The following is a 114,340-nucleotide window of genomic DNA, read 5'->3' on the forward strand; positions in this document are numbered from 1 at the left end:
GAAACCGTTTTTGCAGTCTTCCTGAGTGATACGCTCTTTAACCAGCGCAATCACCAGCTCATCGGTTACGAGTTTGCCAGCATCCATGATGGCTTTCGCCTGGTTACCCAGCTCGCTGCCTGCTTTTACTGCTGCACGCAACATGTCGCCAGTGGAGATTTGCGGAATGCCGTACTTCTCCATGATGAATTGGGCCTGAGTCCCCTTACCTGCGCCCGGAGCTCCGAGCAGAATAATACGCATTGCGTAAATCCCCTTGCGAATCGCATTGATCTATCTTAGAAGCGGAAGAACATACCATTATGACCCGCTCATCACAAGGAAGGGCGAGGATCGCGCGAGGCGACATTAATCGCTTTTTGGCCCTGAACCCGACCCGGCTGGCTGGCCTGCCGTATTTTCAGATTTACCGCCTGCGCTGAGCAGGAATGGCGGGATGCCGCACAGCTATAAAAAAAGCCGGTGATTATCACCGGCTTGATTTTGATGACTGCGTCAAGCCTTGACGGCTGTCTGATCGAGCCAGCGCAAAAAACACGGTCAGATCGGAAAGACGCTAAGGCCAGTCCGTGACACGCTCGGCCCGCGCCATCCATGGCGCGGGCCGCTTTCCTCTTCTGACCATGTTCCCTGCGCACTGGGTTCATTCTTTGCGGCCAGAATCCCACTGCTTTGACTTTATCAGCCGTCTGAGACCGGTGAAATTCACCGGCCTGTTGCCGTTATGCCGTCAGCAGCTGGTTCATGCGACGGATAAACTGGTTAGGATCCTCCAGCGTGCCGCGCTCGGCCAGCAACGCCTGATCCAGCAGCAGCTCAATCCACTCACCGAAGCGTGCTTCATCCTGCGTATCCGCAACACGTTTCACCAGCGGGTGATCCGGGTTGATTTCAAACAGGTACTTCACTTCCGGCACTTCCTGTCCGGCCGCCGCGAACAGCTTCGCCATCTGCGTGGTCATCTCGTTGGCGTCGGTAGTCACAATCGCTGGCGTATCGGTCAGACGATGCGTCAGACGCACCTCTTTCACACGCTCGCCCAGCAGATTTTTCACCCGCTCAACAAACGGCTCCAGCGCTTTTTCCGCCTCTTTCTGCTCTTCGGTCTCTTCATCTGCCAGCTTGCTCAGCGACTCATCCGCTTTGCTGACCGACTGGAAGGTTTTACCGTCGAACTCGGTGAGGTAGCTCATCATCCATTCGTCGATGCGATCGGAAAGCAGCAGCACCTCAATGCCTTTTTTGCGGAACAGTTCCAGATGCGGGCTGCTCTTCGCGGCGGCATAGCTGTCAGCGGTGATGTAGTAAATCTTCTCCTGACCTTCCACCATGCGGCTGACGTAATCTTCCAGCGAAATGGTCTGTGCCGAACCTTCGCTCTGGGTGGTGGCGAAGCGCAGCAGTTTTGCAATGGTTTCCTGGTTGGCGTTATCTTCCGCCGGGCCCTCTTTCAGCACCAGACCGAACTCATTCCAGAAGGTCTGGTATTTCTCGTTATCTTCTTTCGCCAGTCTTTCCAGCATCTGCAGGGTACGCTTAGTCAGCGCAGCACGCAGACTCTGGGTCACGCGGCTATCCTGCAGGATCTCACGGGAGACGTTCAGCGGCAGATCGTTCGAGTCAATCAGACCACGCACAAAGCGCAGGTAGTTCGGCATAAACTGCTCAGCGTCATCCATGATAAAGACGCGCTGCACGTAGAGTTTCAGGCCATGCTTCTGATCGCGGTTCCACATATCGAATGGCGCACGCGCCGGAATGTAGAGCAGGCTGGTGTACTCCTGCTTACCTTCCACCCGATTGTGGCTCCAGGCGACCGGATCGCTGTAGTCATGGGCGATATGCTTGTAGAACTCGTTGTACTCGTCGTCGCTGATCTCAGATTTGTTGCGGGTCCACAGCGCCTGGGCTTTGTTGATTTTCTCCCAGTGCGTTCCCTCGCCCTCTTCATCTTTGCTCTCAATCTCAACCGGCAGCGCAATGTGATCGGAATATTTGCTGATGATGCTGCGCACGCGCCATGCGTCCAGGAACTCATCTTCGCCTTCGCGCAGATGCAGGGTGATCTCAGTACCGCGATCGGCTTTCTCAATCTCCGCCAGGGTATATTCGCCCTCGCCCGCGGATTCCCAGAACACGCCCTCATCGGCTGATGCGCCAGCGGCACGGGTACGCACCGTGACTTTGTCCGCCACGATAAAGGCAGAGTAGAAACCGACACCGAACTGACCGATCAGCTGGCTGTCTTTCGCCTGATCGGAACCCAGGGATTCCAGGAAAGATTTGGTGCCTGATTTGGCGATAGTCCCGAGGTTCTCAATGACCTCATCGCGACGCATACCGATGCCGTTGTCGCTGAGCGTGATGGTACGGTTGTCCTTATCAACAGAGAGACGAACACGCAGCTCGCCATCACCTTCATACAGGCTGGAATCTGACAGCGCACGGAAGCGCAGTTTGTCTGCCGCATCCGAGGCGTTGGAGATCAGCTCACGCAGGAAAATCTCTTTGTTTGAATAGAGAGAATGGATCATCAGGTGCAGAAGTTGTTTTACTTCCGACTGAAAGCCACGGGTCTCTTGTCCTTTCATGGTCATTGCTACCTCAACAAAACAGGTTGAACAAACGTTGAGGTTGATGTGGGGATGACAGGAGGAATTTCAAGCCGGTGTCTGTCACAACACCGGCAAGTGATTAAAATTTAAACTTCTGGCGGCCTGCCAGCGAGTGGGACAGCGTGGTGCCATCCACCATCTCAAGCTCTCCGCCTACCGGTACACCGTGCGCGATACGGCTGGCGTCGACGCCATACTGACCACAGAGCTCCGCGATGTAGTTTGCGGTTGCCTCACCTTCTACCGTCGGGTTGGTGGCGAGGATCACTTCCTGCAGCGTTTCACTCTCCAGCCGCTGCTCCAGACGATCCAGACCGATGTCCGCCGGACCGATGCCGTCGAGCGGCGAGAGATGCCCCATCAGCACAAAGTAGCGACCGCCAAACTGGCCGGTTTGCTCAATGGCGTGGATATCTGCCGGGCTTTCCACCACGCAGATTTGACCATTCTGCTGACGCCGCGGATTGGCGCAGATGGTGCAAATTTCCTGCTCGGTGAATGTCCGGCAGTCGGAACAGTGTCCGATCTCCGACATCGCCCGGGTCAGCGCCTGTGCCAGCCGCATACCACCGCTGCGATCGCGCTGCAGCAGCTGAAAAGCCATGCGCTGTGCCGACTTCGGCCCAACGCCAGGCAGACAGCGCAGCGACTCCATCAATGATTCAAGCAGTGGACTGGTTTGCATCAGAACGGCATCTTAAAGCCTGGTGGCAGCTGCATGCCTGAGGAGACAGACGCCATCTTCTCTTTCTGGGTTTCATCAATGCGACGTGCCGCATCGTTGAACGCCGCGGCAATCAGATCTTCCAGCATATCTTTGTCATCTTCCAGCAGGCTGGGATCGACTTCCACGCGACGGCAGTTGTGCGCGCCGTTAATGGTGACTTTTACCAGGCCAGCACCCGATTCACCGGTGACTTCAATCGCGGCGATCTCTTCCTGAACCTTGGCCATTTTGTCCTGCATCTGCTGGGCCTGTTTCATCAGGTTGCCCAATCCGCCTTTACCACCAAACATAGTTTTCTCTCTCAGCTGAGGCTACAACGCTATCGTTACGATAGCAGCAGCGTGTCTAAACAGGTCGGATACTCTCCTCATCCAGATCGGCATCAAAAAATCGCTGCAGCGTCTGAATGTGGGTATCACAGGTGATCGACTGACGCGCCTGCGCCAGTTTCTCTTCGTAAATGGCCTGACGCCACTCCAGTGGCGTCAACACCGATGAATTATCGTCTTCAACGACAGAGAGTTCAACTTTCTGCCCGGCACTCTGGCTAAGCGCATCACTTAACACCTGCTGCGCCGACGGTGAATTAAGGTGACGCTGGCTGCTTCGCAGATGCAGGCAGACACCATTTTCAGTTGTCTCTTTCCAGGCATTTAACGCCAGCTGCTGCACCAGCTTCGGCAGCGGCAGGGTTGCAATCTCTGCGGCCCAGGGATCGCGCTGCTGCGCCTCTTCGGCCAGACGCGCCGCCAGCTCAGGGGTTTTCTCATGCTCCAGTGCGGAACGCAAGGCCTTAGGCGTCGCCACCGGCTCCGCCACTTCAACCGGCTGATTAACCGCTTTCCAGCGGTATGCTTCCTCTTTTACCGGGGCAGCGGGCTCACGATCGCGGATACGCTGCTGACTGCGCTCGGTAACCGAGGCCAGCCGCTCCAGCGCGGAGTTGGCCGGCCGCGCACCTGGCGCCGCCGGCTCACTCTTTTTTGGCTTGTTCGCTCCCTGACGCAGCAACTGAGTGCGCGCCTGCAGGAGCTGGCTGGTGGAACTGGAAAGTGCCTTGTCAGGCATCGCATCCGGTGGCGGCGCAGGCTGCGGAGCCGGATCGGGCGCGGCCATCTGTGGCTGAGCGGCAACCTGCTGTTGCGGCGCAGGCACCGGCTGCTGCGCTACGGGCGACCTTGTCTGAGCAGGTGACGATGTGGCTGGCTGTGCTGTCGTGGGTCGTGCTACTGGTGCAGAACCGGATGGTGCCGGTGACGTCTGCGCCGGAGCAACAGGTGCCATCTGTTCCGTTAACGCGGGACGCGCAATGGGTTCTGCCACCGCCGCTTTAGGATGAAACGCCAGGGCGCGCAGCAGCGTCATCTCAACGCCCATACGGCGATCGGGCGCAATCGGCAGATCCTTACGGCCCATCAACAGGGTCTGATAATAGAGCTGCAGATCGGCTGGCGGCACCACGCGGGCCAGTTCACGCAGCCGGATTGCATTGCTTTCTTCGTCATCGTTGAGCGAGGCCGGCAGCAGTTGCACCATCGCAATCTGATGCAGCAGGCGCAGCATCTCGACCAGCAGCGCCTCCCATTCCACCCCGCGTGACGCGGCCTGGCTCAGCAGGTTCATTACCTGCTGACCGTTACCGTCAACCAGCGCTTCCAGCAGACCCAGCGGCTGTTCATCATCCAGCGTGCCGAGCATAACGCTGACCGTGCTGCTGGTCACAGCGCCCTGCCCCATGGCAATCGCCTGGTCGGTGAGGCTCAGCGCATCACGCATACTGCCATCGGCGGCACGCGCCAGCAGCTGCAGCGCCCGGGTCTCGCTCTCAATCTGTTCCTGCTTCAGGACATGCTCAAGCTGCTGACGGATTTGATCAACATCCAGCGCTTTGAGGTGGAACTGCAGGCAGCGCGAAAGAATGGTCACTGGCAGTTTCTGCGGATCGGTGGTCGCCAGCAGGAATTTAACGTGTGAAGGTGGTTCTTCCAGCGTCTTTAACAGCGCATTGAAGCTGTGACGCGACAGCATGTGTACTTCATCGATCAGATAGACTTTGAAGCGGCCACGCGCCGGGGCGTACTGCACGTTGTCGAGCAGATCGCGGGTGTCTTCAACTTTGGTGCGTGAGGCGGCGTCAATCTCAATCAGATCGACAAAGCGGCCCTGCTCAATTTCACGGCAGTTATCACACTGACCACAGGGCGTGGCGGTGATGCCGGTTTCGCAGTTAAGGCCTTTGGCCAGCAGACGCGCAATGGTGGTTTTCCCTACGCCGCGGGTGCCGGAGAAGAGATAAGCATGATGGATGCGTCCCAGAGACAATCCATTCGCCAGCGCCGTCAGAACATGTTCCTGACCGACAACATCAGCAAAAGCCTGGGGACGCCATTTTCGCGCAAGTACCTGATAGCTCATGTGGAGTTCGACGAAGTTGGATGGAAAGATGAGCGCAGACGCTCTGCAACCCCTGTATAAGATTGCAGTAGTCTATCAGCTACGCTTTTGGCTGGCACTCGTTATCTTGACGCCGGAGGCGTGACGGCCTCGCCGGGTGGCGAGACCGAAAGCGTGGCTTAGTGACCGGGGAATTTGACCAGGCTGTAGCTCTCAACGCCCAGGGCATTGAGACGCGATTCACCGGCCAGATCGAACAGGTTAATAATGAAGGCTGCGTCTTTCACTTCACCGCCAGCACGGCGAATCAGTTTAACGGTCGCTTCAATGGTGCCACCGGTCGCCAGCAGATCGTCAACCACCAGCACCAGATCGCCTGGCTGGATGGCATCTTTGTGCAATTCCAGCTTATCGGTGCCGTATTCCAACTCATAGGATTCGCTGTAAACCTCACGCGGCAGTTTGCCAGGCTTACGAACCGGAACAAAACCGACACCAAGACCTAATGCCACGGGTGCACCAAACAGAAAACCGCGCGCTTCCGTACCCACCACTTTGGTGATGCCTTTATTACGGTAACGCTCAACCAGCAGCGCAATCGACGCGGCGTAGGCTTTCGGATTTTCCAGCAGGCTGGTGACATCGCGGAACAGGATGCCTGGCTTAGGATAATCGGGGATACTTTTAATGCTGTTTTTAATGAATTCAAGCTGCTGCGCAGTGTCGGTCATAATGATACGCCTGGTAAAAAATTCTGTTTCGCGCAGCTTCAAAAGCGCTAATACCTGGTAAAAGGCTCAGCGGAAGTTAATTCACAAAGGGAAGCCACGCACGAAGACGCCCAAATCTAAGCAAATGACCGGCTAAATGCAACTTTATCGCGGCGGCGGCGGTGCGTCCGCTGTTTCTGCCACCACCGGAATACGCCACATAAACAGCAGCAGCGCCGCCAGCATGATCAGCAGCATGATGCGAACCCAGAGCTGATGCACCAGAAAAAGTGAGAGACTAAAGGTGGCGACAATCAGGCAGATAGCGCGCATTTTGGCACCCGGCGGCATGGCGCGATGCTGTTGCCAGTGACGCAGATAGCGGCCAAACGGCGATTTCCACAGCAGCCAGTGATGGAAGCGCGGCGATGAACGGGCAAAACACCAGGCCGCCAGCAGCATGAATGGCGTGGTGGGTAATAAAGGTAATACAATGCCCAGCGTCCCCAGCACAATCGCCAGCCAGCCGAGGGTTAATAACAGAATGCGTTGCATGAATCTTGCCCAGCTCTTTCCTCATCAGCGTACGTTAGCACAACTCAGGGCCAGACGATGAGTGCGATCGCTGTACAACAGCGCCTGCACCAGCTCCTTATTGCCCTGCGTCAGGAGATTGCCCGCCATCCCGATGGCGTTTGCCGTCTGCCACGTTTTGATACTCAGCTATTCCAGACCAAAGGTACGAGACTGGCAGATTATCTGCAGGAGGTGGAACAGAACTTCGCCCGATTATGCGACGTTAACCATGACCTTGCCCGCAGTGCCTGGCTGGCTGAACGCCTGGTCGATCAGATTGCCGCCCTGCAACGCGAGGCGAGTACCCAACAGTTGCGTATCCGACGCGAACAGCCAGTAAAGAACCCACGCGCGACTAAATATCAGGAGTACCGTGAATTTGAACGGCGTTTACTGGCGATGATCGATCAGCGTGAGCAGCGGCTGGCACTGGCTGAAACCCTGGCGGTACAGCATCAGCTGAAGCAGGATCTGGAAACGCTGGAGGGACGACTGGCACGCTGTCGACAGGCGATTCGCTCGGTTGAGTGGGCCTCGTCATTGCGCGGCAGTGAAGACGGCGAATAAAGCGCAGCGTGATAAAAGCGCTTCTATACTGGGTGTAATTCTGCGTGGAGAAGAACCATGGGTTTACTGACCTGGCTGCTATGCGGGCTGCTGCTGGGATTGCTGAAGCGTCTGCTGATGCCGGGACGCCCCGGCGGCCTGATGGCGACCCTGACGCTGTCGATGATCGGCGCACTGATTGGCGGCTATATCGCCACCTATTTTGAACTGGGCTCGCTGGCGACGTTGCATGCTGGCGCGCTGGGCATGGCGATTCTCGGCGCAGTGCTGATGCTGCTGGTCGCGGCCCGCTTACGTATTTAGGAGAAAAGATGTCACTGGAAAACGCCCCTGACGACGTCAAACTGGCAGTGGATTTGATCCAGCTTCTGGAAGAGCATCAACTGCCGGTTGAAACGGTGCTTTCAGCGCTGGCCATGGTGCAACGCGATTTCGAGAACAAGCGCGATGGGCAGCCTGCTTAGCGCTGAGCAGTCAGCGTCGGACTAAGACGCAGCATATCAATAAAGGCATTGACCAGCGTTGGCGCGTCAGCGGCTAAATCAAAACTTTCGGGCGCAAACAGCCAGCTTTCCATCATGCCATTAACGTAACCACGCAGGATAAGTGCGGCCTGACGCGTACTGAGACTGCCCGGAAGTTGTCCGGCTTCAATGCACTGACGCAGAACATCTTCTATTTTGTCGTAGCACTCCAGCAGCAGGCTTTGTTGAATATTTTTCAGCGCCGACATTTCGCCCACAAATTCACATTTATGGAAAATGATCTCCATCAAAGCGCGGCGCTGCGGATCCTTTGCTGTTGCATCAAAGATATAGACCAGCATTGCGCGCAACACAGAGAGTGGATCGCCAGGGTATTTTGTCTGATACTCAAGTTCCACATCGTCCAGACCAGCATCACAACGAAGCCATATTTCATGTAATACATCGGCTTTATTTTTGAAGTGCCAGTAGATAGCCCCACGCGTGACACTGGCGGCTGTGGCAATCTCTGCAAGAGAAGTGGCTGAGACGCCCTGCTGCGAAAACAGAACAATGGCGGCATCAAGAATTTGATGTCGCGTTTCAAGTGCTTGCGCTTTGGTTTTTCGTGCCATAGGGGGCTTTTTTTACAAACAGGTAAGTTTACATACATTTGTGAATGTATGTACCATAGCATGACCTGCGACTTGACACAGCAATGGGTTTTTCAGTTTGTGATCCATTGACCAATTGATATCGGACACTAGAGGTTTATTTATGAATAAAATCAGAGGATTATCGCCTCTGGCGGCCGTCCTGATGCTATCAGGCAGCTTTTTGTTAACAGGATGTGACAACAATAAATCCGAACAAGCCGCCCAGCAACCGCCAGCAGTGGGTGTTGTGACACTTAAAACTGAACCCCTGAAAATTTCGACTGAATTACCTGGCCGCACCTCAGCATATCGTGTGGCTGAAGTCCGTCCGCAGGTTTCCGGTATCATTCTGAAGCGTAACTTCATTGAAGGCAGCGATGTCAAAGCAGGTCAGTCTCTTTATCAGATCGATCCGGCGACTTATCAGGCCGCTTACGACAGCGCTAAAGGCGATTTGACTCAGGCTCAGGCGAATGCACGCATCGCTCAGCTGACCGTCAAGCGCTATAAACCGCTGCTCGGCACCAAATATATCAGTCAGCAGGATTATGACACCGCCGTTGCCACTGCCGCGCAGAACGATGCTGCCGTGCAGGTGGCAAAAGCCAATGTTGAAACGGCCCGTATTAACCTGGCATATACCAAAGTGACCTCGCCTATCAGTGGCCGCATCGGTAAATCCTCTGTTACCGAAGGTGCACTGGTACAAAGCGCACAAACCACCGCGCTGGCTACCGTGCAGCAGCTTGATCCCATGTATGTCGACGTGACCCAGTCGAGCGAAGATTTCATGCGCTTACGTTCAGAACTGGAATCGGGTCAGCTGAAGCAGAACGATGGCAAAGCCAACGTGACGCTGCTGATGCAGAACGGCAGCAGCTATGCACAGACCGGTACGCTGGAGTTCTCTGACGTGACCGTTGATGAAACCACCGGCTCCATCACCCTGCGCGCCATTGTCCCGAACCCGAACCACACGCTGTTACCGGGCATGTTTGTTCGTGCGCGTCTGGATGAGGGGATCAACCCGAATGCAATGCTGGTGCCGCAACAGGCTGTCACCCGCACGCCAACGGGTCAGGCAACCGTGATGGTTGTGGGTGCAGATAACAAAGTCGAATCACGTCAGGTCACCACCTCTCAGGCGATCGGTGACAAGTGGTTAGTGACCGACGGCGTTAAAGCAGGCGAACGTGTGATCAGCACCGGTCTGCAGCGTGCCAAGCCAGGCGCACAGGTTACTCCACAAGAAGTCTCAGACGATGCGAAAGCGGCACCCGATTCAAAGCCGCAGTCTGACAAGTCATCGTCATAACAGGAGCCGTTGATTCATGGCTAAGTTCTTTATCGATCGCCCCATCTTTGCGTGGGTGCTCGCCATCATCATCATGCTGGTCGGTGCGCTATCGATTCTCAAACTTCCGATCGAGCAATATCCTAATGTTGCGCCGCCGGCGATTGAGATTCAGGCAACCTACCCTGGTGCGGATGCAAAAACGCTGCAGGACTCGGTGACGCAGGTCATTGAGCAGAACATGAACGGTATCGATGGACTGATGTATATGTCCTCGAGCAGCGACTCATCCGGTACGCTGACCCTGACTATCTCCTTTGAGTCAGGAACAGATGCGGATATCGCGCAGGTTCAGGTGCAGAACAAACTGCAGCTGGCGACGCCGCTGCTGCCGCAGGAAGTGCAGCAACAGGGGATTCAGGTTAAAAAATCCTCCAGCAGCTTCCTGATGGTTGCGGGCTTCATCAGCGACGATGACAATATGACGCAGAATGATATTTCTGATTTCATTTCATCGTCCATCAAAGATCCTATCAGCCGTACCAAAGGCGTGGGTGATACCCAGGTATTTGGTGCGCAGTACGCGATGCGTATCTGGATGGATCCGCACAAGCTGAACAACTACAACCTGACACCGGTCGATGTGATCAGCGCGCTGAACACTCAGAACACCCAGGTCGCTGCCGGTCAGTTGGGCGGTACGCCTCCGGTTCCGGGTCAGCAGCTTAACGCCTCCATCATTGCGCAAACCCGTCTGACCTCAACGGATGAGTTCGGTAAAATTCTGCTCAAAGTGAACGAGGATGGTTCTCAGGTTCGTCTGCGTGATGTGGCCAGAATTGAGCTTGGTGCAGAAAACTACGAGATCGTTGCCCGTTATAACGGTAAGCCTGCATCCGGTATCGGTATCAAGCTGGCCACCGGTGCGAATGCGCTGGATACCGCCAATGCGGTAAAAGCCGAGCTGGCCAAACTGCAGCCAACGTTCCCGGCCGGGTTAAAAGTAGTTTATCCGTATGACACCACCCCGTTCGTTAAGATCTCGATTTTCGAAGTAGTGAAAACGCTGATCGAAGCGATTGTGCTGGTGTTCCTGGTCATGTACCTGTTCCTGCAAAACTTCCGCGCCACGCTGATTCCTACCATCGCCGTACCTGTGGTATTGCTGGGTACGTTTGCCGTTATCAGCGCGTTTGGTTATTCGATAAATACCCTGACGATGTTCGGGATGGTGCTGGCCATCGGCTTGCTGGTGGATGATGCCATCGTGGTGGTCGAGAACGTCGAGCGCGTCATGGCGGAAGAAGGATTGCCGCCAAAAGAAGCGACCAAGCGTTCCATGGAGCAGATTCAGGGCGCGCTGGTCGGTATCGCGCTGGTGCTGGCCGCCGTATTTATTCCGATGGCGTTCTTTGGTGGGTCGACAGGCGTTATTTATCGTCAGTTCTCAATCACTATCGTTTCAGCGATGGCACTGTCGGTGCTGGTCGCCTTTATTCTGACGCCGGCACTCTGTGCCACCATGCTGAAGCCGGTTAAAAAAGGCGAGCACGGTAAAACCACCGGTTTCTTCGGCTGGTTCAACCGCATGTTCGACAAAAGCACCCACCACTATGTCGACAGCGTCGGTCACATGATCCGCAGTACGGGTCGCTATATGGTGATCTACCTGCTGATCGTGGTCGGTATGGCGTTTCTGTTTATGCGACTGCCCTCTTCATTCTTACCGGAAGAGGATCAGGGTCTGCTGCTCGCTCAGGCACAGCTGCCAGCGGGTGCTACTCAGGAACGTACCCAGAAAGTGCTGGATCAGGTGACGGATTACTTCCTGACCCAAGAGAAAGATACGGTTAAATCCGTGTTCACCGTTAACGGCTTCGGCTTTGCTGGTCGTGGACAGAACACCGGTATCGCCTTTGTCAGTCTTAAGCCATGGGATGAGCGTGCCGGTAGCGACATGAAAGTTCCGGCGATTGCTGGCCGTGCCATGCAGGCGCTGGGCGCGATCAAAGATGCGATGGTCATCCCGTTCAACCTGCCCGCAATTATCGAGCTGGGTAACGCGACCGGCTTTGACTTTGAGCTGATCGATCAGAACAACCTCGGCCACGATAAGCTGACGGAAGCACGTAATCAGCTGTTCGGTATGATTGCGCAGCATCCTGATACGCTGGTGGGTGTTCGCCCTAACGGGATGGAAGATACACCGCAGTACAAACTGACTATCGATCAGGAAAAAGCGCAGGCGCTGGGCGTATCACTGAGTGATATCAATACCACGCTGGCAGCCTCCTGGGGCGGCTCCTACGTAAACGACTTTATCGACCGCGGTCGTGTGAAGAAAGTTTACGTCATGGGTAATGCGGACTCCCGTATGCTGCCGGACGACATTGGTAAATGGTACGTGCGTAACAGCAGTGGAACCATGGTGCCCTTCTCTGCCTTCTCGTCAGCGAAGTGGCAATATGGTTCACCGCGTCTTGAGCGCTACAACGGTCTGCCAGCCATGGAAATTCTGGGCCAGGCCGCACCAGGCAAAAGTTCCGGTGCAGCAATGGACCTGATGGAAGAGCTGGCGGCGAAGCTGCCTGCGGGCATCGGCTATGACTGGACCGGTATGTCCTATCAGGAACGTCTGTCAGGCAACCAGGCACCTGCGCTCTATGCCATCTCGCTGATTGTGGTCTTCCTGTGCCTTGCCGCACTGTACGAGAGCTGGTCGATTCCATTCTCGGTCATGCTGGTTGTTCCACTCGGGGTTATCGGTGCGCTGATCTTTACCACGTTGCGTGGCCTGAGTAACGACGTCTACTTCGTGGTGGGGTTACTGACAACCATCGGCCTCTCGACCAAGAACGCCATCCTTATCGTCGAATTTGCCAAGGATTTGATGGATAAAGAGGGTAAAGGGCTGATTGAAGCAGCGCTGGAAGCCTGTCGTATGCGTCTGCGTCCTATCCTGATGACCTCACTGGCGTTTATTCTCGGGGTACTGCCGCTGGCGATCAGTACGGGTGCTGGCTCCGGTTCACAAAACGCCGTAGGTACTGGCGTTATCGGGGGCATGGTCACCGCGACCATACTGGCGATCTTCTTCGTTCCTGTGTTCTTTGTGGTGGTACGCCGCCGCTTTGGCAAGAAAAAAGACGAATCAGCGAACAGTCATCCGGTTGAGCACAACCAGACCCACTAAGCTGTAAATCATCTGAGGCCGCGCAAGCGGCCTTTTTTTATGCCTGCGATTCTGCCTCTGCCCTTCTCCCTTCCTGACACTTCACGCGAGCTGACGTTCTGGCAGTTGCAATCCTGAACGGTGCGGCGCATAATAATGTTATATTATAACATTACATAGGCGAGCATTATGAAAGCAAATATTCATCCTCACTATCGTCACGTGGTCTTCCATGACACATCAGCTGACGTTTATTTCAAAATCGGTTCGACCATCAAAACCGATCGCACCGTAGAGTTTGAAGGTGAAACGCTGCCCTACGTCACGCTGGATGTGTCGTCGGCCTCACACGTTTTCTATACCGGCAAACAGAAAGATTTTGCCAAAGAGGGCAGCACCGCGCGCTTTAATCAGCGTTTCGGGCGCTTTCTTGGCCGTAAATAAGGAAAAGATTCATGCAGGTATTGAGTTCGCTGCGCTCAGCAAAAAATCGTCATCGGGATTGCAGGGTAGTACGCCGCAAGGGACGGATTTACGTGATCTGTAAAACGAATCCACGTTTTAAAGCCGTACAGGGAAGGAAGAAAAAACGCTAGTGTGTGTCGTGATGACTGGCCGGGCTTGCCCGGCCTTTTTTATGCTTAGCGCATGCTCTTAAGCATCGCATTCACGTTATGTTTAAAGGCCGCCTGATAAGTGGCTGCCGGTCCAGAGGCGGTGGACAACGCTTCCGGATAGAGCTCACCACCCGGCTCAGCGCCGGTGGCGCTGGCAATCTGTTTAACCAGGCGCGGGTCGGTCTGATTCTCGATGAAATAGCGATTAATATGCTGCTGCTTGAGTTGGGTGATTAAGCTACCCACGTCACTGGCACTCGCTTCCGCTTCAGTAGAGAACCCTATTGGCGCAAGAAACGTCACGCCATAGCGCTGTCCAAAGTACCCAAACGCATCATGACTGGTCAGCACTTTCCGCTTGCCTGCAGGCACAGCATCAAAGGCCGTTTTTGCCCAGCTATCCAGCGCCTCCAGTTGCTGAATGTAATTCTGACCGCGCTGACGAATGGCCGCGGCATCTTCAGGATCGGCTTTGACCAGCGCATTCATCACGTTCGTCGCGTAAATCACCCCGTTCTGCATACTGTTCCAGGCGTGCGGATCGGTAACGGTTTTGCCGTCCTCGTCCATGCTGCGGGTCGTAACGCCGGTGGAGGCGACAACCGGCTGGCCGCGATACCCCGAAGCGCTGACTAACCGATCCATCCACCCTTCCAGTCCCAGTCCACTGACAAACACCAGATCGGCCTTCGCCAGTGCCTGACTGTCCTGTGGCGTGGGTTCAAACGTATGAGGATCGCCATTCGGCCCTACCAGGCTTTTCACGTTGACATGGTCGCCGCCGACCTGCTTAACGATGTCTGCCAGCACGGTAAAGCTGGCCACCACATCCACTGTTTTTGCCATCGCAAAAGGCGTGGCAAACAGCGCCGCGAGCGCCAGGCTAACCGGTAATTTCTTCATAGATAGATACCCCTTAAGATTAATGGCGGCGCAAAATCCCGCCGCACGGTCCTGCAAAAATGGAGAGAAAAAACAGCATGGCGGCGCTCAGCACCACAGCGGGGCCGGCCGGCAATGAAAAGTGCCAGGAGAGCATCAGTCCCGCCAGCGCTGAGATCATTGCCATGAAAATGGCAATCACCAGCATGGCGGCAAGATGACGGCTCCAGAAACGGGCGCTGGCGGCGGGCAGCATCATCAGTCCCACCGACATCAGCGTGCCCAGAACCTGAAAGCCCGCGACCAGATTCAGCACCACCAGCATTAAAAACAGACCATGCACCAGCGGCGCGCTCCATTTCCCCTGCGCCCGCAGAAAGTCACCGTCAAATGCGTCGATGACCAGCGGACGATAGATAATCGCCAGCACAATCAGCGTAAAAGCAGCGATGCCGCCAACCAGCAGCAGCGCGGCGTTATCCACCGCCAGCAGCGAGCCAAACAGAACATGCAGCAGATCCACGCTTGAGCCGCGTAATGAGACCAGCGTAACGCCCAGCGCCAGGGAGCCAAGATAGAACCCGGCAAAACTGGCATCCTCTTTCAGGAGTGTATAACGACTGACCGCGCCAGAAAGCAGCGCCACGGCTAAACCGGCGAACAGGCCGCCGATACCCATCGCAACCAGTGACAGGCCGGAAATCAGATAGCCAATAGCGGCACCGGGCAGCACCGCATGAGATAAAGCATCACCAATCAGGCTCATCCGGCGCAGTGAAAGAAACACGCCGAGCGGCGTAGCGCTGACCGCCAGGGCAAAGCAGGCCACCAGCGCGCGCCGCATAAAACCAAACTCAATAAAAGGCTGCATCAGGGTCACGGCGCACAACTCCGTAATGGGATAGCAGGCTGGCTGGTGCAGTTGACCTCGCTGTCATCCATCGACATCACGTTACTGAAGTAGCGCGCCACCAGCGGACGATCGTGCAGCACCACCAGCAGGGTTGTGCCGGCCTGCTGTTGCTGCTCAAGGATCGACATCAGTAATGTCACGGTCTGGCTGTCAATGCCGTTGAAAGGCTCATCCAGCAGCCAGAGCTGGCTGCGCTGCAACATCAGCCGCGCAAATAATACGCGCTGAAGTTGTCCGCCTGATAAAGTCGCGGGCTGCGCATCTGCATAGTCACCCATCTGAACGGCCTCCAGCGCCTGCCAGATTTCCCGGCGTAGTACCCGGTTAATACCGCCGAACCAGCCGCAGCGCGGCCAGCAGCCTATGGAGACCAGTTCAAATACCGTCAGGGGAAAACGGGTTTCAAGTTCTGTACGCTGCGGCATCCAGCCGATATCCCGACGCGAAACCTGCAATTCACAACGTCCGGCTATTGGTGGCAACAGACCCGCAATGGTTTTAAGCAGGGTTGATTTGCCACTGCCATTAGCACCGACCAGGGCTGTCATTGAGCCAGCTGCAAGCTGCCCGGAAACCGGCGGGGTTACGCTCTGTCCCTGATAGCCAGCACGAAGCGTATTGAACCGGATCATGCGCTGATCCCCCATTTTATGGCCACGGCAAGCAGCGCGATGAAAAGCACCGCTACACTCAGCCGCCCACCCAATGACATAAATAATCCACTCTGACGCATCGCTTCACCAATATGTTATAACATAACAAATAAGATACCGGATATTCCCGTCAGGGAAACGCGTGATTGTGTATCAAAAGATAAACAGTGATGGGACTTACGGCAGGAGGCTGGCAGGCACAGCCGCCTGCTGACGCACAGATGCTGACAGTTTTGTGCTCTGCTGGCTTGCAAACCAGTTGCAGAAAACCAATGATAGGTTTATTAACGGTTATTAGTGGATCAGATATGCTGTCACGTATTGAATGTGATATTGCCCCGGGCGAATCAGACTGCGCAAAAATAGCAGAGATTGTTCAGCGGAATATTCTCAAAATAACAGATTTGCTGGTGGGCGATTTACGCTGGTACTCACAGAATGCACAGTTAGTTCCAGGCAGTTTAAAAATTGTTTCGGTTGAATACGTGGATATGAATAGTTTTAAATTACTTTACGATTTTGACTGGAATTTATTTAGTCCCTGTCTGGATCTAAATGAAACCGTGACGCAATCTGAGCAGGTAAACTTTCACATTAAGCCCGGAGCACTTGAGTTTGATGTGATCGACAATCAGCAACCCTCCCCTGGCGATGAATTGTAATATTTAGTAATGGAGGTGAGCAGAACTAATGGTTCTACACTATCTTTAAGGTATCCCGTTTAATAACTGCCCGAATAATCGCTTCCTGGCCGCGTTATCCAATATCGCCGCCCTGCGGCAACTGTGCTAGCTATGGAGGGGAAAAAGATGGACGAATACTCACCGAAACGGCATGATATTGCCCAGCTTAAATATCTGTGTGAGAGCCTGTTTGACGACAGCATGGCAACATTAACCGACAGCCATCACGGCTGGGTGAATGACCCCACTTCTGAAAGCAATCTGCAGCTTAACGATTTGATTGAACACATTGCCTCTTTCACCATGAATTACAAAATTAAGCACGTTGAAGATGAAGCGCTGATTTCGCAAATCGATGAATATCTTGATGATACTTTTATGCTATTCAGCAACTATGGTATCAATAGTCCGGATCTTCAACGGTGGCAACGTTCAGCAAAACGCTTATTTAATCTGTTCACTGAAGAGTGCGCTTTTCTCCAGCAACCAAGCCATTCATTATAGTACAGACATGAGAACGGTTTATTTATGAACAAAACCCTGACTAAAACCGATTATTTGATGCGACTGCGGCGTTGCCGCTCTCTGGATACCCTGGAAAGGGTCATTGAAAAAAATAAGTATGAATTACCCGAGGATGAATTAGCGGTATTTTACTCTGCAGCTGACCATCGTCTGGCGGAACTGACGATGAACAAGCTCTACGATAAAGTCCCAGGTTCAGTATGGAAATTTGTCCGTTAATCTGACGGATTACTGCTACGTTTAATCTCCTCTTTAGTACCAGATATTCCTGCCTGCCGGCAAAGGATCGGCCCAGGCGGGTTTTGCCTGTCTGCAGTTTATGGAGAAGAGATATTCAGAGGGAGAAAATGGTGGGGGCCCTGCCAGCTACATCCCGGCACACGCGTCACCTGCTGCGGCTGCTTCCTTCCGGATCTGACCGAGTTCACAAGCTAGCATTGCGGGAGAACCAACAGGGCCCCCATTGACAAGCCCTCTTTACGAGAGCGGGGGCATTATCTGGGAAGGAGGTGGCAATTGCAAGCGTAGTCGGGACAACCGTTGTTTTCTTGAACAACCAACGTGCTGGCACTGGCTCTTCATCCTCCCCATGCTAAAGTTAAAACCCTATTCCTGATGAAAAAAGCAGACGAAATAAGCACATGGATCAGCCTGACTCTTTCCGGCAACGCATCTGGCAAATTGTTGCCGCCATTCCCTATGGCCACGTCGCGACCTATGGCGACGTTGCGCGACTGGCGGGTTCCCCGCGCGCGGCACGTCAGGTGGGCGGCGTACTGAGCCGGTTACCCGAAGGCACCACGCTTCCCTGGCATCGTGTCGTCAATCGTCACGGAACTATCTCACTACAGGGCGACAGTCTGTTGCGGCAGCGGGATGCGCTGGAAGCGGAAGGTATAGAGGTCAGTGATGAGGGACAACTCGATCTTGAAACTTATCGCTGGGATTTCAGGCAGGAAAAAGGGGCGACAACGTCGCCCCGATAAATTAAATACGGGTTGGTGCCGGAACAGCAGCCGATGGCGTCACCTGAGTGGGTGAAGTCGACGGAACCGTCGTCGCTGCGCCTGGCTGAGTTGGCATCGCTACTGACGGTACCGGTACCAGCAGCAGTTCAGCTTTAGTGCCGCCCTGGTTGATGACCGGCTTCACGCCTTCAGTGACAAAGGCCAGCTTGCCATCAATTGAGATGGCTGCGCTTAACAGAATGCGCGCGTTGGGCTGAATGTCGGCCGGATTAAATGGTAATACAAACTGGAACGGTGCCTGTTTGCCTTCAGTACGCACCACGCGCTGCGACAGCACTTTTGATGGCGCGTCGGATACCGAGGCATCAGAAAGCGTCACGGTTAATACCGCATCCGGCGGCAGCGCAATGCGCTGACGGATAAAGACTGAACCACTTACGTTTGGCTGCGCAATCGCGGCCGTCTGTCCTGCAACTGCAGAACCCAGCGTTGGTGTTGGCACTGGTTTACTCTTGTCGGCACATCCCGCAACAGCAACCGCAATAACTACCCCACTGAACACATGCCTGAGTTTCATTGATGTCGTCTCCATTTGATCAAAATGATTGTCGGCAGCGAATCCTACTTACAGCGCTTCACTCGCCGTATGTGCTTAATATTGGCACAAAAATGAAATTTTGCCTGGCGCAGCCAAAGCGGAAAGTCTGATTGACGTCAACTGGTCCGATCTTTCACACTGAGCGGGTCACTATATTGAGGAATGCGCCATGAGTCAGGCACTGCAGAATCTGCTGAATTTATTGAATCTGGAAAAACTGGAAGAGGGTTTATATCGCGGCCAGAGCGAAGATCTGGGACTGCGCCAGGTGTTTGGCGGTCAGGTGGTGGGTCAGGCACTGTATGCCGCAAAGCAAACCGTCGCGGAAGATCGCATTATTCACTCATTTCACAGCTATTTTTTGCGGCCCGGCGATAGCCAGAAAGCGATTATCTATGATGTTGAAACGCTGCGTGATGGCAAAAGTTTCAGCGCACGCAGGGTCAGCGCCATTCAGAATGGCCAGCCGATTTTTTATATGACGGCCTCTTTCCAGTCACCGGAAAGCGGATTTGAGCATCAGAATCCGATGCCCCAGGTGGCGGGGCCGGAGAACCTGTTAACCGAACAGGCGATGGCGCAGAAAATGGCGCATCTGCTGCCAGAAAAGTTACGTGAAAAATTTATTGCTGAACGTCCGCTGGAGATTCGCCCGGTGCAGATCCATAACCCGCTTCGTGGACATGTGGATAAACCGGAGCGTCAGGTCTGGATCCGTGCCACCGGCCCCCTGCCCGATGACCTGCGTATCCATCAGTACCTGCTCGGCTATGCGTCCGACCTTAACTTCCTGCCGGTCGCGCTGCAGCCGCATGGCAAAGGCTTTTTAGAACCAGATATGCAGGTCGCTACTATTGACCACTCTATGTGGTTCCACCGCCCGTTCGACTTCACTGAATGGCTGCTCTACAGCGTGGTCAGTACCTCAGCTTCTGGCGCACGCGGTTTTGTCCGCGGCGAGTTCTACAATCAGCAGGGTGTGCTGGTAGCCTCAACTGTTCAGGAAGGGGTAATGCGCCAGCGCAGCGAATAAAGAGAATAAAAAAAGGGGCGATTGCTCGCCCCTGATTGTTCAATTCAGTGCCTGTCCATTACTGGTTGTAAGCATTCTCGCCGTGGCTGTTTACATCCAGACCTTCGCGTTCATGCTCTTCCGGTACGCGCAGTCCGACAATCAGATCGGCCAGCTTGAAACCGATAAAGGCAACAACGCCTGACCAGACAATCGTCAGACCCACGCTGAAGAGCTGCACCCAGACCTGATGGCCCATGGTGACGCCCTGAGCATAGCCGACGCCGCCCAGTGAAGAGGAAGCAAACACGCCGGTCAGGATACAGCCGACAATACCGCAGACGCCATGCACACCGAATACATCGCACGGGTCATCGACGCGCAGCCATTTTTTCAGGGTGGTGACGCCCCACAGTCCCGCCAGGCCACCGACCAGACCGATGATTAATGCACCGCCGACGCCGACATAACCACAGGCTGGGGTAATCGCGACCAGACCCGCAATAAAGCCTGAGCAGGCACCCAGCAGAGAAGGCTTACCACGTACCGCCCACTCGCCAAAGGTCCATGCCAGTACGGCACCCGCAGTTGCCACCACGGTGTTCAGGAAAGCCAGTGCCGCGATTTCATTTGCTGCTGAAGCTGAACCGGCATTAAAGCCAAACCAGCCAACATAAAGAATAGCGGTGCCGGTGAAGACCATCGGCAGGTTATGTGGCTTGAAGGCCTCTTTACCAAAGCCCGCACGTTTGCCGACCAGATAAGCCCCCACCAAACCTGCAACAGCGGCGTTGATGTGCACCACGGTACCGCCAGCGAAGTCCAGAGCGCCGTCCTGAGCCAGGAAACCGCCCGCCCAGACCATGTGGGCGATAGGTAAATATGAAAGCGTCAGCCAGACACCGACAAAGATCAGTACGGCAGAGAAACGGATACGTTCTGCAATGGCACCGACAATCAGGCCCACGGTAATACAGGCAAACGAGGCCTGGAATGCTACGTGGATATACTGATAGAAACTGCCCATAACGGCGGTGAGCTGAATGTTTTTCAGCATGGCCCAGCCAAAGCCGCCAAAGAAGGCATTGCCTTCACTGAAGGCCAGTGAATAGCCGTAGACCACCCACAGCACGCAGACCAGCGAGAAGGTCACAGCAACCTGCGTCAGCATCGACAGAACGTTTTTGCCACGAATCAGACCGCCGTAAAACAGCGCAATACCTGGAATTGACATAAACAGCACCAGCGCGGTGCAAATCATCATAAATGCGTTATCAGCCTTGTCCGCAACGGCAGGCGCAGCCATTGCGAGTGAGGGTAACAGTGCCAGGCTGGTGAGGCCCAGCTTCGTGAAAATTTTATTCATTTTTATTCCATCCCATCACAGTACTGAGTCTTGATTACAGAGCGGCTTCGTCGGTTTCGCCGGTACGAATACGGATGACGCGCTGCAGTTCAGCCACGAAAATTTTACCGTCGCCAATTTTGCCGGTGTAGGCCGCTTTACTGATGACATCCACCACTTCGTCTAACTGATCGTCGGCAATCGCGATATCAATTTTGACCTTCGGCAGGAAGTTCACGCTGTACTCTGCGCCACGATAGAGCTCTGCATGGCCTTTCTGACGACCAAAACCTTTCACTTCGGAGACGGTCAGTCCCTGAATGCCAATAGAGGATAAAGCTTCACGTACATCCTCCAGTTTGAATGGCTTAATTACGACGGTAACCAGCTTCATTGGATCCCCTCCAGCGAGTAAATAGGTAACGTTTACGGACACGCTGGGATATAAGCAAAGCCTGTGCCAGAGTGTAAAAGTGACCTTAATCAGTGAGTCAGGCGAGACGGAGCAAGGGATGCTTCAAGGAAGATATGAATGAGAATGGGTGTGTGACAGGGATCGCAGCCTGATCCTGCACTCCTTTGGTGCTTCAGGCGTCAAAGGAGTGCATTTATACAGATTATTCCGATAAAGCTGCGCAAAAAAGGTGCAAGTCAGCTTGCAGATGTTACAGGTACGCCCGACGCCAGATCTTCACCTGCCTGCTGCAGCTGATACATCTGCCAGTAACGCCCCTGCAGCGCCAGCAGTTGCTGATGCGTTCCCTGCTCAACCACACGACCACGATGCAGCACCAGAATCTTATCCGCATCAATAATCGTTGAGAGGCGGTGAGCGATTACCACCAGCGTGCTGTGTTGCCGTAGCGTCGCAAGCGTCTGCTGAATGGCCTGCTCGGTGCCGGAGTCGATGTTAGCGGTCGCCTCGTCGAGGATCAGGATCTGCGGCAGATCAACCAGTACCCGGGCCAGAGCCAGCAGCTGCTTCTGCCCGACCGACAGATTATTGCCCTGCTCACCCAGCCGGGTGTGAATCCCCTCCGGCAGGGCATGCGCCAGCGGTGCCAGCTGCACCTGTTCCAGCACTGTCCAGACGGCCTCTTCGCTGATGTCGCGGCCCAGCCGGACATTGGCCAGCAGCGTATCGGCCAGCACCACCGGATCCTGCTGCACCATCGCGATACCGCGTCGCAGCACGGCATGGCTCAGGTCGCCAATCGGACGATCATCAATACGAATTTCGCCGCGCGTCACCGGGTAATAACCCATTAACAGATTAGCCAGGGTACTTTTGCCACTGCCGGTATGGCCCACCAGCGCCACAAACTCACGCGGTGCGACGTCAAGATTGATATCACTCAGCACATCGCGGTTTTCACGGTAGGCAAAACTGAGGTTGTTCAGGGCAATACGACCTGAAGCCAGCGGCTGCGGATCGGCACCATACTGCTGCTGCGCGGCATCCATCAGCTCGAAGATACGCTCGCCGGACACCACCGCCTGCTGCAGCATCGACTGCTGGGTGGTCAGCTCAATCAGTGGCTCATTCAGACGGCCCAGGTAAGTAATAAAGGCATAGAGCACCCCCACTTCAAACACGCCAGGCATCGAGAAACTGAACAGAATCAGCAGCCCGCACAACACCATCGCTGAAAACAGGCTCAACAGTGGACGCAGCAGAAAGCCATCGAGACGCAGCGTTTCCATACGCGCCAGATAGTGAGAGCGGCTTGCTTCGCCCATGCGCTCACCAAATCGCGCCTGCTGACGAAACTGCTGAATCACACTCATGCCGCTGATCACTTCATTGAAGCCGTTGTTGATGTCAGCCAGATAGCTGCGAACCCGTCGGGCAATCGGCGTGCTGTAACGCTGATAGATGAACATCACTATCAGTACCAGCGGGAAGATCATCATTGCTACCAGCGCCATGCTCCAGTCAAGACTGAACATCGCCACCATCATGGCACCGACCAGCGCAGCGCTGCGCAGTACGGTTGAAACCACCGTGACATAAAGATCGCGGATTACTTCGGTGTCATTCGTCACGCGCGAAATAATCTGCCCGACCGGCTGAGTATCAAAGGCGCTCAGCGGCTGACAGAGCGCGGCATTCATCACGTCACTGCGTAACCGCTGTACCACACCAATGGCGGCACGATTGAACAGCAGCGCCTGCCAGTAGTGCAGCCCGGCGGCCAGTAGCTGAAGCAGGACAAAGCTGATGACCAGACCGGCCACCAGCCCCCAGGGCATCTGATGTTTCGCCACCAGGTTATCGATAAAATAGCTGACCAGCACCGGACCGGTTACTTCCGCCGCGGCAGCGATCCAGAGCATGCCTACCGCCAGCGACAGGGATTTACGCCAGGGCTTACCGTAGCTCAGCAGGCGCTTCAGGGTTGGCCACAAGCGGGCAGACTTAGCCATGCGGCACTCCTTTCTCATTTTCATCATCATCCAGCGCCGCTTCCAGTTGCTGGTAACGGTACATGTCACGATACCAGCCAGCGCTGGCGGTCAGCGCGTCGTGATCGCCACGCTGTGCCACGCTGCCCTGTTGTAACACCAGGATTTCACTGGCTTCCGTCAGCGCCGACAGGCGATGCGCGCTGATAATCAGTGTTTTTCCCTGCCCCCAGATGCGCAGGTTATGCAGGATTTCGTGCTCGGTACGACCATCCACCGCGGAGAGCGCATCGTCCAGAATCAGGATTTCTGCGTTCAGCAGCAGTGCCCGGGCAATCGAAAGACGCTGCTTCTGTCCACCGGACAGCATCACACCTCGCTCTCCGACTTCGGTTTCATAACCCTGTGGCAGCCGCAGGATATCGTCATGCACGCAGGCCAGCGTGGCGGCCTGTTCAATCTCCTGCCGGGTTGCGCCCGGTTTCCCCAGCGCAATATTGTTCGCTACGCTATCCGAAAACAGGAATGGTGTCTGGCTGACCACGGCGAGACGACTGCGCCAGCTGTCCAGCCGCAACTGCGTCAGCGGGATCTGGTGATAACGGATGTCGCCCTGCTGAATATCAAAATGGCGCTGGATCAGGCTCAGCAAGGTACTTTTTCCGCTGCCGGTTGGCCCGCACAGTCCCAGCATTTCGCCGGGCTTCAGCTGGAAGCGGACATCGCTTAACACCGGCGCCGCGCTGGCCGGATAGTGAAAGGCGCGAATCGAGACCTGCAGCGTGCCCGGTTCAGGTGGCAGTGACTTATCCCCATCTTCCACCGAGGGCGCTTCCGCCAGCAATGCACCGATGCGGCTCCAGGCGGCGCTGCCGCGTTCGACGATATTGAACATCCACGCCAGGGCGAGCATCGGCCAGATCATCAGGCCGAGATACATCACAAAGCTGGTCAGCTGCCCCAGGGTCATCTGCTCATGCCACACCAGCCAGCTGCCGCCGCCAATCGCCAGCAGGTTTGAGAAACCAATAGCGATGTAGATTGTGGGATCGAAACGGGCATCGACCCGCGCCACGCGCAGGTTTTTTTCACCGGTATCGCGGGCGATATCGGAGAATTGCTGCGACTGATGCTGTTCAAGACCAAAGGATTTAATCATCCGGATGCTGGTCAGGCTCTCCTGCGTCTGATCGTTAAGGCTGGAGAAGGCCGCCTGGGCCAGTTTAAAGCGATGATGCAGCTGATTACCGTAGCGATGGATGACGATTGCCATAATGGGCATCGGCACCAGCGCCAGCAGGGTCAGCTGCCAGCTGATCTGCGTACTCATCACCAGCAGCACCACACAGCCCATCACCAGCGAATCGACCAGCGTCAGCACCCCTTCCCCGGCCGCAAACACCACCCGATCCACATCGTTAGTGGCGCGCGCAATCAGGTCGCCGGTGCGGTGACGCAGATAAAATGCCGGTTGCTGCCGACTCAGCTGGCGATAGAAATCTTCGCGCAGCTCAACCGCCAGCTGGTAGGAGGCACCAAAGAGCAGCACCCGCCAGACGTAGCGCAGCAGATAGACCACCACGGCGGTTGCCAGCATAATGCCAATCCACATCATGATGCGGCTGGTACTCATGTTGTCACGTGTGACACCATCAACAATGACACCGACGACATGCGGCGGTAGCAACTGCAGAACAGCAATCACAATCAGCAGGATGACCGCGCCCAGATAGCGCCGCCACTCCCGCAGAAAATACCAACTTAATTGACTGAATAATCGCACAACGCTGCTCTCAATCTCAGGCCCTCAGGGGGCGACAGGTAAAGCCGTGGTGTATTTAATCTCTTCCATGGCGAAGCTGGATGTCACATCAATCAGGCCGGGCACACCGTTCACTAATCGCTTGTAGAACGCATCATAGCTCTTCATGTCCGCCACCTGAATGCGTAGCAGGTAATCATACTCGCCTGCCATCCGGTAAAAGGCCATCACCTCGGGCATGCTGCTGACCACCGAGACAAAAGCCTGATACCAGTCGCGGCTGTGCTGCTGGGTTTTCACAAACATAAGCGCCGTCAGTGACAGTCCGATTTTATCCCCATCCAGCAGCGCCACCCGGGCGCGAATAATGCCATCATCTTCCAGCTTTTTCAGGCGCTTCCAGCAGGGTGTGGTAGTGAGGTTGACGGCATCCGCCAGCGCCTGCAGTGACAGCGTGCAATCCTTCTGCAGCAGTGAGAGCAGTTTAAGGTCAGTTTTATCTAACATACGGGACTCCGGGAGAATCATTTTCTCCATTACCGCGATTTTAGCGGTATTTTTGCAATCTCTTTTTCCTGCACGTGCCATAAAATAGCCGCATCACTTCTTTACCGGATGCCTGAGATGCAGACCTGCTGGATTCGCCACGCTATCAACGAAATTAACGCTGATTTTCAACGATCGGCTGAAACCCATTTGATCCGTTTCGATCTGGCGGATTTTCCCGGCATCTGGTTCTACCTGAAAGATGAGAGCACCCATCCCAGTGGCAGTCTTAAACATCGGCTGGCACGATCCCTGTTTCTCTACGGTCTCTCCAACGGCTGGATTAAAGAGAATACGCCGATTATCGAAGCCTCGTCAGGCAGCACGGCCGTTTCTGAGGCGTACTTCGCAAGGCTGCTAGGCCTGCCCTTTATTGCGGTGATGCCCGCCAGTACCGCGAAACGTAAAATTGAGCAGATCACCTTTTATGGCGGACAGTGCCATTTTGTTGAGGATCCCTGCCAGCTTTACGCAGAATCTGAACGGCTGGCACGTGAGCTGAATGGCCATTTTATGGATCAGTTTACCTATGCTGAACGCGCTACCGACTGGCGCGGTAATAATAATATTGCTGAGAGCATATTCCGTCAGATGCAGCATGAACCCTATCCGATTCCCCATACGATGATTATGAGCGCGGGCACCGGCGGTACCTCGGCGACGCTGGGCCGCTATATCCGTTATCAGGGTCTCGAAACGAAACTGCTGGTAGTGGATCCACAGCATTCAGTGTTCTACGACTACTGGCAGTATCGTGATGCAACGCTGACCAGCACGCGTGGCAGCATGATCGAGGGAATTGGCCGTCCGCGCGTAGAGCCGTCGTTTATGCCTGACGTGATTGATGAAATGATCAAAGTACCGGATGGGGCGACGCTGGCCGCCATGCTGAAGCTGGAAAAGATCCTGGGACGCAAACCGGGCGCCTCTACTGGCACCAATTTCTGGGGCATGATGCAGGTGGCGAAAAGGTTACGGGCAGCGAATCAGCAGGGATCCCTGGTGACACTGCTGTGCGACAGTGGCGAACGTTATCCTGATAGCTACTATCAGCCGGAATGGGTGGCAAAACATATTGGCGATATCACGCCGTGGCAGCGCGAACTCGAATAAAAAACCGGACATCCTGTCCGGTTCACGGCAATCCTCAGCATTCGGGGGAATACGCGAGGTCGGGTGTTGCCAGCCAGTGATTTAAATAGTGAGACACCGCCTGTGTCTCGCAATGCCCTAATACCGGCAGATGCGGTAGCGCGGCTTTCAGCTGCGCCATCGCATTGCCCATGATGAAACCCCGTCCAACCTGCGACAGCATCTCTCTGTCATTCATTGCATCCCCGAACGCCATGCACTCCGCCAGCGTCAGTGACAGATGGTCGCACAACAGTGCCAGCGCGCTGCCTTTGTTGCAGCTGGCGGGCAACACTTCCAGACAGTCCACCGCAGAGAAGCAGATATTTGCCTGCTCACCCAGCGCCGCATCCAGTTCTGTTTTCAGCTGACACAGACGCTGATGCTGATCGATAAAGCAGATTTTTGTTACCTGATGCGCGGGCAGCCTTTTCAGATCGCACAGCTGATAGCCAAATCCGCTCATCTGATGGGCCACCAGCAGCTCAGGCTGGGGTCGATCGGTAAACCACCCCTGATCGTTGAAAATGTGGATCGACGCGGGCGTCGCCCAGTGGCGATGGATAACCTCTTCGGCTACCGCAGAGGGCAGATCGCGGGCAAAGATCAGATTGCCAGACCGATCGTGTACGCGGGTGCCATTCCCGGTAATCAGCCACGCGGGCAGCGTTAATTTCTCCCGCAGAATCTGCATCTCCAGCAGATGGCGGCCCGTCGCCAGCGCCAGATTAACGCCGCGCAGATGTAGCGCCTGCAGACTGTCCAGCGTCTGCTGACCCAGTTGATGATCCGGCAGCAATAATGTGCCATCCATATCGAATGCGGCTAAACGCATTATGGTTACCCTCCTGCTGAAAAGATGAGCTTACTATTGCCTGTTAATTGCGGAACTAATAGTGAATACTTTTAAAAAACTGTTCCGGGTTTACGATGCGTCAGCTTAACCGCCTTAATAAGTTTCAGCGCCTGTGGCAGCAGAGCCAGGGCGTCCCTCAGCAGACCTGCGTGGCAGAGATGGCCCGCCACTGCATCTGCAGCGAGCGTCATCTGCGCACGTTACTGTCACAGTGGCAGCACGCTGGCTGGCTTAGCTGGCATGGTGAACCGGGCCGTGGCAAACAGGGTCAGTTAGTGTTTCTGCGCACGCCTGAACAGTTACGGCAGCAGTTGCTGCAAAAACAGCTTGATGCCGGAGAGGCAGCTGACGCTTTACAGCTGCTGGATCTGCCACCGGAAAGGCTGATTAATATGCTGCGGCCGTTAATGGGTGGACAGTGGCAGAACGACACGCCGGTTCTGCGCATCCCCTACTATCGTCCGATGGAGAGTACCGAGCCGTGTCAGATTACCGGGCGGGCTGAACAGCATCTGGTTCGTCAGATCTATTCCGGTCTGACCCGTTTTGAGCAGGATGAGCCAGTCGGCGATCTGGCGCATCACTGGCAGCACGATGAAGCGTCCTGTAGCTGGTTATTCTGGTTACGGCCTCAGCTGATGTGGCATAACGACGAGCCGGTGCAGGCCGCGCAACTGGTGGTGCAGTTCCGCCAGCTGTTGCAGGATACGCGTGTCAGGATATTGCTTGCCGATGTGGTCAGCGTGGATGCGCCTCACCCGCTGGCGGTGCGGTTTAACCTGCGACAACCTGATTTCTGGCTGCCTCACCGGCTTGCCCATCTGTTGTGCCTGCTGCCCCATCCCGATTATCCCGCCACGGGCAGCGGGCCATGGAAACTCAGGCATTTCAGCGCTGAGCTGGTCAGGATTGAAAGCCATGCGCGCTGGCATCTGCAGCGTCCGCTGTTGCAGGCGGTAGAGTACTGGATTACTCCTCAGCTGTTTGATGCCGCACTCGGCAGCAGCTGTCGCCATCCGGTGCAGATTGCCATTGGCGATGCCGCTGAACTCAGGACATTAAAGCCGGTCAGCAGTAGCATCAGTCTCGGCTTCTGTTATCTGGTCTGCCGCCCGCGAGCCGGATTTACACCCGCGCAGGCGCGCACGCTTTTCCAGCTCATCCAGCAAAGCGGGATCGTCAGCCGGTTGCCACTGGATGAGGGGTTAATTACCCCCAGCAAAGAGCTGTTACCCGGCTGGGAAGTACCGCTGATTGATAGTGTTCCGGCACCCTTGCCTGCCACTCTGACGCTGCATTATCAGTTGCCGGTTGAGCTGCATCAGATGTCACAGGCACTGGTCGCCCTGTTAAAACAGCACGGCTGTACTCTGAACGTCGTTTTTCATCCGGTGAAAAGCTGGCATCATATCGCCCCGCCTGATGAGGCGGATATCGTGATGGGCGATCGGTTGATTGGCGATGCGCCGGTCTTCACACTGGCGAGCTGGTTACAGATTGACCCGCTATGGCGTCGGCTGTGGCCCACACCGCAGGGCGAAGAAGTCCAGGCGCAACTGCTGGCTATCCAGCAGATATCAGACGGCGACAGCCGTACCCGTGCGCTGCAGCAGCTTTATCATCAACTGATGACGGACGGCATCCTGCTGCCGCTGTTCAATTATCGCTACCAGATTTATGCCCCCCCTGCCGTTGAAGGGATAGAGCTGAACACGCTGGGCTGGTTTGATTTCAGCCGCGCATGGATTCCGCCGCCTATTGATCCGCCTTGCAGCTGTTCAGCAGCGGACTGAGGCATTACCATAAGCGCAAAATTAATTATCAGGGAAACACCATGAAACGCGCGGTTGTAGTTTTCAGCGGTGGACAAGACTCCACTACCTGCCTGATTCAGGCTGTACAGCTTTATGATGAAGTTCACTGCGTTACTTTCGACTATGGACAACGCCACCGGGAAGAGATCGAGGTCGCCCGCGATCTGGCGATGACACTGGGTGCGCGCGCACACAAAGTGCTGGACGTGACCATGCTGAACGAACTCGCCGTCAGCAGCCTGACGCGGGATAACATTCCGGTGCCGGCTTATAATCCTGAGGCCAGTGGCTTACCCAGTACGTTCGTGCCGGGCCGCAATATTCTCTTTCTGACGCTGGCCTCGGTTTACGCGTATCAGGTCGAAGCAGAAGCGGTGATCACCGGCGTCTGCGAAACCGATTTTTCCGGCTATCCCGACTGCCGCGATGAGTTTGTCAAAGCGCTGAACCATGCGGTGTCGCTTGGCATGGCGCGCGAAGTGCGTTTTGAGACGCCGCTGATGTGGCTCAATAAAGCGGAAACCTGGGCGCTTGCAGATTACTGGCAGCAGCTTGCGCTGGTACGCGAGCAGACGCTGACCTGCTATAACGGTGTGAAAGGCGACGGATGTGGTGAGTGTGCTGCCTGTCATTTACGGGCTAATGGCCTGCAGGGTTATCTCAACGATCGTGCTGGCGTCATGGCAGCCATGAAAGCAAAGAGCGGCCTTAACTAAGGCTGTCTGGCGTGGCGGCAAAGCAGTTCGGTTTGCCGCTTTTATCGGCTCATACCATCAGACGCATCAGTCGCTCGCGTAACTCCCCTTCCAGCGCAACCGCCTTCTGGGTCCGCAAATCAATACAGACAAACGTGAGTGCGGCATCCGCCACCACGGTCTCCTGACCTGCCAGCAACACCCGCTGGGCAATAATGCCGCTTTTGCCATTTAACTGCGTAATCTCACTGTCGATAACCAGTACGTCGCCCAGCACGGCCGGGCGACGATAGTTGATGTTGATATTGACCACCACAAAAGCCAGTTTCTGTTCCTGCAACCAGTGGAACGCTTCAGCCTCTTCCAGCCATTCCCAGCGCGCCTCCTCAAGAAACTCAAGATAGCGCGCATTGTTGACGTGCTGATAGACATCCAGATGATAGCCACGCACTTTTATGGTGGTCTGCATGATCATGCTCTCCTGCTACTGTGAGTTAACTGGTTGGACCTGTTCACTTTAGCAGAGTCGCCTGGTTAGCGTGGGTTTAGCATCACAGATGTGTACTGCCTCACAATTTCAGCCGGGACGCATTTCGTTCTATCAGCGCGTTACCGATACCCGGTACTTCGCTGAGCTGCTGAATCGCGCTAAAGGGTCCGTACTGTTCGCGATAGTTCACAATCGCCTGCGCTTTCTTCAGCCCCACACCATTCATAGCGGCAGAGAGCTGTTCCGCTGTCGCTTCATTGATGCTGACCTGCTCCTGCTTTGGCTGCAGCTGCGCGGCTGTCTCCGGTTTCGCCGCAGGCGGTGTGTTCTGCGAGACCGCCGGACTGGCAGGTTCAGGTGCCGCAGAGACGCTGCCGTGACAGAGTGCACCGCCCAGTGCGAGTGAGAGATAAAAGGCAACGAGTTTAGATTTAGCCATGCTGTGTTTCTCCTTGTGTGTAAACAGCAGCGACAGAGTGGCACTACGCCGCACAAGGCTCAAAAGCGGAATATCAGAAATGGAAAAGGCCGCGAATGCGGCCTTTGATTGTTACAGTCGTTGCGTAATTTTTGCGAGGCTTACTGCATTTGTGCGGCAGCGCCGTACTTGATTTTGGCCTCTTTACGCAGGTTCTGCAGTAGGGCTTCAAACGTCAGCTGCGCATTATTCTGCGTAACGCCTTTGACCATTTCGTCAATCTGCGCCTGCGGCATGCTGCCGGTTTTAACTTTATCTACCGCCACCAGCACCACATTGCCCTGCATATCTTCGCTGACACCCCATGAAGGCTTATTATCAGCAGGCTGAGGCAGGTTAAAGGCGGCCTGTGCCACCGGATCCTGTGCATTGCGATCAACGGTTTTGCTGGCGCTCAGTGTCAGGCCTGCTGCAGTCAGTGCGTCCAGCTTGCCCGCTTTGAGGTCGGTCAGCAGTTTATCGGCCTGGGCTTTAGCCTGCTGTGTCGCTTTGTCATGCTTTAGCGTATCCGTAATCTGCGCCTTCACCTGCTCCAGCGGTTTTACCGCTTCCGGTTTGTGCTCGCTGATACGCAGTACAAAGGCACGGTCGCCATCGACGGTGATAATATCGGAGTTGTTACCCGGCGCACCGTTCTGACCCACCAGACCACCGTTAAAGATCGCCTGCTTCACCGCATCGAAGTTAAGTGCGTCTGGCAGCGTGTCCTGACTGAACCAGCCGGTCTCTTTCGCTTTCAGACCCGAAGCCTGCTCAGCACCCGCCAGTGACTCATTGTCATTGCTGGCTGCTTCACTGACTTTCTGCTGCAGTTTGTAGAAGGCATCAACGCCCTTCTCCTGCTTCACTTTCGCTGCAACAGCGCTGCGAACCTCATCCAGTGGTTTAACCTGCTCTGGCTGAATATCGTCGAGACGAACCACCAGGAAGCCCACTGACGATTTGATCACGCCTGACATCTGGCCTTTCTCAGTCAGACCCGCATTTTTCAGCTCATCCGGGGTGGTTGACGGTTCCAGCCAGCCCATATCACCGCCCTTACGCGCAGAGATGGGGTCGATTGATTTGGCTTTCGCCACATCTGCGAAGCTGGCGCCACCTTTCAGCTGAGCCAGTACCGCATTGGCATCCGCTTCCGTTTTGGTCTGAATAACGCTGTAGCGATTACGCTGTGGTTGCGAATAGTCTGCTTTATGTTGGTCGTACCAGGCCTGAATATCTGCTTCGCTGGCATCCTGCTGCATGCTGGCGGCATCCATCAGGATATAGCTGACGCGGAACTGTTCCGGCGCCATAAAGCTGGTTTTATGCTGCTGATAGTACTGACTGATTTCGTCGTCGGTGACGGTTTGTTTCGCCATCAGGGCATTAACGTCCAGCGTCGCCTGACGAATATCACGTTGCTGTGAAACCAGGTCCACCAGTTTGCTGGCTTCGCCTTTCAGCGTGAAGTCTGTGTTCGCCACGGCATTGATCAATTGCTGATTGGAGAGTTGCTTACGCAGCGCTTCAGCATACTGGTCGGCGCTGAAACCCATGTTGCCGATCAGCGCCAGATATTTAGCATTGTCGAATTTGCCGTTGGTCTGGAAAGCCTGCTGATTGAAGATAGCCTGCTTAACCTGATCGTCACTGATGCTGAGATGAAGCTCTTTGATGTAGCTGTCGAGCAGCGCCTGGTCGATTAACTGCGACAGCGCCTGCTGACGCATCTGCTGCATGAAGCCATCGTTGCTGGCCAGCTGCGAGAACTGGTCACCCAGCATCTGTTGCTGGCGACTGCGTTCGCTGTTAAACGCCTGCTCCAGCTGTCCCCGGCTTATCTCCTGACCGTTAACTTTGGCCGCATAGTCGTTATTGCCGCCAATCAGATAGTTGCCAACGCCTGTCAGCACAAAAGAGACGATAATCAGTCCCAGAATAATCTTGAGCACGACATGGTTCGACGCCGCGCGTAAATTGTCCATCATGGTATGGCAACACTCCGCTGTAGTGTGAATGTAAAGCTCGGTCGCAATTCGCCACTGGCTGGCGACTCACGCAACTGCTGGCTTAGCTGGCAGTCTCAATCCGGTCCAGGTCCATCTTACGGCCCGATTCTCACCGGTTAAAACAAAAAAGGCACATCTCATTGATGTGCCCGTATGTTACATGAGAACGGGTTAATCGTCCTCTAATCCACTGAAGAAAATGCGTCAATGAATCTATTCGTTGTTATTAATTGACAGCGTCTTTCAATGCTTTACCAGCACGGAAACCGGGTACTTTACCAGCCGGGATGGTGATCTCTTTACCGGTTTGCGGATTGCGGCCGGTACGTGCAGCGCGGTCACGCACAGAGAATGTGCCGAAACCCACCAGAGCCACTTCATCACCCTCTTTCAGCGCATCTGAAACTGAGCCCATAAATGCATCTAAAACACGTCCTGCTGCAGCTTTAGAAATATCAGCATCGGCAGCAATTTTGTCGATCAATTGTGACTTATTCACTCTCTTCATCCCCTCTTTTATTATTTCACATCGTACCGGGCTTCCGGCCGGGTACGAACGCGCAGCAAGTTATATCAAGCCTGTGGAGCCGAAACAACGGAATTTCTCTGAGAACGTCGCCCCGACAGCCACCTAAATTAGCGGCACAAAAAAAAGCTGGCAAGCGCCAATTGCCTTGCCAGCTCCGCTTTTTAACGGTTTATGCCGTTAATCACTATTTTGCTGTTGCGACCTGCATGCCATAAGGCGCATTTTCCAGTGCCAGATTCAGCACCTCTTCAATGCGTTTCACCGGATGAATCTCCAGATCGGCAATCACGTTCTGTGGAATTTCTTCCAGATCACGCTTGTTGTCGTCCGGGATCAGCACGGTTTTAATGCCACCACGGTGTGCTGCCAGCAGTTTCTCTTTCAGACCGCCAATCGGCAGAACCTGACCACGCAGGGTAATCTCACCGGTCATAGCGACATCCGCACGCACCGGGTTACCGGTCAGACAGGAGACCAGCGCGGTACACATCGCGATACCGGCACTTGGACCATCTTTCGGTGTGGCGCCTTCTGGCACGTGAACGTGAATATCACGTTTTTCGTAGAAGTCACCATTAATGCCCAGCTTCTCGGCACGGGCACGCACCACGGTCAGCGCAGCCTGAATCGACTCCTGCATCACTTCACCCAGAGAACCGGTGTAAGTCAGCTTGCCTTTACCTGGTACGCACGCAGTTTCGATGGTCAGCAGATCGCCGCCCACTTCCGTCCACGCCAGACCAGTCACCTGACCCACCCGGTTTTCACTGTCAGCACGGCCGTAGTCAAAGCGCTGTACGCCCAGGAAGTCTTTGAGGTTTTCACCATTGATGGTGATGTGCTTTTTCGTCTTGTCCATCAGCAGTGATTTCACCGCTTTACGGCACAATTTCGACAGCTCACGCTCAAGGCTACGCACACCAGCTTCACGGGTGTAGTAACGGATAATGCCGACAATCGCGCTATCTTCAACCGTAATTTCACTGGCTTTCAGGGCATTGCGTTCAATCTGCTTGGTCAGCAGATGCTGCTTAGCGATATTCAGTTTCTCATCTTCGGTATAACCCGACAGACGAATCACTTCCATACGGTCCAGCAGCGGTGCCGGGATATTCATTGAGTTCGATGTTGCCACGAACATCACATCAGAGAGGTCGTAGTCGACTTCCAGATAGTGGTCGTTGAACGCAATGTTCTGCTCTGGATCAAGCACTTCCAGCAGCGCTGAAGCCGGGTCGCCGCGCATGTCCGAAGACATTTTGTCGATCTCATCCAGCAGGAACAGCGGGTTTTTAACCCCGACTTTCGCCATTTTCTGGATGAGTTTACCCGGCATGGAGCCGATGTAGGTGCGACGGTGACCACGGATTTCCGCTTCATCACGCACGCCACCCAGCGCCATACGGACATATTTACGTCCGGTCGCTTTGGCGATCGACTGACCGAGGGATGTTTTACCTACCCCTGGTGGTCCGACCAGGCACAGAATCGGCCCTTTGATCTTGCTGACGCGACTCTGAACCGCAAGATACTCAAGAATACGATCCTTCACGCGCTCCAGGCCGTAATGATCAGTATCCAGGGTCTCCTGCGCTTTACGCAGATCTTTCTTCACTTTGCTGCGCGCGTTCCACGGAACCTGCACCATCCAGTCGATGTAGCCGCGAACCACGGTCGCTTCTGCGGACATCGGGGACATCATTTTCAGCTTCTGCAGCTCAGCTTCTGCTTTTTCACGCGCTTCTTCCGGCATTTTGGCCGCGTCGATTTTGCGTTTTAACGCTTCGTACTCGTCAGGCGCATCGTCCATCTCGCCCAGCTCTTTCTGAATCGCCTTCATCTGCTCATTCAGATAGTACTCACGCTGACTCTTCTCCATCTGCTTCTTAACACGGTTGCGAATACGCTTCTCAACCTGCAGCAGATCGATTTCAGATTCCATCATCGCCATCAGATATTCCAGACGCTCATTGACGTCGGACATCTCCAGCACAGACTGTTTGTCTGCCAGTTTCAGTGGCATATGTGCTGCGACGGTGTCAGCAAGGCGGGCCGCATCGTCAATATTATTCAGTGAGGTCAGAACCTCAGGTGGGATCTTTTTATTGAGTTTGATATAGCCTTCAAACTGATTGATCGCCGTACGCACCAGCACTTCCTGCTCGCGCTCTTCAATCTCTGGCGAAACCAGATATTCAGCTTGTGCCACAAAATGGTCACCGTTGTCGGCCAGCGTCGTAATATGGGCGCGCTGTAAACCTTCCACCAGGACTTTGACCGTGCCATCCGGCAGTTTCAGCATTTGCAATACTGAAGCAACGGTCCCTACTGAAAAGAGATCGTTAATGCCAGGTTCATCCGTTGAAGCCTCTTTCTGTGCGACCAGCATGATTTTTTTATCATGATCCATTGCGGCTTCAAGGCACCGAATTGATTTTTCCCGGCCAACAAACAACGGAATTACCATGTGCGGATAAACCACCACGTCGCGCAGCGGCAACACGGGGATTTCAATGCGTTCAGAACGCTCAGGATTCATAGAGCTCTCTCTTTGTTTAATGTCCGCCAGGTGATGGGAACCGCATCAGGCAGGTATGCAGTTAAACCCACAGGTATCTGAGTATATGGGGATGATTGTCCGACATTCAACGTCACAGAGGCGAGAAAAGCAAAAGGGGAAACATTTTCCCCTTTTTTAATAGAACAACATGGACGATCTGTTTAATTATTCGCCAGATGCCTGCGCTTCATGCTTGCCGTAGATCAGCATGGGCTCAGACTGACCTTCAATAACTGATTCATCAATCACTACTTTTTCCACGTCATCCATGGAAGGCAGGTCATACATGGTTTCCAGCAGCGCGCCTTCAACAATAGAGCGCAGACCACGAGCACCAGTTTTACGTGACATCGCTTTCTTCGCAATGGCGGTTAACGCCTCGTCACGGAACTCCAGCTCAACGCCTTCCAGGTTAAACAGCGCCTGGTACTGTTTTGTCAGGGCGTTTTTCGGCTCACGCAGGATCTGAATCAGCGCTTCTTCACTCAGCTCGCTCAGCGTTGCGACCACAGGCAGACGACCAATGAACTCAGGGATCAGACCAAACTTGATCAAATCTTCAGGTTCACACTGTGACAGCAGTTCGCCTTCGCTGGCTTTCTGCGACTTCCCTTTTACGGTAGCGCCGAAGCCGATACCGGATCCGGTTTCCACACGCTGAGAAATCACTTTATCCAGGCCGGCGAATGCGCCGCCGCAGATAAACAGAATTTTCGAGGTATCAACCTGCAAAAATTCCTGCTGCGGATGCTTACGTCCACCCTGCGGCGGAACAGCAGCCACGGTGCCTTCAATCAGTTTAAGCAGAGCCTGCTGTACACCTTCGCCAGACACGTCACGGGTAATCGACGGGTTATCTGACTTACGTGAGATTTTGTCGATTTCATCGATATAAACGATGCCGCGCTGTGCTTTCTGTACGTCGTAGTCACATTTCTGCAGCAGTTTCTGGATGATGTTTTCAACGTCTTCACCCACGTAACCGGCTTCAGTCAGCGTGGTGGCGTCAGCCATAGTGAATGGCACATCCAGCAGGCGCGCCAGCGTTTCTGCCAGCAGCGTTTTACCACTACCGGTTGGGCCAATCAGCAGAATGTTACTTTTGCCCAGTTCGATGCCATTGCTGGTATCGCCGTTACGCAGACGCTTGTAGTGGTTGTAAACCGCAACCGCCAGCACTTTCTTCGCTCTTTCCTGACCGATAACATAATCATCGAGGTGATGGCGAATTTCATGTGGGGTTGGCAACGCACTGCGTTCACGATGCGGGGCAACTTCTTTAATCTCTTCGCGAATGATGTCGTTGCACAGGTCAACACACTCATCGCAGATATACACTGACGGCCCGGCAATCAGCTTACGCACTTCATGCTGGCTTTTGCCGCAAAAAGAGCAGTACAGCAACTTTCCTGAACCGTCTTTGCGCTTATCTGTCATCAGTTAACCTCTTCTTGTTCTCAGGCCATACCCGCGTACGGCTCAGGCCGTACAGGGACGGCCGAAATTCATTCAACCCATAATAGTACCGTTGTCCTGTTAACTATAGACCAGGGACAACGGTAAGTCGGGGTCTTATTGGCGATGCGTCAGAATTGAATCGACTAATCCATACTCTACCGCTTCATTTGCAGAGAGGAAACGGTCACGCTCGGTATCACGCTCAATTTCTTCCAGCGTTTTACCGGTGTGCTCAGCCATCAGCTCATTCATACGCTGTTTAACTTTAAGGATTTCACGCGCATGGATTTCAATGTCTGACGCCTGGCCCTGATAGCCGCCCAGCGGCTGGTGGATCATCACGCGCGAGTTTGGCAGACAGAAACGCTTGCCTTTAGTGCCCGCTGTCAGCAGGAACGCACCCATTGAACAGGCCTGTCCCATACAGATGGTGCTGACATCCGGTTTGATAAATTTCATGGTGTCGTAAATCGACATACCGGCCGTGATCACACCGCCTGGCGAGTTGATGTAAAGATAGATATCTTTTTCCGGGTTCTCAGCTTCCAGAAACAGCATCTGCGCCACGATCAGATTCGCCATGTGGTCTTCAACCTGGCCAGTCAGAAAGATAACGCGCTCTTTAAGCAGACGGGAGTAGATGTCGTAAGAACGCTCACCACGCGAAGTTTGTTCAACCACCATTGGCACCAGCGCATTGTGCGGTGCAGTATATTCACGATCGCCACTGTATGACATTACCGTCTCCTGGATAAATTTCATTGGCAACATTCTGTACCGATTCTACGTAAGACGCGCGGGAAACTCCACGTCGCACCTTTTCCGACACCTTCAGGACGGTTAATCAGCCAGCCTCACTCTTCATTCTGCATACTCCCACTATCTGGGGATGCTGCACGCATGTTTCAAGCATAACAATCTTTTCCCTGTTCGCTAACCCGGAAAAAGCGATGCGTGAATAATTTGCCGATTAATTAAGCAAATAGCGGCGAAGAGTCGCGTTCTGTACGCAAAACACAAAAAAGCCCGCGACTTTTCAGTCACGGGCTTAGCACAGACGGTTAACTGGGTGATCAGGCCTGAGCAGTCTGATTCATCAGTTCCTGGAAGTTGGTCTCTTTCTCGGTCACTTTAGCTTTCGCCAGGACCGCTTCAACCGCTTGCTCTTCCAGCGCGACGTTGCGCATGTTGTTCATCAGCTCGTTATTCTTGCTGTAGAACTCGATAACTTCTTTCGGATCTTCATACGCAGAAGCCATCTCTTCGATCATGGTGTTCACGCGCGCTTCGTCAGCTTTCAGCTCGTGGGTACGAATCACTTCGCCCAGCAGCAGACCGACAACAACACGGCGTTTAGCCTGCTCTTCAAACAGTTCGCGTGGCAGTTCCAGCGCCTGCTGTTCGTTGCCACCGAAACGCTGTGCAGCCTGACGACGCAGAACGTCGATTTCGCTGTCAACCAGCGCAGCTGGCACGTCGATTTCGTTCGCTTCAACCAGGCCGTCGATCGCCTGAGTTTTGATGCGGTTACGGATAGCGCCTTTCAGCTCGCGATCCATGTTCTTACGCACTTCAGTACGCAGACCGGCAACTGAACCATCTTCAACGCCGAAACGTTTGATGAACTCTTCAGTCAGCTCTGGCAGCTCACGCGTTTCAACTTTCTTCAGCACGATCTCGAACTTCGCATCTTTCCCTTTCAGGGTTTCTGCGTGGTAGTCGTCCGGGAATTTCACGTCGATAGTGAACGTTTCGCCCGCTTTATGACCCACAACGCCTTCTTCAAAGCCTGGGATCATGCGGCCCTGGCCCATGGCCAGAACGAAATCAGTGGCTTTTCCGCCTTCGAACTCTTCGCCGTCAACAGAACCGTTGAAATCGATAGTTGCACGATCTTCCGGGCCTGCAGCTGCGTCGCTTTCAATCCAGTTGGCCTGCTGCTTGCGCAGGGTATCCAGCATGGTATCAACGTCAGCATCAGTCACTTCAACGACAGGTTTTTCGACTTCGATGTTTTCCAGGCCTTTCAGCTCAACTTCCGGATAAACTTCGAATTCAACCGCGTAGGTAAAATCCTGACCTTCTTTGTATTCGCCTGGCACGTAGTTTGGTGCGCCAGCCGGATTAATTTTTTCTTTAATGATGGCGTCAACGAAGTTGCGCGTCATCAGCTCGCCCAGCACGTCCTGACGGACAGAAGCGCCGTAACGCTGCGCCACGATGTTCATCGGCACTTTGCCTTTACGGAAACCATCGATGCGAACTTTCCTGGCAACGTCAACCAGTTCTTTTTTTACTGCGCTTTCGATGCTGTCAGCTGCAACAGTAATCGTAATGCGACGGCCCAGGCCCTGAGTGGTCTCTACAGAAACTTGCATCTTGTTACCTCAAAAAATCACGTGCTCGGTCAACTTCAGACACCACACATCGTGAAATGCGCCGTATCCAACAACCGGGACGGCTTCCGTGAAGAGAACCTGATCCCTGTTACCAGAAGCGTCCCGAAGACATTCCGGAAAAATAGACGCAGCATTATAGCGGCATCGCTGGAATGAGTCGAGGACGCTAACTCACCACTTTTCAGCAGGTTTGCTGCTTTTTTGAGCCAGAGATCGCGTTTTTCGCTAAATCACAGAAAAAACGGCCAGCAGGCCGTTTCAGAGAAGGGAGATCAGGCGAGACTTCCGGCACCACGACAGTTAGGCGAAGCCAGTACGGTATCCTGCAACCCTTCCCACTCTTTCAGGGTGTAAGTATGCAGGGCTAAGGCATGGACACTACCCGCTAATTCAGCCGCCAGTTCACTATAAATCAGACGATGACGCGCCAGGAAGCGCTGGCCTGCAAAGCAGTCGCTGACAATAACCACTTTGAAGTGACTTTCCGATCCGGCAGGCACGTTGTGCCGGTAACTTTCGTCATGCACTTCCAGATGAGCTGGCTGAAACGCCACACGCAGCTTTTCTTCTATTTGTTCGCGGATCATGGCTATTACTCCTCAATGGCGAGCGCGGTGCCCCATCTCATTCAATCTTAGTCGCTTTTAGTGCGCTTACCCGTCGGCGGACGCTAAATATTGCATTTTATGTCAGCCCGCTCCCGGCAGGCATCATAACGCAGTCGAAACCATCAGCAAACCAGCCTGTCAGAGAAGAGGCTTAAAACGGTTTCAGAGACAATTTCACCCGTAACAGGGCTTTTTTCACTGCCGGGCAATGCTATGATGGCCGCAGTTTTTGCAAACCAACCCCCTGACACCAACGAGAAAAAGTATGTTGAAAAAACTGTTATTCCCACTGTTGGCTGCGTTCATTTTAGCCGGCTGTGCAACCAGCAATAATACCCTCACTATCCAGCCTAAAATTCAGCTGCCGCAGCAGGATCCGGGCCTGATGGGCGTGACTGTGAGCATCAATGGTGCCGACCAGCGTAAAGATCAGGCGCTGGCAAAAGTTAACCGTGATGGTCAGTTAGTGACCCTGACGCCATCGCGCGATCTCCGTTTCCTGCTGCAGGAAGTGCTGGAGAAGCAGATGACCGCACGTGGTTATATGATTGGTCCTGATGGCGCGGTCGATCTGCAGATTGTGGTTAACAATCTCTATGCTGACGTGACGCAGGGCAATGTGCGCTACAGCATCACCACTAAAGCGGACATCTCTATCATCGCGACCGCCAAAAACGGCAACAAGCAGGTTAAAAACTACCGCCAGACTTACAGCGTAGAAGGCGCGTTCAACGCTAATAACCAGAAGATCACTAACGCGGTCAACGCCACCATGAGCGATGTAATCGCGGATATGGCACAGGACACCAGCGTTAACGACTTCATCAAGCAGAACGCCCGTTAATACCGTCTCACCTCTGCCCTGCCTCGTGCAGGGCTTTTTGTTATCTGCAGGATCCGCATGAACCACTATCTTCGCCTCTTCAGCCAGAAAAACGCCGCCGTACTGCTGCTCCTTGGTTTTGCTTCCGGACTGCCGCTGGCACTGACTTCGGGCACGTTGCAGGCGTGGATGACAGTGGAAAATGTCGATCTGAAAACCATCGGCTTCTTTTCACTGGTCGGCCAGGCCTATGTCTTTAAATTTCTCTGGTCGCCGATGATGGACCGCTATACGCCGCCGTTTCTCGGCCGGCGTCGCGGCTGGTTACTGCTGAGTCAGCTGGCGCTGGTGGGCGGGATTGTCGCGATGGGATTTCTGCAGCCAGGCCGCGATCTGACCCTGATGGCGGCGCTGGCAGTGCTGATCGCTTTCTGCTCCGCCTCACAGGACATCGTTTTTGACGCCTGGAAAACCGATATTCTGCCACCTGAAGAGCGCGGCAGCGGCGCAGCGATTACCGTGCTGGGCTATCGGCTGGCGATGCTGATTTCAGGCGGGCTTGCGCTGTGGCTGGCTGACCGTTATCTGGGCTGGCAGGCGACCTACTGGCTGATGGCGCTGATGATGGTGCCGGGTATTATCGCCACGCTGATGGCGAGCGAGCCGGACACGCGCATTTCCACCCCGCATTCACTGCGACAGGCGGTTGTCGACCCGCTGAAAGATTTCTTTCAGCGCAACAACGCCTGGCTGCTCATTACGCTGATTATTCTCTACAAGCTGGGCGATGCCTTTGCCGCCTCGCTGACCACCACTTTTCTGATCCGCGGCGCCGGGTTCAATGCCGGTGACGTCGGCCTGGTTAACAAGACGCTGGGTCTGCTGGCGACCATTATCGGGGCGCTTTATGGCGGCGTACTGATGCAGCGCCTGAGTCTGTTTCGGGCGCTGCTGATTTTCGGCGTGCTGCAGGCGGTTTCAAACTTTGGTTACTGGCTGCTGGCGGTGACCGACAAACAGTTGTGGAGCATGGCCAGCGCAGTCTTTGTCGAAAACCTCTGCGGCGGCATGGGCACTGCGGCCTTTGTCGCGTTATTAATGACGCTGTGCAATAAATCGTTCTCAGCTACCCAGTTTGCCCTGTTATCAGCGCTCTCCGCAGTGGGCCGGGTCTATGTCGGCCCCGCAGCGGGCTGGCTGGTAGAACTCTGGGGCTGGCCAACTTTTTATGCTTTCACGGTGATCGCGGGTGTGCCGGGCCTGGTGCTGCTGGCTTTTTGCCGCCAGACGCTTAATCAGGTCGAGCAGAGTGGCAATTTCCTCACACGAAGCTACTATCCTCATGGCTATCGCTGGACTAATCGTCTGTTTGCAGCCGGCTGCGGTGTGCTGGCTCTCTGGCTGGTCGCGCTGGCACTGAATGCACTGGGGCTGACTGCGCTGACACCGCTACTGACCCGCCTGTTTGAGCTGGGCATGAGCCTCTCTCTGCTGGCGGTGCTTGCCGGGGTGTTGCTGGATTACAGGGCGCTGAAGAGAACGCCGGTGTTGCCCGCGTCAGATGCTTAAGTGAAATCGATAGGTTAACGGGCTGCGGCTTATTTTGTGACGTCCGGATAAGTCGCCGTCATTTATCATCGCGTGTTATTTTTAAAAAATAAGAATAGATCCTGAGGAGGCGTAGCGGAAATACTAAAAACCGGTTAGCAATTACTTTAGTTAAATTTCATCGCGCAAATGATGCAGACTTGTTAAATATTTGGGAGTTAAAAGTAAGGGTTATTCCTTTCCCTGATTTTTTTACGGTTACTTCCATCGGTTTTTGTTATATTGATGCCAACTGCTTGTCTGCGTTAATTATTTGTCACCTGACGCAACATCTGTGACACCCTTAGCAAAAGGTGTCAACACGTATCTGACACATCCTTAAGCTGGTTTACACTGCATAAACCTTCCCGTAAAATGCGCGCACACTTAAACGACAATAGAGCCCTTTGTCATTGAGGTCGTTAAATGAGACTCAGTAAATACAATAAAAGTTTGGGGATTTTGTCATTAATTGCAGGCACTTTATTAATGAGTGGCTGCGATAGTGCATTGTTAAATCCCAAAGGACAGATTGCACTGGAGCAACGTTCGCTGATACTGACTGCCTTTGGCCTGATGTTGATCGTCGTGATTCCCGCAGTCCTGATGGCCGTGGTGTTTGCCTGGAAGTATCGGGCGTCCAACACGAATGCGAAGTACAGCCCTAACTGGTCACACTCTAACAAGGTTGAAGCCGTGGTCTGGACCATTCCGATCCTGATCATTCTCTTCCTCAGCGTACTGACCTGGAAATCAACCCACGCACTGGAGCCCAGCAAACCGCTGCAATCTGATGTGAAACCGGTTGAGATCGATGTGGTTGCACTGGACTGGAAATGGTTGTTCATTTACCCGGAACAGGGTATTGCGACCGTGAACCAGATTGCCTTCCCGGCAAATACTCCGGTGAACTTTAAAATCACCTCTAACTCCGTCATGAACTCTTTCTTCATTCCAACACTCGGCAGCCAGATTTATGCGATGGCGGGTATGCAGACCAAACTGCATCTGATTGCGAATGAACCAGGCACTTTCGACGGTATCTCTGCGAACTTCAGTGGTCGCGGTTTCTCTGGCATGAAGTTTAAAGCCATTGCAACCAAAGACGATGCGGAATTCCAGCAGTGGGTGGCTAAAGTTAAAGCAGCCCCTAACACGCTGACCACCATGGAAGATTTCGAGAAAGTGGCTGTGCCAAGCGAAAATCATCCGGTGGAATATTTCTCTTCAGCTGATCCGAAATTGTTCATGCAGGTTATGGACAAGTTCAGGATGAGCCACGGGAAAATGGACATGCCACAGCATGAAGGTATGGACATGAGTCACGCCGCTTCCGCGGGAGCCGAGGAATAATACGATGTTAGGAAAATTAACACTTGATGCAGTGCCGTATCATGAGCCGATTATCATGGTTACGGTTGCCGCTATCCTGATAGGTGGTGCTGCGCTGGTCGCTGCGCTCACCTATTTTGGTAAGTGGAAATATCTGTGGTCTGAATGGCTGACGTCAGTTGACCACAAACGCCTGGGTATCATGTATATCATCATGGCGTTCGTCATGCTGATTCGTGGCTTCGCAGATGCCATTATGATGCGTACCCAGCAGGTGATGGCTTCGGCCGGTGAAGCGGGCATTCTGCCACCGCACCACTACGACCAGATCTTTACCGCGCACGGCGTGATTATGATCTTCTTCGTGGCGATGCCTTTCGTGGTTGGCCTGATGAACATCGCCGTTCCGTTGCAGATTGGTGCACGTGACGTTGCGTTCCCGTTCCTGAACAACCTGAGCTTCTGGTTTACCGCGGTCGGTGTGATCCTGGTTAACCTGTCTCTGGGTGTGGGCGAGTTCGCACAGACCGGCTGGCTGGCTTATCCGCCGCTCTCCGGCGCGGAGTACAGTCCCGGCGTCGGGGTCGATTACTGGATCTGGAGCCTTCAGCTCTCAGGTATTGGTACGACCTTAACCGGTATTAACTTCTTCGTAACCATCCTGAAGATGCGCGCACCGGGCATGAGCCTGTTCAAAATGCCGGTATTTACCTGGACCGCGCTGTGCACCAACGTCCTGATCATCGCTGCGTTCCCGGTTCTGACCGTGACCCTGGCGCTGTTGACCCTTGATCGTTATCTCGGCTTCCATTTCTTCACCAATGAAATGGGCGGGAACATGATGATGTACGTCAACCTGATCTGGGTCTGGGGTCATCCGGAAGTGTATATTCTGGTACTGCCGGTGTTTGGTGTGTTCGCAGAAATTACCGCGACCTTCTCCAAAAAACGTCTGTTTGGTTATACCTCACTGGTATGGGCGACCATCGCCATTACCGTGCTGTCGTTCATCGTCTGGTTGCACCACTTCTTCACCATGGGTGCGGGTGCCAACGTTAACGCCTTCTTCGGTATCATGACGATGATCATCGCGATTCCGACCGGGGTTAAAATCTTTAACTGGCTGTTCACCATGTATCAGGGCCGCATTCAGATGCACTCTGCCATGCTGTGGACCGTTGGCTTCCTGGTAACCTTCTCTGTAGGAGGTATGACCGGCGTACTGCTGGCCGTTCCGGGCGCTGACTTTATTCTGCACAACAGCCTGTTCCTGATTGCACACTTCCACAACGTAATCATCGGTGGTGTGGTCTTCGGTTGTATGGCGGGCGTGACCTACTGGTTCCCGAAAGCATTCGGCTTTACCCTGAACGAAACCTGGGGTAAGCGCGCATTCTGGTTCTGGATCATTGGCTTCTTCGTTGCCTTTATGCCGCTGTACGCACTGGGCTTCATGGGTATGACCCGTCGTCTGAGCCAGGATATCGATCCACAGTTCCACCCTCTTCTGGTGGTTGCTGCGGTCGGTGCGGGTCTGATTGCACTGGGTATCCTGTGTCAGCTGACCATGTTCTACGTCTCGGTACGTGACCGCGACCAGAACCGTGATGTGACAGGTGACCCGTGGGGCGGTCGTACGCTGGAGTGGGCAACCTCTTCACCACCTCCGTTCTATAACTTTGCTGTGATCCCACATGTCCATGAGCGTGATGCGTTCTGGGAAATGAAAGAGAAAGGCGAAGCGTACAAACAGCCGGCATCGTATGAAGAAATTCATATGCCGAAAAACAGTGGTGCGGCAATCGTCATCTGCGCATTCGCTACTGTGATGGGCTTCGCGCTGATCTGGCATATCTGGTGGATGGCGGGTCTTTCATTCCTCGGCATGATCGTTACCTGGATCGTGAAGAGCTTCGACGAAGACGTGGATTACTACGTTCCGGTTGCCGAAGTTCAGAAGATTGAGAACCAGCACTTTGACGAAATCAGCAAAGCAGGTCTGAAATAATGTCAACTGAAACTCTGATTAAACATCACCACGACGCCCATGCGGAGCATGGGCATCACGATGCAGGAGCCAATAAAGTCTTTGGCTTCTGGATCTACCTGATGAGTGACTGCATTATCTTCGCAACCCTGTTTGCGACCTATGCCGTCATGGTCAACAACACTGCCGGTGGCCCGGCAGGTAAAGATATCTTTGAGCTGCCGTTTGTTCTGGTAGAAACCGCCCTGCTGCTGTTGAGTTCGATCACTTACGGCATGGCTGTTATCTCCATGAACAAGGAGCAAAAAGGTGCCGTTATCGGCTGGCTGGCGCTGACCTTCCTGTTCGGTCTGGGCTTCATCGGGATGGAAATCTATGAATTCCATCACCTGATTGCTGAAGGCTTTGGTCCGGATCGCAGTGGCTTCCTGTCTGGCTTCTTTACGCTGGTCGGTACCCACGGTCTGCACGTGACCTCCGGTCTGATCTGGATGCTGGTTCTGATGTTCCAGATTTCCAAACGTGGCCTGAACGCGACTAACCGCACCCGTATCATGTGTCTGAGCCTGTTCTGGCACTTCCTGGACGTGGTCTGGATTTGCGTCTTCACCGTTGTTTACCTGATGGGAGCCATGTAATGAGTCATTCTGTTAACGAACATGGCGCTTCACACGGTAGCGTGAAGTCCTACATGATCGGCTTCATCCTCTCTATCATCCTGACGGCAATCCCGTTCTGGATGGTGATGGATGGCAGTGCATCTCACGGTACTATCCTCGGTGTTGTTCTGGTGTGTGCGGTCATTCAGGTGCTGGTTCACCTGGTGTACTTCCTGCACTTAGACAGCAAATCTGAGGGTGGCTGGAACATGGTAGCCATTGTTTTCTCGGCCATCATCATCCTGATTGTCGTAGTAGGCTCACTGTGGATCATGTGGAACCTCAACTACAACATGATGCCTCACTAAAGAGTCACGCGTAATGTTTAAGCAATACCTGCAAGTTACAAAACCAGGAATTATTTTCGGGAATTTAATTTCTGTGATCGGCGGATTCCTGTTGGCCTCCAAAGGCAACACGGATTACGCCCTGTTTCTCATCACCCTGGTGGGCGTGTCACTGGTGGTTGCATCAGGTTGTGTTTTCAACAACGTGATTGACCGCGACATCGATATCAAGATGGAGAGAACCAGGAATCGGGTGCTGGTACAAGGCCTTATCTCCGCGAAAGTAAGCCTGGTTTATGCCACTGTGCTGGGTATTGCTGGCTTTGCGTTGCTCTACTTCGGTGCTAATCCGCTGGCCATGTGGCTGGCGGTGATGGGCTTCGTGGTGTACGTGGGCATCTACAGTCTGTACATGAAGCGTAATTCCGTTTACGGAACGCTGATTGGCAGCCTGTCGGGTGCTGCGCCGCCGGTTATCGGCTACTGCGCCGTCTCTAACCAGTTTGATGCTGGCGCGTTGATCCTTCTGGCTATCTTTAGCCTGTGGCAGATGCCGCATTCGTACGCGATTGCTATCTTCCGCTTTAAAGATTACCAGGCAGCGAACATCCCGGTTCTGCCGGTGGTGAAAGGCATTTCCGTCGCGAAGAATCATATTACGCTCTATATCCTGGCGTTTATGATTGCCACGCTGATGCTGACGCTGGGCGGTTACGCGGGCTACAAATATCTGGTGGTGGCCGCTGCGGTCAGCGTCTGGTGGCTGGGCATGGCGTTATCGGGTTACAAAACCGCAGATGACCGTGTCTGGGCGCGTAAGCTGTTTGTCTTCTCTATCGTAACCATCACCGCGCTGAGCGTGATGATGTCGGTAGATTCGATGGCTCCGGCTTCGAAGGACCTGCTGACATACGTCTGGTAACCGGCACCGATACAGCATGAAAAGGGCGCGATTTTCGCGCCCTTTCTTTTTGTTACCACTGCTTAAAAACTATTGTTTTACCCGCCCTGCCCCGCCCCCTAGAATAAATGCAGCACATTAACAGAGGTTGGAATGAACGATAATAAAATGACTCCGGTGGAGCTGCGCGCCACATGGGGCCTCGGTACGGTCTTTTCCCTGCGTATGCTTGGGATGTTTATGGTCCTGCCGGTACTGACCACTTATGGCATGGCATTACAGGGCGCGAGTGAAACCTTAATTGGTCTGGCGATTGGCATCTATGGCCTTGCCCAGGCAATATTTCAGATTCCTTTTGGCCTGCTCTCTGATCGCATCGGCCGCAAGCCGTTGATCGTTGGCGGACTGCTGCTGTTTGTTCTGGGCAGCGTTATCGCAGCCTGCACCGACTCCATCTGGGGCATTATTCTGGGCCGTGCATTACAAGGCTCGGGCGCGATTGCGGCTGCGGTGATGGCGCTGTTATCCGACTTAACCCGTGAGCAGAACCGCACCAAAGCGATGGCCTTTATCGGCATCAGTTTTGGCGTGACCTTCGCGATTGCGATGGTGGTCGGCCCGGTTGTGACTCATGCATTGGGTCTGCATGCGCTGTTCTGGATGATTGCGATTCTGGCGTCACTGGGAATCGTGATCACTCTTCTCGTGGTGCCATCGGCTTCCCATCATGTCCTGAACCGAGAATCGGGCATGGTGAAAGGCAGCTTCCGTAAAGTGATGGCTAACCCGCGTCTGGTGAAGCTCAACATCGGGATTTTCTGCCTGCACGTTCTGCTGATGTCGAGTTTTGTTGCGTTGCCTGGGCAGTTTGAACAGGCTGGATTCCCGGCCCCCGAGCACTGGAAAGTCTATCTCTCTACCATGCTGATCGCCTTTGCGGGCGTGGTCCCGTTCATCATCTATGCCGAAGTGAAGCGCCGTATGAAGCGCGTCTTTGTCGGCTGCGTCGGGATGATTGTGATTGCGGAGATCGTGCTGTGGGGTGCAGAAGGCCACTTCTGGACGCTGGTAGTGGGTGTTCAGCTCTTCTTCTTCGCCTTTAATCTGATGGAGGCCATTCTGCCTTCATTAATCAGTAAAGAGTCGCCCGCAGGTTACAAAGGTACGGCAATGGGAATCTACTCCACCAGCCAGTTCCTGGGCGTGGCCGTTGGCGGCAGCATGGGTGGCTGGGTGTTTGGTCATTTCGATGCGCAGACCGTGTTCCTGGTGGGCGCGATGGTGGCAGCAGCCTGGCTGTTTGTCAGCATGACGATGCAGGAGCCGCCTTATGTCAGCAGCCTGCGCATCGTCCTGAGTGATGCCGCACTGGCTGTGCCGAATCTTGAGCAGCGTCTGAAAGCTCAGAAAGGCGTTAACTCCGTGTTTATCGTGCCGGAAGAAAAAAGCGCGTATATCAAAATTGATAGTAAGGTCACCAGCCGGCCTGAGCTGGAAGCGCTGCTGGGGAGTTGCTGATTTCCAAACTGTTCTAGCGACACCATCTGCCCGTTTAGCTGTAAGATCGAGCTGGCTCAGGGAACAGGGTCAGATCGGAAAGTCGCAAAAGCCGCCATCCATGGCACGCTCGGCCCGCGCCGTCCTGGCGCGGGACGCTTTCCTCTTCTGACCCTGTCCCCTGCGCCCCTTAGCTTTTGCGTTGCTGCCAGGTTCAGCCGAATTTAAATTTCTGAGTAAATATCACCCCGCACAATCCTTCTTACAGACCACTAACCAGCTTAAAGCGATGGGAGCCTGTGCCTGTAGCAAAGCATCGCGGGCCAGGGATGGCCCGCGCTGAGCCAGCCATGGATGACGCTTTTGCGTCTTTGCGAAAGGCACAGGCTTCCTGAGCCTGAACGCGATGTTCCAGACGACATCCATCTCACAAAGCGATATAAGCAAGGTGCGAGCACGTAAATATCCCAGACCAAGTTTTGCAAATTCAGAGAGTTAGAAGCCCGCACACGGTAGATAACAAAAAACCCGGCCTGAGCCGGGTTTTTCATCACTGCATTCATGCTGAAAATTCAGCCTCCCCCACTTAATCGCGGAAGTTCTTAAACTGGAACGGCTGGCCCAGATTGCTGCCGCGCACGATCGCCATCGCACCCTGCAAATCATCACGCGCCTTGCCGGTCACACGCAATGCTTCACCCTGAATCTGGGTCTGCACTTTCAGCTTGCTGTCTTTAATCAGCTTCACCAGCTTCTTCGCCACGTCGCTCTCAATGCCTTTTTTCAGTTTGGCATCGACCGCCCAGCTTTTGCCGCTGTGCTCGATCTCTTCCGGCACCTCTAAGGCTCCGCCTTCAATCCCGCGCTTCAGCAACTTCTCACGTAAAATGTCGACCAGCTGCTTAACCTGGAAATCAGACTCGCTGGTGATCTTGATGGTTTCATTCTTTTCGTTGAGCTCGAACTCGGCGCTCACGTTGCGGAAATCGAAGCGGGTAGACACTTCACGGTTAGCATTCTCCACCGCATTGCGAATTTCCTGCAGATCGACTTCTGAAACGATATCGAAAGATGGCATCTCTTCTTCTCCTGACGCTAAAGTGACATGCATAATACGCGTCTTAAGGTGCTAAATAAAATCAGGCTGCACACAACGCTATAATGTAGGTGTGACAGTAAATAACAGATGGATAGCCCGCCAGCGGGAGGCAGCATGAAAATTACCGTGTTAGGTTGCGGTGCATTGGGTCAGGTCTGGCTGACAGCGCTTGCCCGCCAGGGACATGAAGTACAGGGATGGCTGCGCGTGCCGCAGCCTTACTGCTCAGCCAATGTAATTGATCCACAGGGCAACATCTCGAATCGCACGTTTATCGCCAACGATCCGCTATTCCTGGCGGAAAGCCAGCTGCTGCTGGTCACGCTCAAAGCGCCACAGGTCTCGCCCGCGGTGAAGAATCTGGAAAGCGTGTTGCCAGAAAACTGCCCGGTACTGCTGCTGCACAACGGTATGGGTACGCTGGAGGAACTCAAAGGGCTGACTCAGCCACTCCTGCGTGGCGTCACCACGCATGCGGCGATGCGTGATGGCACCGTTATCAAGCACATCGCCAGTGGCATCACCCACATTGGTCCCGGTAACCGCAAAAGCGCCGCTTACAGTGACCTCGCCGACATTCTGCACCCTGCCCTGCCCGATGTTGCCTGGCATGACAACATCCGGGCGACCTGCTGGCGCAAACTGGCCGTCAACTGCGTCATCAACCCGCTCAGCGTGGAGTATGAGTGCCAGAACGGCGCACTACGCGCGTATCCGGAGCAGATCGCGCAACTGTGCGAAGAGATCAGCTGGGTTATGGAGCGTGAAGGCCAGAATGTGGCCAGCGACAGCCTGCAGGACATCATCTTCGACGTGATCGAAAGCACGGCGGCCAATACCTCTTCGATGCTGCAGGACGTGCGCGCCCAGCGGCTCACTGAAATCGACTATATCAGCGGCTTTCTGCTGCGCCGCGCCCGGACGCACGGCCTGGTGCTGACGGAGAACACCCGTCTGTATGACATTGTAAAACGCAAGGAGTCCCATTATGACCGCGAACGCATCGGTGCTGGTTTGCCTGGCACATGGCAGTGAAGAAACCGAAGCTGTCACCACCATCGACCTGCTGGTTCGGGCCGGGCTGAAGGTTGTTACCGCCAGCGTCGAAAGCGATGGCAGCCGGGAGATTGTCTGCTCACGCGGTGTTCGTCTGCTAGCTGACGTCACGCTGGTCGAAGTCGCCGATAACGATTTCGCCGCCATTGTTCTGCCCGGCGGCCTGAAAGGGGCTGAGACCTTCCGTGACAGTCCGCTGCTGGTCGAAACGGTGCGTCAGTTTCACCTCAATGAGAAGATTGTCGCCGCGATATGCGCAGCCGCAGGCACGGTACTGATCCCTCACGATCTCTTCCCGGTCGGTAACATGACCGGCTTTCCTGGCCTGAAAGAGACGATTCCGGAGGAAAAGTGGATGGAGCGACGTGTCGTCTGGGATCCCCGCGTTAATCTGCTGACCAGTCAGGGGCCTGGCACGGCAATGGATTTTGCGCTGAAGCTGATCGATCTGCTGGTGGGAAAAGAGATGGCGCGTGAGGTCGCTGCACAGCTGGTGCTGGCCCCCGGCATTTATGACTATCAGGCTTAAATACTCAGGCTTAAAACGAGAAAGCCAGTCAGACCTGAACAGGCACTGACTGGCTCAGAGCGATGACTACGGGCGGTAGACTTTAACGTTCTTAAAGCCCTGCTCATGCAGATAGAGCGCCTGCAGACGGCTCATCACACCACGATCGCAGTAGAGCAGCCAGGTGCGGTTCTGATCGAGATCGCCAAACTGCGTACTGAGTTTGTAGAACGGCAGTGATTTCACTTCCGTGGCGTTCAGCGTCAGGGGCTTCTCTTCCTGCTCATCAATAGAGCGGATATCCAGCACCACATCGTTGTCACTCAGAAGCGCGACGGTCTCAACTTCCACCACCTCCTCTTCCGTTTGCTCAGCAATAGTACGGATATCGACATTGGTCGCTTCTTCGATGACCCGATCCAGAATCGAGAAGTCGAAATTCTGCTCTTCCGCTTCGATTTTCGCCTTCACCGCCTTCACCGTCGGGCTTTTTGAGATCACACCACAATATTCCGGCATGGTGCTTGCGAAATCTTCAGTGCCGATCTCCCGGGCAACTCTGATGATGTGCTCTTTGTCATGAGAGATCAGGGGACGCAGAATCAGCGTATCCGACGCATTATCAATCAGGCGCAGGTTGGTCAGCGTCTGGCTCGACACCTGCCCTACCGCTTCACCCGTGACCAGCGCCTGCACGCCGTAACGCTCAGCAATCGTCGAGGCGGCACGCACCATCATACGCTTCAGCACCACGCCCATCTGGCCGTCATCCACTTTTTCGAGGATCTCACCGACGACCGGCTCAAAATTGATCGCCACGAAGCGCACGCGGTGTGAACGACCAAAACGATTCCACAGATAGTGCGCAACCTGACGCACGCCAATCTCATGCGCGGCACCGCCAAGGTTAAAGAAGCAGTAATGCACGCGGCTGCCGCGGCGCAGCAGCATATAGCTGGAGACGCCCGAGTCGAAACCGCCGGAAATCAGCGACAGCACATCTTCCTGCGTGCCGATCGGGAAACCACCCAGACCTTCGTAGCGCGCCGTCACCAGCGTCAGGCGATTCTCTTCAACTTCAAGGTTCACCGTCACGTCAGGATTTTTAAGCTGCACGCGGGCGCTTTCAATATGCTGATTCAGACCACCACCCACATAGCGCTCTACATCCTGCGAACTGAAGCTGTGCTTACCACGACGTTTCACACGTACGCAGAAGCTCTTGCCCTCAAGACTGTCGCGATACTGCGCTAACGTCTGTTCAAAGATGTGATGAATATCGGTGTACTCGCGATCTTCAACCGCTAAAACGTGATGGATACCGGGAATGCGGGAAAGCTCATCGGGAATAATGTCCGCCAGCGCCGCATTTTTTGACCGCACTTCAATGTGATCCCAGTAGCGCACAACGGCGATGTCGTCGCTGACGGTTTTCAGGACGTTGCGGATATTGCTGGCAAGAATCTTGATAAAGCGCAAACGCACCGACGGACTCTTGATGGTGATTTCAGGAAATAACTTGATGATAAACTTCATGGCGACACAGCTTCGTTGGGCAAATAAGTGCTAAAACAGGCGGCACTTAGCTGGTAAAATCACAAAATTGCGGGCTGCAAGGCGCAACCGCATCCGAGGCGCGGGAGTATATCACCTTTGTCAGGTGACTGCTTCTTCATCAGCCGCCGCATTGATTATTTTGCTAATCATAGGGTCTCAGCTACCATGACCGATTGCGAGATAATGTCCCAACCGTGAGTCGACACGAAATATGCCGAAAAAAGCCGAACAGCCAGCCAGCTTTGAAACGTCATTGCAGCAGCTGGAGCAGATTGTCAGCCGTCTGGAAAGTGGTGAACTGCCGCTGGAAGAAGCCCTGAACGAATTTGAGCGCGGCGTGCAGCTGGCGCGGAATGGCCAGCAGACGCTGCAGCAGGCTGAACAGCGGGTCCGCATTCTGCTGAACGATGATAAAGATGCCGACCTCACTGCTTTCACGCCGGAAAACGACTAATGGATTTTGCCCGCTTACTCGACGCCTATCAGCAGCAGGTGAACGCCGCGCTGACGCGTTTTATAGAGCCACTTCCTTTTCAGAGTTCTCCTCTGGTGAATGCCATGCATTATGGGGCATTATTAGGCGGTAAACGTCTGCGTCCTTTTCTGGTCTACGCGACCGGCGAAATGCTCCACGCCAATCCGGCGAGTCTGGATGCCCCTGCCGCCGCAGTTGAATGCATTCATGCGTACTCTCTGATTCATGACGATCTCCCTGCGATGGACGATGATGCACTGCGTCGCGGGCAGCCAACCTGTCATATTAAATATGGCGAAGATACCGCGATTCTGGCGGGCGACGCCCTGCAGACGCTGGCCTTTTCCATTCTGGCCGATGAAGCAATGCCCGGTGTCAGCGCCGAATATCGACTGATGATGCTCTCCGAACTGGCAAAAGCCAGTGGCGTAGCCGGGATGTGTGGCGGGCAGGCACTGGATTTAGCGGCGGAAGGGAAGTCCGTCGATCTCGATCAGCTGGAACAGATCCATCGCCACAAAACCGGCGCCCTGATCCGCTCAGCGGTACGGCTAGGCGCATTAACGGCAGGCGATGCGGGTCGCGAAGCCCTGCCGCTGCTCGACCGCTATGCAGAGGCGATTGGTCTCGCGTTTCAGGTGCAGGACGACATTCTGGATGTGATCGGCGACACAGCCGTGATCGGAAAACGTCAGGGTGCCGATCAGGATCTGGGGAAAAGCACCTATCCTTCACTGTTAGGCCTTGAAAGTGCCCGTGCCAAAGCGCGGGATTTGTATCAGGAAGCTCTTGATGCTTTAGAATTGCTCGCTGCGCACTCTTATAACACTACAGCACTGCAGGCGCTGGCGAGCTTCATAATTGAACGCGACAAATAACTTCCATAATGAGTCTCTGATGAGTTTTGATATTGCTAAATACCCGACACTGGCGCTGGCAGACACGGTTCAGGCGCTGCGCGCCCTGCCAAAAGAGAAGTTGCCTGCGCTGTGTGATGAACTGCGTCAGTATCTGTTAGACAGTGTGAGCCGCTCCAGCGGCCATTTTGCATCGGGTCTGGGCGTGGTTGAACTGACGGTCGCGCTGCATTATGTCTATAACACCCCGTTTGATCATCTGGTCTGGGATGTGGGTCATCAGGCTTATCCGCATAAAATTCTGACAGGTCGCCGCGATCGCATCGGCACTATCCGTCAGAAAAACGGCGTACACCCGTTTCCGTGGCGCGGTGAAAGTGAATATGACGTCCTGAGCGTCGGTCACTCATCGACCTCTATCAGTGCCGGTCTCGGCATGGCCGCGGCGGCAGAACGTGAAGGTCAGGGCCGTCGCACCGCCTGTATTATTGGCGATGGTGCGATTACCGCAGGCATGGCGTTTGAAGCGATGAACCATGCCGGTGATATTAAGCCGGACATGCTGGTCATCCTCAATGACAACGAGATGTCGATCTCTGAAAACGTCGGCGCGCTGAATAATCGCCTGGCGCAGATCCTGTCGGGCAAAACCTACGCACGACTGCGCGAAGGCAGTAAGCGCGTGTTGACAAATCTGCCGCCAATCAAAGAGCTGGTCAAACGCACCGAAGAGCATCTCAAAGGCATGGTCGTGCCGGGCACGCTGTTTGAAGAGCTGGGCTTTAACTATATTGGCCCGGTTGACGGTCACGATGTGCTGACGCTGGTGAATACGCTGAGCAACATGCGCAGCCTGAAAGGCCCGCAGTTCCTGCATATCATGACGAAGAAAGGTAAAGGCTACGCCCCGGCAGAGGAAGATCCGATTGCCTGGCACGCCGTTCCTAAATTTGACCCGGCGATTGGCGAACTGCCGAAAAGCGCAGAGGGTCTGCCGAGCTACTCTAAAATCTTCGGCAACTGGCTGTGCGAAATGGCCGCCGACGATCCGAAGCTGATGGCGATTACCCCGGCGATGCGTGAAGGCTCAGGTATGGTGGCCTTCTCACGTGAATTCCCGAAGCAATATTTTGACGTGGCGATAGCCGAACAACATGCGGTGACCTTCGCGGCCGGTATGGCGATTGGTGGCTATAAACCCATTGTTGCCATCTATTCCACCTTCCTGCAACGCGCCTACGATCAGCTGATCCACGACGTCGCCATCCAGAAACTGCCGGTCCTGTTTGCTATCGATCGCGGTGGTATTGTTGGCGCGGATGGTCAGACTCACCAGGGCGCGTTTGATCTCGCCTATCTGCGCTGCGTGCCGGATATGGTGATCATGACCCCAAGCGATGAGAATGAGTGTCGGCAGATGCTCTATACCGGCTATCACCACCAGGCTGGCCCGAGTGCGGTGCGCTATCCGCGCGGCACAGGCGTCGGCACGCCGCTGGCCCCATTACAGAGCCTGCCGCTGGGTAAAGCAGTCGTGAAACGTCAGGGTGAAAAGCTGGCGATTCTGAACTTCGGTACACTGCTGCCGGAAGCCGCCGCCACGGCAGAAGCGCTGAACGCGACTCTGGTCGATATGCGCTTTGTGAAGCCGCTGGATGAAGCGCTGATCGCCGAGCTCGCTAAAACACATGACTCGCTCATAACGCTGGAAGAAGGCGCCATCAAAGGCGGTGCGGGCAGTGGCGTAAATGAGTTTGTGATGGCGAAACGCCTGGGCATTCCGGTACTGAACATCGGCCTGCCCGATGAGTTCATCCCGCAGGGCACACAGGATGAAGTGCGTCATGACTATCTGCTGGACGCAGAGGGCATTCAGCAACAGATCGCCCGCTGGCTGGCGCAGTAACCTCTCCTCTCTGCGCTCCCCCTGGGGAGCGCAACATCCTGCTATGCTGTAACCTTTGCACTTTCGCAGGAGCCTCCACCATGAAAACGATTCAACTGGGTACCACCGATCTGCAGGTGTCGCGTCTCTGTCTCGGCTGTATGACCTATGGCGAGCCAACGCGCGGTAATCATGCCTGGACGCTGCCGGAAGCAAGCAGCCGTCCGCTGATCCAGCAGGCGCTGAACGCGGGGATCAACTTCTTTGATACCGCCAACAGCTATTCCGATGGCAGCAGTGAAGAGATCCTGGGCCGGGCGCTGAAAGAGTTTGCCCGCCGCGAAGAGATCGTGGTCGCCACCAAAGTCTATTTCCCGCTGACCAATCTCTCACAGGGACTGTCGCGCAAAAATATCCTGCAATCCATTGATGACAGCCTGCAGCGTCTCGGCATGGAGTATGTTGACCTGCTGCAGATTCACCGCTGGGACTACGAGACACCGCTGGAAGAGACGCTGGAAGCGCTGCATGACGTGGTGCAGTCCGGCAAAGCCCGCTATATCGGCGCCTCATCCATGCACGCCAGTCAGTTTGCGCAGGCGTTGCAGCTGCAGTCAGAACTGGGCTGGCATCGCTTTGTCAGCATGCAGGATCAGTACAACCTGATTCAGCGTGAAGAGGAGCGTGAAATGCATCCGCTCTGTCTGAAAGAGCAGATCGCCGTGCTGCCCTGGAGTCCGCTGGCGCGCGGTAAGCTGACCCGCCCGTGGGGTGAGAACACCGCGCGTTCCGCCTCCGATCAGGTGATGGCGAAGCTCTATGACAACACTGAAGAGAACGATGCCGTGATTGCAGAGCGGCTGGCGCAGGTAGCGGAAAGCAAAGGTGTGACGCGGGCGCAGGTAGCGCTGGCCTGGCTGCTGAGCAAGCCTGCCGTTACGGCACCGATTATTGGCGCGTCGCGCGCTGAGCAGTTTGAGGATCTGGTGAAGGCGGTGGATGTCACGCTGAGTGACGACGAGATTACCCTGCTGGAAGAGGTCTATCAGCCGCATCAGGCGGTGGGATTCGAATAAATCAGAACGTGACGCCCTGGCCGGGCGTCACCTCTTATTCAGGCGTTCAGCCTCGGCGACTAACCCGCCAGCCAGACCCCAAAGCCATAAAGCATCGCCGCAGAAATCACGCCAGCAATGATGTCATCCACCATAATGCCCATACCGCCATGCACATTGCGATCAAACCAGCGAATCGGCCATGGTTTCCACATATCCAGAATACGGAACACGACAAAGCCGCCCAGCACCCATTGCCAGCTGTTGACCGGAATCGCCATCAGCGTAATCCACATGCCGATAAATTCATCCCAGACAATACTGCCGTGATCGTGTACGCCCATATCTTTGGCGGTGCGATGGCAGAGATAGACACCGACGCAGATACCAACCAGCACAACCAGCGAATAGAGATCCTGCGGCAGAAAGGTCATCAGCCACCAGAACGGGATGGCCGCCAGCGATCCCATGGTACCAGGCACGACCGGGCTTAATCCGCTGCCGAAACCGGTGGCCAGCAGATGCCAGGGATTGCTCATCCGCAGGCGGCTCTTCGCCACGTCGTTATTTAGTATCAAAGTGATCAAACCCTTTATGATGGAATGTGGCAGGTTTGCCATTATCCAGCAGCGTTAAGCCTTCTGATTCCGGTGCTATCTGTCCGATGCAGGTATAAGGCACGCCCAGATGCCCCAGCGCCACATCAAGCGCACCGCGATTCACTTCCGGCACGGTGAAGCAGAGTTCGTAATCTTCTCCGCCACTCAGCGCCCAGCGCAATACCTGCTCAGGGTCGAAATGGTCGCGCAGCGCCGGCGACAGCGGCAACGCATCCAGGTTTAGTCGTGCACCACAGCCGCTGGCTTTCAGCACGTGGCCGAGGTCGGAAATCAGGCCATCAGAAAGGTCCACCGCTGAAGAGGCCAGCGAACGCAGTGCCTGACCCTGCAGAATGCGCGGCATCGGACGAAGATGCCGTTTAATCAGCGCCTCATGCACCGCCGGATCGCTGATGCGGCAGTGATGCTGCAACAGCGCCAGACCCGCCGCGCTGTCACCCAGCGTGCCGGTCACGTAGATCCAGTCGCCCGGCTTCGCTCCGGAGCGTTTCAGGGCGCGGCCCTGCGGCACCAGACCGTGAATCGCCAGCGTCAGGCTCAGCGGGCCACGGGTCGTGTCACCGCCCACCAGCTGCATGTCGTAATATTCCAGCAGTTCAAACAGGCTTTCGCTAAAGGCAGAGAGCCAGCTCTCATCGACCTGCGGTAGCGTTAAGGCCAGCGTCAGCCACGCGGGATCGGCGCCCATGGCAGCGAGATCGCTAAGATTAACAGCCAGGGCTTTGTAACCCAGATCGGCGGGATGAATATCCCGTAAGAAGTGCACACCCGCGACCAGGGTATCGGTGCTGATCGCCAGCGTCTGTTTTTCCGGCACGCTAAGTAACGCACAATCGTCACCGATGCCGAGTTCGACATCACGGCGGCTGCGTGTTCTGCGGTTGAAGTAGCGTGCGATGAGTTCAAATTCACCACAAGACATAATTGCGTTCCGCTTAACTCTTCATGAAAAAAGGCCGGCAAGCCGGCCTTTTTGTTTATTTGCGATTGGGTCGAATTTGTGGACCGGCTTTATCCAGCACGCCGTTAACAAATTTATGACTGTCTTCGGCACCGAAGACTTTCGCCAGCTCAATTCCTTCGTTGATGGCCACTTTATAGGGCACATCATCACGCTTGCTCAACTCATACAGCGAGATGCGCAGGATAGCTTTTTCTACCTGGCCCAGCTCTTCGAGCTGACGCGACAGATAGGGCTTCATCAGTCCATCCAGATACGCACTGTTGGTCGCCACACCGGACAGCAGTTCGCGGAAGTAGGTAATGTCGACGTCTTTGACGTCCTGTTCCGCCAGAAACTGGTATTCCACATCGGCAATGTCGTTATTCGACAACTGCCAGGAGTAAAGCGCCTGAACAGCGCACTCACGGGCGCGACGACGAGCAGCAGGTTTCACAAAATTCCCCTTACAAAAATCAGGCTTTAATGGCTTTCAATACGTTGATCATTTCGAGCGCAGTCAGCGCCGCTTCAGCACCTTTGTTACCCGCTTTGGTGCCGGCACGCTCAATGGCCTGCTCGATGCTTTCAGTGGTCAGCACGCCGAACGCGACAGGAATGTCGCTGTTCATGGCAACGCTGGCGATACCGGAGCTGGCTTCACCCGCCACATATTCGAAGTGCGCAGTGCCACCACGAATAACGGTGCCGAGTGCGATAATCGCATCATGTTTGCCGGAGTTCGCCAGCGCACGTGCTGCCAGCGGCAGTTCGTAAGCACCCGGCACCCAGACAACGGTGATATTTTCATCTTTGACCTGGCCGATACGTTTCAGGGCATCAACTGCGCCATCCAGCAGGCTGTCATTAATGAAGTTGTTAAAACGCGCGATGACGATGGCAACATTGGCCTCAGGCGTTGCAACAGCAGCTTCGATAACTTTCATACTTATCCTTTCAGGGGTTTGGTTGGCCCCGCGCAGGGGGGCGGATTCTATCATACTCTTAGGCGGCGTGCTCTCGCTTTTCCGGGCATGCTATTGCGGTGTCAGGGTCAGACGTAAATCGTCACCGACCTGCCGGACATCGCTGAAACGGAACGCAGGTGCGTCAGCCAGCTGGCTGAGCCCCGGCAGCTGACACAGGCCGCGTCCTTCATGACCTAACAGCTTAGGTGCCAGATAAACGATCAGTTCATCCACCAGCCCGGCCTGTAACAGGGCACCGGCCAGCGTCGCACCCGCTTCAACCCAGACGCTGTTAATCTGTCGCTGTCCCAGCAGCATCATCATCGCCACCAGATCGAGCTGCTGTTCGCGCAATGGCACGGCGATTTGCGTGACGTCAGCGGGCCAGAGCTGCTGATCCGGCTGATGGCGCATCAGCCAGGTTTCGCCCGGCTGTGAGATGAGCCGATGCTGCGGCGTCACGCGATTCTGGCTGTCGATAATTACACGTACCGGCTGACGCAGTTGCTGCTCATCAATCAAAGCCTGGCTGTCGGTATTGAGTTCAGACCAGCGCACGGTCAGAGAGGGATCGTCCGCCAGCACCGTAGCGCTACTGCTGAGAATGGCGGCGCTTTGCGCCCGCAGACGCTGCACATCACGACGGGCAGCCTCAGAGGTGATCCACTGGCTCTCGCCACTGGCCATGGCCGTGCGGCCATCCAGTGATGCGCCCAGCTTGAGCTGAATCCAGGGAAAACCGGTGCGCATGCGCTTGAGGAAGCCGCGATTGAGTGCTTCGGCTTCCGGCATCATCAGACCATGGCTGACGTCGATGCCCGCCTGATGCAGACGGTGCAGTCCGCGCCCCGCGACCTGCGGATTCGGGTCCTGCATGGCGGCGACGACACGGGTCACACCTGCGGCGATCAGCGCATCACAGCAGGGCGGCGTGCGGCCATGATGGCTGCACGGCTCCAGCGTGACATACGCCGTTGCGCCACGCGCTTTCTCGCCAGCCATGCGCAGAGCGTGGACTTCAGCATGGGGTTCACCGGCACGCTGATGCCAGCCCTCACCCACGACTTCACCATCGCGCACAATCACACAGCCGACATTCGGGTTCGGCATGGTCGTAAAACGGCCGCGTCGCGCCAGTTCCAGCGCACGCGCCATATAGCGTTCGTCCATACTCTAATCCTGTAACCGGGCGATCTCTTCGCCAAAATCGCGAATATCTTCAAAGCTGCGGTAAACCGAGGCGAAGCGAATATAGGCGACTTTATCGAGCTTTTTCAGCTCATCCATCACCAGATTGCCAATCAGCTTACTGGGGATCTCACGTTCGCCGGTGGCGCGCAGCTGCGTTTTAATATGATTTACGGCGCTTTCTACCGCGTCGGCGCTGACCGGACGCTTCTCAAGCGCTTTCATCATCCCGCTGGCCATTTTGTCTTCATTGAAAGGCTCGCGCACATCATTGCTTTTCACCACGCGGGGCATCACCAGTTCCGCCACCTCAAAGGTGGTGAAGCGTTCATGACACATCAGACACTGGCGGCGGCGTCGCACCGAGGAGCCTTCACTAACCAGACGAGAATCAATCACTTTGGTGTCCACAGCGGAGCAGAATGGGCAATGCATGACGTTTCCTGACGCGAGAGTGATGGGCCATACAGTGTAGCGCGAACTGCGAATCAACAAAATCTCTTCCGTGTCTTTCGCGGGCTTCTCATCGCAGGATAAACGATGCTAAATTTCGTCTGCGGCAAAAGGGACTACGCTTTAAGAGCTGCAATTAAAATTTTCCACTAACACATTGGAGGTTGTATGGGTCTGTTTAACTTTGTGAAAGAAGCCGGTGAAAAACTCTGGGACGCCGTGAAAGGCGGTGACGATCAGAATAAAAAGCTGCAGGATCACATCAACAAGCTCGGTTTGCCAGACAGCGACAAGGTGGACGTAAAGGTCAATGGTGATACCGTCACCGTGACCGGCGATGGCCTTTCTCAGGAGCTGAAAGAGAAGATTCTGATCGCGGCGGGTAACGTGGCAGGCATCACAAAAGTGGAAGACAAGGTCACCGTGACAGACAGCGCGGCCGAGTCAGAGCTTTACACCGTGAAGAAAGGCGACACGCTGAGCGCTATTTCTAAACAGGTTTACGGTAACGCTAACGAATATAACAAGATTTTCGAAGCGAATAAGCCAATGCTCACCCATCCTGATAAGATCTATCCTGGCCAGGTTTTACGTATTCCAAAATAACGGACAAGGATAACTTATGAGCAGGATGGTTTGGGTTCCGGTGGCGTTCTCACTGGTGGCGCTGAGCGGCTGCAGTAGCAGTGCAGGTAACCCGCAGGTCAGAGAGCTGCATCAGGAAGTGAGTCAGCTCAATCAGCAGATGCAGCATCTGACCACGCAGGCCAGCGCGCTGGAGATTCAGGGACAGCTTAACAGCCAGTTGCAGCAGGGTGCCTGGCTGGTGCCACAGGCGAATACGCCAGTGGCGCTGCAGACTCAGCTCGGCACGTTGCGACTGACGCTGTCCCCTGTCACTGCGGAAGCCAGCGGTTCGCGGGCAACCCTGACCGTACGCTCAATGGACGATCGGCCGTTGCCCGCCCTGCACGCGACGGTGATCTGGGGTGAACTCGACCCGGCGACCGGTAAACCGCTGAGCAGTGACAGTCTGACGCAGACGGTCGCGCTGCCTGCCTCGCTGCTGCCGCAGCATTCGGCGAGCATTCCGCTTCGACTCAGCGGCCTGACACCGGAGCAACTGGGTTATGTCCGCGTGCATAACGTGACCGCTGACGCACCGCCCCCGATCTCCCCTGCGGCACCCGCTAATCCTTAGCCGTGGTGCAAAAAAAAACGGGCAGCCAGAAGGCTGCCCGTTTTTATTTCTGACGCGCGATTAAGGCAGGATAGAAGGCTGATCGGCGCCCTCTTTCTCGACTTTCTGCACCATCATATGTTCACGCTTCATGCCCAGCTTCAGCGCCAGCGCTGAAGAGACATAAATGGATGAAATCGTACCAATCGTCACACCAATCAGCATGGTCAGTGAGAAGCCTTTCAGCAGCGCACCACCAAATATGAACAGGATGAGGATCATCGCCAGCGTCGTCAGCGAGGTAATCAGGGTACGGCTTAACGTCTGGGTCAGTGACACGTTGGTAATATCGTAAGAGCTGCCGCGACGGATCTTGCGGAAGTTTTCACGAATACGGTCAGAGACCACAATTTTATCGTTAAGCGAGTAGCCAATCACCGACATCAGCGAGGCAACAATCGTCAGGTCGATTTCAATGCGGAACAGCGCCAGCAGGCCGCAGGTGATGATCACGTCATGCGCCAGCGCCAGCACGGTGCCCAGCGCCAGACGCCACTCAAAGCGGAAACCGATATAGATCAGAATCGCAATCAGTGCCGACAGCAGCGCCATCGCACCCGCCTGCGCCAGGTCGCTGCCCACACTCGGCCCCACGAACTCAATGCGCTTAACGGTCGCGTTTTGCTGCGTGGTCTGGTTGATCACCGACACCACTTTATTGCCTAACTCGGTACCTGCCGGGCCGGTAACCGGTGCCATACGCACCATCACGTCACGACTGCTGCCAAAGTTCTGCACCAGCGGCTCGTCAAAGCCCGCTTTCACCAGTTCGCTACGCAGCGTGTCGAGGTCGGCCGGTTTCTCCAGCGCAATCTCAATCACCGTACCACCGGTGAAATCGAGGCCCCAGTTAAAACCACGCACGCCCACGATCGCAATCGCGGCCACAATCAGCAGTCCTGAAATGATGAAGGCCAGCTTATCCCAGCGCATAAAGTCGACGACTTTACGCCCGTGGTTCAACTGCTCAATGTTATATTCCTGTGCCACAACGCACTCCTCAGATAGACAGCTTGTTGATGCGTTTGCCACCGTAAACCAGGTTAACAATGGCACGGGTACCGATAATCGCGGTGAACATTGAGGTCGCGATACCAATTGCGGTGGTAATCGCAAAGCCTTTGATCGAACCGGTGCCGACCGCGTAAAGAATGATAACTTTGATCAGGGTGGTCACGTTCGCATCGACAATACTGGAGAAGGCGCCTTTGTAGCCCTCATGAATTGCCTGCTGAACCGAGCGCCCGTTTCGCAGCTCTTCTTTAATACGTTCGTTAATCAGTACGTTGGCATCGACTGCCACCGCCAGCGTTAACACGATACCGGCAATACCCGGCATGGTCAGGGTCGCGCCCGGCAGCAGGGACATGATGCCGACAATCAGCACCAGGTTAACCAGCAGCGCACTCGTCGCAATCAGACCAAACTTCTTATAGAACACCACCATAAACAGGATCGAAGCAAGCAGACCCCACAGGCAGGCTTCCAGACCCTGAGTAATGTTCTGCTGACCCATGGTCGGCCCGATAGTCCGCTCTTCCACAATCTGGATCGGCGCAATCAACGCACCAGCACGCAGCAGCAGCGACAGCTGACGCGCTTCGTTCGGGTTGTTGATACCGGTGATGCGGAAGCTGTTCCCCAGGCGAGACTGGATATTGGCGACGTTAATCACCTCTTCCTGCTTCACCAGAATGGAACGGCCATTGGCATCTTTCTTACCGCTGTCCTTGTACTCCACAAACAGGGTCGCCATCGGCTTGCCGATGTTGTCCTTGGTGAAGTTGGACATGATGTTACCGCCTGCGCCATCCAGTGAAATGTTCACCTGTGGCTGGTTGTACTCATCCATGCTGGAGGTTGAGTCGGTGATATGGTCACCGGTCAGGATCACCCGCTTGTAAAGCACGACCGGCTGGCCATCACGCATGTCTTTAACTTCAGAGTCACCCGGTACACGGCCACTGGCCGCCGCAGTCGGATCCACGCTGGTGTTAACCAGACGGAATTCCAGCGTCGCGGTGGCGCCCAGGATCTCTTTGGCACGCGCCGTATCCTGAATACCCGGCAGCTCAACCACGATGCGATCGGAACCCTGACGCTGAACCAGCGGTTCAGCTACGCCCAGCTGGTTTACACGGTTACGCAGAATCGTAATGTTCTGCTGAACCGCATATTCACGCGCTTCGCTGAGGCGGGCATCGCTCATGGTGGCACGCAGGGCATCGCTGCCGCTGCTGTTGATCACCAGATCCTGATGACGCGAGCTCAGCCAGGAGATCGCCGCGTCGCGGCTGGCAGCGTCACGGAAACGAATTTCCACGCCGTAGTTCGCGATTTTATTGACGTTGGTGTAGGGGATATTTTTGGTGCGCAGGTCGCTACGCAGCGTGTCAGCATTCTGCTCCTGCAGCTTGCTGAGCGCGGTGTCCATGTCCACTTCCATCAGGAAGTGCACACCACCACGCAGATCGAGACCGAGTTTCATCGGCTCTGCTGACAGCATCGTCAGCCAGCGTGGCGTAGCAGGCGCAAGGTTCAGCGCGACAACGTAGTTTTCACCCAGCGCTTTCATAATCGCTTCACGGGCGCGTAACTGCACATCCGTATTAGCGAAACGCGCGGTAATCGCACCATTTTCCAGCGCAACAGATTTGCTCTGGATATTGTCTTGTTTTAATGCGGACTGAATTTGATCCAACGTCTGCTCACTGGCGGCGCTTCCGCGCGCACCAGTGATTTGAACGGCCGGATCCTCACCATACAGGTTGGGAAGCGCATAGAGCAGGCCGACGAGAATCACGACGACCAGCATTACGTACTTCCACAAAGGATAACGATTTAACACGGCAGTTCCCTTAGGGAAGAAAGAATTACAGCGCCTTGATAGTGCCTTTCGGCAGCACGGCGGCGACGAAATCACGTTTAATGACGACTTCATTGGTGTCATTCAGCGCGATAGCTACGTAGCCCGTGTCAGAGACTTTCGTTACGCGGCCTACCAGGCCACCGCTGGTCAGCACTTCATCACCCTTAGAGATGGAATCCATCAGCTTCTTGTGCTCTTTCGCACGTTTCTGCTGCGGACGCAGGATCATGAAATAGAAAATCAGACCAAACACCACCAGCATGATCACCAGAGAATACGGACTTCCCTGAGACGGAGCGCCTGCTGCGGCCACGGCGTCAGAAATGAATAAGCTCATTAAATTTCCCTCATTGATGAATTATCAGACGTTAATGGCGGAACTTCTTTGCCCGTCCGTTGGTAAAACTCAGTTACAAAGCGCTCTAATTTACCCTCTTCGATGGCCTGGCGTAAACCTGCCATCAGACGCTGGTAGTAGCGCAAATTGTGGATAGTATTCAGACGCGCGCCCAGTATTTCGTTACAACGGTCGAGATGATACAAGTAGGCACGGCTATAATTGCGACAGGTGTAACAATCACACTCCGCATCCAGCGGCGCAGTGTCATCTTTGTAGCGGGCGTTGCGAATCTTCACCACACCTTCGGTTACAAACAGGTGACCATTTCGCGCATTACGGGTTGGCATCACGCAGTCAAACATATCAACGCCGCGACGGACGCCTTCAACCAGATCTTCTGGCTTGCCGACACCCATCAGATAACGCGGTTTATCCTGCGGAAGCTGCGGACAGACGTGCTCAAGAATACGGTGCATGTCCTGCTTAGGCTCACCCACCGCCAGGCCGCCCACAGCGTACCCATCAAAGCCAATCTCTACCAGACCTTTCACCGAGACATCTCGTAAATCTTCGTAAACCGAGCCCTGAATAATGCCAAATAAGGCATTTTTATTTCCCAGGCTGTCGAAACGATCACGGCTGCGTTGCGCCCAGCGCAGCGACATCTCCATAGAGCGTTTGGCGTAGTCCCAGTCAGCCGGGTACGGCGTACATTCATCGAAAATCATCACGATGTCGGAACCCAGGTCGTACTGAATCTCCATCGATTTTTCCGGATCGAGGAAGATCGGGTCGCCATTGATCGGGTTACGGAAGTGAACGCCCGCTTCGGTGATTTTACGGATGTCGCCCAGGCTGAAGACCTGGAAGCCGCCGGAGTCGGTCAGGATCGGGCCTTTCCACTGCATAAAGTCATGCAGATCGCCATGCAGTTTCATAATCTCCTGGCCCGGACGCAGCCAGAGGTGGAAGGTATTACCCAGAATGATCTGCGCGCCGGTCTCCTGCACTTCTTCCGGCGTCATGCCTTTCACGGTGCCGTAGGTGCCAACGGGCATAAACGCCGGGGTTTCCACCACGCCGCGATCAAAAATCAGACGGCCACGGCGTGCGCGCCCGTCTGTGGTATCAAGTTCAAATTTCACAAAGCCTCCATCGGAGAAACAGTCCGATGCAGATAACCTTCACGCTCTTTAGGCGGTTCCGGCTATCGGTTAATAAATCAGTCGCCCACTTTTTCCAGCGGCGCCTGCGGATTTTTGCTGATAAACATCGCATCTCCATAACTGAAGAAACGATATTGCTCAGCCACGGCTGCGCGGTACGCGGCCATGGTGTGCTGATAACCGGCAAACGCCGAGACCAGCATAATCAGAGTCGATTCGGGCAGATGGAAGTTGGTGATCAGCGCATCGATCACCTGATACTCATAGCCCGGATAGATAAAAATCTGGGTATCGTCGAAGAACGGCGCAATCAGGGCATCCTGACTCGCTTTGGCGGCACTCTCCAGCGAACGGACAGAGGTGGTGCCGACGGCGACCACTTTATTGCCACGCGCTTTACAGGCCAGCACCGCGTCAACAACCTCCTGCGGCACTTCGGCATACTCCGCGTGCATGTGATGCTCTTCGATGGTCTCGACACGCACCGGCTGGAAGGTGCCCGCCCCGACGTGCAGCGTCACGAAGGCCATCTCAATGCCCTTCTCTTTCAGCGCCTGCAGCAGCGGTTCATCGAAGTGCAGGCCGGCTGTCGGGGCCGCGACGGCACCCGGACGGGCGCTGTAAACCGTCTGATAAAGCTCGCGATCCGCCTCTTCATCCGGACGGTCGATATACGGCGGCAGTGGCATGTGGCCGACGCTGTTGAGGATGTCGAGCACTGCGCGCTCATCATCAAACGCGATCTCAAACAGCGCATCGTGGCGTGCCACCATGGTCGCTTTCACACTCTCATCTTCGCCCAGCAGCAGCTCTGCCCCCGGCTTCGGCGCTTTTGAGGCGCGCACATGTGCCAGCACGCGCTTGTCGTCGAGCATCCGCTCTACCAGCATCTCGATTTTGCCGCCGCTGGCTTTACGGCCAAAGACGCGCGCCGGAATCACACGGGTGTTGTTGAACACCAGCAGATCGCCTGGATTCAGCTTATCCAGCACGTCGGTGAAAACACCGTGCGACAGCGCACCGCTGGGACCGTCAAGCGACAGCAGACGACAGCCGCTGCGCTGCGCCTGGGGATAGTGAGCAATCAGGGATTCGGGCAGTTCAAAAGCAAAATCGGCGACACGCATTGAAATGTTCTTTCTCAGGCAAAAACAGGCGGCACAGTTTAGCGGAAAACCGACCAATTCTGAACAACTGGCTGCGCAAAGGCAGATCAGCCTATAATGCGGCATGAACTTTCTTGCTCATCTCCATCTGGCTAAGCTGGCCGACAGCTCCTTACTCGGCAATTTAATGGCCGACTTTGTGCGTGGCAACCCGCACCAGCACTGGTCCGCGCCTGTCGCAGACGGCATTCTGATGCATCGTCGTCTGGATGTTATGACGGATGCGCTGCCGGAAGTGCGCAGCGCCCGTCAGCTGTTCCGTGCGGAAACCTATCGTGTGGCACCGATTACGCTGGACGTCATCTGGGACCATTTTCTGGCCCGTCACTGGCAGCAATTTACGCCCGACCAGACGCTGGTGCAGTTTTCTGCCACCGCCGAGCGCGAAATCCTGTCGCAGCTGGCCGACACGCCTCCTGAATTTCAGGCACTCAACGCGGTGATGTGGCGCGAGCGCTGGTTTGAGCATTATGCCCAGCCTGCGCGGCTGGAGCGGGTGCTGCACGGCATGGCCAGCCGCCGTCCACGCCTGGCGGCACTGCGCGACTCCTACCACGATTTCACGCAACATTATGATCAGCTGGAAGCGCTGTTTTTTGTTTTTTATCCGCGTTTAATGGCGCTGGCGACCAGCAGAACCCTGTAAAACCCGATCCTCTGCTGCCGGGCTGACGAACATGCGCTTTTGCCTGATGAAAAAAGCCAGCCGCCCGGCTCAGCACCATCTTGCCATTGCTGCTTATCTGCGGCTTAATGAAGCCTTTCTTAACAATAGTGAAGTCAACATCACAGCCAGACCGCCTGTTCAGGCGCGCCTTCCGTTCGTTATGGCAAAAAATCATAAGAGGAAAAGATGTCATCCGCTTCGCATTCTGAAATAGACGCGCGTTACCGTTACGCCTGCGACATCGCCCGTGCGGCGGGCAGCCGGGCCCTGTCATGGTATCAGCAGCGTCAGACACTGGTCGTGGAACACAAAAGGGATTTGCAGGACGTGGTCAGCGAGGCTGATCGTAACGTTGAGGCATTAATTAAGACCTTAATCGCTGAACGTTTTCCTGAGGATATCGTCTATGGCGAAGAGAGCGGCGGCGAGGTTGAGGGTGCGCCCTTTATCTGGGTTGTCGATCCAATTGATGGCACCGCCTGTTTCGTCAACGGCCTGCCTAACTGGTGCGTTTCGCTGGCGGTGGTCTGCGAAGGGGAACCGGTGATCGGCGTAGTCTGCGATCCCAATCATCAGGAGCTGTTCCACGCACGGGCAGGCCAGGGGGCATGGCTGAATGAAAGTCGCCTGCAGGTGCATGACGCAGCGCATCTCAACGAGGGTTTACTTGGCATCAGTAACTCCAGCCGGACGCCGGGCGAAAGCGTCTCACGCCTGATCAGCGGCTTAATTGAACAGGGCGGTATGTTTATTCGCATCGGTTCGGGTGCGCTGACCAGCGCCTGGGCGGCAGCCGGTCGGCTGATTGGTTACTACGAAGCGCATATGCATCCTTGGGATAGTCTGCCGGGCATCGTTCTTATGCGCGAAGCAGGCGGTGTCACCAATGATTATCTGCGTAATGAAGGCCTGAAAAACGGTAACCCGGTGTTGCTGGCCAATGCGGCCCTGTATCCAAAAATTAAAGCGCTGACCGGTAATGGCGCACTGGAAGAGTAAATGACGCTGCCAACCCTGTGCCGCTGTGCGCTAATCCTTGGTTCTCTCTGGCTGTTAAGCCCGGCGACACAGGCGGCGGATTACCAGCTGGAGAAAGTGGTTGAACTGAGCCGTCACGGCGTACGTCCACCCACGCCAGGCAATCGTAAAGAGATTGAAGCCGCCAGCCAGCAACCCTGGACACAGTGGACCACTGCCGATGGCGAGCTGACAGGTCACGGCTACAGTGCCGTGGTGAATAAAGGACGCTGGGAAGGCGATCACTATCGCCAGCTTGGCCTGCTGAGCGCGGGCTGTCCGGATGCGGCTCAGGTCTACGTGCGCGCCAGTCCGCTGCAGCGCACCCGCGCCACAGCCGCGGCGCTGACGGATGGGGCGTTTCCCGGCTGCGGCGTGCCGGTGCATCACGTCGCGGGCGATGTGGATCCCCTGTTTCAGAGTGAAAAGCTGACGGTCACCCGGACCGATCCCGCGCAGGAACTGGCTGCTAAACAGCAGAAAGCGGGCGATCTGGCACACCTGCAACAGCAACTGCAACCGGCGATTCAGCAGCTGAAAGCCGCCGTCTGTCCCCCCGCAACGGATTGTCCCCTGTTTGATGCGCCCTGGACGTTCCGGCAAACCCGCAACGGGAATAGTTACGTTTACGGGCTGAGCGTGATGGCGAGCATGGTGGAGACGCTGCGACTGGGCTACAGCGAAAATCTGCCGTTTGATCAGCTCGCCTGGGGACACATCACCACGGCCGCGCAGATCACCTCGCTGCTGCCGCTGCTGACCGCCAACTACGATCTCAGCAACGACGTACTCTACCTAGCACAGCGCCGTGGCTCGATACTGCTCAGCACGATGCTGGAAGCGATCGCTGCCGACAGCTCGCCGGGCCGCTGGCTGGTTCTCGTCGCGCATGACACCAATATTGCGATGGTGCGCACCCTGATGGACTTTAACTGGCAGTTACCCGGCTATTCTCGCGGTAACATTCCGCCGGGCAGCAGTCTGGTGCTGGAGCGCTGGCGCGACACCCGCAGCGGCGAGCGTTTTTTGCGGCTCTATTTTCAGGCGCAGAGTCTGGATGGCATCCGCCAGCTGCAACCGATTGATGATAAACATCCGTTATTACAGCAGGAATGGCATCAGCCCGACTGCAGAGTTACCGATGCCGGCCTGCTCTGCCCTTATCAATCCACACTGACTCAGCTGCGTAAAAACCTGGATAACAGCGCTGTGCTGCCGGTTTCGGTTATATTGCCATGAGTCTGTGGCTAATCAAATTAAGGCCGCAGCCGCAATGCGGCCTTAATAATGTTAACCGCTGTTAATTAACGCCGCTCCGACCTTTTCTTATTTAATACGCCTGACTATCAGCGCCACGCATTTTGATTTACGATAGTCCTGTCAATCATCCCTTTATTATCTATTTTCCTGTAATTCTTGCGTATTTCGGCGACTGGTTTCGCCGTTTTTTATTTCCGCCTCTCTGCTTTTTTAGCGCGCCAGTGCCCATATAGCGGCACATTCCTGCGCATGAAGCCTCATCAACAATTTTTCCCGCCTGTAATCTTCAGCGATATTCACTGCCCGTCTGAATAATCTTTTCGGGATACATTCGCCGTAATAAACCGGCGCAGAGTCTTATTTCGCCGACAGAGCGTTAACGCGTAATAAAAGAATTCAGCGTTGTGGCGAAGATCACATAAATAAACAGCGATGGGAGAAAATAAAAGAGGGAAATAGCGGGTTCTGCTCCCCCATAAATCGGGAGAGCAGAACAGGTGATTAGCGTGGTTTACGCACCAGCTTATAGCCCAGCAGCAGCACCACAATCCACACCATGCCAACATAGAGTGAAATGCGGGTATCGGGGAAATAACCAATCAGACCGATAATAAAGCAGAGGAACGCCACGCCGACGCCAGCCGTCCAGCTGCCACCTGGCAGCGCAAACTGCAGCTTACTCGCTGCCTCTTTGCCAATTTTGCGACGGAAGGCAATCTGCGACAGCAGAATCATGATCCAGACCCACACCGTTGCAAAGGTCGCCAGCGAGGCGATGACCAGGAAGACTTTTTCCGGCATCAGGTAGTTGAGATAAACCGCAATCAGCATGGCGAACATCATCACCACCACCGTCACCCAGGGAATGCCGCGCGACGAAACCTTCATAAAGACTTTCGGCGCATGGCCCTGCTGCGCCATCCCGTGCAGCATACGGCCCACGCCAAACACATCGCTGTTAATCGCCGAGAGTGACGCGGTCAGCACGACGAAATTGAGGATAGAGGCGGCTGCCGCGATCCCCAGATGCTGGAAGGTCAGCACAAACGGGCTGCCCGAGGTTCCTACCTGATTCCACGGATAGATCGACATAATCACAAACAGCGTGCCAACGTAGAACACCAGAATGCGCCACGGCACCGAGTTAATCGCGCGCGGAATCGACTTCTCCGGATCTTTCGCTTCACCCGCAGTGATACCGATGATTTCGATGCCGCCATAGGCGAACATTACCATCTGCAGCGACAGCAGCATGCCGACGACGCCGTGGGCGAAGAAGCCACCGTTGGTCCACAGGTTATGGATACCGGTCGGCTGACCGCCGTTGCCAATCCCCCAGATAATCATGCCGAAACCGGCCAGAATCATCACAATGATGGTGGCGACTTTGAAGAAGGAGAACCAGAACTCCACTTCGCCGAACACCTTCACGCTCATCAGATTGACGGCACCGATGATCAGCACCACGCTCAGCACCCAAATCCAGTGCGGCACCTCAGGGAACCAGACGCCCATATAGATGCCGAACGCGGTAACGTCCGCTATCGCCACAATCAGGATTTCAAAACAGTAGGTCCAGCCGGTGATATAGCCCGCCATCGGCCCAAGATAGTCCTGCGCGTAGCGGGAGAAAGAGCTGGCCTGAGGATTGTTAACGGACATCTCACCCAGCGCGCGCATGATGATATACGCCACTGCCCCGCCGATGATGTAGGCGAGCAGCACGCTCGGTCCGGCCATTTTTATCGCGTCAGCGGAACCGTAAAACAGCCCGGTGCCAATCGCCGATCCCAGCGCCATAAAACGGATGTGGCGCGTGCTCAGTCCGCGTTTGAGCTTGTTGGTTTCTTGCATAACAACCTGTACCTGTGAAATGAAAAAACCACGGGCAAGCCCGTGGTTAAAGAAGAATCAGTGCGCTCTGTTACGAGTGAACCGTCACCTGTTCCGGTCCTTTCACCCGATCCACAACAGCAGCAATCAGCAGCATTACCAGCGACGGTGGCAACCAGGCAAGCCCCTGGTCAGCCAGCGGCAGGTGCTGACTGAATGCCGGCAGCAAATCTTTAAACCCGGTGGTTTTAATCGCATCAACAATGCCAAACAGCAGGCTGACCAGCATCGCTGGCGCGATAATCCGGCTGCTCTTATTCCACCAGTTAAGGGTGAAACTCAGCACCACCAGCACGATACAGGGCGGATAGATCGCCGTCAGTACCGGGATGGAGATCTGAATCAGGTGGCTCAGGCCGAGATTCGACACCACCATCGAGAACAGACCCAGAATAAACACCAGCGTTTTATACGACAACGGCAGGTATTGCGCAAAAAATTCCGCACAGGCACAGGTCAGGCCGACGGCGGTCACCATACAGGCGACGAAGATCAGCGCGGCCAGGAAGAAGCTGCCCATGCTGCCAAAGGTATGCTGAACATACGCGTGCAGAATCGCTGCGCCGTTAGCATTTTGATCCACCAGCGCCCCGCTGCCTGCGCCCAGTTTAAACAGGCAGAGGTAGACCAGCGTCAGGCCCAGACCGGCAATCAGTCCTGCCAGCACGGTATAACGGGTCAGCAGCGCAGCATTATCAACACCACGTGAACGGGCGGCGTTAACGATCACGATGCCGAACACCAGCGCGCCCAGTGTATCCATGGTCAGATAACCATTAACGAAACCGCTGGAGAACGCCGCACGCTGATAGTCCGCGGTCGCCGGAATGGTGCCGCCTGCGGGCCACACCAGTGCAGCCACGCCCAGCACGGTCAGCGCGATAATTTTTAGTGGCGCCAGGAAGTGCCCTACCGTGTCGAGCAGCTTGCCCGGATAGAGCGACACGCCAATCACCAGCGCAAAGTAGATCAGGCTATAGATGAACAGCGGCAGCGCGCCATCGCCGGTCAGCGGTGCAATGCCCATCTCAAACGAGACGGTTGCCGTGCGCGGCGTGGCAAACAGCGGCCCGACAGCCAGATAGCACACGGTGGCCAGCACGATGCCAGCGACCTTGCCAATCGGGGTGCTGAGCGCATCCACGCCGCCGCCGACGCGGGCCAGGGCGATCACGGTCATCACGGGCAGACCAACAGCGGTAATCAGAAAGCCGATGGCGGCTGTCCAGACGTGTTCGCCAGACTGAATACCGACCATGGGCGGGAAAATGATGTTGCCCGCGCCAACAAACAGGGCAAATGTCATAAAGCCCAGCGCGAGAATGTCCTTCGAAGTTAAACGATGTGTCATACGGCCTGTCACTGATGTTGCGGTGGAAGTTGGGTTAGTGTTGTCCCCTCGCTGCGTGCAAACCGCGATCTGGCTGACAATGTCAGCGCATTATGCTCATCGCAGGGTAAAGCGCAGGTGATTTAAGCTGCTTTTATTCTGTTCACAGAGGGATGGATCGACAACGGCGCTAAGTAAAACGTTTATAGCGGTGAAAGGCAATACGGGATCGGAAAACCAGAAGGTTATGCCGCCATTTTTTCAAAAGGCAGTGGATAGCGTTAATTTTTGCCGCAGGCACACAAGATGATGTGCTTAAATAACAGACAGAGCGTGAGAAAACCCCGCATAAACGGGCCAGAAGATACACAAAAGGCGCGTTTTACGCGCCTGTCTGCACAACGTTACAGCATTACCAGACCTGATTAGCGATATCGACCACTAAACGAATCTTCTGCCATTGCTCGACTTCGCTCAGGCTGTTGCCCTCTTCGGTAGAGGCAAAGCCGCACTGCGGGCTGAGGCAGATCTGGTCCAGGCTGACATACTGCGTCGCCTCTTCCAGCCTGGCTTTCACCTGCGCCGGATCTTCCAGCTCACCCACTTTGGTGGTGATCAGGCCCAGAACGACCTGCTGATGGCCCGGCTTAACGTAACGCAGTGGCTCAAAGCCGCCGGAACGGGCGTTGTCATACTCCAGGAAGAACGCATCCACGTTGACGCTGCCGAACAGGATTTCGGCCACCGGCCCATAGCCGCCTTCAGAGATCCAGGTTGAGCGGAAATTCCCGCGGCAGACATGCAGACCCACGGTCAGATCGGCAGGTTTATCTTCCAGCGCTTTATTCAGCACCTGAGCATACGTCTGTGCCAGCTGGTCCGGATCGTCGCCACGGGCGCGGATATCGCGCTTCTGATCTTCAGAACAGAGGTACGCCCAGACTGTGTCATCCAGCTGCAGATAGCGACAGCCCGCGTCGTAAAACGCCTTGATCGCCTGTTTGTAAGTCTGCGCCAGATCGTCGAAGTAGTCCGCCAGATCGGGATAGACTTCCGAATCAATCACTTTGCGGCCACCGCGGAAGTGCAGCACGCTGGGGCTGGGAATGGTCATCTTCGGTACCGCATCACCGGCAATACTCTGCAGGAAGCGGAAATGGTCGAGCATCGGGTGATCCGCCGGGAAACCGAGTTTGCTCACCACTTTCACGCCATGCGCTTTGGTCTGCACGCCATTAAACTGGATGCCCTGCTCTGCTTCATAGCTCTCCACGCCATCAAGGCCATAGAAGAAGTCGAAGTGCCACCAGCCGCGACGGAACTCGCCGTCTGTCACCACTTTCAGGCCATTTTCACGCTGTTTCGCGACCACATCGCGGATTGCCGCATCTTCAACCTGACGCAGGGCGGCGGCATCAATCTCTCCGGCTGAAAACTGTTCGCGCGCCTGCTTAATTGCAGCGGGACGCAGGAAGCTGCCAACGGTGTCGGCGCGGAACGGGGCGGTTTCTCTTTGCATGATCACTCCTGTCCTTCCTGCAAATGATTACGGCAGGAAATAATTACATTCTGATATAAAATAGCCATCTGGATGGCTATATGTCTGAATGCAGAGTGACATGAGTAACCTCTGTCTGCAACTGAAGAAAATTCAGCGATGATGAAAAAAATTCATGTTGGAAGATTATTGCAGCGCTGCGCGCGCCTGCGCCATCTGGCTGTCAGAGAGCGGCAGGTAGCCCGCTTCGCTGACACGCCGCTGTCCCTGCACGGAAAGCACCTGCTGCAGAAACGCGGCCACCAGCGGCGGCAGCGGTTTGCCGGGCGCTTTGTTGACATAGAGATAAAGCGGACGCGCCCAGGGATAGCGGCCGCTGCGTATCGCGTCGGCATCCGGGGCAATCGCCTGGCCCTGGTCATTCACCACCGCCAGCATTTTTACGCCACTGAGGTGAAAGCCGAAACTGGCGTAGCCGATGCTGCGCGAATTACCGGCCACCGCCTGCACCACCGCGGCCGAGCCGGGAAACTCCGCTACGTCACTGCGGAAATCGCCTTTACACAGCACCTGCTGTTTGAAGAAACCCCAGGTGCCGGAGGCGGAGTTGCGGCCATAACTCTGAATCGGCCGTTCGCGCCACTGGTCGCCGGTTAAACCAAGATCGCCCCAGCGCAGCGGCACACTGTGCGCGCCACACAGGCGGGTAATGGAGAAAATCGCGTCGAGCTGACGCGGTTCAATCTGCTGCAGCGGATTGCGCTGATTGACCATCACCACCAGCGCATCCATCGCCACCGGCACCGCCAGCGGCGGATAGCCGTAGCGCGCTTCAAAGGCCTGGCGTTCATCGGCCTGCATCGGTCGGCTCATCGGCCCGAGCTGTGCGGCACCCGCCGCCAGCGCGGTCGGCGCGGTAGACGAACCTGAGGCCTGAACCTGCACATTGACGCCCGGTGCCTGGCGGCTGAAATCTTCGCCCCACAGGGTCATCAGATAGCCGAGCGTATCGGATCCCACGCTGCTGAGATTACCGGAGAGCGCGCCGGGCTGGGCCAGCGCCAGGACCGGCAGCAGAGAGACGATTAACAAAAGAAGGAGGCGCATCAGAGAGATCCGGCAGCAATTAATGAACGGCATTCTCCTGCATCACGCTGTTCACAATCAACCTCGCGGGCAGCGTAAAGGTAAAACAGGTCTCTTTATGCGGCACGCTGGTGATATCGAGCCGCGCGTTGTGGTGGCTCAGCGCATGTTTCACAATCGCCAGTCCCAGCCCGCTGCCGCCGGTGGCACGCGAACGCGCCTTATCAACCCGGTAGAACCGCTCGGTCAGACGCGGAATATGTTCTGACGCAATACCCGGCCCGTTGTCGCAAACCCGGAAGGTCGCGCCCTGCTTGCCGCGCAGCCAGCTGATATCAATCCGCGTGCCTTCCGGCGTGTGATTCACCGCGTTGTACACCAGATTGGAAATAGCACTGCGCAGCTGTTCGTCGTTGCCGAACACTTTCAGATGGGGATCGGTATGGAAATGGATATCGTGACGACCGCCACTCAGCGTCGCCGCCTCATGCTGCAGCAGCTTCAGCATCACCGGCACATCGACCTTCTCTTTGAGATCGATCGCGGGCGCGGCTTCGATGCGCGACAGCGTCAGCAGCTGTTTCACCAGACTGTCCATGCGGCGCGTCTGCTCCGACATGGTGTGCAGCGCTTTGCTGCGCGACGGCTCGCTCATCACCGAGTCGTTCATCATCTCCAGATAACCCTGCAGCACGGTGAGCGGCGTGCGTAACTCATGGCTGACGTTGGCAAAGAAGTTGCGGCGCGCCCCTTCCAGCTGATGCATCTGCGTCACATCACGGGCCACCAGCAGCCACTGCCCTTCGCTGTAGGGCATGACGCGGAACTCCATATGAAGTTTGTTGTTCAGCACCAGCGTCAGCGGCTTGTCAAAATCGCGCTGGCGCAGATAGCGGGAGAACTCCGGGTAACGCAGCAGATTGAGGATATTCTGGCCATTATCTTCCGGCCAGCGCAGGCCAAGGTGCTGCTGCGCCAGGCCGTTACACCAGAAAATAGTGCCCTCTTCCGTGGTCAGGATCACCGCATCCGGCAGCGATTCGGCCCCGCTGCGGAAACGCTTAATCAGATTGCCCAGTTCACGCCGCCGCCGCCGGTTGCGCAGCTGCATCTGGTAAAGCCCATAAAATAGCGGTTCCCAGCTGGCACGCCCGGTCGGTGGCGTCATGGTGCGGTCGAGCCACAGCCAGTGCGACAGCCGCATCAGATTGTGGAAATGCCACAACAGCACCACCAGTACGCTCAGCAGCAGCCACCAGGGCAGGCCACCAAACAGCAGGCCCAGCAGCGCCGCAGGCAGACAGGCCAGCAGCAGTTCTGTCAGTAATCTCTTCCAGGAGAGGCGTTCCAGCACGGTAAAGGCTCCGTTTAGTAGCGGGCAGAGAAACGATACCCTGTTCCACGGACGGTTTGTACCATGCGATCGTGGCCGGAGACTTCCAGCGCTTTACGTAAACGGCGAATGTGAACATCGACAGTGCGATCCTCCACATACACATTGGTGCCCCAGACGTGGTTCAGCAGCTGTTCGCGGCTGTAGACGCGCTCCGGGTGGGTCATAAAGAAGTGCAGCAGCTTATATTCGGTGGGGCCCATCTCCAGCGGCGTGGTTTCGGACATCACGCGATGTGAGGAGGGATCCAGACTCAGCCCCTGCATCTCAATCACCTCTTCCACTGCCATCGGCGAAATGCGGCGCATCACCGCTTTGATCCGCGCCATCAGCTCTTTGGGTGAAAACGGCTTGGTAATGTAATCGTCGGCACCCACTTCCAGGCCGCGCACCCGATCTTCCTCTTCGCCGCGCGCGGTCAGCATCATCACCGGGATATCACGGGTCATCGCCTCGCGCTTCAGATGCTTGATAAACTGAATCCCGCTGCCACCGGGTAACATCCAGTCCAGCAAAATCAGATCGGGCCAGGGTTCAATCAGCTTGCCAACGGCGCTGTCATAATCTTCCGCCTCGATTGGCTGATAGTCGTTCTGCTCCAGAACAAAACACAACATTTCACGGATGGGGGCTTCATCCTCCACAACCAAAATGCGCTTAGCCATTATTACTCCTGCTGATTATGACGGCTGTCACTGAGATTCGCGGCGCCATTATGCGTCAGATTTGTGACACTTTTATGAAAAACATAACCTGCCTGTAACCTCACTGGTAATCATTTATGACAGCGCAGCGACATTTTTTTGCTTTGGCCGCAGAGCCAGTATAATCGCCCGGCGAATCACAACGGCAGGGACTCATCATGCGCATTATTCATACTGCGGACTGGCATCTGGGGCAGTTCTTCTACAACAAAAGTCGGGCGGCGGAACATCAGGCGTTTCTCGACTGGCTGTTGATCCAGATTGAACAGCATCAGGTGGATGCGCTGATTATTGCAGGCGACCTGTTTGATACCGGCACGCCGCCCAGCTACGCCCGCGAGATGTTTAACCGCTTCGTGGTGGCGCTGCAGCCTGCGGGCTGTCAGCTGATTGTGCTGGCGGGTAACCACGATTCCGTGGCAACGCTGAACGAGTCACGCGAACTGCTGGCCTGTCTCAACACGCGGGTAATCGCTACACCGCAGGCGCAGGATGATGTGCTGCTGCTCAACACCCGCCAGGGCGAGCCGGGTGCCCTGCTGTGCGCCATTCCCTATCTGCGCCCGCGCGATATCCTGCGCAGCCGGGCGGGTCAGTCGGGACGCGACAAGCAGACCTCGCTGCTGGAGGCGATTGCCCACCACTATCAGCAGCGTTTCGCCGCCGCCCAAGCGCTGGGCTATGCGCTGCCAGTCATTGTTACCGGCCACCTCACCACCGTCGGCGTCAGCCAGAGCGATTCAGTGCGTGACATCTATATCGGCACACTGGATGCCTTCCCGGCCAGTGCGTTTCCCGCTGCTGATTATATTGCGCTCGGCCATATTCATCGCGCCCAGCGCGTGGCGGGCAGCGAGCATATCCGCTACAGCGGCTCGCCGATTCCGCTGAGCTTTGATGAGCTGGGGACTGAAAAAAGCGTCTTCCTGCTAGAACTGGCGGCCAGCGGCCTGCAATCGGTCACGCCGCTGGTCGTACCACAGTCGCAGCCCATGCAGGTGCTGAAAGGATCGCTGGCGCAGATAGCGGAACAGCTAAATGCCTTCAGTTCGGCAGAGCAGGAAAAACCGACCTGGCTCGACATCGAAGTCACCACCCAGGAGTACCTCAGCGATCTGCAGCGCCAGGTCGAAACCCTGACCGCCACGCTGCCGGTCGAGGTATTGCTGTTACGCCGCAGCCGTGAACAGCGGCAGCAGAGCCTGGCGCGGCTCGACAACGAAACGCTGAGTGAGCTGAAGGTGGAAGAGGTCTTTGCCCGCCGCCTGGCGCTGGACGAAGAGTTGCAACCGGCGCAAATCGACGAGATGACCACGCTGTTCCGCCAGACGCTGGCCGCCATGGAAGAGACCCAATGAAGATCCTTACGCTACGGTTTAAAAACCTCAATGCCCTGCGCGGTGAATGGTTCATCGACTTCCGTGCCGAACCCTTTGCCAGCAACGGCCTGTTTGCGATAACCGGGGCCACCGGAGCCGGTAAAACCACCCTGCTGGACGCCATCTGCCTGGCGCTCTATCACCAGACGCCGCGTCTGGGCGCAATTTCCCAGAGCCAGAATGCGCTGATGACCCGCGACTGCGCCGAATGTCTGGCTGAGGTCGAGTTTGAAATCAAAGGCGAAGCCTGGCGCGCCTTCTGGAGCCAGAACCGCGCGCGCGGCACCGCTGACGGCAAGCTACAGGCGCCGCGCGTTGAGCTGGCGCGCTGTGACGACAACACCATTGTTGCCGATAAGGTCGGTGACAAGCTGAAGCTGATCGAAACCCTCTCCGGACTCGATTTCGAACGCTTCACCCGCTCAATGATGCTGTCACAGGGACAATTCGCCGCCTTTCTCAACGCGAAAGCCAGTGAACGCGCCGAACTGCTGGAGGAGCTGACCGGCACCGAAATCTATGGCCTGATTTCCGCTGCCATCTACGAACGTCATAAAGAGGCGAAAACCCAGCTGGATCTGCTGCGCAGCCAGGCGGGAGCGATGGCGCTGCTGGATAGCGACGCCCGCGACGCGCTGCAACAGCAACTCAGCGATCTGACCAGGGCTGAACAGCAGCTCAGCGCGGATTATCAGCAGGCGCAGCAACAGCAGCAGTGGCAGCAGCAGGCACAGCAGTTACAGCAGGAGAGTGCGCAGGCTGAAGCGACGCTGCAACAGGCGCAGGCCGCGTCACAGGCGGCTGAAACCGACCGCCAGCGGCTGGCTCGCAGCGAACCGGCTGAAAAGCTGCGGGTAAAACTGCAGCAGCGCGACGCCTTGCGCAGTGAACAGCAGCAGGCTGAGAGCCGCTATCAGCAGCTTACCGCGGCGCAGCAGCAGGCGCAGAACCAGCAGCAGCAGCATCAGCAGAATTATGCGGCCGCTCAGACCGCCCGCCAGCAGGCGCAGCAGGAACAGCAGCAGCAGGAGAACCTGCTGACGGAACAGGTGCTGCCGCTGGATCAGCGGATTAGCACGCTGCAGCAGCAGCTTGCAGAGCAGAAGCAGGAAAATGCCCGGCAGCAGCAGCATGCCGACCAGACCCAGGCCAGCCTGACGCAGCAGAAGCAGCAGGTCGCGGGCTGGCAGCAGGCGATTGCCGACCAGCATCAGCTACGTGAGCAGCTGGCCGATCTGGCGCACTGGGGCGCTTCGCTGCCGGTATGGCAGGAGAACTTTGCTCTGCTGGCACAGCGTGAGGCGATGCTGGCGGAACTGACACAACAGCGCGAGCAGCAGCAGCAACAGATCGATGCGCAACAGGCGAAACAGCAACAGCAGGCACAACTGGCATTGCCGCGCCAGCAGGCGGAGCAACAGGCCCGCCAGGCGCTGTTGCAGGCGGAGCAGGCACTCACTTCGCTTCATGAACAGCATCCACCGGCTGCACTGCGCCAGGCATTAAGCCAGTTGCAGAGCAGCCGTCCGGCGCGTCAGCAACTGCTGCTGCTCTCAACGCAGTGGCAGCCGCTGCACCAGCATCTGGGCCAGCGCCAGCACAGGCTGAGCGCGCTGGAAAAAGCGCATCAGCAGAGTGAAGCGGAACTCCAGAGCCTGCGCGAGACGTGGAAACGCGAAAAACAGCAGCTGGATGATGTCGAAAAAATCTGCGCGCTGGAGCAGCAGATTGTCGACCTCAGCGATTACCGCGCCCGGCTCACCGCCGATCAGCCCTGCCCGCTGTGCGGCTCCTGCACCCATCCCGCCGTTGAGGCCTACAGCACACTGGAAGTGAGTGCTAACCAGCAGCGCCGGGCTGCGCTGCAGCAGCAAACCGAGGCACTGCGCGAAGCGGGCACGGCAAAAGGCGAACAGCTGAAGCAGTCCCTGGTGCAGCAGCAGATCCTGCGCGATGAAATCGCCGGGATGCAGCAACAGCTCGATCAGCTTGAGCAGCAATGGCAGGCGCTGAGCAGTGAGCTGGCACTTACATTCCCACTAGCCGATCGCGAGGCGTTAGCCGCGTGGCAGCAGCAGCAAAGCGACCGTGAAAGTCAGCTTGAGCAGCAGCGACAGGCTCAGGAAGCCGCTGAACAGGCGCGTCAGGCTGCGAAAGATCACCATCTTCAGCAGCTACAAGCCTGGCAGCAGCACCAGCAGGCCGAACAGCTGGCGCAGCAGTCGCTGACCAGCCTGCAACAGGCGCTGGATGCGCTGCAACAGCGTCAGCAGCAGGAACAGCAGGCCTGGGAGCAGTTGCAGAGCCGTCTGGAGCAGCAGTTCAGCGCGCACCATCTTGCCCTGCCCGATGCTGCCGATCGCGATGCGTGGCTGGCGGAGCAACAGCGGCGCTGGCAGCGCTGGCAGGAAAGTGAGCAGTTGCTCGCTAACCTGCAGCCGCAGCTGTTAAAAGGGGAAACCCAGCTCACTGCCCTGAAACAACAGGCAGAGCAGGAACAGCAGCAGCTCGCCACCCGTCAACAGCAGCAGCAGCAGAGCCAGGCGCAGCTCAGCGAAATGCGTCGTGCCCGTCTGGCGCTGTTTGGCGATCGCGATGTCACCCACGCCCGTCAGCAGCTGCAGGCCCGCGTTCAGCACGCTGATGAACAGCTGGCACAGCAGCTCACCGCCCTGCAACAGGCGCAGGCCGAGGTCAGTCGCCTGCAGGGTGAGCTGTCGGGGCTGGAAAATCAGCGTCAGACGCTAAGCGGCAAACTGGCAGAGGCGGAAAGCACGCTGCAGCAGGCACTGGAGAGCGCCGGATTTGCCGATGAAGCCAGCCTGCGCGCGGCGTTGCTGGATGAGCAGACCGCGCTGCAACTGCGTCAGCAACTGCAGCAGCTCGATCAGCGATGCCAGCAGCAGCAGGCGCGACTGGCGGATCTGCAGCAGCGGCTCAGCGTTCATCAGCAGGCGAAACCTGATGCGATGCCGGAATCCGTCGAAGCACTGGCGCAGCAGCTGGAGCAGTTACGTCTGGCCCTGCGCGACAACGCCAGCCAGCAGGGTCAGATTCAGCAGCAGCTGCACAGCGACGCCAGCCTCCGCGCCCGACAACAGAGCCTGATGACGCAGATTGAACAGGATGGTGTGGTGCTGGCGCAGTGGAGCCTGCTCAACGATCTGATCGGCTCCGCCAGCGGCGATAAATTCCGGCGCTTCGCCCAGGGGTTAACGCTGGACCATCTGGTAGCGCTCGCTAATCGCCAGCTCGATCGGCTGCATGGCCGTTATCTGCTGCAGCGCCGGGCGCAGGATCTGCTGGAGCTGGATGTCGTCGATACATGGCAGGCCGACGCGGCACGCGATACCCGCACGTTGTCAGGTGGCGAGAGCTTCCTCGTCAGTCTGGCGCTGGCGCTGGCGTTATCGGATCTGGTCAGCCACAAAACGCGCATCGAATCGCTGTTTCTGGATGAGGGATTCGGCACGCTGGATGCTCAGACGCTGGATACCGCGCTGGATGCCCTGGACGCGCTGAACGCCAGCGGCAAAACCATCGGGGTGATCAGCCACGTGGAAGCGATGAAAGAGCGTATCCCGGTGCAGATTAAAGTGCGCAAGATGAATGGCCTGGGTTACAGCCAGCTGGAACTGCCGCAGGGATAACGGGCGCCAGAGCGCCCGTCTGAGTCTGATCAGCGGGCGCTGACGACTTTGTAACGAGGGCCGGTGAGTAATCCGCCCTGTTCGTTCTGTGCCAGCAGACGATTGCTGGTCAGTCCGGCCACGGTATGGGCTTTGTCAGTGACGTTGTCGGAGATCTGCTTGATCGCCGCGCTGACCAGAATACCAATCACGCCGTTGTTGTTATTGTTGCCCTGATCATTGTCGGTAGCGGTAGCGGAACCCTGCCAGATCTCTTTGCCGCTGCGCAGATCCACCAGCCGTGCTTTGGCGGTCACAGTGGTCACGCTGTCGATCACCCGATAGCTGCTGCCATAGTCGCTGATCGAGATATAGAGCGCGCTGTCGGCGTGGAAGATCTCATTCAGACGTTTCGCACTGACCGCCTGGGCGTCGCTGGCGCTGGTCAGGCCGTTCTGCTGAAAGGTCTCTTCAACCACCGCCACCGGGAAGACGTAGTAACCGGCTTCGGCCAGCGGACGCGTCACCAGCGAGTTCAGGCTGTGCGCGGCGTTGATATCCGGCGAGGTGTTAGCGGCAGGCAGCACCAGAATCGAGGCGGGCTTGCTGGCACGAAACGCAGTGTAGTCGTACGATTTTTTTGGCTGCGCACAGCCGGTCAGCAACAGCACCATCAGCGCGCCGCTCAGGGCAATCCATTTTTTCACTGTACTACTCCTTGTTTTTTACTCATCAGAAAATCCATGTAAGGGGCTGATTCGGGGAACAGCTGCTTCTCGGTGGCGAACTGACCAAACGCTTTGTTGGTATCACCGGTTTTAGCGTAGAGCAGGCCGAGCTGCGCATGCAGGCCTGGCGGTACGGGCTGACCCGCAGCACGGGCTTTTTCCACATCCAGATTCAGCGCATCGATCTGCTTCAGCGGATCGCCGCTTGGCTGATAGTAGCTATAAATCTGTTCCTGATAGTCGCCCCAGTAGTAGATCGTTTTCGGCGCTTTTGGCGCACAGCCAGCCAGCAGCACTACTGCCATCAGCAGGCTGCCCAGTGTGATCATTTTCATTTACTGCTTCCTTATTTAGCCGGACGCCATGCGCCGTTGTTGATTCCATCCACTAAATGATCGACCGCTTCGCGAATCGCCAGATCCATCACTTTTCCGTTCAGCGTCGAGTCATAGCTGCTGGTGCCGCCAAAGCCGATCACTTCACGCGCCGAAAGCTGGTACTCGCCCGCACCCTGGGTGCTGTAAACCACTTCAGAGGTGGTGACATCCACCACGTTGAGATTCACTTTGGCATAGGCGATCTGGGTTTTGCCGCGGCCCAGAATGCCCCACAGCTGCTGATCGCCCACTTCTTTGCGGCCAAACTCGGTGATATCACCGGTAATGATGTAGTTCGCGCCTTTGATATTCTGCTGGCTGCGTTTGAAGTCTGACTCCTGCTGCAGCTCTTTCAGGTTGCTGCGATCCAGCACGCTGAAGCGATTGGTCTGCTGCAGATGGGTAATCAGAATGGTTTTCGACTGATTACCCAGCCGATCGACACCATCAGAGAAGATGCCGTTCATGTACGAGGAGCGGTTATCGAACTGACCTACCGCAATCGGGCTCCGCACGCCCTGATAAACCGGCTGGCTGGCTGCGCGAACCTGCGGAGCCTGAATAGCACGGGAAGATTCGGTAGCACAGCCGCTGATCAGCGAGGTGGTTAACAAGGAGAGTGCCGCAAAGGCATATTTTTTCTGCATTTCTAATCCATGAAGTGAAAAGAGACATCATCCGCACAGGGGCGGTAAATTCTGGTTCTGCCGACAGTCGGAGGAATGCCATAGCATTCAGCAGGCCGGTCTGTAGACTGTCGGCAGCAGACCGGAAGATCTTTAGAAAAAAGTGGCTAATTTAATGAATTTAATTAATACAATAGTGAGAATATTGTCAGGTATGATTATTGCAGCACTGCTCAGCGCCTGTCAGCAACCTGTGTCAAAGCAACGTGATAGCGTGGCAAACCTGTGTGAGCCTGCGAAGGATCCGGACAGTAAATCCTGTCACTGGACTAATCAAATGCAGCCGGTACTGAATCGGCAGTTTACTGATGCGGCGCGTTACGCTGGTCAGCAATGTCTGGTACGGATGGAGTGGCAACAACACAGCAGACATTATGCGGTGACGCAGACTCAGGGGGATGAGGCGCTCTGCCTGCGTGCCTGGCAGCTGGTGGCACAAACGCGCGACCTGCCCCCGCCGCCGGAGCCGGGACAACCGGCGTGGTTTGGCTTTGCGCCGCGTGGTTAGCTGGCCAGGCCTTCCTGGCGCCACTGGCGCGGACTGATGCCAAACCAGCGGCGAAATGCGCGTGAGAACGCGCTGACTTCCGAGTAGCCCAGCAGCAGCGCCATCTCCGAGATCGGCAGCTGCTTCTGCTGCAGATAGTGCGTCGCCATTTCGCAGCGTACCTGATCCACCAGCGCAGTAAAGCTGCTGCCCTCTTCGCGCAGCCGCCGCTGCAGTGACCAGCTCGACAGCCCGAGTTTATCCGCCACCTCTTCCAGCACTGGCTCGCCCTGCATCAGCGATAAATTAACCTGCGAACGCGCCTGCTCAGTCATGCTCTGCTGAGACGTCCCGCGGTTCAGCCGCCGGATCGCATCCTGCATCACCATCAACAGGATCGGATCGCTCTCCGGCATCGCGCGCAGCAGATCGCGTTTCGGGATCACCAGCGAATTAAACGGCTGATCGAACCAGACCGGCGCATCAAACACTTTGCAGTGATCGTGCCACTGACCGGGACGCGGATGCTCGAAATGGACTTCGCGCGGCGCCCAGTGCCTGCCCGCGACATGGCGGATCAGATTCATAAACATCCCCAGCGTCAGCTCTGCATCCTGACGGCGCGACAGAATAGCCCCGTGGCGCACCTGATAGTCGAGCCGCCAGCACTCTCCCTTATCCACCAGCCGGGTTAAGGTGTCGTGCTGATGCCAGGGAAAGGCGTTAACCACATTGTGCAGCGCCTGTTCCAGCGTATCGGAGCACAAGCCAATGTAGCCGATCAGGCCTAATGACTGCGGTTTAAACTGCCTGCCGTAGTGCAAACCGAAGTTATCAAAACCAGAGTGGCGCGCCGCCTCTTCCAGCACCCGACAGTAGTTCACCAGCCCCAGGCTCAGCGTCGGGCTGGCCAGGCGCTCCGGATCGATGCCGCTGATGCCGAAGATGCGATCAACATCGCCGCCCTGAGTATGAATAAACTCGCTTAAGCCGGTCGCAGCAGCAGCCAGCACGCCGTGATTGCCTGCTCCTGCCGCGGCAGAGCAGGCCGCAAACGCATCGGGCTTGATCAGTGTCGGATTCATGGTCGCCTCAGTCAGAAGTCAGGTGGATCACCCATTCCTGAGATCAGAGCAAATTCCATACCATGTCGCTAAGCCCCGCCTGCGGGCGGTCCGGACTGCGCGCGGACACGGCATCCGGCACTGCGGCGGCGCAGCCACGCCCGCCGCTGGTGCATCAGACGCCGACCGGCAGCGCTTTACCCTCCAGATAATCGCGGCAGAGGCGGACCGAGTGACTGGCCCACGCCGTGCCGAGACTGCGCGCCATTTCGGTTTCCGCATGGGATCCTACCCAGGCGGTGAGCTGGATACGACGCTGGATCAGCAGCGCGGGCAGCATGGCCATCTCCGCATCGCTGATATGCGCCACCTGCTCATAACCGCGTATCCAGTGATCGATCCACTCTGGCGCACGCGGATGATGCTCAACAAAACTGATCGCCGCCGCCAGATCGTGCAGATACCAGCCGAGTCCGCAGTCATCGAAGTCGATCACCCGCGTTTCGCCCTTGTGCAGCAGCAGATTGGTCAGCCGCAGATCGGCGTGGATCAGGCCATAGCGATCCGATCCCTTACCAAACTGCGCCATCGCCGCGCCGACCTGCGCGATCGTCTGTTCGACGACGCCGTGATCGGCAACAGGCAGATTCGGCGCATCCTGCCAGCGCCCCCAGTGACTCTCAGCGCTGGTCATGGTGTGGTGATCCCAGACAATCCGCTGGAAACCCGCGGGTGGCTGCCACTGTTTACTGTGCTGATGCAGCCGCGCGGTAATCTGACCCAGTTGCTGAAAGGCGCGGAGATCAACATCGGTGGTCGGCATCTCGCCGTCGATCCAGTGAAACAGCACCACGTAGCGCTCACTGCCATCCGGCAGCCGCAGCGTCAGCACCGTTTCGCCCGCGTTGTCCGGCACCGCTTCCGGCACCATAATGCCGGTTTCGCGCAATGCATCGAGCCACAGCAGTTCGCTGAGGATATCTGCTTTCTGATGGTAATCGCCGCGATGCAGCCGCAGCGCATAACGCCGGCCTGCCGCTTTCACCAGGAACGTGGCGTTCTCTGAGCGGCACAGCAGGCTGAGCTGACCCTGCAGTGCGGCGGGATAGCAGGCCAGCGCCTGCTGCGCTATCAGGGTGAGTTGGGAATCAGTCAGGTTGTCATATTGTTTAGCGCTCATCATCCGGCTCCTTTTCACTTGCGTTATCTCAGCATGCGTTGCCAGAAGGTGAGCTGCTTGACCTCAGAAGAGACAAAGTTGACCGCAGCGTGCAGCTGGCCAGGTTGTTGCCTGTGAGTTGACCGTGGAGGACAGAAGTTACTGCGCCCGCGTCAAGTCGTGGTGAGTAATGCAACGGCATTATCCCCATACTTTAGTAGTTATGGCGGTGTAACGCCGCGTGAGACCAACAACGACGGGGATAACAGTATGACAAACAGACTCAAGCCCACGCTGGGCACCCTGCATCTGTGGGGGATTGCGGTTGGCCTGGTGATCTCAGGCGAATATTTTGGCTGGAGTTACGGCTGGGCTGTGGCAGGCACGCTGGGATTTCTGGTGACCACGGCGCTGATCGCCACGCTCTACACCTGCTTTATTTTTAGCTTCACCGAGCTGACCACCGCGATCCCCCATGCGGGCGGCCCCTTTGCCTATAGCCGTCGCGCCTTTGGCGAAACCGGCGGGCTGATAGCCGGTCTGGCAACGCTGATTGAGTTTGTCTTTGCGCCACCGGCGATCGCCATGGCGATCGGGGCTTATCTCAACGTGCAGTATCCCGGGCTGAACCCGAAAACCGCAGCGGTCGGCGCGTACCTGGTGTTTATGACCCTGAATATTCTCGGCGTAAAACTGGCAGCGATGTTCGAACTGGTTGTCACCGTGCTGGCGGTCATTGAGCTGCTGGTGTTTATGGGCGTGGTCTCGCCTGGCTTCAGCCTGGCAAACTTCGCCGCACACGGCTGGGCGGGCAGCGACAGCTTCGGCCTGCCCGCCTTCTCCGGCATTTTCGCCGCCATTCCCTTCGCTATCTGGTTTTTCCTTGCCATTGAAGGTGCCGCGATGGCAGCCGAAGAGGCGAAAGATCCCACCCGGACCATTCCCCGCGCCTATATCAGCGGGATCCTGACGCTGGTGGTGCTGGCAATTGGCGTGATGCTGATGGCGGGCGGCGCAGGCGACTGGCGCAAACTGGCCGATATTAACGATCCGCTGCCGCAGGCGATGAAAATGATCGTTGGCGAACACTCTAACTGGATGCATATGCTGGTGTGGATTGGGTTGTTTGGCCTGATTGCCAGCTTCCACGGCATCATCCTCGGCTACTCACGGCAGTTTTTTGCCCTGGCCCGCGCAGGCTATCTGCCCCCTTCGCTGGCAAAACTGTCGCGTTTCCAGACCCCGCATCGCGCAATTATTCTCGGCGGCGTGCTGGGCATCGCGGCGATTTACAGCGATGGCGTGATTAATCTGCAGGGGATGACGCTGACGGCAGCGATGATCACCATGGCGGTGTTTGGCGCGATTGTGATGTACATCATGAGCATGCTGAGCCTGTTTAAACTGCGCCGCAGCGCGCCGGAGATGGTGCGCAGTTTCCGCGCGCCGGGCTATCCGGTTGTGCCGGGCATCGCCCTGCTGCTGTCAGTCGTCTGCCTGCTGGCGATGCTGTGGTTTAATCCGGTGATTGGCGCGCTGTTTGTCGCCATCATGGTGGTCGGCTATCTCTACTTCCTCGCCACCAAAGCGCAGCGCGATCGGGCACCGCAGGACACGATGCTGGCTGGCGAATAACCGCGACGCGGCAGGATGCTGCGCCAGAGGTTAACGGTTCAGCGCCCAACCTTCAGGTGCTGAACCGCGGGCAGGATCGGCATCAGCCGTTAAGCGGCCAGAGCCACGCCGCACCGCGCACGCCGCTGGAGTCGCCATGCTGCGCCTTCAGCACCGGCGTTTCACACTCCCCGCCAAACACCCACTTCTTCATCAGCACCGGCACGGTCTGATAGAGACGATCCACATTGCTCATCCCGCCACCCAGCACGATCACGTCGGGATCGATCAGGTTCACCACCTGCGCCAGCGATTTGGCCAGCCGCAGCTCATAACGGCTCATCGCCAGTTCGGCGATCGGATCCTGCTGTGCCAGCAGCGAAACGATCTCCGCGCCTTTGCGATGCACACCGCTCAGCCGCTGATAGTCGATACCAAAACCGGTGCCGGAAACAAAGGTCTCGATACAGCCCTGCTGCCCGCAATAACAGGGCACTTCCTGCCGGTAGCGCAGCTCATCTTCATCCATCCACGGCAGCGGATTGTGGCCCCACTCGCCAGCATTGCCGTTGCCACCGATGCGCGACTCCCCGTTGATCGCCACTCCCGCGCCCGACCCGGTGCCGATGATCACGGCAAACACCAGCGACTGTCCGGCTCCCGCCCCATCAACCGCTTCCGACACCGCCAGGCAGTTAGCATCGTTGGCGATGCGTACTTCCCGGTTCAGCGCCTGAGCCAGATCTTTATCCAGCGGCTGGCCGTTGAGCCAGGTGGAGTTGGCATTTTTCACCCGCTTACTGAAGGGCGAAAGCGAGCCAGGGATCCCAAGGCCGACCGTACCGGTCTCGCCGGTTTTCTGCTCGGCCAGTGTGACCAGATCGACAATCGCCTGCACCGTGGCCTGATAGTCATCACGCGGGGTATTCACCCGATGGCGGAACAGCTCCTGTCCCTTATCCGACAATGCAATCACTTCTGTCTTGGTGCCACCCAGATCTATGCCTATGCGCAAGGTTACGTCCTCGTTATTCGTTCAGGTGAGAGATACAGTAGAAGGCGGCTGCCTTAAAGGCAATGAAACCACTCCGATGTTTCGCTATCATGCGCGCTGACTCTCGCAGACTTGTGCGCCCGATCGCGCCCCGGTAAGGAATCCCGATGTTGTGGTTTAAAAATATGATGGTTTATCGTCTGAATCGTGACATTCCGTTGTCCGCAGATGAGATGGAAAAACAGCTCGACGCCTTCACGTTTTCACCGTGTGGCAGTCAGGATATGAGCAAGACCGGCTGGGTCCCGCCGATGGGTAACCGCAGCGATGCGCTGACCCATGAGAACAAAGGCCAGATTGTGATTTGTGCCCGCAAAGAGGAGAAAATCCTGCCGTCGCCGGTCGTGAAACAGGCGCTGGAAGCGAAAATCGACAAGCTGGAATCTGAGCAGAGCCGCAAGCTCAAAAAGACCGAAAAAGATTCGCTGAAAGATGAAGTGCTGCACAGCCTGCTGCCGCGCGCCTTCAGCCGTTTCAGCCAGACTTATCTGTGGATCGACACGGTCAATAACCTGATTATGGTTGACTGTGCCAGCGCGAAAAAAGCGGAAGATACCCTGGCGCTGCTGCGCAAAAGCCTGGGTTCACTGCCGGTGGTGCCGCTGACGCTGGAAAACCCGATTGAGCTGACGCTGACCCAATGGGTACGTTCAGGCGACCTGCCAGCCGGGTTTGCGCTGATGGATGAAGCGGAGCTGAAAGCGCTGCTGGAAGATGGCGGCGTCATCCGCTGTAAGAAACAGGATCTGGTGTGTGACGAGATCGCCAACCATATCGAAGCCGGTAAGGTAGTGACCAAACTGGCACTCGACTGGCAGGAGCGCATTCAGTTCGTGCTGGCGGATGACGGTTCGGTAAAGCGTCTGAAGTTCAGCGACACGCTGCGCGACCAGAACGACGATATCGATCGCGAAGATTTTGCCCAGCGCTTTGATGCCGACTTTATTCTGATGACCAGCGAACTGGCGGCACTGACCAGCAATCTGGTGGAAGCGTTAGGCGGCGAAGCCCAGCGTTAATCAGAATCACCCGGACAGACATTGTTTGCCCAAAAAAATGGCCGCTTAGCGGCCATTTCAGAATGCTGACAAACCCAATCACAGTTGATCTCGCAACCACACATTCGCTAAAAGCGCAGGGAAAGCGGGCAGAGGAGGAAAGCGTCCCGCGCCATGGACGGCGCGGGCCGAGCGGCCATGGATGGTTTAAGCGACTTTCCGATCTGACCGTCTTCCCTTCGCAGGCTCGATCTCACAGCTGGCCAGGGCAAACTTTATCAGCAACTTCAAGGGCCGCTTGGCGGCCCTTTTTTTTAATCTTTATCTTTCAGGTAACGGCAGAGATAAGAACTTGGCTCGCCAACCTGCAGATGAAATTCGCTGTGGCCCGGCACGTTAAACACCGAACCCGCTTCAAACCATTTCCACTCGGTCTCACCTGGCAGCAGCACCTTAAGCGAGCCGCTGACCACGGTCATCTCTTCCGGCTGGCCGGTACCAAATGTGTATTCACCTTCAGCCATCACGCCCACGCTGGCACGGCCGGTGCTCGCACTGTCAAAACCGATAGATTTAACTTTTCCGTCAAAATACTCACTTACGTTGAGCATAATAGTTCTCCAGAGCACATGTTGTGTGTCAGGCAGTGTAGAAGGGAACCCGCTGATCTGTCACGCGAAATGATGGCGGTTTGTGATCGCCTGCGTCAGGGCAGCAGCTCCGCCGCCAGTCGGGCTACCAGCTGATTAGAGAGCAGAACCGGCACGTCCAGCCGCTGCTGTAACCATGCCCGATGCTGCTGGTGATAGCCCATGCAGTCAAGCACCACCAGCTCTGCGCCCTGGGCTTTCAGGCGGTTTGCGGCATCGGCGAAGGTTGCCTCATCGCCCTGATAGGGGCTGGCGACCGCAAAACAGGGCTGCGCGGGCAGTGGCTGCCACTTGCCGGCCTGTTCAACAATCTGCTCCTCAACCGGCACCACAATCGCGACCCGTTGCTGCTGCACCATGGCGCGGATAAGCGGAGGAATGATGCGATCCGGCTCCAGCAGCAGCGCACGCTGGGTAACGAGCTGGCTGAATTCACCGGTGCATAGCAACAGAATGGTGTCATACCCCATCAGTTCCAGCGCGCTGATTTTATGCTGTAACCCCTGCTCCACTTTCGACGCCGACAGCCGCACCTGTTCGCCACTCTGTAACCGTGACACCAGAACCCTGTCGCCCGCGGCTGGCGCGAAGTGGTCGGCAATCTCAGCAGTGCTGAGTCCATCCAGCAGACCGGCATGATCGGTCACCGCATCCGGCAGATGCTGACGCAGCAACGGCAGAATATCGCTGCGTGGTGACTGCCCGATTGTCAGGGTCGCCAGTGATTTCGCCATCTTAGTGATTCCGGTGGCGCAGATGCGCCAGGCTGCCATAGAGCGTAATCAGCCGCGCATACTCTTCAGCGTCATAGAAATGACAGGTTCCACGACCAAACTCCTTCGCCACCTCAATAGCAAACTTCGCCGCTGCCGCAATGTCCACCTCATGACTGGCCCCGGTTCCGCAGCCCGGCACCACCGACTCGGCAGTGATCGCCACACCGACCACCGGCACATCGGTGGCTGTCGAGGGTTGCAGGATGCTGTTGAGGTGATAAACACCGTTACCGTAAGGGGTAATATCCTGCGTAGTGATGGGAAAGGTCACCGCCGGACGGCCGCTGGTCATCTCCATAATGCGCAGCAGATCTTCCGAAACCCGCAGGATATAGCCCTCTTTCACCGTCGGCGACAGGGCAAATCCTTTGTGATTGATAATGCGGTTACCTTTGGTGGTATCGATCGACAGAATCGCATCCACGTCCGCCACCACTTCGTTATCATTCATGGTGACATCATCAATCGGAGAATCCATAAAATCGACCGGCTGATGCGGCCGTGTCGGTGCATCGGGACAGATATGGGTAGTGATGATTACGTCGCCGGCGAGCCTGTCGCCTTTGCTCTGCATCTGCGCCAGTTTAAGCGCGCTGGCGATCGCTGCTATCGCGCCATCCGCATCGGATACCATGCCGATACGCCCAGGACGGGCACCAATGCCACCCAGGCGACCGATGATGCCCAGCGTCGGTGCCGTGCCGCCGCCTGATTTACCCTGCGTACCCGGGATATCAATGCGCACAAAATCAGTACTACCTTTGGGGCCAGTGACGCGGGTAAAGCGGGCCATAATGTCAGGATAAGAGGTAAACAGATCCACGACCTGCTGCCCGTCAATGTGGGCACTATCCAGTAACTCAAAAACCGTCAGGGTCTGCTGCAAGCTCATGTTTTATCCTTTATTTTTTGCTACTGCTGGCAAACAGCGAATGAAAGAAGCTATAGAGAGCATCACCGGCAATGAAGCCTGCCGCCATGACCTCCATGGGCGACCGGCCGCGTTCGCCCCAGATGCGAATGATCACAATGCGTAAGGCGATCCCCACCACTACCGCCCAGCCCGCCATCGCGTTATTAATTAATAAACCGGTGGCGAGCAGCACGCCCAGCTGGCGTTTCGGCCCGCCGATCAGCTGGATAAGGGCACCCGGAATAGCCCACATCAGCAGGTTTCCGGCGATACCGGGTTCAGCACCCGCCTGAATGGTTTTGGCATACACCCGCGCCACCGGCGGCAGCAGATTGTCTGTAAAGAAAAGAGTGTGCGCGTACCAGACAAGGGGAATCGACACCACAAAGGCGATCATGGCCGCGATCAGCTGAATACGACGTCCCCACAACTCCTGCTGCAGATCGGCCCCGTTACCGCGCAGGATAAAGCCCGCCTTCAGGTCGTAACCCATGTCAGCAAACGCCGGGCCGGTAGCGACCGTAAAGCCGCACAGCAGGCAGAGCGCCAGCGGTGGAAAGCCGATCAGAATGCCGATAATCAGCGTAATCAGCGCCACGGCAAAGGCCGGGAACCAGCCGGAGTGCATGGCGGCAATGCCGACAATCAGTTCATGGGCGAAAGCGGCAAACGCGGCATAGAGAACAAACAGCAGCAGCATCGCGATGCCCATCTCACTCCACAGGCCACCCGCCAGGGCCAGCAGCGCCGAAATCACGATATACCCCACGCTGCCGAAACCCAGCGCCCGCTGCACCTCATTACCGTTGCGGCTCACCGTCAGCGCATCATTTTTACGGCTGCGGATGACCATCACCACCTGAATCAGCGCCACCAGACCGGCACCGACCATGACCCCATGCGGAATATAGAGCGCATTGATATCAATACCGGCCACCGGCTGCGCGTAGGCGCGCAGCAGAAAACCGATGCCGAGCATCGACAGCGCCCAGATATTGCCAATAAACGCGGTGCCAAAAGCGGACATCGGAATCTTCAGCATGGCGCCGACAACGCCACCGGCAATGCCCGCCACCAGCAGCCACGCCTGGCGTCCGCCTTTATCCCCCGCTTTAATCGCTTCTGCTGCCGCAACGCCTGGCGGCCATGCATTACTGGCCGGAAAGACGCGGGTATCAAACAGCCGATAGAGCAGCCAGGCATCGAGCAGCATCGCGGCGCTGACGCCACAGAACAGCGGCAGCACCAGCTGAGGCTCACCCAGCGCCCAGGGCACGGCAATCGGCATCAGCAGACTGTTAGCGGCCCCGAAGGTCGCTGAAGAGATGGCGGTCTGCGCCAGGTTCTGGATTTCAATCGAACGATAACGGCGAAAGGCCTGCAGCGGAATACGCGCCAGCAGCATGGCAAACAGCGCCCCGATAATGGAGGTGTTAGGCGTTACGCCAATCGTCGTAATCAGCTGAATGCCGATAATGGCACCCGCGATGGAAAGAAAAATTAAAACCAGTGCCACGCCAACGTGTCTGATTGGATTTACCCGTTCCATATGTCCCCGCCAGTCCTTGTTGAGAAAAAATGAAATAACGTCCGCCCGCCTGATGTCAGGTTTACGCCGGTTTTCTGGTTCACTGCTCTGATGCGCGCCGCATAGCAACAGCCATTGCAGATGGTCGTCACCCCGGATGCTGAACCGATACAGGAGACAGGGGGAGACGAACACAGGCAACCGGGTTGCTGCGGACAACGTAGCGATCAGAATGAAAGAAAAAGGCCCGAAGGCCCTGGTTTTCCCTGGTGTGGCGAAAGTATTACGCCGATAAAATCGTGGTGAAGTTACGCGCCATATTTGTCGGTCATCTCTGTGGCCGTTGCACGTAATGCTTCAAGGAGCGCTGGCGGGAAACCCGGTTCACTCTCCTGTGACAGAAACGACAGGCAGAGTGCCACCGTTTCGCCATGATGTTTGTTATGAACAATGACCGACAGCGAGCTGATGCCTGGCAGCGATTCATTGCGGGCCAGTGACCAGCCGTGCTGGCGGATTTCAGCCAGTCTGGCACAGAGCGCCTCGGGACTTTGCGGCGAGTTCGCCGGGCCAGCCTGCCAGTGATCATGGAAGCGCGCTATGACCTCTTCGTCACTGAGTTGCGCTAACAGCGCCCGGCCGGTTGACGTCGCGGCGGCAGGCATTCGGCTGCCGGGCGGTGTGACCATCTGCGTAAAGTGACGCCCATGAAACATGCGCATTACTAATACTTCCCGTCCATCGAGCTTCGACACGTATCCCATGCAGCCGGTCTTCGCAGCCAGCCGGACCATCGCCGCTGAAACGCTATCGACCAGCGGTGCCGAGAGATAATGACCGGCGGCGGCCAGCAACACGCGACCAATATGATAACCGCGCGTGTCCGCATCCCGCTCCAGCAGCCCCTGACTTTCCATCGTGGCCAGCAGACGTGAAACGGTGCTCTTCGGCAGCGTCAGCGCCTCAACCACCTCACTGAATGAGAGACCGACATGCCCCTGCGTTACACCTTTGTGCTGAAACAATTGGAGTACGGCAGCCGCATTTTCAAGTGTGGTCATGTAACGTGTTCCACTATATGGAACTAAGTTCCTCTGTTGGTTTGACGAAAGTAAAACGTGACACTGAATCGGTCAAGCGACAATTCAACACTCACCGTTATCGGCAGCAGAGAAAATAATGTGACAGAAATGATTAGCGGGGCTTTATATGGCGACGTGAAGAGAGTGCAGAACAGACGCATGAACAGAAAGCCTACGACAGGAAATCTGCGTAAATTTTGCTTCTTTAGTAATCAGGTCGCTATGAGTGCAAAGAGGCGTTGTACTGGAACAGCGTTGCGCTGAAAAAGACAGGATTATCAGACATGACAGGCTGGCGTCCCTGCCAGCAGCAAAGCTTTACTCTTTCTCGACATCTTCGTAACGCTCTTTGGCGTCACGCGCTTCTTCTTCCGTTTCGTGCTCACTGATTAATGAATTCGGTTTGGGATGATCAGCACGCAATTCGTAGGAGGTTACTTTGTTTCCCTCAGGACCCTTTTCAACAGGCACAACTTTCGCTTCACGTGGGTATGGTGGTCTGGTCGGCATAGTGTGTCCCTCTTGTCTGAATAACATTCCACAGGACAGGCTGTTGCCTGTCATAGGATCAGTATAGACAATGCCATCCGAAGCGGGATCAAAGCGGGAAAAATCTGAGGGTTAGCTGGCGCGCGCCAGAGAGAGGGAAAGCAAAATCTCCTCCACTACGCACTCAGGCGATTGCATGGCATTCACCTGATGATGGGCTGCGGACTGATAGAGATGCGCGCGCTCACGCAGCACATCACTCATCTCATCGGCAATCGGACGTCCGGTCAGCGTCGGACGCTGAGCCGCTTCAGGTTCGCTTTCCAGTCGTTCTGCCAGCACTTCGGGCGACGCGCTGAGCCAGATCACCTGGCCCTGCTCCTGCATGAAACGGCAATTCTCTTCAGCCAGAATCATCCCGCCACCGGTGGCAATCACGGTCCCGGGTGCCGTCACCGCTTTAAGCGATTCCGTTTCACGGGCGCGAAAACCTTCCCAGCCTTCTGCCGCAACAATCTCGGCCACGCTGCGCTGCGTGCTGAGTTGCAGATGATGATCGGTATCCGTAAAGGCGTAGCCCAGCGCCTGCGACAACGCTTCGCCGACTGTGGTTTTGCCGCAACCGCGAGCGCCAATCAAAAAGATGGGTAGTGACATCAGGGCCGTTCCTCCGCCTGACCGCGCGATGCGGCTGCATGGTTAGCTTAATAATGCGACGCATGATAACTGGAAATTATTATGGCCTCCACCTGTCAGGCATGATTTACGCATTTTCGTTACCTGAACAGCGATAATCTTTGTGTTTTCAACGGGAAAAGCATGCACGTTTTGTGCATCAGGACACTAACAGGACGATAAAAAACGCGCAAAACAGCGTCCGGAATGCGCTGGCAATATTTGCTTACCGCCGCGATTTTACTTTTCTTACCGGCGCCCCCATATACTGATAACCATTGCCACAGGAGAGTCATCATGCAACGCGAAGAACAACAACTGATTGAAGGGCTGTTCAGCCGTCTGAAACAGGCTGAAAGCCAGACCGCGGCACGCGATGCCGCAGCCGAACAACTGATTAACCAGCATCTTCAGGCGCAGCCGGGCGCACCTTACTACATGGCGCAGGCGATCCTGATTCAGGAAGCGGCGCTGAAAAAACTCAATGAGAAAGTGTCAGCGCTGGAAAGCCAGGTTGCACAGTTGCAGCAGCAACAGCAACAGCAACAGCAACCCGCACAGAGCAGCGGCGGCTTTCTGTCGGGACTGTTTGGCAGCGGTTCGCGCCAGCAGCAGCCCGTTCAGCAGCAACAGCAGCCATCGCCGTGGAACAGTGCGCCGCAACAACCGGCACAGCAGCAGTATGCCCCTGCTCAGGCAGCAGCGCCACGCGGCACCGGTTTTCTTGGCGGCGCACTGCAAACAGCGGTGGGCGTGGCAGGGGGTGTGGTGATGGCCGATATGCTGACCAGCATGTTCCACCATTCACAGCCGGAAGAGATTGTGAACATCATCAATGAGCCGCCGCTGCCGGAGGTGAATGATAATCTCAACACCTTTAACGGCGGCGATGACAACGCCGATGCCTTTAACGGCGGTAACGATAACGCCTTCCTCGATCAGAACGCAGGCTGGGACAGTAATTATGCAGACAACAGCGATCTGAACGATTTTGGCGGCGGTGATTTCGACGATGACGACAGCTTCGTTTAAATTCAGCGTTTCTGCTGAGTGAGCCAGCTATCCAGCTCATTCGCAAACTGCTGGCGGTCACGCGGACTCATCGTCGCGGGGCCGCCGGTCTGCACGCCGCTTGACCGCAGAGTATCCATAAAATCCCGCATCGTCAGACGTTCACGTATTGTCGCCGGTGAGTAACGTTCACCGCGCGGATTCAGCGCTGCCGCCCCCTTCTCAATCACCTCAGCCGCCAGCGGAATATCGGCGGTGATCACCAGATCGCCGGGCTGACAACGCCTGACAATCTCATTGTCCGCCACATCAAATCCGGCTGGCACCTGCAGGGTGCGCAGATAAGGCGATGGCGGCACACGCAGAAACTGGTTTGCCACAAAAGTGACCGTGGTGGAGGTACGATCCGCCGCACGGTAGAGCACCTCTTTGATCACATTCGGACAGGCATCGGCATCGACCCAGATAAACATCATGATTCCTTACAGTCAGAGAAGCCTGAGATCTTGCCGGGTTCTCCCGGAATGGCAAATTTTATTTGCTGCACGCTTTCCAGCCCGCACCCGGCTGACTTGTTATTCGGGCTGGCTGAAGTAAGCTAGCCCACTGAGAAAACCGAATAATGTCCTAAGGAGATGGCGATGCTGGCAAAAAAAATCGGGTTTATCGGCGGGGGAAACATGGCGAAAGCCATTATCGGCGGACTGGTCAACAGCGGCAAAATCGCCCCGTCTGATATCTTCGTTTACGATCGCAAAGCAGAGACCAACCAGGCGATGGCAGAGCAGTATGGCATCAACGCAGCTGAGAGCGCGGATGCGCTGGCGCGCGAAGTGGACATCCTGTTCGGCGCGGTAAAACCCAATGTGATCCTGAAAGTATTAAAAGAGCTGGCCGGCAGCCTGAAAAAAGAGGCGCTGGTGGTGTCGATTGCGGCGGGCGTGACGCTGGATTCGCTTTCATCGGTGCTGGGCTACGATCGTAAAATCGTCCGGGCGATGCCGAATACGCCCTCGCTGGTCAGCGAAGGCATGACCTCGGTCACGCCCAATGTGCTGGTTGAGCAGGCGGAGATCGACGAGGTCGTTGCGATTTTTGAGAGCTTCGGCAAAGCGGCCGTGGTGGATGAATATCTGATTCACTCCGTGGTCGGCGTCAGCGGTTCTGCGCCGGCCTACGTCTTTATGTTTATCGAGGCGATGGCGGATGCGGCCGTACTGGGCGGCATGCCGCGCGCCCAGGCCTATCAGTTTGCTGCACAGGCGGTAAAAGGGGCGGCGGAGATGGTGCTGACCAGCGGCAAACATCCGGCTGAACTTAAAGATATGGTCTGCTCGCCTGGCGGCACCACCATTGAAGCCGTGAAGGTGCTGGAAGAGAAAGGGATGCGCTCGGCGGTGATTGAAGCAATGCAGCAGTGCATGGCGAAGTCCGAAAAACTGAGCCGCAGCTAGGCGTTCAGGCATTGCGCAGGGCGGACCGGCTCGCGGCCCGCCTTGTCCGCAGCTTAACTGATGTGCGCCTGACCGAGCGCTACCGCGTCGGCAAGCGACATCGGTTGCTGCATCCGCTCCACCAGCTCTGCGGTCAGCGTATACATGCCGCATGAGCAGATCGCCGCCAGTTGCCCCTGCTGACCATAAAACGCCATAAACTTTTTGTCCTCCAGCGAGCCGATCAGCTCGAAATTATCCCATTCTGCCGCGTGGCCAACATACTCATAACGGGTGCCATACTGCGTGGTCCAGAAGAACGGCACACGATCAAAGGCGACGTTCTGATCCAGCATATTCCATGCGGCGGTCTGCCCCTGCTGATGGGCGACGCGATAGTGCTCAATGCGCAGCGCACCCTGTGCCGACGGATACGTGGCGATATCACCCGCCACCCAGATAGTGTCAGCGACCCGTAAATGCTCGTCTGCCTGCAGACTGCCATCCTCTGCCAGCGGCAGATCGTGGATAAAGTCGGTAGCCGGTTTAACGCCGGTAGCAAACAGCACAACGTTCGCGTCCAGCTGCCGTCCGCCCTTAAGCTGCACGCCACTCACCTGCTGGTCGCCCTGTATGGCTTCAATCTCGCCCTGCACCCACTTCACGCCGTTTTGCTCATGCAACTGGTAGAAATAGCGGCCAATCTGATCGCCAAACCGTTTTGCAAAAGGCAGCGCCTGACGGGCAATCACCGTGACGTCGATGTCACGATTACGCAGTGCCGACGCCAGCTCGGTGCCGATAAAACTGTTGCCGATAATCACGATTTTATGGCTGGCATCCACCGCCTGAAGCAGCTCATCGGTCTGCGCTTTGCTGCGCAGCAAATAAACTCCTTCAAGATCGCTGCCTGGCAAATCGGGGCGGACAGGCTTCGCACCGCTGGCGATCAGCAGTTTGTCGAAGGCAAGCGTTTCGCCATCGTCGAAGATCAGCCGTTGCTGCTGCGTATCAAGGCGACTCACGGTAGCCTGCACGCGTTCAACGTGATCCATCACATCCGCTTTCAGCAGCTGTGGCACCTCGCTGATGTCCATTTTGCCCGACGGCACAAATTTGGTCAGCGCAGTGCGGTCGTAAGGCGCGTCCGCTTCCCGCTCAACCAGAATCAGGCGGCCTTTGAAGCCGTCATGACGCAGACGCCACAGCGCTGCGCTGCCCGCCGCGCCACCACCCAGCACTACATAAACCGGTGCGTCTGCTCCGCTGCCAATGGGTACGGCGGGAGACATCGCTTTTGGGTTTACCAGCACCCGGCCCTCTTCGATGCGCAGCGGATATTGCTTAAGATCGGCCAAGGCCAGCGGTTCACACATTTTGCCGTCGGCGATATGAAACGCGGCTTTGTGCCACGGGCAGACCAGCCGGTCGCCACAAATCGCGCCCTGCTCCAGCGGCGCGCCCGCGTGCGGACATTTCGCCTGATACGCGCGTACGTTGTCCCCGTCGCGAATCAGTAACACCTCTACCTCACCCAGCGTTTTCTTAACCGGCTGTCGCTGCGGCAGATCCTTCAGGTCGGCGGTAAATTGATAGTTCACGGCATGGCTCCTTTCGCTGTTTCGGGTCTGGTGCTGCGCGGTAAAACAAAGCCTGCGCAAATCCCCACAAACAGTAAGTGTGGCAAAGGAACCGGGAAGCCTGATGAGGAATGTTTGTCAGAAGGTTAAGGTTTTGTTGTGGAAGGTAATTTAATCAGCGTTAAACGGAACTGAATCACTGTTGCGCGGAAAGGAGAAGCGGCCACCTGCGTGGCCGTGGGGAATGATCAGCTTTTTTTCAGGCACTGGCTCATAAAAGTCTTACGCGCATCGCCCGCCAGCTTTTTATCGCCAGCTTCGCCGTTACAGCTTTTCATTTTCATCTGCTGCGGCGACATGTGCGACAGTTTGCTGTCTTTTTTCAGGCATTCACTCATAAAGGTTTTACGTGCATCCCCTTTGAGATCCTGAGATTTGGCGTGCTGGTTACACATCGTCATTTTCTCCTGCTGCGGCGTTTTTTCCGCCGCACCCGCCATACCACTGACCAGCAGGCCCGCCATCATCATCGCCATTAAACCGACTTTCATCTTGTTATCTCCACAGTGGATTGTCCCCTGTTATTCTGGCAGCGAATAAGCAAAGCGGAAAATGTTTCAGGTCAAAGTGACGTGAAGATCCCATTCCAGTCTGAGACTGGCGGCGTTACTGGCGGGGATGCCGCAGCAGTTTTTCGATGTAATTGCGCAGCAGGCGCGCATCGTCATTGTCTGTATCGGCCACGTTGTCCATGGCGGTTTCAATCGTGGTCGTCATTTCCAGCTGTTGTTGCGGATCCAGCTTGCGAACCAGTGCGGTTACGACAATTTCCAGCGCCTCTATCTGCGCTACCTGCTCTTTCGCTGTCGCCTCTTTTTCAGCCAGCTTAACCAGTAATTCAGCAATCAGGTTTTTCATGCTGTTGTCTCAGCGGTGAAGAAAAGCTGAAATTATCACCACGCTGGCTAAAAAAACAGAGGGCAACTCACCTTTTTTCAGCGAGTTAGCCTGCACCGCTGCGCTTTTCACGGCGATTTCCGGCTAACTTTGCAGGCGAAACGTTTTGCGGGCAAACATCACCGCTGTTAAACGTTTCGCCTGCCAGCATTCAACAGGCAGGGCTTAGCGGGGATCGACAAATCCACGGCCCGGCCCGCCGCCAGGTCCGCCCCAGCCACCACCTCCTCCACCGCCGCCGCCAGGAGGCGGGAAAAGACATCCACTTAATGCAGTCACTAATGCCACAACGGCAGCCAGCTTAACGATTCGTACCATATTTACCTCAGGGTGATGAAATCGGGCTGAGTGTATGAAGCCACCCGCATGGCGACAAGTGAGATTCCTCCGCATCCGGCCGCTATTCATCTTTGCTGACCAGACTTAACGTTTTACAGTCAGTAAGCCGCCACATTCTCAACATTGCGGCCCGCTTTCCGGGCAAACTATTTGTGCAAATCGGGATGGCGAACGCTTTACAGCCTGAACAATTTTGCGCATTGTGAGCGCATCACATTTACAGGATATAACCATGACTCTCTCACAGGCTGCTTTCAGTGACATCCTCTCCCGGCGCGACTGGGAAAATCCGGTCGTGACCTCGCTGCATCGGCTGGATGCGCACCCGCCTTTTGCCAGCTGGCGGGACGAAGCGGCGGCGCGTGATGACACGCCCTCGGTGTCACTGCAGAGCCTGAATGGGGAGTGGGGTTTCAGTTACTTTGCGCAGCCTGAGGCGATCCCGGCCAGCTGGTTACTGCAGGATCTGCCGGATGCCAGCACGATTCCGGTCCCGGCAAACTGGCAGATGCACGGCTTTGATGCGCCCATTTACACCAACGTGCAGTATCCGATTCCGGTCAATCCCCCGTTTGTACCCAAAGAGAACCCGACAGGATGTTACTCGCTCACATTCAGCACGGACGCCGCCTGGCTCACTTCCGGGCAGACACGCATCATCTTTGACGGCGTTAATTCAGCCTTTCATCTGTGGTGCAACGGACAGTGGATTGGCTACTCTCAGGACAGCCGCCTGCCCGCCGAATTCGACCTGAGCCCTTATCTGCGACCGGGCAAAAACCGGCTGGCGGTGATGGTGCTGCGCTGGAGCGACGGCAGCTATCTGGAAGACCAGGATATGTGGCGGATGAGCGGCATTTTCCGCGATGTCACGTTACTGCATAAGCCGCAGGTGCATCTGGCTGACGTGCAGCTGGAAACCCGGCTCAGCCCGGAGTATTACCGTGCTGAGCTGCGCGCCCAGGTGCGCGTTGCCTTGCCGCCTGACGTCACCTCCGGTTATCAGCTGCGCCTGACGCTGTGGCAGGGTGAACAGCCGGTTGCGCAGTGTCAGCAGCCGCTGGGCAGTGCCATTATTGACGAGCGAGGCCACTATCCTGAACGCGCCCTCCTCAGCCTGCCGGTGGAACGGCCCGCCCTGTGGAGCGCTGAAACGCCACACCTCTATCGCGCCACGCTGGCGCTGCTGGATGGGGATCAGCAGCTGATCGAGGTGGAAGCGTATGATGTCGGCTTCCGTCAGGTCACTATCGATAACGGCGTGCTCTGTCTCAACGGCAAAGCGCTGCTGATCCGTGGCACTAACCGCCACGAACACCATCCGGAGCGCGGTCAGGTGGTGGATGAGGCAACGATGCGCCGCGACATTGAGCTGATGAAGCAGCACAATTTCAACGCGGTGCGCTGCTCGCACTACCCTAATCATCCGCTCTGGTATCGGTTGTGCGACCAGTACGGGCTTTATGTGGTGGATGAAGCGAATATCGAAACCCACGGCATGCAGCCGATGAACCGGCTCTCCGACGATCCCCGCTGGTTCGCTGCCTTTAGCGAACGCGTGACGCGTATGGTGCAGCGCGATCGTAATCACTGCAGCATTATTATCTGGTCGCTGGGCAATGAGTCGGGACATGGCGCGACACACGATGCGCTCTACCGTTGGGTGAAAAGCAGCGATCCTACACGTCCGGTGCAGTATGAAGGCGGTGGTGCCGACACCGCCGCAACCGATATCATCTGCCCGATGTACGCCAGGGTCGATGAAGATCAGCCGTTCCCGGCGGTGCCGAAGTGGTCGCTGAAAAAGTGGATCGGTCTGCCGGGCGAAACCCGTCCGCTGATCCTGTGTGAGTACGCGCATGCGATGGGCAACAGCTTTGGCGGCTTCGCTAAATACTGGGAGGCATTCCGCCAGTTTCCACGTCTGCAGGGCGGCTTCGTCTGGGACTGGGTTGATCAGAGCCTGACCCGCTATGACGAGCAGGGCCAGCCCTGGCAGGCCTACGGCGGCGATTTTGGCGATAAGCCCAACGATCGTCAGTTCTGTATGAACGGGCTGGTGTTTGCCGATCGCACGCCGCATCCGGCGCTGTATGAGGCGCAGCGCGCCCAGCAGTTCTGGCAGTTCACCGTCGATCCCGGCGACCCGCTGAGCGTTACGGTCAGCAGCGACTACTTATTCCGTCACAGTGACAATGAAGTGCTGCGCTGGCGCATTGAGCAGCAAGGCCAGGTGGTGACGGAAGGTGAAGTTTTACTGGATATCGGCCCACAGGGTCAGCAGCGGATCACTCTGCCGTCACCGCCCGCCTTACAGGGCGAATGCTGGCTTAATGTTGCTGTTCATCAGATTCACCCGACACGCTGGAGCGAGGCTGGCTGGCGTGTCGCCTGGCATCAGTGGGCGCTGCCTTCGCTGCTGGCGTTACCCCCGCTGCCGGAGAAAGCTGAAGCACCCGTCCTCCATGATGACGCCAGTGAGATTATCGTCACCCATCAGCAGCAACGCTGGCATTTTTCACGCCACAGCGGTGAACTGACGCAGTGGTTCGTCAATGAGACACCGACGCTGCTCTCGCCGCTTCAGGACTGCTTTATTCGCGCGCCGCTGGACAATGACATCGGCACCAGCGAAGCGGAACGGGTAGATCCCAATGCGTGGGTCGAGCGCTGGAAGGCGGCGGGATATGACCAGATGAGCAGCCAGCTGGTGTCGATAGCCGCGCATGCGTTGCCGCAGGCGGTACAGATTGAGACGCTGCATAGCTGGCTCGCCAGTGGCAAGCTCGCCTTTATCAGCCGTAAGCGTTATCTGATCAATGCGCAGGGGGAGTTGCAGCTACAGCTTTCCGTTGAGCAGTCACGCGGATTACCGCCACCCGCACGCATCGGATTGCGCTGCGAGCTGGCGCAGATACCGCAGCAGGTAAGCTGGCTCGGCCTGGGACCGCATGAAAACTATCCCGATCGCCAGCTGGCCGCGCAGTTCTCACGCTGGCAATTGCCGCTGGATCAGCTTTCAACCCCCTACGTTTTCCCCGGTGAGAATGGTCTGCGTGGCGGCACCCACCAGCTCGACAGCGGCAGCTGGCAGGTCAGCGGCGATTTTGCTTTCTCACTGAGCCGCTTCAGTCTGGAGCAACTGCGTGAAGCATCCCACCGCCACCTTCTGCGTCCGGAAGCGGGCTGCTGGCTGCACCTGGATGCCTTCCATATGGGCGTCGGCGGTGATGACTCCTGGAGCCCCAGCGTCAGTCCTGAGTTTTTGCTGACTCAGCAGCGCTGGCAGGCTGAACTGACGATTTGTCAGCCGACGCGGGCAGCACAGTCTTCGGACGCCGGTAAAAGCGTTTCAGAAACAGCACGTTAATCAGCACTACAACGGCGGTGGCACAAAAGACCCAGCGGAAACCTGCCACCGCCGAGACCGCTGCGCCCAGTAATGGGCCAGCAACATTGCCAAGATACATAAACGACTGGTTATAACCGAAGATCCGGCCTGTAATATTGTCGCGCGAGTGACGCACCAGCAGCGTCTGCACCGCAGGCATCATCGCGCCATCGGCGAAGCCCAGCAGAAAACGTAAGACGCCCAGCTGCGTGGCACTGGTGACAAAAGACATCGCGATAAACAGCAGCAGCGAGATAACCATCGTTGCCAGCAGGATACGCTGCGTACCGATGCGATCGCCGAGTCGTCCCAAACGTGGCGCGGCCAGCAGTGCAGAGACGCCGGGCAGTGCCGCAATTACGCCACTGAGAAACGCGATATTCTCTGCGGTGGGCGCCAGCTCGCGCACAAATAGCGTCAGGATCGGGTTCACCGAACCGTTGCACATCTGGATCACCATGGTGGTGAAAAACAGGCAGAGCATCAGCCTGGGGTTGTCCAGCGAGCGGAAAACCTCGCGTCCGCTGAGCTTCTCTTTTTTACTCACCGGGGTGTAACCGGTCTCTTTAATCAGGAACAGCGTCACCAGAAAGCTGACCATCAGCAGCGCCGCGGTGACGATAAATACCGTGCGCAAACCGACCCAGTCAGCCAGCAGCCCACCCAGCATCGGCCCCAGAATCACACCGCCAATCTGTCCGGTGGAGACACAGCTCAGCGCCCAGCCGCTGCGTTCACGCGGCACCTGAGCCGCCACCAGCGCCATCGCGTTGGGGATATAGCCGGAGGTCAGCCCCATCAGGGCGCGCAGCAGCAGCAACTGCCAGGCTTCGGTGACAAAAGCCTGCAGCAGGATCACCACGCCCATACCAAACGCCGCACGCAGCAGCATCAGTTTACGGCCTTTGCGATCGGCCAGACTGCCCCATAACGGGGCGACCGCCGCCGAAACTACGAAGGTGATACTGAAGGTGAGCCCCGACCAGAGACTCAGGGACTCGCCTCCGGTGACGCCAAGCTGCTCAAGGTAGAGCGGCAGAAACGGGATAATCTGGCTGATGGCCAGGCCAGTAAAAAAACAGCCAAACCAGACCGAGATCAGGTTTATCTTCCAGGGTTCAATAGTGCGTGGCATGAGCAGATGATTCAAAGAGAGTGAGTACTTAGTTTAACGCGACGATTTTCAACGTGACCGACATAACATGGCACAAACGGCAAAAGACCGGATTCCTCTTGATTCAGCGCAATTACCCGCGAAAATTTTCTCTGACCAGCAGTTTACAGCGTGAATGCCGTGGCCGACGGCCTGCCCTGGCACCCTCTTCCTCAACCATGCCTCATCAATATGAAAAAATATGTCATTCTGTTACTGACAACGATTCACGCCGCTTCTATGTTTAAAAAATCGCCAGTCGTGGCGATGTGGCGATCATTCTGCCTGGCGCGACGTCCTCCGCTAAAAAACGGTCCAGACCATCCGGCTACGCTGAGGCAGTTCAGCTTATGACATGCATAGATGCTCTTACACCTGTGTAAGGGCCGGGGTAGTGTTTCAGCGGAGGTAGGGAAATGAGAGTGCAAACGAACAGTGCCAGCCGCGCTATCAGTGACTATTTCAACAGCCCGAACTGGCGAACACCGCCAGAGTCCGATCTGCTGGCGGTTATTCTGCGTGAAATTATGGAGGCGGGAGAACCCGCGACCAGTAAAGCACTGATTGCGCGGGTGATCGACAAACTGGAAGTCGAAGGCGATGAGGCGCAGTTGCAGCGGTATCGCACCCTGCTGGCACAGCTCATCGACACGCAGCCGGATGTGTGAACCAGCGGTTTACTTCACCCAGCGCAGTTTATCCGCTTCGCTGACGCTGGCCCGTCCGCTGCTGCGCTGAAACAGGCAGAGCTCCCGTCCACGCCTGTTTTTCATATGCTGCTGGGGATAGCGCCCCTCCAGCAACAGTGCGCTGTAACCTGTGCTGTCGTCATACTCAATCGGCTCGCCCAGTACCTTTACTTTGCTCAGGTGGCTGGCGTTAATACATGCCTGCGTCATGATCTGACGGCTCTTCTGCCAGGCCTCTTCACTGGAGGCCTGTGCCAGCGTGCTGCTGAGGAACAACGTGGGCAGCAGTACCCCGATTATGCGTTTCATCTTCTCCGCTCCTGTTCCGGCCCGAAGGCGCTAAAAAAATTCCCGCCGGGGCGGGAATAAACAAGACGAGCACTATTTATTGTGTGACGAGGAAGTTTCTTAAACGCGCTGCTATCCTCGCCTGCCGTTATGACAAGCCTATGACAGACCGGCCGTCAGCCACAATAAACTGAGCTGATATTGCCATTTTTGTCGGCCAGGAAGTTAAGCCGGTTGAGGTTGAAGTCCATGGTGACCGCAGAATTATAGGGGATTGGACGCACCTGCTGTTCAAAGTGTTGACCCTGAAGCACGGTTAACGGTTTGCCGACATAGTTCTGAAACTGAGAGGCACCGCAGCGATCGGCTTCAGGATCCTGCGGCACACTGGCGGTGTCAGGTTTACTGGCAGACTGACAGGCGGTTAATGCAAACAGACCCACTACCAGCAGCCCTTTTCCATAAAATTTCACGTTTGTTCTCCTGTTGGACGTGTAAAACCTGCCCCAAGAGTAGCAAAGCGTGCCTGCTGACCAGAAGCCGGAAAAGGTAAAGTTGTTACAGTGAGCGCGGTTCCGGGTATCACACAGGGGCATTTTTTAAGATTAATCGCACTCACTGCCTAAAAAAAGCACAGTGAGCCGCTACACTATCTTAAGACTATTCTTAGTCCTGTGGAGGTCATGATGGAACTGATTATTTTTGTTGTCTGCGCAATGCTGATGACCGCCGTGGCGGTCAAAGTCCGTTAAACCGGCTCAGCCTGATTCTGCGTTGTTCTTTCCAGAAGCGTACTGAATGCAGCCAGCGGCATCGGCCGACCGAGGAAGTAGCCTTGCCCCTCTTCGCACGAGAGCTGTTTTAGCTGGTTCAGCTGCGCTTCTGTCTCAATTCCCTCCGCCGTGATCGTCAGCGCAAAAGCGCGTGCCAGCGCAATAATGCCCGCTACGACCGATTGCGCCTGCTGCGACTCCGGGAAATCTTTCATCCAGGAGCGATCAATTTTCAGACCGTTAAACGGGAAGGTCTTCAGGTAGCCCAGCGCGGCATAGCCGGTGCCGAAATCGTCAACGGTTAACCTTACGCCCAGCGACCGTAAGCCCTGCATCACCTCCAGCGCATGCTGCGGATGTTCAAAGGTGACATTCTCCGTGATCTCCAGCTCCAGCCTTGTCGCTGGCAGACCACTTTTCGCCAGCGCATCTGCCACCCGTTGCACAAGATCGCTGGTGCGAAACTCCATCGGCGAAATATTGACTGACACATAGCGATCGCCGCCCCAGCCCAGCGCATCCTGGCAGGCGCGCATCAGAACCCAGTCGCTGATAGTGGCGATCAGACCGCTCTCTTCCGCCAGCGGAATAAAGTGGTCAGGCGTAATCCACTGATCCGGGGCAATCTGCCAGCGAATCAGCGCTTCAGCGCCGGCCAGCTGACCGGTCAGCAGCTGATAACGGGGCTGATAGTGCAGACGGAATTCGTTGTTAGTCAGCGCTTTCTCAATGCGCCGCGCCATTTCACGCTTATCTTCGCGCTGGCTCGCCATTTCATTGGCGTACCAGACCCACTGATTACGTCCCGCATCGCGTGCTTCATTCAGTGCGATATCCGCCATCTGCAGCAGCGCCTCCGGATGGCTGGCATCCTGCGGCGCACAGGCAATGCCCATGCTGATGGTGAGATAGTGGACATGCTGGCCGGTGCTGACTGGCTGCTGAACTTCGTGCACCAGCTGAGCACAACGCTGATCGATCCGCTCACGGTTCGTTTCCCGCAACACCAGGACAAATTCATCTCCGCTCAGCCGCGCCACCAGCTCCTGCGGGCCGATACAGTGCTTCAGACGCTGCGCTATCTGACTCAGTACCTCATCGCCCGCCGCATGACCCCAGGTTTCATTGATTGGCCGGAACTGATCGAGATCGAGGGTAATCAGCGTCAGCGGCGCAGCGCCATCAGGCAGCGCAAGGTGCAGCGTCAGAAACTCCAGCAGCTGCACGCGGTTCGACAGACCGGTTAAAACGTCGTGACGCGACAGAAACTGAATGCGTGCCTCTGCTTCCATGCCCTGGGTAATGTCCGATACCGTGCCGCGAAACCCGATACGTCGCGCATCATGCCAGATGGTTTTCGCCACCAACTGACCGATGCGGCGGTGCCCCTGAGCCGACATAAACTGACAGCGCAGCGGCATCTGTTGCTCTTCCGCCTCCTGCCGCAGCAGCCAGGCGACCAGCGAATGACTGGGATGAGTCAGCAGGTGATCGATGTGACGTCCCAGCCAGTGTGTGATGTCGTGGCCGGTAAGGGTATGAAAACGCGCGGACAGATAGATCAGACGGCCCTCTTCATCCGTTTCCCAAATCCAGTCTGACGCCGCCTCAGCGAGATCGCGAAACCGCGCTTCACTGTTGGCAAGCTCCTGCTGACTGATTGCCAGCATGGCAAAGCGGCGGTCAGAGAGAATCGCATTGGAGAGCGCATGGCGGCTGACGCGATGGGTGATGATGCCGATGATGATCGCCGTCATCAGCAGCAGTGGCAGCAGCAACCCGATCAGGCCCATGCCCGGCATTTTTGACGTCCAGCGCAGCACAATCGGCTCGCTGCCTGGCAACGGGAGTACCATTCGCGGTTCACGCAGGGCATCTTCCTGACTGGTGGGCAGACGCAGTTCGCGCACATCCAGCGTCGCGCCAAGTGCCTGTAATTTGGCGGGTGTGAACAGATTCACGAACACCATGATTGACGCAGGTCCGGCCATAGGCGGCACGTTCGGCAGTTTACCGCTGCTGATAGGTGCAGCCACCACAATCGCGGGCAGATGGTTAATCAGCGCATTGCGGGTCATCGCTTTATTATTGAGCTGACGCGCTGCCGCAATAAGCACCGGTGTCTCGTTACCCAGCCACGCTTCCAGCGACGTATCCGCCAGTTGCCCATTAATCACGCTGTAGGTAGTGCGACCTTTGCCGTCGACCACGAACACGCCTTCATAGTGATACTCTTCGTAAAGACCCGGTCCGAAGTTCTCTTCGTCAAACGCCCAGACCTTGTTCACCCTGACATGGAGATTGCGCCAGGCCTCTCCCCAGAAGGCATAATCCCGGATATCAGTGACCATCGCCTCCTGACGATTTTGCCACGTCTGCTGCATCAGCATGCGGTCATGCTCAACCGATGCGCTGTTCTGACGCTGTGCAATCAGCAGCACCATCAGCATCGAGAGCACCAGCACACCACACAGCAGCAGCGAAAGCGTACGCAGGCTGCGCCGCGTAAAGCGGACAGTGCGATCTTCAGCGGCATGTCTGAATGGCGGCGACGGCGGCGCCGGAGGGTTAAAAGTCATTAAGAGTGCTCACTACACAGCCAGGGGTTGAGATCACAGGCCTGCAATACAACATGCGTTGCTGACCAGATTAGTTTCATCAGTTATCGGCCCGGGTGTTCTGGTGTTTAGTCTGCGGCTAACATTTTGCGCTTAAATAATGTGTAACAGGCTCACTCGACAGCGATCGGGTGCATTGCTACTATGCGCTTACCTTCGCTGGCTGAGTCGCCTATGAACACCAATTCCGACAGAGTGACCCTGACGCTGTTCTACGTCGGCAGCTTTGTGGTCTATTACCTGGTTACCATGCTGATCACGCTGTTCCCTAATTACAGCGTGCTGCGTAATGACGGCCTGCTGGTGCCCGTACTCTGCCTGTTTGAATTTGCTGTTATCTATCCGCTTTATCGCTTCTACTGC

General features: G+C 56.1%; 112 protein-coding genes, 1 other RNA gene and 1 other annotated feature (2 of these 114 only partly in view). Of the genes, 44 read left to right on the forward strand and 69 right to left on the reverse strand.

Features of this window, described 5'->3' with window-relative positions:
• From adk to EGO56_RS14405, 7 genes are all read right to left on the reverse strand, one after another.
• Positions 1 to 243: the 5' end (the start) of an adenylate kinase gene (adk, locus tag EGO56_RS14375; RefSeq protein ID WP_013357027.1), read on the reverse strand. 402 nt of this gene lie to the left of the window's left edge; 243 of the gene's 645 nt are visible here — the first part of the coding sequence; the start codon lies at positions 241 to 243; the stop codon falls past the left edge of the window.
• A 479-nt stretch (positions 244 to 722) separates the two neighbouring features.
• The gene (gene htpG, locus EGO56_RS14380; protein WP_135909848.1) at positions 723 to 2,597 is read right to left on the reverse strand and encodes a molecular chaperone HtpG; all 1,875 of its coding nucleotides are present in this window, start codon (positions 2,595 to 2,597) and stop codon (positions 723 to 725) included.
• Positions 2,598 to 2,694: 97 nt separating this feature from the next.
• Complete coding sequence (recR, locus tag EGO56_RS14385; RefSeq protein WP_013357024.1) at positions 2,695 to 3,300, reverse strand: recombination mediator RecR; 606 nt, start codon at positions 3,298 to 3,300, stop codon at positions 2,695 to 2,697.
• Complete coding sequence (locus EGO56_RS14390) at positions 3,300 to 3,632, reverse strand: YbaB/EbfC family nucleoid-associated protein (protein ID WP_003850423.1); 333 nt, start codon at positions 3,630 to 3,632, stop codon at positions 3,300 to 3,302. The genes recR and EGO56_RS14390 overlap by 1 nt, the downstream gene beginning before the upstream one ends.
• Positions 3,633 to 3,687: 55 nt before the next feature.
• Entirely contained in the window at positions 3,688 to 5,757 is a 2,070-nt protein-coding gene (gene dnaX / locus EGO56_RS14395) for a DNA polymerase III subunit gamma/tau (RefSeq protein ID WP_135909850.1), read from the reverse strand.
• Positions 4,285 to 4,346 (reverse strand) — a sequence feature (DnaX frameshifting element). Its footprint overlaps the gene before it by 62 nt.
• A 158-nt stretch (positions 5,758 to 5,915) precedes the next feature.
• A complete protein-coding gene (apt, locus tag EGO56_RS14400; RefSeq protein ID WP_135909852.1) occupies positions 5,916 to 6,467 on the reverse strand; it encodes an adenine phosphoribosyltransferase in 552 nt (183 codons plus the stop codon).
• A gap of 144 nt (positions 6,468 to 6,611) precedes the next feature.
• A complete protein-coding gene (locus tag EGO56_RS14405) occupies positions 6,612 to 7,001 on the reverse strand; it encodes a DUF454 family protein (RefSeq protein WP_135909853.1) in 390 nt (129 codons plus the stop codon).
• 57 nt (positions 7,002 to 7,058) lie between these two features.
• On the opposite strand from EGO56_RS14405, the gene priC reads away from it, so the two are divergent.
• The 3 genes from priC to rsmS are packed head-to-tail and all read left to right on the forward strand — an operon-like array spanning position 7,059 to position 8,053.
• Positions 7,059 to 7,589 carry a primosomal replication protein PriC gene (gene priC, locus EGO56_RS14410; protein WP_135909855.1) on the forward strand — a complete coding sequence of 177 codons (531 nt, stop codon included), beginning with the start codon at positions 7,059 to 7,061 and terminating at the stop codon, positions 7,587 to 7,589.
• A gap of 57 nt (positions 7,590 to 7,646) precedes the next feature.
• The gene (locus tag EGO56_RS14415) at positions 7,647 to 7,892 is read left to right on the forward strand and encodes a GlsB/YeaQ/YmgE family stress response membrane protein (RefSeq protein ID WP_013357019.1); all 246 of its coding nucleotides are present in this window, start codon (positions 7,647 to 7,649) and stop codon (positions 7,890 to 7,892) included.
• 8 nt (positions 7,893 to 7,900) lie between these two features.
• Positions 7,901 to 8,053 (forward strand): pleiotropic regulatory protein RsmS, encoded by a 153-nt coding sequence (gene rsmS, locus EGO56_RS14420; protein WP_013357018.1) that lies wholly within the window; start codon positions 7,901 to 7,903, stop codon positions 8,051 to 8,053.
• Here rsmS and acrR read toward each other — a convergent pair.
• A complete protein-coding gene (gene acrR, locus EGO56_RS14425; protein ID WP_033731781.1) occupies positions 8,050 to 8,688 on the reverse strand; it encodes a multidrug efflux transporter transcriptional repressor AcrR in 639 nt (212 codons plus the stop codon). The genes rsmS and acrR overlap by 4 nt on opposite strands.
• A 142-nt stretch (positions 8,689 to 8,830) precedes the next feature.
• Here acrR and EGO56_RS14430 point away from each other — a divergent pair, with 142 nt between their 5' ends.
• From EGO56_RS14430 to ykgO, 4 genes are all read left to right on the forward strand, one after another.
• The gene (locus EGO56_RS14430) at positions 8,831 to 10,024 is read left to right on the forward strand and encodes an efflux RND transporter periplasmic adaptor subunit (RefSeq protein ID WP_013357016.1); all 1,194 of its coding nucleotides are present in this window, start codon (positions 8,831 to 8,833) and stop codon (positions 10,022 to 10,024) included.
• 16 nt (positions 10,025 to 10,040) lie between these two features.
• Positions 10,041 to 13,196, forward strand: coding sequence for an efflux RND transporter permease subunit (locus EGO56_RS14435; protein WP_135909857.1), 3,156 nt, complete (start codon positions 10,041 to 10,043; stop codon positions 13,194 to 13,196).
• 168 nt (positions 13,197 to 13,364) lie between these two features.
• Positions 13,365 to 13,619, forward strand: coding sequence for a type B 50S ribosomal protein L31 (locus tag EGO56_RS14440; protein ID WP_033782196.1), 255 nt, complete (start codon positions 13,365 to 13,367; stop codon positions 13,617 to 13,619).
• A gap of 11 nt (positions 13,620 to 13,630) precedes the next feature.
• Positions 13,631 to 13,771, forward strand: a complete 141-nt coding sequence (ykgO, locus tag EGO56_RS14445) for a type B 50S ribosomal protein L36 (RefSeq protein WP_009091664.1) — start codon at positions 13,631 to 13,633, stop codon at positions 13,769 to 13,771.
• 45 nt (positions 13,772 to 13,816) lie between these two features.
• Here ykgO and EGO56_RS14450 read toward each other — a convergent pair whose 3' ends face one another.
• The 3 genes from EGO56_RS14450 to EGO56_RS14460 are packed head-to-tail and all read right to left on the reverse strand — an operon-like array spanning position 13,817 to position 16,219.
• A complete protein-coding gene (locus EGO56_RS14450) occupies positions 13,817 to 14,695 on the reverse strand; it encodes a metal ABC transporter substrate-binding protein (protein ID WP_135909859.1) in 879 nt (292 codons plus the stop codon).
• A 19-nt stretch (positions 14,696 to 14,714) separates the two neighbouring features.
• A complete protein-coding gene (locus EGO56_RS14455; RefSeq protein WP_135909861.1) occupies positions 14,715 to 15,554 on the reverse strand; it encodes a metal ABC transporter permease in 840 nt (279 codons plus the stop codon).
• On the reverse strand, positions 15,551 to 16,219 hold the full coding sequence (locus EGO56_RS14460) for a metal ABC transporter ATP-binding protein (protein ID WP_135909863.1): 669 nt from the start codon (positions 16,217 to 16,219) through the stop codon (positions 15,551 to 15,553). Before EGO56_RS14460 ends, EGO56_RS14455 begins: the two co-directional genes overlap by 4 nt.
• Before the next feature lie 329 nt (positions 16,220 to 16,548).
• On the opposite strand from EGO56_RS14460, the gene EGO56_RS14465 reads away from it, so the two are divergent.
• The 3 genes from EGO56_RS14465 (at position 16,549) to EGO56_RS14475 (ending at position 17,667) form a co-directional block, all read left to right on the forward strand.
• Positions 16,549 to 16,902: a hypothetical protein gene (locus EGO56_RS14465; RefSeq protein ID WP_135910588.1), complete on the forward strand. Its 354-nt coding sequence runs from the start codon at positions 16,549 to 16,551 to the stop codon at positions 16,900 to 16,902.
• 147 nt (positions 16,903 to 17,049) lie between these two features.
• Complete coding sequence (tomB, locus tag EGO56_RS14470; protein ID WP_013357010.1) at positions 17,050 to 17,427, forward strand: Hha toxicity modulator TomB; 378 nt, start codon at positions 17,050 to 17,052, stop codon at positions 17,425 to 17,427.
• 24 nt (positions 17,428 to 17,451) lie between these two features.
• Positions 17,452 to 17,667: an HHA domain-containing protein gene (locus tag EGO56_RS14475; protein WP_003850458.1), complete on the forward strand. Its 216-nt coding sequence runs from the start codon at positions 17,452 to 17,454 to the stop codon at positions 17,665 to 17,667.
• 138 nt (positions 17,668 to 17,805) lie between these two features.
• Here the strand turns inward: EGO56_RS14475 and ffs are convergent.
• Positions 17,806 to 17,902: signal recognition particle sRNA small type (ffs, locus tag EGO56_RS14480), an RNA gene on the reverse strand.
• Between the two features lie 187 nt (positions 17,903 to 18,089).
• Here ffs and EGO56_RS14485 point away from each other — a divergent pair.
• A complete protein-coding gene (locus EGO56_RS14485; protein WP_135909864.1) occupies positions 18,090 to 18,434 on the forward strand; it encodes an MGMT family protein in 345 nt (114 codons plus the stop codon).
• A gap of 1 nt (position 18,435) precedes the next feature.
• Here EGO56_RS14485 and EGO56_RS14490 read toward each other — a convergent pair whose 3' ends face one another.
• The gene (locus tag EGO56_RS14490; RefSeq protein WP_033731772.1) at positions 18,436 to 18,993 is read right to left on the reverse strand and encodes a YbaY family lipoprotein; all 558 of its coding nucleotides are present in this window, start codon (positions 18,991 to 18,993) and stop codon (positions 18,436 to 18,438) included.
• A gap of 190 nt (positions 18,994 to 19,183) precedes the next feature.
• On the opposite strand from EGO56_RS14490, the gene tesB reads away from it, so the two are divergent.
• Positions 19,184 to 20,047: an acyl-CoA thioesterase II gene (gene tesB, locus EGO56_RS14495; RefSeq protein WP_013357007.1), complete on the forward strand. Its 864-nt coding sequence runs from the start codon at positions 19,184 to 19,186 to the stop codon at positions 20,045 to 20,047.
• A gap of 58 nt (positions 20,048 to 20,105) precedes the next feature.
• Here tesB and amtB read toward each other — a convergent pair whose 3' ends face one another.
• From amtB to EGO56_RS14520, 5 genes are all read right to left on the reverse strand, one after another.
• Positions 20,106 to 21,392, reverse strand: coding sequence for an ammonium transporter AmtB (gene amtB / locus EGO56_RS14500; protein ID WP_013357006.1), 1,287 nt, complete (start codon positions 21,390 to 21,392; stop codon positions 20,106 to 20,108).
• A 34-nt stretch (positions 21,393 to 21,426) separates the two neighbouring features.
• The gene (glnK, locus tag EGO56_RS14505; protein WP_003850469.1) at positions 21,427 to 21,765 is read right to left on the reverse strand and encodes a P-II family nitrogen regulator; all 339 of its coding nucleotides are present in this window, start codon (positions 21,763 to 21,765) and stop codon (positions 21,427 to 21,429) included.
• Between the two features lie 257 nt (positions 21,766 to 22,022).
• Positions 22,023 to 23,798 (reverse strand): SmdB family multidrug efflux ABC transporter permease/ATP-binding protein, encoded by a 1,776-nt coding sequence (locus EGO56_RS14510; RefSeq protein WP_135909866.1) that lies wholly within the window; start codon positions 23,796 to 23,798, stop codon positions 22,023 to 22,025.
• Entirely contained in the window at positions 23,791 to 25,560 is a 1,770-nt protein-coding gene (locus tag EGO56_RS14515) for a SmdA family multidrug ABC transporter permease/ATP-binding protein (protein ID WP_135909868.1), read from the reverse strand. The genes EGO56_RS14510 and EGO56_RS14515 overlap by 8 nt, the downstream gene beginning before the upstream one ends.
• Positions 25,561 to 25,584: 24 nt before the next feature.
• A complete protein-coding gene (locus EGO56_RS14520; protein WP_135909870.1) occupies positions 25,585 to 26,046 on the reverse strand; it encodes an Lrp/AsnC family transcriptional regulator in 462 nt (153 codons plus the stop codon).
• 117 nt (positions 26,047 to 26,163) lie between these two features.
• On the opposite strand from EGO56_RS14520, the gene EGO56_RS14525 reads away from it, so the two are divergent.
• The gene (locus tag EGO56_RS14525; protein ID WP_135909875.1) at positions 26,164 to 27,198 is read left to right on the forward strand and encodes a PLP-dependent cysteine synthase family protein; all 1,035 of its coding nucleotides are present in this window, start codon (positions 26,164 to 26,166) and stop codon (positions 27,196 to 27,198) included.
• A gap of 34 nt (positions 27,199 to 27,232) precedes the next feature.
• On the opposite strand, the gene cof is transcribed toward EGO56_RS14525, so the two are convergent.
• Positions 27,233 to 28,054 (reverse strand): HMP-PP phosphatase, encoded by an 822-nt coding sequence (gene cof / locus EGO56_RS14530; protein WP_135909877.1) that lies wholly within the window; start codon positions 28,052 to 28,054, stop codon positions 27,233 to 27,235.
• A 92-nt stretch (positions 28,055 to 28,146) separates the two neighbouring features.
• Here cof and EGO56_RS14535 point away from each other — a divergent pair, with 92 nt between their 5' ends.
• Positions 28,147 to 29,865 carry an SgrR family transcriptional regulator gene (locus EGO56_RS14535; protein WP_135909879.1) on the forward strand — a complete coding sequence of 573 codons (1,719 nt, stop codon included), beginning with the start codon at positions 28,147 to 28,149 and terminating at the stop codon, positions 29,863 to 29,865.
• 41 nt (positions 29,866 to 29,906) lie between these two features.
• Positions 29,907 to 30,602, forward strand: a complete 696-nt coding sequence (gene queC / locus EGO56_RS14540; protein ID WP_095707747.1) for a 7-cyano-7-deazaguanine synthase QueC — start codon at positions 29,907 to 29,909, stop codon at positions 30,600 to 30,602.
• Positions 30,603 to 30,651: 49 nt separating this feature from the next.
• Here queC and EGO56_RS14545 read toward each other — a convergent pair whose 3' ends face one another.
• The 9 genes from EGO56_RS14545 to bolA all read right to left on the reverse strand — a co-directional run bounded on the left by EGO56_RS14545 (position 30,652) and on the right by bolA (position 41,073).
• Entirely contained in the window at positions 30,652 to 31,050 is a 399-nt protein-coding gene (locus EGO56_RS14545) for a YbgC/FadM family acyl-CoA thioesterase (RefSeq protein WP_135909881.1), read from the reverse strand.
• Positions 31,051 to 31,150: 100 nt separating this feature from the next.
• The gene (locus EGO56_RS14550; protein ID WP_135909883.1) at positions 31,151 to 31,510 is read right to left on the reverse strand and encodes a helix-hairpin-helix domain-containing protein; all 360 of its coding nucleotides are present in this window, start codon (positions 31,508 to 31,510) and stop codon (positions 31,151 to 31,153) included.
• Positions 31,511 to 31,650: 140 nt separating this feature from the next.
• Positions 31,651 to 33,519: a peptidylprolyl isomerase gene (ppiD, locus tag EGO56_RS14555; RefSeq protein ID WP_033731764.1), complete on the reverse strand. Its 1,869-nt coding sequence runs from the start codon at positions 33,517 to 33,519 to the stop codon at positions 31,651 to 31,653.
• Between the two features lie 247 nt (positions 33,520 to 33,766).
• Entirely contained in the window at positions 33,767 to 34,039 is a 273-nt protein-coding gene (gene hupB, locus EGO56_RS14560) for a nucleoid-associated protein HU-beta (protein WP_033731763.1), read from the reverse strand.
• Positions 34,040 to 34,253: 214 nt separating this feature from the next.
• Positions 34,254 to 36,608, reverse strand: a complete 2,355-nt coding sequence (gene lon, locus EGO56_RS14565) for an endopeptidase La (protein ID WP_003850493.1) — start codon at positions 36,606 to 36,608, stop codon at positions 34,254 to 34,256.
• 186 nt (positions 36,609 to 36,794) lie between these two features.
• A complete protein-coding gene (gene clpX / locus EGO56_RS14570) occupies positions 36,795 to 38,066 on the reverse strand; it encodes an ATP-dependent protease ATP-binding subunit ClpX (RefSeq protein WP_003850494.1) in 1,272 nt (423 codons plus the stop codon).
• 135 nt (positions 38,067 to 38,201) lie between these two features.
• Positions 38,202 to 38,825, reverse strand: a complete 624-nt coding sequence (clpP, locus tag EGO56_RS14575; protein ID WP_010255410.1) for an ATP-dependent Clp endopeptidase proteolytic subunit ClpP — start codon at positions 38,823 to 38,825, stop codon at positions 38,202 to 38,204.
• A gap of 335 nt (positions 38,826 to 39,160) precedes the next feature.
• Entirely contained in the window at positions 39,161 to 40,465 is a 1,305-nt protein-coding gene (gene tig / locus EGO56_RS14580; RefSeq protein WP_110331458.1) for a trigger factor, read from the reverse strand.
• A 293-nt stretch (positions 40,466 to 40,758) separates the two neighbouring features.
• Positions 40,759 to 41,073, reverse strand: coding sequence for a transcriptional regulator BolA (bolA, locus tag EGO56_RS14585; RefSeq protein WP_033731761.1), 315 nt, complete (start codon positions 41,071 to 41,073; stop codon positions 40,759 to 40,761).
• Between the two features lie 286 nt (positions 41,074 to 41,359).
• Between bolA and EGO56_RS14590 the strand changes: the two genes are divergently transcribed.
• The 8 genes from EGO56_RS14590 to EGO56_RS14625 all read left to right on the forward strand — a co-directional run bounded on the left by EGO56_RS14590 (position 41,360) and on the right by EGO56_RS14625 (position 50,188).
• Positions 41,360 to 41,938: a lipoprotein gene (locus EGO56_RS14590; protein WP_013356991.1), complete on the forward strand. Its 579-nt coding sequence runs from the start codon at positions 41,360 to 41,362 to the stop codon at positions 41,936 to 41,938.
• A 57-nt stretch (positions 41,939 to 41,995) separates the two neighbouring features.
• Positions 41,996 to 43,486: a muropeptide MFS transporter AmpG gene (gene ampG, locus EGO56_RS14595; protein ID WP_135909885.1), complete on the forward strand. Its 1,491-nt coding sequence runs from the start codon at positions 41,996 to 41,998 to the stop codon at positions 43,484 to 43,486.
• A 444-nt stretch (positions 43,487 to 43,930) separates the two neighbouring features.
• Positions 43,931 to 44,857, forward strand: coding sequence for a cytochrome o ubiquinol oxidase subunit II (gene cyoA / locus EGO56_RS14600; protein WP_033731758.1), 927 nt, complete (start codon positions 43,931 to 43,933; stop codon positions 44,855 to 44,857).
• Between the two features lie 4 nt (positions 44,858 to 44,861).
• The gene (cyoB, locus tag EGO56_RS14605; RefSeq protein WP_013356988.1) at positions 44,862 to 46,844 is read left to right on the forward strand and encodes a cytochrome o ubiquinol oxidase subunit I; all 1,983 of its coding nucleotides are present in this window, start codon (positions 44,862 to 44,864) and stop codon (positions 46,842 to 46,844) included.
• Positions 46,844 to 47,461 (forward strand): cytochrome o ubiquinol oxidase subunit III, encoded by a 618-nt coding sequence (locus tag EGO56_RS14610; RefSeq protein ID WP_009091720.1) that lies wholly within the window; start codon positions 46,844 to 46,846, stop codon positions 47,459 to 47,461. The genes cyoB and EGO56_RS14610 overlap by 1 nt, the downstream gene beginning before the upstream one ends.
• Positions 47,461 to 47,790 (forward strand): cytochrome o ubiquinol oxidase subunit IV, encoded by a 330-nt coding sequence (locus EGO56_RS14615; RefSeq protein WP_008924889.1) that lies wholly within the window; start codon positions 47,461 to 47,463, stop codon positions 47,788 to 47,790. Before EGO56_RS14610 ends, EGO56_RS14615 begins: the two co-directional genes overlap by 1 nt.
• Positions 47,791 to 47,803: 13 nt before the next feature.
• Entirely contained in the window at positions 47,804 to 48,691 is an 888-nt protein-coding gene (cyoE, locus tag EGO56_RS14620; protein WP_135909887.1) for a heme o synthase, read from the forward strand.
• A gap of 132 nt (positions 48,692 to 48,823) precedes the next feature.
• Entirely contained in the window at positions 48,824 to 50,188 is a 1,365-nt protein-coding gene (locus EGO56_RS14625; protein WP_033782162.1) for an MFS transporter, read from the forward strand.
• Positions 50,189 to 50,753: 565 nt separating this feature from the next.
• Here the strand turns inward: EGO56_RS14625 and EGO56_RS14630 are convergent.
• Positions 50,754 to 51,245, reverse strand: coding sequence for a YajQ family cyclic di-GMP-binding protein (locus tag EGO56_RS14630; protein ID WP_003852530.1), 492 nt, complete (start codon positions 51,243 to 51,245; stop codon positions 50,754 to 50,756).
• A 135-nt stretch (positions 51,246 to 51,380) separates the two neighbouring features.
• On the opposite strand from EGO56_RS14630, the gene panE reads away from it, so the two are divergent.
• Positions 51,381 to 52,301 carry a 2-dehydropantoate 2-reductase gene (gene panE / locus EGO56_RS14635; protein WP_135909889.1) on the forward strand — a complete coding sequence of 307 codons (921 nt, stop codon included), beginning with the start codon at positions 51,381 to 51,383 and terminating at the stop codon, positions 52,299 to 52,301.
• On the forward strand, positions 52,255 to 52,851 hold the full coding sequence (gene yajL / locus EGO56_RS14640) for a protein deglycase YajL (protein ID WP_013356984.1): 597 nt from the start codon (positions 52,255 to 52,257) through the stop codon (positions 52,849 to 52,851). Before panE ends, yajL begins: the two co-directional genes overlap by 47 nt.
• A 66-nt stretch (positions 52,852 to 52,917) precedes the next feature.
• Here the strand turns inward: yajL and thiI are convergent, their stop codons facing one another.
• Complete coding sequence (thiI, locus tag EGO56_RS14645; protein ID WP_135909891.1) at positions 52,918 to 54,366, reverse strand: tRNA uracil 4-sulfurtransferase ThiI; 1,449 nt, start codon at positions 54,364 to 54,366, stop codon at positions 52,918 to 52,920.
• A gap of 232 nt (positions 54,367 to 54,598) precedes the next feature.
• Between thiI and xseB the strand changes: the two genes are divergently transcribed.
• The 4 genes from xseB to EGO56_RS14665 all read left to right on the forward strand — a co-directional run bounded on the left by xseB (position 54,599) and on the right by EGO56_RS14665 (position 58,680).
• Complete coding sequence (gene xseB, locus EGO56_RS14650) at positions 54,599 to 54,841, forward strand: exodeoxyribonuclease VII small subunit (RefSeq protein ID WP_013356982.1); 243 nt, start codon at positions 54,599 to 54,601, stop codon at positions 54,839 to 54,841.
• The gene (ispA, locus tag EGO56_RS14655; protein WP_135909893.1) at positions 54,841 to 55,740 is read left to right on the forward strand and encodes a (2E,6E)-farnesyl diphosphate synthase; all 900 of its coding nucleotides are present in this window, start codon (positions 54,841 to 54,843) and stop codon (positions 55,738 to 55,740) included. Before xseB ends, ispA begins: the two co-directional genes overlap by 1 nt.
• A 19-nt stretch (positions 55,741 to 55,759) precedes the next feature.
• Positions 55,760 to 57,625, forward strand: a complete 1,866-nt coding sequence (gene dxs, locus EGO56_RS14660; RefSeq protein ID WP_095707610.1) for a 1-deoxy-D-xylulose-5-phosphate synthase — start codon at positions 55,760 to 55,762, stop codon at positions 57,623 to 57,625.
• Between the two features lie 80 nt (positions 57,626 to 57,705).
• On the forward strand, positions 57,706 to 58,680 hold the full coding sequence (locus EGO56_RS14665) for an aldo/keto reductase (RefSeq protein ID WP_135909895.1): 975 nt from the start codon (positions 57,706 to 57,708) through the stop codon (positions 58,678 to 58,680).
• Positions 58,681 to 58,739: 59 nt separating this feature from the next.
• On the opposite strand, the gene pgpA is transcribed toward EGO56_RS14665, so the two are convergent.
• The 6 genes from pgpA to nrdR all read right to left on the reverse strand — a co-directional run bounded on the left by pgpA (position 58,740) and on the right by nrdR (position 62,810).
• Entirely contained in the window at positions 58,740 to 59,279 is a 540-nt protein-coding gene (gene pgpA, locus EGO56_RS14670; protein WP_135909896.1) for a phosphatidylglycerophosphatase A, read from the reverse strand.
• Positions 59,224 to 60,201, reverse strand: a complete 978-nt coding sequence (gene thiL / locus EGO56_RS14675) for a thiamine-phosphate kinase (protein ID WP_033731746.1) — start codon at positions 60,199 to 60,201, stop codon at positions 59,224 to 59,226. Before thiL ends, pgpA begins: the two co-directional genes overlap by 56 nt.
• 55 nt (positions 60,202 to 60,256) lie before the next feature.
• A complete protein-coding gene (gene nusB, locus EGO56_RS14680) occupies positions 60,257 to 60,676 on the reverse strand; it encodes a transcription antitermination factor NusB (protein ID WP_013356976.1) in 420 nt (139 codons plus the stop codon).
• A gap of 19 nt (positions 60,677 to 60,695) precedes the next feature.
• Positions 60,696 to 61,166 carry a 6,7-dimethyl-8-ribityllumazine synthase gene (ribH, locus tag EGO56_RS14685; RefSeq protein ID WP_013356975.1) on the reverse strand — a complete coding sequence of 157 codons (471 nt, stop codon included), beginning with the start codon at positions 61,164 to 61,166 and terminating at the stop codon, positions 60,696 to 60,698.
• Positions 61,167 to 61,256: 90 nt separating this feature from the next.
• Positions 61,257 to 62,357, reverse strand: a complete 1,101-nt coding sequence (gene ribD, locus EGO56_RS14690) for a bifunctional diaminohydroxyphosphoribosylaminopyrimidine deaminase/5-amino-6-(5-phosphoribosylamino)uracil reductase RibD (protein ID WP_135909898.1) — start codon at positions 62,355 to 62,357, stop codon at positions 61,257 to 61,259.
• A 3-nt stretch (positions 62,358 to 62,360) separates the two neighbouring features.
• On the reverse strand, positions 62,361 to 62,810 hold the full coding sequence (nrdR, locus tag EGO56_RS14695) for a transcriptional regulator NrdR (RefSeq protein WP_009091750.1): 450 nt from the start codon (positions 62,808 to 62,810) through the stop codon (positions 62,361 to 62,363).
• Between the two features lie 186 nt (positions 62,811 to 62,996).
• Between nrdR and lysM the strand changes: the two genes are divergently transcribed.
• Complete coding sequence (lysM, locus tag EGO56_RS14700) at positions 62,997 to 63,434, forward strand: peptidoglycan-binding protein LysM (protein WP_135909900.1); 438 nt, start codon at positions 62,997 to 62,999, stop codon at positions 63,432 to 63,434.
• Between the two features lie 16 nt (positions 63,435 to 63,450).
• Positions 63,451 to 64,029 carry a SadB/YajI family lipoprotein gene (locus EGO56_RS14705; RefSeq protein WP_135909902.1) on the forward strand — a complete coding sequence of 193 codons (579 nt, stop codon included), beginning with the start codon at positions 63,451 to 63,453 and terminating at the stop codon, positions 64,027 to 64,029.
• 60 nt (positions 64,030 to 64,089) lie between these two features.
• Here EGO56_RS14705 and secF read toward each other — a convergent pair whose 3' ends face one another.
• From secF to queA, 5 genes are all read right to left on the reverse strand, one after another.
• A complete protein-coding gene (secF, locus tag EGO56_RS14710; protein ID WP_013356971.1) occupies positions 64,090 to 65,058 on the reverse strand; it encodes a protein translocase subunit SecF in 969 nt (322 codons plus the stop codon).
• Between the two features lie 10 nt (positions 65,059 to 65,068).
• Positions 65,069 to 66,916 carry a protein translocase subunit SecD gene (gene secD / locus EGO56_RS14715; RefSeq protein WP_013356970.1) on the reverse strand — a complete coding sequence of 616 codons (1,848 nt, stop codon included), beginning with the start codon at positions 66,914 to 66,916 and terminating at the stop codon, positions 65,069 to 65,071.
• Positions 66,917 to 66,941: 25 nt separating this feature from the next.
• Positions 66,942 to 67,274 carry a preprotein translocase subunit YajC gene (gene yajC, locus EGO56_RS14720; RefSeq protein WP_009091760.1) on the reverse strand — a complete coding sequence of 111 codons (333 nt, stop codon included), beginning with the start codon at positions 67,272 to 67,274 and terminating at the stop codon, positions 66,942 to 66,944.
• Complete coding sequence (tgt, locus tag EGO56_RS14725) at positions 67,274 to 68,422, reverse strand: tRNA guanosine(34) transglycosylase Tgt (protein ID WP_013356969.1); 1,149 nt, start codon at positions 68,420 to 68,422, stop codon at positions 67,274 to 67,276. Before tgt ends, yajC begins: the two co-directional genes overlap by 1 nt.
• Positions 68,423 to 68,499: 77 nt before the next feature.
• Positions 68,500 to 69,570, reverse strand: a complete 1,071-nt coding sequence (queA, locus tag EGO56_RS14730) for a tRNA preQ1(34) S-adenosylmethionine ribosyltransferase-isomerase QueA (RefSeq protein WP_033731738.1) — start codon at positions 69,568 to 69,570, stop codon at positions 68,500 to 68,502.
• Between the two features lie 103 nt (positions 69,571 to 69,673).
• On the opposite strand from queA, the gene EGO56_RS14735 reads away from it, so the two are divergent.
• From EGO56_RS14735 to EGO56_RS14745, 3 genes are all read left to right on the forward strand, one after another.
• Positions 69,674 to 70,255, forward strand: a complete 582-nt coding sequence (locus EGO56_RS14735) for an ACP phosphodiesterase (protein WP_135909904.1) — start codon at positions 69,674 to 69,676, stop codon at positions 70,253 to 70,255.
• A gap of 207 nt (positions 70,256 to 70,462) precedes the next feature.
• Positions 70,463 to 71,275 (forward strand): inositol monophosphatase family protein, encoded by an 813-nt coding sequence (locus EGO56_RS14740; protein ID WP_135909906.1) that lies wholly within the window; start codon positions 70,463 to 70,465, stop codon positions 71,273 to 71,275.
• On the forward strand, positions 71,276 to 72,532 hold the full coding sequence (locus EGO56_RS14745) for a histidine-type phosphatase (protein WP_135909908.1): 1,257 nt from the start codon (positions 71,276 to 71,278) through the stop codon (positions 72,530 to 72,532).
• Positions 72,533 to 73,054: 522 nt separating this feature from the next.
• Here the strand turns inward: EGO56_RS14745 and proY are convergent.
• The 6 genes from proY to phoB all read right to left on the reverse strand — a co-directional run bounded on the left by proY (position 73,055) and on the right by phoB (position 80,418).
• Entirely contained in the window at positions 73,055 to 74,407 is a 1,353-nt protein-coding gene (proY, locus tag EGO56_RS14750; protein ID WP_033731734.1) for a proline-specific permease ProY, read from the reverse strand.
• 70 nt (positions 74,408 to 74,477) lie between these two features.
• Complete coding sequence (brnQ, locus tag EGO56_RS14755; RefSeq protein ID WP_013356963.1) at positions 74,478 to 75,797, reverse strand: branched-chain amino acid transporter carrier protein BrnQ; 1,320 nt, start codon at positions 75,795 to 75,797, stop codon at positions 74,478 to 74,480.
• Positions 75,798 to 76,188: 391 nt separating this feature from the next.
• Entirely contained in the window at positions 76,189 to 77,295 is a 1,107-nt protein-coding gene (locus EGO56_RS14760) for a cobalamin-independent methionine synthase II family protein (RefSeq protein ID WP_135909909.1), read from the reverse strand.
• Between the two features lie 165 nt (positions 77,296 to 77,460).
• Entirely contained in the window at positions 77,461 to 78,381 is a 921-nt protein-coding gene (locus EGO56_RS14765; protein WP_135909911.1) for a PstS family phosphate ABC transporter substrate-binding protein, read from the reverse strand.
• A 19-nt stretch (positions 78,382 to 78,400) separates the two neighbouring features.
• Positions 78,401 to 79,714, reverse strand: coding sequence for a phosphate regulon sensor histidine kinase PhoR (gene phoR, locus EGO56_RS14770; protein WP_013356960.1), 1,314 nt, complete (start codon positions 79,712 to 79,714; stop codon positions 78,401 to 78,403).
• Between the two features lie 14 nt (positions 79,715 to 79,728).
• Entirely contained in the window at positions 79,729 to 80,418 is a 690-nt protein-coding gene (gene phoB, locus EGO56_RS14775; protein WP_003852491.1) for a phosphate response regulator transcription factor PhoB, read from the reverse strand.
• Between the two features lie 197 nt (positions 80,419 to 80,615).
• Between phoB and sbcD the strand changes: the two genes are divergently transcribed.
• A complete protein-coding gene (gene sbcD, locus EGO56_RS14780; RefSeq protein WP_135909913.1) occupies positions 80,616 to 81,815 on the forward strand; it encodes an exonuclease subunit SbcD in 1,200 nt (399 codons plus the stop codon).
• Positions 81,812 to 85,486: an AAA family ATPase gene (locus tag EGO56_RS14785; protein WP_135909915.1), complete on the forward strand. Its 3,675-nt coding sequence runs from the start codon at positions 81,812 to 81,814 to the stop codon at positions 85,484 to 85,486. Before sbcD ends, EGO56_RS14785 begins: the two co-directional genes overlap by 4 nt.
• Positions 85,487 to 85,515: 29 nt before the next feature.
• Here the strand turns inward: EGO56_RS14785 and EGO56_RS14790 are convergent, their stop codons facing one another.
• Genes EGO56_RS14790 through EGO56_RS14800 form a run of 3 tightly spaced genes read right to left on the reverse strand, consistent with a single transcriptional unit; the run spans position 85,516 to position 87,217 of the window.
• Positions 85,516 to 86,172: a DUF799 domain-containing protein gene (locus EGO56_RS14790; RefSeq protein WP_135909917.1), complete on the reverse strand. Its 657-nt coding sequence runs from the start codon at positions 86,170 to 86,172 to the stop codon at positions 85,516 to 85,518.
• Positions 86,169 to 86,528 carry a DUF4810 domain-containing protein gene (locus EGO56_RS14795; protein WP_135909919.1) on the reverse strand — a complete coding sequence of 120 codons (360 nt, stop codon included), beginning with the start codon at positions 86,526 to 86,528 and terminating at the stop codon, positions 86,169 to 86,171. The genes EGO56_RS14790 and EGO56_RS14795 overlap by 4 nt, the downstream gene beginning before the upstream one ends.
• Before the next feature lie 11 nt (positions 86,529 to 86,539).
• A complete protein-coding gene (locus tag EGO56_RS14800; RefSeq protein ID WP_013356955.1) occupies positions 86,540 to 87,217 on the reverse strand; it encodes a CsgG/HfaB family protein in 678 nt (225 codons plus the stop codon).
• A 232-nt stretch (positions 87,218 to 87,449) separates the two neighbouring features.
• On the opposite strand from EGO56_RS14800, the gene EGO56_RS14805 reads away from it, so the two are divergent.
• Complete coding sequence (locus EGO56_RS14805; protein ID WP_238348979.1) at positions 87,450 to 87,764, forward strand: cell envelope integrity TolA C-terminal domain-containing protein; 315 nt, start codon at positions 87,450 to 87,452, stop codon at positions 87,762 to 87,764.
• Here EGO56_RS14805 and qhpR read toward each other — a convergent pair.
• Entirely contained in the window at positions 87,761 to 88,828 is a 1,068-nt protein-coding gene (qhpR, locus tag EGO56_RS14810; protein WP_033731725.1) for an AraC-like transcriptional regulator QhpR, read from the reverse strand. The genes EGO56_RS14805 and qhpR overlap by 4 nt on opposite strands.
• 154 nt (positions 88,829 to 88,982) lie before the next feature.
• Positions 88,983 to 89,987, reverse strand: coding sequence for a phosphotransferase enzyme family protein (locus EGO56_RS14815; RefSeq protein WP_135910589.1), 1,005 nt, complete (start codon positions 89,985 to 89,987; stop codon positions 88,983 to 88,985).
• A gap of 249 nt (positions 89,988 to 90,236) precedes the next feature.
• Here EGO56_RS14815 and eat point away from each other — a divergent pair, with 249 nt between their 5' ends.
• Positions 90,237 to 91,601, forward strand: a complete 1,365-nt coding sequence (gene eat / locus EGO56_RS14820; protein WP_135909923.1) for an ethanolamine permease — start codon at positions 90,237 to 90,239, stop codon at positions 91,599 to 91,601.
• An 82-nt stretch (positions 91,602 to 91,683) separates the two neighbouring features.
• Here eat and mak read toward each other — a convergent pair whose 3' ends face one another.
• Positions 91,684 to 92,595 carry a fructokinase gene (gene mak, locus EGO56_RS14825; protein ID WP_013356950.1) on the reverse strand — a complete coding sequence of 304 codons (912 nt, stop codon included), beginning with the start codon at positions 92,593 to 92,595 and terminating at the stop codon, positions 91,684 to 91,686.
• A gap of 146 nt (positions 92,596 to 92,741) precedes the next feature.
• Between mak and rdgC the strand changes: the two genes are divergently transcribed.
• Positions 92,742 to 93,653: a recombination-associated protein RdgC gene (gene rdgC, locus EGO56_RS14830; RefSeq protein WP_033782014.1), complete on the forward strand. Its 912-nt coding sequence runs from the start codon at positions 92,742 to 92,744 to the stop codon at positions 93,651 to 93,653.
• A gap of 293 nt (positions 93,654 to 93,946) precedes the next feature.
• On the opposite strand, the gene ppnP is transcribed toward rdgC, so the two are convergent.
• The 7 genes from ppnP to aroL form a co-directional block, all read right to left on the reverse strand.
• A complete protein-coding gene (gene ppnP, locus EGO56_RS14835; RefSeq protein ID WP_013356948.1) occupies positions 93,947 to 94,243 on the reverse strand; it encodes a pyrimidine/purine nucleoside phosphorylase in 297 nt (98 codons plus the stop codon).
• Between the two features lie 95 nt (positions 94,244 to 94,338).
• The gene (locus EGO56_RS14840) at positions 94,339 to 95,016 is read right to left on the reverse strand and encodes an AroM family protein (RefSeq protein ID WP_135909925.1); all 678 of its coding nucleotides are present in this window, start codon (positions 95,014 to 95,016) and stop codon (positions 94,339 to 94,341) included.
• A gap of 1 nt (position 95,017) precedes the next feature.
• A complete protein-coding gene (locus EGO56_RS14845; RefSeq protein WP_135909927.1) occupies positions 95,018 to 95,950 on the reverse strand; it encodes a DUF1177 domain-containing protein in 933 nt (310 codons plus the stop codon).
• Positions 95,951 to 95,960: 10 nt separating this feature from the next.
• Positions 95,961 to 97,520 carry an OPT/YSL family transporter gene (locus tag EGO56_RS14850; protein ID WP_135909929.1) on the reverse strand — a complete coding sequence of 520 codons (1,560 nt, stop codon included), beginning with the start codon at positions 97,518 to 97,520 and terminating at the stop codon, positions 95,961 to 95,963.
• Positions 97,521 to 97,807: 287 nt separating this feature from the next.
• Positions 97,808 to 98,560 (reverse strand): IclR family transcriptional regulator, encoded by a 753-nt coding sequence (locus EGO56_RS14855; protein WP_135909931.1) that lies wholly within the window; start codon positions 98,558 to 98,560, stop codon positions 97,808 to 97,810.
• Between the two features lie 339 nt (positions 98,561 to 98,899).
• Complete coding sequence (locus EGO56_RS14860) at positions 98,900 to 99,091, reverse strand: YaiA family protein (protein ID WP_033731718.1); 192 nt, start codon at positions 99,089 to 99,091, stop codon at positions 98,900 to 98,902.
• A 111-nt stretch (positions 99,092 to 99,202) separates the two neighbouring features.
• Complete coding sequence (aroL, locus tag EGO56_RS14865) at positions 99,203 to 99,727, reverse strand: shikimate kinase AroL (RefSeq protein WP_033732019.1); 525 nt, start codon at positions 99,725 to 99,727, stop codon at positions 99,203 to 99,205.
• A gap of 315 nt (positions 99,728 to 100,042) precedes the next feature.
• On the opposite strand from aroL, the gene EGO56_RS14870 reads away from it, so the two are divergent.
• Positions 100,043 to 100,777 carry a DUF2076 domain-containing protein gene (locus tag EGO56_RS14870; protein ID WP_135909932.1) on the forward strand — a complete coding sequence of 245 codons (735 nt, stop codon included), beginning with the start codon at positions 100,043 to 100,045 and terminating at the stop codon, positions 100,775 to 100,777.
• A gap of 2 nt (positions 100,778 to 100,779) precedes the next feature.
• Here EGO56_RS14870 and EGO56_RS14875 read toward each other — a convergent pair whose 3' ends face one another.
• Positions 100,780 to 101,229 (reverse strand): YaiI/YqxD family protein, encoded by a 450-nt coding sequence (locus EGO56_RS14875; protein WP_033731716.1) that lies wholly within the window; start codon positions 101,227 to 101,229, stop codon positions 100,780 to 100,782.
• Positions 101,230 to 101,397: 168 nt separating this feature from the next.
• Here EGO56_RS14875 and proC point away from each other — a divergent pair, with 168 nt between their 5' ends.
• A complete protein-coding gene (gene proC, locus EGO56_RS14880) occupies positions 101,398 to 102,210 on the forward strand; it encodes a pyrroline-5-carboxylate reductase (protein WP_013356940.1) in 813 nt (270 codons plus the stop codon).
• A 53-nt stretch (positions 102,211 to 102,263) separates the two neighbouring features.
• Here proC and EGO56_RS14885 read toward each other — a convergent pair whose 3' ends face one another.
• The 4 genes from EGO56_RS14885 to EGO56_RS22335 form a co-directional block, all read right to left on the reverse strand.
• Positions 102,264 to 103,790, reverse strand: a complete 1,527-nt coding sequence (locus EGO56_RS14885; RefSeq protein ID WP_135909934.1) for an FAD-dependent oxidoreductase — start codon at positions 103,788 to 103,790, stop codon at positions 102,264 to 102,266.
• A 227-nt stretch (positions 103,791 to 104,017) separates the two neighbouring features.
• The gene (locus EGO56_RS14890) at positions 104,018 to 104,320 is read right to left on the reverse strand and encodes a PsiF family protein (protein ID WP_135909936.1); all 303 of its coding nucleotides are present in this window, start codon (positions 104,318 to 104,320) and stop codon (positions 104,018 to 104,020) included.
• A 115-nt stretch (positions 104,321 to 104,435) separates the two neighbouring features.
• Positions 104,436 to 104,687, reverse strand: a complete 252-nt coding sequence (iraP, locus tag EGO56_RS14895; RefSeq protein ID WP_135909938.1) for an anti-adapter protein IraP — start codon at positions 104,685 to 104,687, stop codon at positions 104,436 to 104,438.
• Between the two features lie 204 nt (positions 104,688 to 104,891).
• Positions 104,892 to 105,044, reverse strand: coding sequence for a hypothetical protein (locus EGO56_RS22335; RefSeq protein ID WP_167493437.1), 153 nt, complete (start codon positions 105,042 to 105,044; stop codon positions 104,892 to 104,894).
• A 253-nt stretch (positions 105,045 to 105,297) separates the two neighbouring features.
• On the opposite strand from EGO56_RS22335, the gene EGO56_RS14900 reads away from it, so the two are divergent.
• Complete coding sequence (locus EGO56_RS14900; RefSeq protein ID WP_135909939.1) at positions 105,298 to 108,435, forward strand: beta-galactosidase; 3,138 nt, start codon at positions 105,298 to 105,300, stop codon at positions 108,433 to 108,435.
• Here the strand turns inward: EGO56_RS14900 and EGO56_RS14905 are convergent.
• The gene (locus EGO56_RS14905) at positions 108,317 to 109,591 is read right to left on the reverse strand and encodes a multidrug efflux MFS transporter (protein WP_135909941.1); all 1,275 of its coding nucleotides are present in this window, start codon (positions 109,589 to 109,591) and stop codon (positions 108,317 to 108,319) included. The genes EGO56_RS14900 and EGO56_RS14905 overlap by 119 nt on opposite strands.
• A 434-nt stretch (positions 109,592 to 110,025) precedes the next feature.
• Here EGO56_RS14905 and EGO56_RS14910 point away from each other — a divergent pair, with 434 nt between their 5' ends.
• Positions 110,026 to 110,277 (forward strand): biofilm development regulator YmgB/AriR family protein, encoded by a 252-nt coding sequence (locus EGO56_RS14910; protein ID WP_135909943.1) that lies wholly within the window; start codon positions 110,026 to 110,028, stop codon positions 110,275 to 110,277.
• Between the two features lie 9 nt (positions 110,278 to 110,286).
• Here the strand turns inward: EGO56_RS14910 and EGO56_RS14915 are convergent, their stop codons facing one another.
• The 3 genes from EGO56_RS14915 to EGO56_RS14925 form a co-directional block, all read right to left on the reverse strand.
• Complete coding sequence (locus tag EGO56_RS14915; protein ID WP_135909945.1) at positions 110,287 to 110,607, reverse strand: hypothetical protein; 321 nt, start codon at positions 110,605 to 110,607, stop codon at positions 110,287 to 110,289.
• A 155-nt stretch (positions 110,608 to 110,762) separates the two neighbouring features.
• Positions 110,763 to 111,059 carry an I78 family peptidase inhibitor gene (locus EGO56_RS14920; RefSeq protein ID WP_013356930.1) on the reverse strand — a complete coding sequence of 99 codons (297 nt, stop codon included), beginning with the start codon at positions 111,057 to 111,059 and terminating at the stop codon, positions 110,763 to 110,765.
• Positions 111,060 to 111,334: 275 nt separating this feature from the next.
• On the reverse strand, positions 111,335 to 113,938 hold the full coding sequence (locus EGO56_RS14925) for a bifunctional diguanylate cyclase/phosphodiesterase (RefSeq protein WP_135909946.1): 2,604 nt from the start codon (positions 113,936 to 113,938) through the stop codon (positions 111,335 to 111,337).
• A gap of 213 nt (positions 113,939 to 114,151) precedes the next feature.
• Here EGO56_RS14925 and EGO56_RS14930 point away from each other — a divergent pair, with 213 nt between their 5' ends.
• Positions 114,152 to 114,340 carry the 5' portion of a CPBP family intramembrane glutamic endopeptidase gene (locus tag EGO56_RS14930; RefSeq protein WP_033732018.1) on the forward strand. Its footprint extends 462 nt past the window's final position, so 189 of the gene's 651 nt are visible here — the first part of the coding sequence; its start codon is at positions 114,152 to 114,154; its stop codon lies beyond the right edge, outside the window.

It is taken from the genome of Pantoea vagans (assembly GCF_004792415.1).
Lineage (GTDB): Bacteria > Pseudomonadota > Gammaproteobacteria > Enterobacterales > Enterobacteriaceae > Pantoea > Pantoea vagans.

Bases quoted from the DNA above. Each gene is read 5' to 3' on its own strand.
- htpG (WP_135909848.1), bottom strand. From the start codon at position 2,597: ATGACCATGAAAGGACAAGAGACCCGTGGCTTTCAGTCGGAAGTAAAA.
- recR (WP_013357024.1), bottom strand. From the start codon at position 3,300: ATGCAAACCAGTCCACTGCTTGAATCATTGATGGAGTCGCTGCGCTGT.
- EGO56_RS14390 (WP_003850423.1), bottom strand. From the start codon at position 3,632: ATGTTTGGTGGTAAAGGCGGATTGGGCAACCTGATGAAACAGGCCCAG.
- dnaX (WP_135909850.1), bottom strand. From the start codon at position 5,757: ATGAGCTATCAGGTACTTGCGCGAAAATGGCGTCCCCAGGCTTTTGCT.
- apt (WP_135909852.1), bottom strand. From the start codon at position 6,467: ATGACCGACACTGCGCAGCAGCTTGAATTCATTAAAAACAGCATTAAA.
- EGO56_RS14405 (WP_135909853.1), bottom strand. From the start codon at position 7,001: ATGCAACGCATTCTGTTATTAACCCTCGGCTGGCTGGCGATTGTGCTG.
- priC (WP_135909855.1), top strand. From the start codon at position 7,059: ATGAGTGCGATCGCTGTACAACAGCGCCTGCACCAGCTCCTTATTGCC.
- EGO56_RS14415 (WP_013357019.1), top strand. From the start codon at position 7,647: ATGGGTTTACTGACCTGGCTGCTATGCGGGCTGCTGCTGGGATTGCTG.
- rsmS (WP_013357018.1), top strand. From the start codon at position 7,901: ATGTCACTGGAAAACGCCCCTGACGACGTCAAACTGGCAGTGGATTTG.
- acrR (WP_033731781.1), bottom strand. From the start codon at position 8,688: ATGGCACGAAAAACCAAAGCGCAAGCACTTGAAACGCGACATCAAATT.
- EGO56_RS14430 (WP_013357016.1), top strand. From the start codon at position 8,831: ATGAATAAAATCAGAGGATTATCGCCTCTGGCGGCCGTCCTGATGCTA.
- EGO56_RS14435 (WP_135909857.1), top strand. From the start codon at position 10,041: ATGGCTAAGTTCTTTATCGATCGCCCCATCTTTGCGTGGGTGCTCGCC.
- EGO56_RS14440 (WP_033782196.1), top strand. From the start codon at position 13,365: ATGAAAGCAAATATTCATCCTCACTATCGTCACGTGGTCTTCCATGAC.
- ykgO (WP_009091664.1), top strand. From the start codon at position 13,631: ATGCAGGTATTGAGTTCGCTGCGCTCAGCAAAAAATCGTCATCGGGAT.
- EGO56_RS14450 (WP_135909859.1), bottom strand. From the start codon at position 14,695: ATGAAGAAATTACCGGTTAGCCTGGCGCTCGCGGCGCTGTTTGCCACG.
- EGO56_RS14460 (WP_135909863.1), bottom strand. From the start codon at position 16,219: ATGATCCGGTTCAATACGCTTCGTGCTGGCTATCAGGGACAGAGCGTA.
- EGO56_RS14465 (WP_135910588.1), top strand. From the start codon at position 16,549: ATGCTGTCACGTATTGAATGTGATATTGCCCCGGGCGAATCAGACTGC.
- tomB (WP_013357010.1), top strand. From the start codon at position 17,050: ATGGACGAATACTCACCGAAACGGCATGATATTGCCCAGCTTAAATAT.
- EGO56_RS14475 (WP_003850458.1), top strand. From the start codon at position 17,452: ATGAACAAAACCCTGACTAAAACCGATTATTTGATGCGACTGCGGCGT.
- EGO56_RS14485 (WP_135909864.1), top strand. From the start codon at position 18,090: ATGGATCAGCCTGACTCTTTCCGGCAACGCATCTGGCAAATTGTTGCC.
- EGO56_RS14490 (WP_033731772.1), bottom strand. From the start codon at position 18,993: ATGAAACTCAGGCATGTGTTCAGTGGGGTAGTTATTGCGGTTGCTGTT.
- tesB (WP_013357007.1), top strand. From the start codon at position 19,184: ATGAGTCAGGCACTGCAGAATCTGCTGAATTTATTGAATCTGGAAAAA.
- amtB (WP_013357006.1), bottom strand. From the start codon at position 21,392: ATGAATAAAATTTTCACGAAGCTGGGCCTCACCAGCCTGGCACTGTTA.
- glnK (WP_003850469.1), bottom strand. From the start codon at position 21,765: ATGAAGCTGGTTACCGTCGTAATTAAGCCATTCAAACTGGAGGATGTA.
- EGO56_RS14510 (WP_135909866.1), bottom strand. From the start codon at position 23,798: ATGGCTAAGTCTGCCCGCTTGTGGCCAACCCTGAAGCGCCTGCTGAGC.
- EGO56_RS14520 (WP_135909870.1), bottom strand. From the start codon at position 26,046: ATGTTAGATAAAACTGACCTTAAACTGCTCTCACTGCTGCAGAAGGAT.
- EGO56_RS14525 (WP_135909875.1), top strand. From the start codon at position 26,164: ATGCAGACCTGCTGGATTCGCCACGCTATCAACGAAATTAACGCTGAT.
- EGO56_RS14535 (WP_135909879.1), top strand. From the start codon at position 28,147: ATGCGTCAGCTTAACCGCCTTAATAAGTTTCAGCGCCTGTGGCAGCAG.
- queC (WP_095707747.1), top strand. From the start codon at position 29,907: ATGAAACGCGCGGTTGTAGTTTTCAGCGGTGGACAAGACTCCACTACC.
- EGO56_RS14545 (WP_135909881.1), bottom strand. From the start codon at position 31,050: ATGCAGACCACCATAAAAGTGCGTGGCTATCATCTGGATGTCTATCAG.
- EGO56_RS14550 (WP_135909883.1), bottom strand. From the start codon at position 31,510: ATGGCTAAATCTAAACTCGTTGCCTTTTATCTCTCACTCGCACTGGGC.
- ppiD (WP_033731764.1), bottom strand. From the start codon at position 33,519: ATGATGGACAATTTACGCGCGGCGTCGAACCATGTCGTGCTCAAGATT.
- lon (WP_003850493.1), bottom strand. From the start codon at position 36,608: ATGAATCCTGAGCGTTCTGAACGCATTGAAATCCCCGTGTTGCCGCTG.
- clpX (WP_003850494.1), bottom strand. From the start codon at position 38,066: ATGACAGATAAGCGCAAAGACGGTTCAGGAAAGTTGCTGTACTGCTCT.
- clpP (WP_010255410.1), bottom strand. From the start codon at position 38,825: ATGTCATACAGTGGCGATCGTGAATATACTGCACCGCACAATGCGCTG.
- tig (WP_110331458.1), bottom strand. From the start codon at position 40,465: ATGCAAGTTTCTGTAGAGACCACTCAGGGCCTGGGCCGTCGCATTACG.
- bolA (WP_033731761.1), bottom strand. From the start codon at position 41,073: ATGATCCGCGAACAAATAGAAGAAAAGCTGCGTGTGGCGTTTCAGCCA.
- EGO56_RS14590 (WP_013356991.1), top strand. From the start codon at position 41,360: ATGTTGAAAAAACTGTTATTCCCACTGTTGGCTGCGTTCATTTTAGCC.
- ampG (WP_135909885.1), top strand. From the start codon at position 41,996: ATGAACCACTATCTTCGCCTCTTCAGCCAGAAAAACGCCGCCGTACTG.
- cyoA (WP_033731758.1), top strand. From the start codon at position 43,931: ATGAGACTCAGTAAATACAATAAAAGTTTGGGGATTTTGTCATTAATT.
- cyoB (WP_013356988.1), top strand. From the start codon at position 44,862: ATGTTAGGAAAATTAACACTTGATGCAGTGCCGTATCATGAGCCGATT.
- EGO56_RS14610 (WP_009091720.1), top strand. From the start codon at position 46,844: ATGTCAACTGAAACTCTGATTAAACATCACCACGACGCCCATGCGGAG.
- EGO56_RS14615 (WP_008924889.1), top strand. From the start codon at position 47,461: ATGAGTCATTCTGTTAACGAACATGGCGCTTCACACGGTAGCGTGAAG.
- cyoE (WP_135909887.1), top strand. From the start codon at position 47,804: ATGTTTAAGCAATACCTGCAAGTTACAAAACCAGGAATTATTTTCGGG.
- EGO56_RS14625 (WP_033782162.1), top strand. From the start codon at position 48,824: ATGAACGATAATAAAATGACTCCGGTGGAGCTGCGCGCCACATGGGGC.
- EGO56_RS14630 (WP_003852530.1), bottom strand. From the start codon at position 51,245: ATGCCATCTTTCGATATCGTTTCAGAAGTCGATCTGCAGGAAATTCGC.
- panE (WP_135909889.1), top strand. From the start codon at position 51,381: ATGAAAATTACCGTGTTAGGTTGCGGTGCATTGGGTCAGGTCTGGCTG.
- yajL (WP_013356984.1), top strand. From the start codon at position 52,255: ATGACCGCGAACGCATCGGTGCTGGTTTGCCTGGCACATGGCAGTGAA.
- thiI (WP_135909891.1), bottom strand. From the start codon at position 54,366: ATGAAGTTTATCATCAAGTTATTTCCTGAAATCACCATCAAGAGTCCG.
- xseB (WP_013356982.1), top strand. From the start codon at position 54,599: ATGCCGAAAAAAGCCGAACAGCCAGCCAGCTTTGAAACGTCATTGCAG.
- ispA (WP_135909893.1), top strand. From the start codon at position 54,841: ATGGATTTTGCCCGCTTACTCGACGCCTATCAGCAGCAGGTGAACGCC.
- dxs (WP_095707610.1), top strand. From the start codon at position 55,760: ATGAGTTTTGATATTGCTAAATACCCGACACTGGCGCTGGCAGACACG.
- EGO56_RS14665 (WP_135909895.1), top strand. From the start codon at position 57,706: ATGAAAACGATTCAACTGGGTACCACCGATCTGCAGGTGTCGCGTCTC.
- pgpA (WP_135909896.1), bottom strand. From the start codon at position 59,279: ATGGCAAACCTGCCACATTCCATCATAAAGGGTTTGATCACTTTGATA.
- thiL (WP_033731746.1), bottom strand. From the start codon at position 60,201: ATGTCTTGTGGTGAATTTGAACTCATCGCACGCTACTTCAACCGCAGA.
- ribH (WP_013356975.1), bottom strand. From the start codon at position 61,166: ATGAAAGTTATCGAAGCTGCTGTTGCAACGCCTGAGGCCAATGTTGCC.
- ribD (WP_135909898.1), bottom strand. From the start codon at position 62,357: ATGGACGAACGCTATATGGCGCGTGCGCTGGAACTGGCGCGACGCGGC.
- nrdR (WP_009091750.1), bottom strand. From the start codon at position 62,810: ATGCATTGCCCATTCTGCTCCGCTGTGGACACCAAAGTGATTGATTCT.
- lysM (WP_135909900.1), top strand. From the start codon at position 62,997: ATGGGTCTGTTTAACTTTGTGAAAGAAGCCGGTGAAAAACTCTGGGAC.
- EGO56_RS14705 (WP_135909902.1), top strand. From the start codon at position 63,451: ATGAGCAGGATGGTTTGGGTTCCGGTGGCGTTCTCACTGGTGGCGCTG.
- yajC (WP_009091760.1), bottom strand. From the start codon at position 67,274: ATGAGCTTATTCATTTCTGACGCCGTGGCCGCAGCAGGCGCTCCGTCT.
- queA (WP_033731738.1), bottom strand. From the start codon at position 69,570: ATGCGTGTCGCCGATTTTGCTTTTGAACTGCCCGAATCCCTGATTGCT.
- EGO56_RS14735 (WP_135909904.1), top strand. From the start codon at position 69,674: ATGAACTTTCTTGCTCATCTCCATCTGGCTAAGCTGGCCGACAGCTCC.
- EGO56_RS14740 (WP_135909906.1), top strand. From the start codon at position 70,463: ATGTCATCCGCTTCGCATTCTGAAATAGACGCGCGTTACCGTTACGCC.
- EGO56_RS14745 (WP_135909908.1), top strand. From the start codon at position 71,276: ATGACGCTGCCAACCCTGTGCCGCTGTGCGCTAATCCTTGGTTCTCTC.
- proY (WP_033731734.1), bottom strand. From the start codon at position 74,407: ATGCAAGAAACCAACAAGCTCAAACGCGGACTGAGCACGCGCCACATC.
- brnQ (WP_013356963.1), bottom strand. From the start codon at position 75,797: ATGACACATCGTTTAACTTCGAAGGACATTCTCGCGCTGGGCTTTATG.
- EGO56_RS14760 (WP_135909909.1), bottom strand. From the start codon at position 77,295: ATGCAAAGAGAAACCGCCCCGTTCCGCGCCGACACCGTTGGCAGCTTC.
- EGO56_RS14765 (WP_135909911.1), bottom strand. From the start codon at position 78,381: ATGCGCCTCCTTCTTTTGTTAATCGTCTCTCTGCTGCCGGTCCTGGCG.
- phoB (WP_003852491.1), bottom strand. From the start codon at position 80,418: ATGGCTAAGCGCATTTTGGTTGTGGAGGATGAAGCCCCCATCCGTGAA.
- sbcD (WP_135909913.1), top strand. From the start codon at position 80,616: ATGCGCATTATTCATACTGCGGACTGGCATCTGGGGCAGTTCTTCTAC.
- EGO56_RS14785 (WP_135909915.1), top strand. From the start codon at position 81,812: ATGAAGATCCTTACGCTACGGTTTAAAAACCTCAATGCCCTGCGCGGT.
- EGO56_RS14795 (WP_135909919.1), bottom strand. From the start codon at position 86,528: ATGAAAATGATCACACTGGGCAGCCTGCTGATGGCAGTAGTGCTGCTG.
- EGO56_RS14800 (WP_013356955.1), bottom strand. From the start codon at position 87,217: ATGCAGAAAAAATATGCCTTTGCGGCACTCTCCTTGTTAACCACCTCG.
- qhpR (WP_033731725.1), bottom strand. From the start codon at position 88,828: ATGAATCCGACACTGATCAAGCCCGATGCGTTTGCGGCCTGCTCTGCC.
- EGO56_RS14815 (WP_135910589.1), bottom strand. From the start codon at position 89,987: ATGAGCGCTAAACAATATGACAACCTGACTGATTCCCAACTCACCCTG.
- eat (WP_135909923.1), top strand. From the start codon at position 90,237: ATGACAAACAGACTCAAGCCCACGCTGGGCACCCTGCATCTGTGGGGG.
- rdgC (WP_033782014.1), top strand. From the start codon at position 92,742: ATGTTGTGGTTTAAAAATATGATGGTTTATCGTCTGAATCGTGACATT.
- ppnP (WP_013356948.1), bottom strand. From the start codon at position 94,243: ATGCTCAACGTAAGTGAGTATTTTGACGGAAAAGTTAAATCTATCGGT.
- EGO56_RS14840 (WP_135909925.1), bottom strand. From the start codon at position 95,016: ATGGCGAAATCACTGGCGACCCTGACAATCGGGCAGTCACCACGCAGC.
- EGO56_RS14845 (WP_135909927.1), bottom strand. From the start codon at position 95,950: ATGAGCTTGCAGCAGACCCTGACGGTTTTTGAGTTACTGGATAGTGCC.
- EGO56_RS14850 (WP_135909929.1), bottom strand. From the start codon at position 97,520: ATGGAACGGGTAAATCCAATCAGACACGTTGGCGTGGCACTGGTTTTA.
- EGO56_RS14855 (WP_135909931.1), bottom strand. From the start codon at position 98,560: ATGACCACACTTGAAAATGCGGCTGCCGTACTCCAATTGTTTCAGCAC.
- EGO56_RS14860 (WP_033731718.1), bottom strand. From the start codon at position 99,091: ATGCCGACCAGACCACCATACCCACGTGAAGCGAAAGTTGTGCCTGTT.
- aroL (WP_033732019.1), bottom strand. From the start codon at position 99,727: ATGTCACTACCCATCTTTTTGATTGGCGCTCGCGGTTGCGGCAAAACC.
- EGO56_RS14870 (WP_135909932.1), top strand. From the start codon at position 100,043: ATGCAACGCGAAGAACAACAACTGATTGAAGGGCTGTTCAGCCGTCTG.
- EGO56_RS14875 (WP_033731716.1), bottom strand. From the start codon at position 101,229: ATGTTTATCTGGGTCGATGCCGATGCCTGTCCGAATGTGATCAAAGAG.
- proC (WP_013356940.1), top strand. From the start codon at position 101,398: ATGCTGGCAAAAAAAATCGGGTTTATCGGCGGGGGAAACATGGCGAAA.
- EGO56_RS14890 (WP_135909936.1), bottom strand. From the start codon at position 104,320: ATGAAAGTCGGTTTAATGGCGATGATGATGGCGGGCCTGCTGGTCAGT.
- iraP (WP_135909938.1), bottom strand. From the start codon at position 104,687: ATGAAAAACCTGATTGCTGAATTACTGGTTAAGCTGGCTGAAAAAGAG.
- EGO56_RS22335 (WP_167493437.1), bottom strand. From the start codon at position 105,044: ATGGTACGAATCGTTAAGCTGGCTGCCGTTGTGGCATTAGTGACTGCA.
- EGO56_RS14900 (WP_135909939.1), top strand. From the start codon at position 105,298: ATGACTCTCTCACAGGCTGCTTTCAGTGACATCCTCTCCCGGCGCGAC.
- EGO56_RS14905 (WP_135909941.1), bottom strand. From the start codon at position 109,591: ATGCCACGCACTATTGAACCCTGGAAGATAAACCTGATCTCGGTCTGG.
- EGO56_RS14910 (WP_135909943.1), top strand. From the start codon at position 110,026: ATGAGAGTGCAAACGAACAGTGCCAGCCGCGCTATCAGTGACTATTTC.
- EGO56_RS14915 (WP_135909945.1), bottom strand. From the start codon at position 110,607: ATGAAACGCATAATCGGGGTACTGCTGCCCACGTTGTTCCTCAGCAGC.
- EGO56_RS14925 (WP_135909946.1), bottom strand. From the start codon at position 113,938: ATGACTTTTAACCCTCCGGCGCCGCCGTCGCCGCCATTCAGACATGCC.